Genomic DNA, 115,343 nt, shown 5'->3' on the forward strand with positions numbered 1-115,343 from the left:
GCATAGGGCATAGGGTATAGGCCTCCGTGGGCATAGGGCATAGGGCATAGGGCATAGGGCATAGGGCATGGGGCATACCTCACTTTTTTGATAATCGCTATAGCGCGTCGCGTGAGAACCCCGGTCAATAAGCCGGGGATGAAACGCAGTTACAGCCTTAAGGCTGCCAGTATTTTATATTATTTGTTTCTTTGTTCTTCTATATATTTGCTGACGGTTTCAGTGGACAGGTTCCCGACACTGCCAACAAAATAACTAGGAGTCCACAAAGTAGGCAATTTCAGCAATTCGGGAAACTCTTTCCTCAAATAACTGGATGCCCTACCCTTAACTCTTTGCATGATGAAACTGGCGGAGTCTGTTGGCTTAATGTTAAGCAATCAATGGACACGATCCGGCACGATCTCTAAAGCAATAACTTTCCACCTGTTTTCGGTGACTACCTCAAAAATAATTTCTTGCAGCCGTTCTGCAATTTTGCCGACCAGAACGGCTTTACGGCGTTTTGGGATAAAAACAAAGTGAATATTGATCGGCGAGACAGCGTTGCTCTCGTGCCAATACTCTAAATCTTTTTTTGACAAACTCGCCCTAAGACTATTGACTCCTTTAACAATGGGTGTATGATCCACATATTACATCAACAAAAAGAATTTTGTGTTTGGATGTCAACAAGTCTTGATTAAGCCTGACAAAAAGTTAAAAGCAGTTCTAGAATATATTTGCCAAGAGTCAAACAAACTACACAACTGTGCTGTTTACTACGTTCGTCAAATATACTTTAAGTGTCATATTTTTGTCCGCCCGTTTGACATAATCAACGAGTTAAAACGCAATCCTCATTACGGAGCTTTATGCGCTCAAGCGGCTCAACAGACTTGTGGTGCTGTCGGTGAGTCGGTAAAATCTTTCAAAGGATTGATGAAATTGTTTCGCGAAGGAAAGCTTGAATCTAGACCGAAATTCCCAAATTACCGTACTCCTGGCGGGCTTCACTTAATTGCCTACCCGAAACAGGCGCTTGGCAAAAAGTTGATTGATGGTCGAATTTCTATCCCTCTTGGACAAAAAGTCAAGGCTTGGTTCGGATTGAAGAACTTTCAAATTCAAATGCCTTCTAATCTGGATTATACCGACATCCGAGAAGTGAGAATTCTTCCTAGAAATGGCTGTTTTTATGCCGAATTTGTCTACAAGTTGGTCAGCATTCAAGTCAATACTGACGATCAAAAAGTTTTAGGTATCGATCGCGGTATTGATAATTGGCTAACCTGTATCAGCAATGCAAACACAAGTTTTATTGTTGACGGAAAACATTTGAAGTCTTTAAATCAGTGGTACAACAAGCGAGTAGCTGCGTTGATGGATGGAAAGCCTAACGGATTTTGGTCGCATCAGTTGGCACGTTTAACCGAAAAACGCAATCGTCAAATGCGTGATGCGGTAAATAAGGCGGCTAAAATAGTTATTAATCACTGCCTAGAAAACCAAATTGGTACTGTTGTTTTTGGTTGGAATAAGGGTCAGAAAAATAGCGTAAATATGGGATTAAAAACTAATCAAAAATTCGTACAAATTCCTACTGGTAGATTGAAAACTAGAATCTCTCAGCTCTGCGAAAAATATGGAATTAGATTCATCGAAACAGAGGAAAGCTACACATCAAAAGCTTCATTTGTTGACAGTGACTTCCTGCCTGCAATCGGTGCAAAACCCGATGGGTGGAAAGAGTCTGGTAGAGGAATTAAGCGTGGACTGTATCGAACTAATTTACAAAATTGGTACATTAATGCAGACTGTAACGCAGCGGGCAACATCATACGAAAAGTAGCAACAATGCTAGGTCTTGACCTTAGTGGAGTTGGTAGAGGTGCCTTGACAGCGCCCTTAAGAATTGCCGTTTGGTAGTTTTTTAAGAATCCCCGTCGCTTTAGCGCGGGGAGTGTCAATAATTAAAAAGATATACTATAAAAAATTGCTACAAAGCGCCAGAAATTATGCATCCCCACCTCCAGCGCCAACTCGAACAACTCGGTTTAGCCGGCGAGTCCCCTCCCAACGCACAGCAGTGGCAGCTATTTTTAGAGCAGGTAAGTTGTAGCTATGACGAAACTCAGAGTCAGCAAGAACAGGTGGCTTTGCAGGATGCGTCCCCCTCGCCCCAGTCCCCCCCAGATTCTCCAACAGCTTCAGAATTCGATCGGCTGCGATCGACTTTCAACAGTTTGGGCGCGGGATTGTGTATCCTCGATCGAAACGGGTTTTTCCTCTCCTGGAATCCCGAAGCCGAACGCTTGCTGGGGTGGCGGGAGTCAGAACTTAGGCGTGTTTCCCTGCTGTCTCGCATCAACAGCAACCAAAACAAGGGCCAAAAACCCCAAGTTTTGACGGCCGGGAAACAGTCAGCAAGCAAAAGCGAACATGAACCGATCGCACCTACACTATCTTTACAACAGGCGATCGCCCAACGTCAACCTTGTAGTAATTGGGACGACGAATTTCTGTGCAGCGACGGCAAAAAATTACCAGTTTCCTATTTTTTCAATCCCGGAATGGACGGGAGCGAAATATCAGTATTGGTGTTTTTTGACATGACAGAACACAGGCGATCGCTCTCGATGCTGCAAGCAGTTATAGAATCTACAGATGCCGGAATTCTCGCCGTTGACAGCAACGGCAATATATGCAATTTTAATCATAAAATTATCGAAATGTGGGGCTTGTCTCAAGCAGCAGGAAAGTTGAGCCAGTCGGCGCTAGGTAAGGTCAAAAGCTCTGTCGCAACATGGTTTACCTTCGCAGCACGCCAATTAAAAAAATCCCCAAATATTCTTCAAAATCTCATAGAACTGTCGGCAAATCCAGAGGCTCAAATCAGCCAATTATTAGAACTTAAAGACGGAAAAATCCTCGAATTAAATTCGCTACCCTCAAAAGTCGGAGCAAACACAGCCGGCAGAGTCTGGAGCTTTCGAGACGTTACCGATCGCCAAAAAGTAGAACGCTCTTTGCAGCATCGAGTAGAATTAAATCAGTTGATTGCCAGTTTGTCAATCAATTTCATCAGCCAGCCAAGCTCGGAAACTGGTAAATTTATCGATCGCACTCTCGAAGCAATCGCCCGATTCACCGGATTTGACCGCAGTTACATCTACCTGTTATCAGCAGACCAAACCAGCGCCGAAAAAACCTACGAGTGGTGTAGCGACGGCATTTTGGAAATAGAAGAAGACAGCAGCCGCCAACAAATAGACATCGCCAGAATTCCTTGGATTGCCCAAAAGCTCGATCGCGCCGAAGACCTCCACATCACAGAAATCGACTCCCTCCCTCCCCCCGTTCAGACTGAAATTGCCTACTTTCAAGGCAAGAATTTACCAGAAATCCTGACCGAGTTCCCATCCCAAACAACCGAAAAAGTAGCAACCTCCTCAACAAATGCGATCGGACATTCCCCAGAAACACAATTAAATACACCTCAAAAAAATCTACAATCCCTGATAATTATTCCCCTAACTTGTAGTGAAAACCTAATAGGATTTCTCGGATTCGAGAGCTTCCAACCCGCAACAGGTCGATCGACCGAAATATTAACTCCTCTAAAAATGGTAGGGGAAATGCTCGCCAATGCCCTAGAACGCCAGCGGGCAGAACTAGCCTTGCAGCAAGAGAAATCAAGCTACCGCAGCATCTTTGAAAACGCAGTCGAAGGCATATTTCAAACCACCCCCCAGGGGCGATTCCTCAAGGCAAACCCCGCACTAGCCGAGATTTACGGCTACGAAACAGTTGAGCAAATGTTCGCCGAACTCGCAAACCTCAACCGCCACATTTACCTAAACCCCAACCAGCGCGCCGAATTTATGGCGCAATTGAACTCCGGCCGCCAAGTCTCAAAATTTGAATCGCAAATATACCGCCGAGACGGCACCACAATCTGGATTTCGGAAAACGCCCGCAGCATCTGCGACGAAAGCGGCCAGGTTTTGTACTACGAAGGCACAGTCGAAGACATTACCGATCGCAAACAGGCAGAATCCGCCATGCAGTCGGCCCTAGAAGCAGCAGAATCGGCAAACCGGGCAAAAAGCACATTTCTCGCCAACATGAGCCACGAACTGCGAACGCCCCTCAATGCCATCATCGGCTACAGCGAAATGCTCAAGGAAGAAGCCGAAGAATTGGGTGCCGGCGAATCCGTCTCTGACCTCGAAAAAATCCGCAGCGCCGGCAAACACCTGCTTTCCCTGATCGACGACATCCTAGATATATCGAAAATAGAAGCAGGTCGAATGGATCTCTACTTAGAAACCTTCGACATCCATACCTTAATTGAAAGCGCTGTCGCCACGGCCAAGCCGCTAATCGAGAAAAATGGCAACATCCTAGAAGTGTACTGTCGCGACAATCTCCACACGATGCACGCCGACATGACCAAAGTCCGGCAGGTGCTGCTGAACCTGCTGAGCAACGCTGCCAAGTTTACTAAAAATGGGAAAATTGCGATCGCAGTCGAAAGCATTAAAAATGAACAATTAAGAATGCAAAATCAAGAGGAATCTTCCCAAATTTTAATTGCCAACTCCGAATTTATCAGTTTCCGCGTCACCGACACCGGCATCGGCATGACAACAGACCAATTGCAGCGAGTTTTCCAACCTTTCACCCAAGCAGATGCCTCAACTACCCGCAAGTACGGCGGCACGGGTTTGGGGCTAGCTATCAGCCAGCGCTTCTGTCAGATGATGGGCGGCAGCATTGAGGCCTGCAGCACCTTGGGCGCAGGCACCACTTTCACCGTACTTTTGCCCAGCGCCATCCAACAGCCGTCCGTTCCCAGCCCAACCCGCGACAGCACTAAAACGGAGGACGCACCCGCTGTCGGCACGGTGCTGGTAGTTGACGATGACCCCATCTCCCAGGATTTGATCCAGCGCGCCCTGGCCCGCCAAGGACTGCACATAGAAGTCGCCGGCGGTGGCGAGGAAGCTCTCAGGCTGGCCGAGAAACTGCGGCCAGATGCGATTACCCTGGATGTGATGATGCCGGGAATGGACGGCTGGGCGGTGCTTTCGGCGCTGAAGGCAGATCCAGAGCTTGCCGAGATTCCCGTAATCCTGCTATCCTTTGTGGGCAACAAAAGCCTCGGCTTTGCGTTGGGCGCTTCGGACTACCTCACCAAACCGGTGGACGGCAAACGGCTGGCTGCTTTGTTGAATAAGTACCGACGCGATCGAGACGGCGTTGTGGCTAAAAGTTTGCCCTGTCAGATATTGATTGTGGAAGATGACGGTGCCACTCGCAACATACTGCGGCGCATACTAGAAAAACAAGGTTGGGCCGTGGCGGAAGCTGACAGCGGACAGGCGGCTCTCGAACAGCTAGAACTTGCTCGCCCGCACCTGATTTTGCTGGATTTGATGCTGCCAGAAATGGATGGTTTTGAATTGATCGCCGAACTTCGCAAGTCGCATTCTGAAGATCCTATACCGATCGTCGTTATTACTGCTAAAGACCTGACTACCGCCGAAAGGGAGCAGCTAAACGGCTATGTCGATCGGGTTTTACAAAAGGGAGTCTACAGTTGCGATACTTTGCTGCGCGATGTTCGCTCTATAGTAAATGAAAGGCTCGATCGCAGGTACGACTCGAAAGGCAAGGAGAACACCAATGGCTAAAATCCTGTTGGTCGAAGACAACGAAATGAATAGAGATATGCTGTCTAGGCGTCTGGCCCGCAAGGGACACGAGGTCTTTATTGCTGTGGACGGTGCCGAGGGAGTGTCGATGGCGATGGCGAAAGTACCGGATTTGATTCTAATGGATATGAGTCTGCCAGTGCTCGACGGGTGGCAAGCAACCCAGCAAATTAAGGCGGCCCCAGAAACTCAGACAATTCCGGTGATTGCGCTGACGGCTCACGCCATGGCGGGCGATCGTGAAAAGTGTCTCGCGGCCGGCTGCGACGACTACGACACCAAACCAGTGGAGTTTCCCCGACTCTTGAGCAAGATTGAAACGCTTCTGAAAGAGGCCATGAAATGAAAGGTGATGAGGGCAATGTACTGGTTGTTGACGACAATGAGGTGAACCGCGATTTGCTGGCTCGCCGACTTCAGCGTCAAGGCCACGCAGTGACTGTTGCTGAGGATGGTCTCCAAGCTCTGGAAATGATGCGTAGCGAGCCTTTTGATTTAGTTTTGCTAGACATTATGATGCCGCAAATGAACGGCTATCAGGTGCTGGAAAATCTCAAGGCTGACGAGAATTTGCGCCACATCCCGGTGATTATGATTTCGGCGGTGGACGATATCGACAGTATTGTGCGCTGTATTGAGTTGGGGGCGGAGGATTATCTTTCTAAACCTTTCAATCCGGTATTGCTCAAGGCTCGGATTAGTGCTTGTCTGGAAAAGAAGCGGCTGCGCGATAAGGAGCAAACTTATTTGCGGGAGTTGGCACAGGAAAAGGAAAAGTCGGAACGTTTGCTGTTAAATATTTTACCAGCTCCGATCGCCCAGCGCCTCAAAGAAGGGGAAAGCACGATCGCCGACAGTTTTGCTGAGGTAACAGTCATGTTTGCCGATTTGGTCGGTTTTACGAAGCTTTCGGCTCATTTGTCGCCGGCCCAGTTGGTAGAGTTGCTCAACGAGATTTTTTCAGCTTTTGACGAGTTGGCCGATCGCTACGGGCTTGAGAAAATTAAGACGATCGGGGATGCTTATATGGTGGTTGGCGGTTTGCCTAAACCGAGCGACAACCACGCCGAAAGCATTGCCGAAATGGCGATCGACATTCAAGCAGCCATCGCTAAGATGCAAACCAAGGGAGGTCAGCCGCTCAGCATCCGCATCGGCATCAACACGGGCCCGGTGGAAGCTGGGGTAATCGGTACTAAAAAATTTACTTATGATTTGTGGGGAGACACGGTAAATACAGCTTCGCGGATGGAATCTCAAGGGGTACCGGGCGGCATTCAGGTGACAGTTGCTACCTACGAACGCCTGCAGGACAAGTACGTTTTCCAAGAGCGCGGCGTGATTCCAGTGAAGGGTAAAGGCGATATGATGACTTATTTGCTTGTGGGCCGAAAGGCTTAATTGGTCATTAGTCATTAGTCATTGGTCATTGGTCATTGGTCATTGGTTATTGGTTATTGGTTATTGGTTATTGGTTATTGGTTACTTGCTACGAATTCCCAATCCCTCCACAACGCTAGAGCCCACTTCTCAATTCCCAATAACAACTAACAAATAACAGTCAACAGTCAACAGTCAACACTCAACTGCCAACAGTCAACAGTCAACAGTCAACAGTCAACAATTAGATAATTCTCAAATGAACGTAAATTCTAACCTATTAATGTATGCCCAATGGGCAGGAATTCTGACAGCGGCTTTGTTTGTTTTAACGATCGTAGCATTTATATTCAAATGGGGTTTTCGCTTCCGTTTGGTCGGAGTGACTAGCTTTATGGCCGTAATTGCTGCGAGTATATTTGGTCTTGGTTTGGGACTGTTTGCGCGCACGGAAATTCCCGGCGCGGTGCGCTATTCTTTAGTTTACGATACTGGCGGCGCTCAAACAGTTGTTACGGTGCCGCCTTCGATTACTGAATCGGAGTTAGAAGCAACGATGCAGCAAGCGGCGGCGGATTTGTACTCTCCAGGGCGTTCTGGACGCGGAAGAGACTACATGACTATCCGCGTTCGGACGATCGTACATCCAGAGCCGGGGCTGTCGCAGCCGCTGTTTTTGGGCGAGGTGAGGCGATCGCTCGCGACTCGATATGATGACAAAATGGCGATCGACATCTACCCCGAAAAAGTTGCTATTCTGAAAAAGTATCAAGCCTAAAAATCAATTATTCGGCGATTGAAATCGCGTCTAAACAAACAAAGTCAGCGCAACGCGAGACTAAGAAACTACTTGTTACCAGGCTCTGCCTGGTAACGCAGATCCAGAGGCTCTGCCTCCAATTTTAGGGATAATTTAAAAAAATGATTGCAATCACGAAACAAAAATTAAAATTTAACGAATTTATTACAATTTGCCCGGAAGATGGTGTTTATGAATTGGTGAACGGAGAAATTGTCAAAATGGCAACTACCAGAAATCACGATGATGTTGCTGAATTTGCAGATAGACAGTTTTATCAAGAGTGCGATCGGCTAAAACTCAACTATGTAGTAAAACGAGGCATCACGATCCAAACTACCACAAAAGAAGGTATAGAGCAAGGACGAGTGCCTGATGTCAGTGTTATCGATCGCACTTTGTGGCGTGCCGAACGCAAATCCTATACCGCACTCGAATCGCCGATTCAGTTAGCTGTGGAGGTAGTATCAACTAATTGGGAAGATGATTATGTTGACAAGCTAGATGAATACGAACGCTTGGGCATTGCTGAATACTGGATTATTGATTATTTAGCCATTGGCAAAAGAGAGTATTTGGGAAATCCGAAAATTCCGACGGTATTTGTGTTTTCGCTAAATGCTCAAGGGAAATATCAGCGTACTCAGTTTAGAGGTGACGAACAAATTGTTTCGCCCACTTTTCCAGAATTAGTGCTGACTGCCGATCGGGTATTGTCAGCTTAGTTGTGTTAGTTATTCCCTGGATTGTTTGGCGATTGAAATCGCTTCACCTCAAACGAAGTCCGCCTGCGCGGACTAAGACAGCCAACAAACAAAGACTTTAAAATTATCAAAAAACTATCTAATTATGACTCAAGAATCTGAAAAAAGGCAGCCTGCTTCGGAAAGATGGAATCAAGAAGATTATTTAGCTTTGACCGAAGCACGGAAACTCGAATTGGTGAGGATTCAAGGTTTAATTGATGAGGATGGGCAAACACCTGAACAAAAAGCTGAATTGTTTTTAGAACAAAGTTATTTATATATCTATGCTGAAGAATACGCAAAGGCGATCGCCTCCTTCGACAAAGCCTTAGAATTCAAACCCGATAAACACGAAGCCTGGATAAATCGGGGCTATGCACTGGGTAATTTAGGCAGGCTAGAAGATGCGATCGCCTCCTACGACAAAGCCTTAGAATTCAAACCAGATTATCACGCAGCCTGGAACAATCGGGGCTATGCACTGGGTAATTTAGGCAGGCTAGAAGATGCGATCGCCTCCTACGACAAAGCCTTAGAATTCAAACCAGATTATCACCAAGCCTGGTATAGTCGGGGCTACACACTGAATGATTTAGGCAGGCTTGAAGAGGCGCTCGCCTCCTACGACAAAGCCTTAGAAATCAAACCAGATTATCACGAAGCCTGGTACAATCGGGGCATTGTACTGGGTGATTTGGGCAGGCTTGAAGAGGCGCTCGCCTCCTACGACAAAGCATTAGGAATTAAACCAGATAAACACGAAGCCTGGTACAATCGGGGTGTTGAACTGCGTAATTTAGGCAGGCTTGAAGAGGCGCTCGCCTCCTACGACAAAGCATTAGGAATTAAACCAGATAAACACGAAGCCTGGATTCATCGGGGCATTACACTGGGTAATTTAGGCAGGCTAGAAGATGCGATCGCCTCCTTCGACAAAGCCTTAGAATTCAAACCAGATTTTCATGAAGCCTGGAGCAATCGGGGCCTTGCACTGAATAATTTAGGAAGATTTGAAGAAGCGATCGCCTCCTACGACAAAGCCTTAGAAATCCAACCAGATTATCACGCAGCATTTTATAATAAAGCTTGCTGCTATGCGTTGCACAGTCAGATCGATAGAGCGATTCAGAATTTGCAGCAAGCCATCAATCTGAATCCTGACACATACCGAGAAATGGCCGAAACTGACTCGGATTTTGACAGCATTCGATCGGATATTCGGTTTCAAGCCTTGATTCAAGGATAGGGATTTGCCGTCCAAGTGCGGGCGGGTTTATGAAATTGTCGGTTTGAGGCAATTATTGTTGGTGAAACCCGCCCTTACAGCATCACAAATACTCTTCAGCCGAAGCTAGCGGACACGATATGATAGAAGAATTAGTAGCGAGGTAAAAGATGACTCAACTAAATGTAACCGTAACCAATGACAGATTTCCCGAACTCATCGCCCATGTCGAGGATACTGGAGCACGAATCGTCATAGAACAGGAAGGAAAGGCGATCGCTGCTATCATTACTTATGCAGACCTGAAGCGATTGGAAGCACTAGAAGCAGCCCTAATTGACAAAGCAAAACTACAAGAACATGAATGGCTAAAAGCTACGATCGCAAATCCAGCATTTGATTCCCTAAGAGACTCAGCGGAAGATATCTACACTTTAGCTGATGGCTTGCCCTTCCACGACTCAGAATGGATTAAAACAGTAGCGATAAAGCCTAATTTTGGCTCGATTCTCGACCCTGAAAAAGACATTTAAATCTTGGGTGAGGTTTGTGATACCTGAGTGCGATCGCCCTTTTTGCGCTTCTACGCAATTTATTTAAAAAAAATAGTATTAATCTATACCTAGAAACAACAAACTTGCGTATAGATTAGAAAAAGTTGAAAAAATTGCAGAGTTACTATAAAATTGCGATAAATAACCAAATATAGGCGATCGATCAATTGCGATCGACAGCGAAAACTTAATCAATATAAAGAAAAAACGACAATTTTACAAAAAATAATGAGGTGAAACCCCTTGCAAAAATTAGCCAGCATAGAAAAGCCGATCGACTCCGTGGAAAAATTCAGATCGGTCAACGCCCAAAAAGCTCAAACACTGTACGATCGCGGTAACGCCCTAGAAACAATGGGACGCTTGTCAGCCGCGCTAGAATCGTGGTCAAAGGCGATCGAACTCGAACCAAAATTTTACGAAGCCTGGTACAACAAAGGCGTAGCCCTCAGAAAATTGGGACGGCTACCCGAAGCCATATTGGCCTACAACCAATCTTTAAAAATTCAACCAAACAATCCAGAAGCCTGGTACAACCGGGCCAACATTTTGCGGAAGATCGACAGACTCTCAGACGCCATCACCTCCTACGAACAGGCGATCAAACTCCAGCCAAACTATCACGAAGCTTGGACGAACCGCGGCAACACCCTGGTAAATTTGGAAAAATTATCAGAAGCGATCGACTCCTACAACAAAGCGATCGCCATCAAAGCAGACTACTCCGAAGCTTGGTACAATAGAGCGCTAGCCCTGAAAACCTCCGGCCAAAACACAGCGGCGATCGCCTCCTACGACAAAGCAATAGAACTAAAACCAGACTTGCATCAAGCCTGGTACAACCGCGCCGTCGCCCTAGCCGACGAAAAACTCTACCCAGAAGCCGTCGCCTCCTACGACAAAACCCTGCAACTGCGGCCAGATTCCCCCGAAGTGTGGAACAAACGCGGCACCGCGATCGCCCAAATGGGAAAATTTGAAGCAGCCATTGCATCCTGGGACAAAGCCCTCGCACTCAAGCTAGAGGATAGCGAAACCTGGTACAACCGCGGCCTGGCCTTGGCCAACTTACAGCGGTTTGAAGAAGCAATCGCCTCTTGGGACAAAACCGTAGAGTTGCAGCCAGAAAACACCGAAGCCTGGTACAACCGCGCCGTCGCCCTCAAAAAAATCCAACGATTTACCGAAGCCAGAGAGTCCTACGATAAAATCATCGCACTCAAACCCGACGACCCAAATCTTTACTATCAAAAAGCTTGCATTTACCTCCTAGAAAAAGCAGCAGGCGATGGTACAAACAACCCCGAAGCTTTAGCAACCATCACCAGCAAGGCGATCGAAAATCTATCAAGGGCGATCGAGCTCAATCCGAAGAAATACCGTGAACTCTGCCAGAATGACTCGAAATTGCGTACAATACGGGAAGAAGTGCGGTTTTTAGCTTGATTTCAGGGTAGCAATGATTGATGGATACCAATGCCGCACTGTAACCTTTTTAGGCAAAACAGTACCTCCAACGCCAATCATGCAAACCCTAGACAAAACTCAAGCAAAATTTGCTCAACTTGCAGCCCACCTCAGAGAAGTTACTGACATCGAATCAGCCTCGTCGCTGCTGCATTGGGATCAGGCGACTTATATGCCCGCCAAAGGTGCAACCGCCAGAGGCCGCCAGTTGGCCACTCTCAAACAAATATCCCACGAAAAATTTACTGACCCCAAAATAGGCGAACTCCTAGAAGACTTGCGTTTCTACGAACAAGCCCTCCCCTACGACTCCATCCCAGCCAGCCTGATCCGCATCGCCCGCAGAGACTACGATCGCGCCGCCAGAGTCCCCGCAGCCTTCATGTCCGCACTCTGCCGCCACCAAGCCGACTCCTACGAAGCTTGGGCCAGGGCCAAAGCAGACAACAACTTCGCAACCGTCGAACCCTATCTCGAAAAAACCCTAGAATTAAGCAGGCAATACGCCGACTTTTTCCCCGGATACGAACATATCGCCGATCCTTTGATCGATCGCAGCGACTACGGCATGAAAGTATCCCTGCTGCGCCCCCTATTCGCCCAACTGCGTCAAGAATTAGTCCCCATAGTCGAAGCGATCGCCTCTCAACCCGCCGCCGACGACTCCTGCTTGCATCAATACTTCTCAGAAGCCCAGCAACTAGAATTCACCCGCACAGTCGTAGAACGGATGGGGTATGATTTCCAGCGCGGACGGCAAGACACCACCCTCCACCCCTTCATGACCAACTTCTCCATAGACGACGTGCGAATCACCACCCGCGTCTACGAAGATCACTTGGATCAAGCTTTGTTCAGCAGCATCCACGAAGCCGGACACGCCCTCTACGAACTCGGCAATTCCCCAGAATTTGAAGGTACGCTTCTGGCTGGCGGCATTTCCTCCGGCGTGCACGAAAGCCAGTCGCGGCTTTGGGAAAATTTGGTCGGGCGCAGTCGCGGTTTTTGGGAATGTTTTTACCCGCAACTCCAAGGCGTATTTTTGCGACAGTTGGGACAGGTATCCACTGACACATTTTACCGGGCAATTAACAAAGTATCGCGATCGCTCGTCCGCACCGACGCCGACGAAGTAACCTACAACCTCCACGTCGCCATCCGCTTTGACCTAGAATTGGCAATGGTAGAGGGCAAACTAGCAGTGCGAGACCTCCCGGAAGCCTGGAACGAACGTTATAAAACAGACCTCGGCGTTGTCCCCGCCACCGACAGCGATGGTGCGATGCAGGATGTTCACTGGTACGTCGGGACGATCGGCGGAATGTTCCAAGGTTACACCCTCGGCAACTTGATGAGCGCTCAATTCTACGAAACCGCAGTCAAAAGCAATCCCGAAATTACCGTACAAATAGAACAGGGAAACTTTACTCTACTCCACGACTGGCTCAAACAAAACATCTACCAGCACGGCCGCAAATACACTGCCGTTGAATTGATCGATCGCGTGACCGGTTCACCTTTAACTATCGATCCTTTTGTCCGCTACATTCGCCACAAATACGGGGAATTTTATGTCATTTGAGGGATAGTAATTTCTGATTGCAAACTTTACAATGAGATTAAAAAAAGTACCAGCCCCAAAAAATAGGGCGATACTCAGATAGTATCGCTCTATTTTTTAGGTCAAATAAAAAAAAATCAAATCAGGGGAGTGCGGCTTTCCAAAAGCCTGTCCGGCGAAATCTACCGGGTAATTGCCGACGGCCAAGGTATATTTGTTCAGCCAGCCTTATTTGAAGCTTTTGGCTTGACAATTCTCGAAGCAATGATTACCGGTATTCCGACTTTTGGGACTCAGTTTGGCGGCCTGCTGGAAATTATTCAAGATGGGGTCAATGGGTTTTATATCAACCCGACAAACCACCAGAAAACTGCCCAAAAGATTCTCGATTTTTTATCGAAATGCGAACAAAATCCTAACTATTGGTATGAAATTTCAACGCGAGGAATTGACCGAGTTTACAGCACCTATACCTGGAAAATTCATACTAGCAGGCTGCTGACTCTGGCCAAGACTTACGGTTTCTGGAACTACTCGTCTCAGGAAAACCGCGAAGATATGCTCCGCTACATAGAAGCGCTGTTTGATCTAATTTACAAGCCGAGAGCGAAGGCTTTATTGGCAGAACACGCGAACCGATAAGTGGCGATTTGGGATTTGTAGGGGCCGGTTGAGAGAAAAAAGTTGACCTCGGAGCGATCGACTTTGTACAAAACTCCCTAGTAAAGATTTGTGAAGGAGAGTCGGTTTTGTACCATAGGACTATTGCTAAGAAACCCAGTTTCTACGAAAATATTGACTCTGGTAACGAAACATCTCCTCAGAAACCCGGTTTCTAAGGAATAGCGCGAAACGGCCCCTACTTTCAATTCGTAACTTCCAACTAGCAACTTCTGACTGCTGCTGTCCCATTACCTAATTTCTAAAGGCCTGGAAAGATATTTCTTAGAAAGCGATCCGGGTAATACAATGAGATTGAGAAACATGAAAACAGGGAAACCTTGTCAAACTTTACCAACAGGATGAAACTTATGCGTTTAACTACTGTTACGATTTTTAGCTTGCTAGCTCTGTTCGCTCCTGGGTTGACCAAAAAGGCAAATGCAGCCTTCGACTCCAAACCCTTTGTGCAGGAACAATACCGCAGAGACTTTGTGAGTCCCGCCGATCCTGGTGCGTCTACACAGCCGGAGGCAAATTCTCAAGGAGGTATGTTTAATAAGCCTTTTTATTCAGGGGAGCAGCAGCCTGTGAGAAAGGAAAAAACTATCTCGGCGGGAGCAGATGGGCCTGAAGTTGCGGCCATACAGCAGCGGTTGCAAGTTCACGGTTTTGCGATCGGGACGATCGACGGTTCCTATGGTTCTCGCACCAAATCGGCTGTGAGTGCTTTTCAGAAGTCTCAGCGTTTGAATTCCGACGGTATTGTGGATAAACAAACTTGGACGGCTTTAGCAGCAGATCCGGTGTCAGCTCCTGAAAGTTTGCAAAGCAATGCTGCACTTCCAAGCGACGATCGAGTTCAGAAGAGTGCTTCGGTTCCGACAAATCCTGCAACTGCTCTGACTAAAGGCGCGGCGGGTTCTAAGGTGAAGACGCTACAGGTGCGTTTGGAAATGCAGGGTTACGATCCGGGCCCGATCGACGGGATTTTTGGCGCTCGCACTGCTACGGCTGTCAAGAGCTTTCAGGAGTATAAGGGTTTGACGGCTGACGGCGTGGTTGACGAAATCACTTGGAAGGCGATCGGGCAAAACTAAGTGACGAGTCAAATATACGGAAATTCCTGTGGCCATAACTCATGATTGAACCCGGTGTCCAAAAATAACCGGGTTTCTGGATCTTGACGCATGGCTTTGTGCTGTGCTATGTTAGTTCGGTGTCAAAATGCGGATATGGCGAAATTGGCAGACGCGCCAGATTTAGGTTCTGGTTCCGAAAGGAGTGAAGGTTCAAGTCCTTTTATCCGCACTAAAGTCAATGCTTTGTTCCGGCGCGAACATCTTCCCAAATTCGATCGGGATTTAAGCTCAATTCGTGAACTTGATATTTTTCCAGAAATGCACCGAGAGATTCTCCAAAGCTAAGTTCGAGATACTGCGGTTGTTTGCGGCGTTGAATGTATTCGCGCAAGGCGATTTCAACTAAGGTTTCCAGCGAATTTTCTCGTTGTAGTTCGATCGCCTCTTGTAGCAGTGCCGTATCCACATTCAGGCTGGTCATCATTGGCTTTCATCTTTTAACCGTTGTTTTAATCATACGATCGCCACTCGGAAGAAATCGATCGTATTATTATTGATGCAGTTAATCGACAAAGCGACGGATGAGGGCGAGACAAAATTGGATTTGCCGAGTTTGGAGTTGGAGGAATTGCCGCCGGAGATTGGCAAGTGCACTGGGCTTGAGACTTTGGTGTTGGGGGAAATTTGCTATGATAGTTTGAGCGATCGCACTATTCTACATTGCGTAAATTATCAGCTATGAACATTCAGTTGGTTGACTCCTTAATTCAAGTCATTGAGTCGCTGACACCTGAAGAGAGTTTGCTGTTTCAAGAAAAACTCTGGGCTAGGGCGATTCAGAGTACGCCTGGAGTGTGTGGAGGATATGCCCGAATTCGCAACACCCGCATTCCTGTTTGGACGCTGGTTTCGCTTCACCAACAGGGGGCTGATGAGGCTGAATTACTTCGGAATTATCCAGGTTTATCCGATCGCGATTTAGAGAATGCTTGGCGTTATTACGATCGCCACCGCGCAGAAATCGATCGCATTATAGTTTCTCATCAAACCGAATAGTAGAATAGTAGATAGCTAAAAGAGGGATTTTAGATATGGAAATGAATCAGTATTTTAATTTCTTAGCACCGGATGATATTCGGATTAAAGGACATCGTATCGGGATTGAGACCGTGCTGTATGAATATTTGCATCGGGAACGCACCCCAGAAGAAATTCAGCAATTCTATCCATCTCTAACTTTAGCAGAAGTTTACACAACTATTTTGTATTATTTACAAAATCAAGAATCAGTAAGTAGATATTTGCAAGATTGGTTGGAATGGTCGCATCAGCAGCGAAAAATGCAAGCAGCAAATCCGCATCCGGCTGCGGAAAGATTGCGAAAATTGAAGGCTGAACGGGAAAGTAAAACTGCAATCCAGGATACTTGAGAAATGGCGCTCAAATATTTAATGGACGAGAATGTTACGCCCATTTATGCTACACAACTTCGGCGAGAATGCCCTGATTTAGTAGTTTGGGCAGTGGGCGAAATTGGTACACCCCCAAAAAGCACTCTCGATCCGGAGATTTTGGTTTGGTGTGAGGATCGTAACTTTATTTTGGTGACAAACAATCGCAAGTCAATGCCGGTACATTTGGTAGATCATCTGGCTCAAGGTGGTCATATTCCAGGGATTTTCGTTTTGAATCAGGATTTAAGTATTGGGCAAAATATTGAGGAATTGATTGTGATTGTTGATGGTTCGTTTGATAACGAATACCAAGACCGAATCATTCATCTCCCTTTAACATAAATCTACTAAACAAAAAATGTGTAGCCTTTTTCCTCCCCAGATTCCTCGCGGGTGGCAAGAAACCGGGTTTTTGCTCAGAAGACGGGTTACAGTCGTAGAAACCCAAAAAACCCGGTTATGAAGGTTTTGATGCGTAGGCCACGGAGGACACGGCAATGCCGTTTCCCTACCCCAAAATAATCGACGATCGCCCTCCCTCGGATATAATCATCGCCAGATTAATTTTCGGGAAACGGCACCGCGTCGTGTCCTGATTCCTGCTGGCTTTCCCCACCCAACAAAAATCCTGTCACAATAAACTGAATCCTACCAAGAGACAAAGGGCATGACGCGAGAGGAAGCAGTGCGGCGAATTCACCGGGCAGCCGAGGAAAAATTGACTCAACTGGATTTGTCGGGGCTGGACTTGGAGGAATTGCCGCCGGAGATTGGCAAGTGCACGCAGCTTGAGAAGTTGGTGTTGGGGAAGGTAGAAAGGTGGCAAGGGTTTAATGTTAACCCGAGTCTGAAACTAATAATCCCGAATCAATTAAGAACACTGCCAGAGGAATTGCGATCACTCGTAAATTTGCGATCGATTGACCTCAGCAGCAATCCATTCGGAACGATGCCAGAATTGCTGCTGGAAATGAAGCAATTAGAGAGTTTAAATTTAACCAGGATTGGTTTAACAGCCATCCCAGAGGATCTCGGCCAACTGTCGAATCTGACACGGCTTTACCTCAGTGAAAATCAGATTACAGCAATCCCAGAGGATCTCGGCCAACTGTCGAATCTGACACAGCTTAACCTCATGAGCAATCAGATTACCTCCATCCCAGAGGATCTCGGCCAACTGTCGAATCTGACAGAGCTTGACCTCCATAACAATCAGATTACATCCATCCCAAAAGTCATCGGCCAACTGTCGAATCTGACACGGCTTAGCCTCAGTGACAATCAGATTACATCCATCCCAGATGATCTCGGGCAACTGTCGAATCTGACAAAGCTTGTCCTCAGTTACAATCAGATTACCTCCATCCCAGATGATCTCGGGCAACTGTCGAATCTGACACAGCTTTATCTCACTGTCAATCAGATTACCTCCATCCCAGAAGATCTCGGGCAACTGTCGAATCTGACACGGCTTTACCTCTGGGACAATCAGATTACCTCCATCCCAGAAGCGATCGGGCAACTGTCGAATCTGACACAGCTTGTCCTCAGTGGCAATCAGATTACCTCCATCCCAGAGGCGATCGGGCAACTGTCGAATCTGACAGAGCTTTCCCTCAGTAGCAATCAGATTACCTCCATCCCAGAGGCGCTCGGCAAACTGTCGAATCTGACACGGCTTGACCTCGGTGGCAATCAGATTACCTCCATCCCAGAGGCGATTCGTGGCATGGAGAAGCTGGAAAAACTGGATTTGCGAGGTAATCCGATACCAATTCCGCTGGAAATATTGGGCGGAAAACAATCATCTCAACCAGGCGATTTACGTACCATCCTCGATTTCTACTTCCAAACCCGCGACCCCGACGCTACCGAAGAACTCAACGAAGCCAAACTTTTGATTGTCGGCGAAGGCGAAGCGGGAAAAACGACCCTTGCAAACAAACTCCTCAACCCCAACTACGAACTCAAAGAACGAGAACCCTCCACCGAAGGCATCGACGTGATGCGCTGGGAATTCACGCAAGCCAACGGCAAACCTTTCCGCGTCCACCTCTGGGACTTTGGCGGACAGGAAATCTACCACGCCACCCACCAATTTTTCCTCACCGAACGTTCCCTGTACGTCCTCCTCGTCGATAACCGCCGCCAAAACCCCAACCTCTGCTACTGGCTGAGTGCCGTCGAACTCCTCAGCAACAGCAGTCCCGTCTTCCTCGTCCAAAACGAAAAACAAGACATCCGCTGCGAAATCAACCTCTCCCAACAGCGGCGCGACTTTGCCAATTTAGAAAAAGATTTCGCTACCAACCTCGCCAGCAATCGCGGACTCGCAGAACTCCAACGCGCCCTCCAAAACCGCATCGCCACCCTCGACCACATCAGCACGCCCGTTCCCAAACGCTGGGCAAGCGTCCGCCACATTTTAGAAAACTATTCCCAACGCCAAACCCACATCGCAGTCAGCGAATTTTTCGACATCTGCGCCAGCCAAGGCTTTCAAAAATCCGATAAACCCGCCATGCTGACTCTCAGCAAATACCTTCACGACTTGGGAATTATCCTCCACTTCCAAAAAGACCCCATCCTCAAAAACATAGTCATTCTGCGTCCCGAATTGGCAACCAATGCTGTTTACAAAGTCATCAGCAAGAAAGAAATTACTGACGAAAAAGAAGTCGCCGACAACGCAGAAGTCATCGCCAACTGCGGGTATTTCACCCAGGAAAACCTCAAACAAATCTGGTGCGAAAGAGAATACCGAGACTTGCAGGACGAACTACTCCACTTGATGAAACACTTCAAACTGTGTTACGAAATCCCCTGCCAACCCAGACGCTACATCGCCCCGCAACTTCTCCCCCTGGAAACGCCCGATTACACCTGGGACGACACCGATAACCTGATTTTGCGCTACGAATACGACTTCATGCCCAAAGGCATCATTACCCGTTTTATCGTCGAAATGCACTTGTTAATCTACCGCCCTCAACCTTCTTTACCAAAGGGTAGGGGAGATATCGTGTGGCGCGATGGAGTCATCCTCGCCGACAATTACGCCAAGGCCGAAGTTATCGAGAATTACCACCAACGAGAAATCCGCATTCGAGTTTCCGGCAACCACAAAAAATCTCTTTTAGACCGCATCCGCCACGAACTCTGGAAAATTCACGCGACTTACGACAATCGCCTCAAATACCAAGAATTCATCCCCTGCAACTGTACCGAATGCAAAGGCAGCCAAGACCCTCACCTCTACAATTTTGAGTCTTTGCGCCGCCGTTTGGCCAACCGCCGCTACGAAGTCGAATGCGACAAATCTTATCAAATGGTCAACGTGCGCGGCTTGATGGAAGATTTCCCGGATAATTTGCAACAATGGGAAGAGAAAGAGCGAATTTCTGGAATCGATCGCCCCGATTTTGGAGATTCTTCTAGCATTCAATTCAATATCAACGTTAACGGTAAAAAAATGACTCAAGATTCTTCCAAAACCAACAACTTCAACGGCCCGATGTCTGGTGTGATTGGCAGCGACAACACCACAGTTAGGAATAACGCATTTATCCAAAACAATAACAAATACCGCCGAACTTCTGAAACAGATTGCATCAATGCGTGAAACCGCCGCCCAGTTTCCCGAAGACATTCGCGAGGGTGTAATTATCGATATTGAAGATGTTGAATCCGAAATCAAGAAACCGGAAAACGAAAGGAATCCAGCTAGATTAAAGAAAAGTTTAAAAGCTATTTTAGCGACGGCAACTGCGATCGCAATTCCGATCGCAGGCGTGACTGATTTTGCTGATAAGGCGATCGATGTCGGTCAAAAACTGGGTATCGAACTCAAGCTACCATCGGCACGGTAAATTATTTGCAATTTTCGCGATATTCATATTACCACAGTCAGGACACGGCGCCGTGTCCGACTGAGAATTTATATTATCTTAGCTTTTTGAGTTTCTTCAAGTGCGATCGCCTCAAATTGTCCACCAACTGTCGCAACTGACTCAAATTTCCCGCTTCGCCGCCATACTTCCAGCGCACGTAAGCTTGCGAAACTTCCTCAATTACCTCAGCTTCATCGGTTTCGTGGTGGCCGCGCATTGTCTCAGCATACTCCAAAGGCGTTTGAGCTTTCTGCTTGGCAAATCCGCGACTTGCCAAATCCTTCAGCATTTGCTGATAAACCCCCTCCACCGGCGGCAACTTCGCCAGCCAGCGGCGGTAGCGCCACTTGCGCCACCCTTGCCAAATTAACCAGCCAATAAACCCAAAGGCGATCGCGCTAATCAACCCAGTAAATAACCCCACCCAACCCCTAGCAAACTGTCCCAGAAACCAACCCAGAATCAAACTGATCCAGCCAATTACAAAACCTATAACTGAATCCAGCCCGCTTCTGAGAGGAGTCGGTAGCCAAGCCGCGATCCACTTCCAAAACGATTCCAGCGCGCTAAAAGTCTGGTTGTCTTCCACCGAAGCCGGAATCAGCGGATAACCTGGAATCGGATTAAAACCAAACCACCCGTATCTGGGAAAATATACCTCCGTCATCAAGAAAGCGTCGGTATTTCTCACCACATACAAACCTGTAAACGGGTTGAATTCTCCCGTATCGAAACCGCCAGCCACTCGCGCCGGAATCCCGATCGATCTCAGCATAATTGTCAGTACCGTCGAAAAATGGTCGGGATATCCGCCTGTAACTTTTTTGCCGTCTTGCGTGTTTTGATAGCCAAACAAAAAACCCTCGACTAAATCTTCACTTTCTTCTAAATAAGGCAAAGCTTTGACAAGTTTGTAATTAGGATTTTGTTTCAAATATTGAGCTAAGTACAAAGCTTTTTCGTAGGGAGAATCGATCGCCCTGTCCGACTTAGCCACTCTTGTTCTCCCCAACAAGATTTCTTCAGTTTTTTCTCGCACTTTCTGGGCAATTTCTGGCGGCACGTCCAAATAGAATTTGCGAATATTTTTCGGGTAATTAGTACCAGTTTGCCCCAACAAGGAGCGATCGCGAAACGGCACGTTAGAAATCACCGTATAAGTCAAACCTTCCGCCAATTCCACAGGCGATCGCAAACCTCCCTCCGCATCAATCGCCACTTCCTGCGTCGGAAAATAAAGTTCCTTCGGCTTGTTTAAAGCCGGAATCAAATTCGGTAACTGAGCAAGAATAGTATAACTTTGAATCACCTCTTGAGTGCGGGGCGCATTCGGATACGGATTCAGATAAAATTGATAAGACCAGCGAGGTCGATTCACCTTAAAAGCGTCGTCGTTGCGCGAAACTTCCCAACCCTGACCGGTATATTTGTCAAAGCCCAACACTCGCCAAAAACCCGCCGCCTGCGATCGCACCCGCATCACCACTTGAGGTTTTAATACCCCCCGCAAATTTTGATTGATGCGCTGGTTGAAACCGTAATAAAAAGTAGAGTCTACCTCTCCTGGCCCTTTGTCTGGGTTTCTCCCCTTCCCTCCGCCAGTTCCTTTTTGATTTCCCCCCCTGACATACCCCGGATTCAGAATGCTGCGCGAGTCAAACTCCCCCTGATATTCAATAGGAGCACTCACGGGAAAAGTCCGCAATTGATAGCCTGGAAGGCGCGGCAAAAACGCAAAAATAGCCAGCCCCAACCCTACAGTTATCAACAGCAACAAACTAAAATACTTGGGGGATAAAGTAGCAGCAAATAGGGATAAATTGTTGTTTTTACTTCTACTTTCTGTCGCCGGATTGATGTTTTCTAGCTTCGAGAGTCCCAAGCGCGATCGGTAATCCAGCACCAAAGTCGGCAGCACTAAAGCCAAAAATACCAACAGCAGCGGCCCAAAAGTCAGCGTTTGACTGATGGTCGCCGCTACACTCAACAAAATCAGCCCGATGACGACCGAATAGCCCAAATCCTTGCGGCGGGGCAAATCGAAACTGTGCAACACTTGAATGTTAATTAACAGTTGCGCCAAAACTAACCGCGTATCGTTTAATTCTCCCACCAAGCGGGTAAAAAAGGCGAACAGCGCCACCAGCATTCCAATAGCTATGCAGAATTTAGCGGCTACATTGCGATCGCGGCGGCGGTACCAACTCCAAGTTGCTCCCACAATACTAACAGGCACAGCCCACAGGTTCAGGCTTTCTTCAGAAGCAACATCAGTAGCCACAATTCCCACAATTACCAACAACTGAACTAGGATTCGCAGCAGTAAAGAATCCTCAGTCACCGGCGGAGGCATTGCCTCTATCCGCTCCCACAGTTTACCCAAAACAGGTATATTTCGCAGGTTATCAGTTGTCATGTGCACCCATCCAACGATTTGAGATTTGAGATTTGAGATTTGAGATTAAATCCACAGATCGATCTGGGTTTTAACTAATATCTAAATCTTATTTCTGTGCCACTCGATTTGAGATTTGAGATTAAATCCACAGTTCGATCTGGGTTTTAACTAATATCTAAATCTTATTTCTCTGCCATTCGATTTGAGATTGAATCCACAGATTAACTTCACAGATGAATCTGGGGGCTTTAATTCGTCTCTAATTTTTTTGGCTTTCCGCGACAGAAATCAGCAGATTGTATCTGTTTTTGTGTGAGGTCAAACCGCAGAGTAAAAAACGCAGTTAACTACTCTAATTTTACCTCGATAGTTGCTGTTTTATCCAGCCAAAGTTGGACGAATAGCAAACATCAGAGGTCTGGTATCGAAGTTTTGGAATTTGACTTCTAGGGCATAAGTCTTGTCAGGTTGCGGGTCAAACAACTCCACACTTAAATGCCCGGAATTCGGACGCTGTGCAGTTGCTTCGGCATCTCCTCCCTTGAGTTCCAAACTTCCTCCCCCTGGAAATTCGCACTCAACTCTTAAACACGGCCTTGGTGGTTCTGTGTTGCGGTTCGACAGGTATTGAGCTGAGAGAGTCAGGGAGCCCAAAGCAGTCAGCCACTCCCGCGAAATAGGGGGCTGGTTTACAGGACAATTCAAAGTTAGAGACTCAATGATTTCTCGGGCGGCCAACAACGACATTAGCATTTGTTGATCGATAGTTGCCTCGGAGTAATTCGGTAAATCTTCTACTTCTAAACCTGTAATTCCTCTGGTAGCACCTCTGAGTACTAAACCAGCTAATTGGTTGAGTTCCTCAGACTGGCCCGGAAACAAGCTATCTACAGCGCGAACTAATTTCGAGCCTTCCCGCAGCGACGACATTACCAATTGCTGACAAGGTTCTAGCAGTTGAGCAAAAACCCCTTGGGCGATCGGAATTGGCAGGCGACCCCATCTAATATTTTGTAGTTGGGGAGTCCAGAGGTGCAGGGGTGGAACCCATTGGGGGACTGCATCGTCTGGATAGTCGTGTTCGTAGCTCTTGAGTTCTGTTTCCCAGGGGAACAGCGGCGGGTTGGCTTCAATTTCGGATCTAAGCCTTTCTTTTAACAAGGTCTGAAAACGGTCTTGCACGGTCGGTATTTCTCCAATAGTCAGGGGTTGTGCGGGTGAAATGCTCTGCGAGCCCACTTGATAGTCCAGCGGGTCTGGTTCGTCCCATTCCCAGTATTCCACCCCGGAATACTCTTCTGTTTCGCCCCACTCTTTTGAGGGAAGGGGGTCATTGACGTTTTCCTGCTCTTCGCTAGAGGCATTCGGGATTGGCGCCTGCAATATCCAGTCTAAAAAATGGCGCTCGAAAGCCTCTGCATCCCTGTTCGTTTCGTTATTCATCAGTAGATGCCCCTTCTCCGGAATCTGAACGATTTCGCAATTCCCAGGCAAGTTCCAGCAATTTAAACCACCGTTTCTGTACCTGGGCTACCGTGCTGCCGAGGGTTTGCGCGATCGCTGACTCTGACAGACCTTGTTGTTTCAACTGTAACAAACGCTGTCCCTCTGGGCCAATTTGTTCGCCAAAGGACTGCCACTGAGAAGGCAGCAAACCTAAATTTTTGTCTAAGTCTGCTTCCAGCCACTGGTGAACGAGTTCCCAGCGGTGCGACATGGCGAACCTGAGCAAGTGGTACTTGAAGCGCTGCTGCAAATAGTCTCTTTGGCGGGGAGTTATGCCCAGGATCGACTCTATTTCGTTAGTCGGCAAGTCTTGCAAGCGCAGCACGAAGTAATCGGCGCATTCTTCTTGGTTGCGCTCTTTTAAGTAGGCCACTAATTCGTCAATCACGTTTTGCCGCAGAGATTCTGACTCGTCGGCTGGGGAGCGAATTGCAGATGAACCCTGTCCGGCCATTGCTTCCCGCACCGAGTGCACGGAGGTGTCGTTCCAAGTTTGGTCAGAATCCCAAGCCCCTCCGTCGGCGGCTTGTTCCATATCTACAGAGGTTTCTTTGGGCTGCTGCTGGGAAAAGGTTTGGGCCCGTAAAATAATTAGTTGCTGGCTGCGGTTCCGAGGTAAGGGAATGCGCCGTTTCCCGAAGCGCTCTACAAAGGCCATGTACTCTGCTAGTTCTAAGCGAGTGCGGGGGCTGTAGGTGGGTGGTAGTTGGGTTTCGCGCCGGAATGCTTTTAAGGCTTCGAGATAAAATCCTTGCAAGAAATCTCTGATCAGTTCTATTCGCGCTTGATAGCTAGACTGCAATTGGGGAGGGGTGATGGAGCGATAGACGATCGCGCTGAGAGTGCTTTGCAATTCTACTCGCCCTGGCCCGGATCCTAAATTTTCATAGTGGAGACATTGTTGCAAGCGGTGCCGGGCGAGGCTCTCGGCTGCACCTTCTATGTCTCCTGAGTCTTGAATCCGCTGGCTTTCTGTGCATATCCTGGTGACTTCTACTGCGAGTCGCCCTGCTACATCTTGGCAGTTCTGCTCAGACGCCCGAGTGGACTTTTTGAGTTCGTCTAACAGCAGTTGAAATATGGTTTCCACGCTCTGGCCGATTTCCCGCATGATGGTTGACAGCTCACTTTGAAAGTAGCACACCCTGGGACTTTAAATTTATATTTAAGATTTTATCAGAAAATTGGGTTTAAAACCCCGTCCTTCTATGGCGACTTTATATTTACTAGCGTTGCATCTGCCACTAAATATGTTAAGGTAGTGGAATGCTAACCATGAATTACCGCTATCGAATCTATCCCAGCATCACTCAAGAGCAGTCGCTCAAAGAGTGGATGGATGTTTGTCGCGTTGCCTATAACTACGGGCTGCGCGAGATTAAGGATTGGTGCAATAGCCGGAAGTGCATGGTTGACAGATGCTCCATCAGTCATGAATATATCATGGCTGCTGATATTCCTTTCCCTAGTGAAGTGAATCAGCTTAATGCTTTGCCAAACGCTAAAAAGGTGTTTCCCCGATTGGGTGAAGTGCCAAGCCAAGTTTTGCAGCAAGCTATTAAACAACTGCACCGAGCCTGGGATGGGTTTCAAAAAGTTGGGCATGGATTTCCCAGATTTAAAAAATTTGGACAATTCAAGTCTTTGTTGTTTCCCCAATTTAAACAGAATCCAGTGCAGGGAGTACATATTGCCTTGCCCAAGTTGGGGCCCATTGCAATTAACTTGCATCGCCCGATACCGAGTGGCTTTGTAGTTAAGCAGGTTCGGATAATTAACAAGGCTGATATTTGGTACGCTAGCATCAATATCCAATGCGATGTTAGTGTTCCCAATCCTATGCCTCATGGTCATCCAATTGGGGTAGATGTTGGGCTTTCCAAGTTTTTGGCAACTAGCGACGGAGTTCTTGTAAAGTCGCCTAAGTTCTTGAAAGTGATGCAAAGCAAGCTGAAATTGCTGCAACGCAGACTTGATCGGAAAAAGAAGCGGTCTAAAAATTACGAGAAACAACGGATCAAAGTTGCTAGACTTCACCACACAATTGATAATACCCGTAAGGATTTCCACTTCAAGCAAGCTCATGCGCTTTGTGACGCTGGTGATATGGTCTTCATGGAAGACTTGGATTACCGAATTCTTGCCAAAGGGATGCTTGGCAAACAGATGCTGGCGGAGGGTTTTGGGCAATTCCGAGCTATCACCAAGTACGTGTGCTGGAAGCGTGGTAAGTTCTTTGTGGAAGTCAGGGCCAGGAGGACTTCTCAAGAGTGTCCTGAGTGTGGTGCAACAGTTAAAAAAGACTTGAGTGTTAGAGTACATCATTGTCAAGAGTGTGGATTCATTGCCGATAGAGATGTAGCTAGTGGTCAAGTAATCAGAAATAGAGGAATAGAATTAATTAGTACGGCGGGACACGTCGGAATCCAAAACGCCTATGCAGACGGTTTGCCGGGGACTGAAGTATCTCAGTCTAGGTCAAAGTCGAAAACCCATAAGGGAACAACTAGGAAATCTTTGAAGTGATTCAAAGAAGCTCCGTACCTTGACAGTCGGAGTCATGTCACAGTGGGCAGTGCTGGGTATTCACATACTTTAACCTGCACCTGTTACCCTAAAAATTTGAAACTAAAATCTCAAATTAACTGACTGATGGATTTAGACCAACAGATTGAAGCACTGATCGACAAAGCTCCGCCCGACGGTTCGACACCACAAATTTTAAAGGCGATCGCCCCGGCGCTGATTTTAATTGCCCAACAGCTACAGCACCTGGAATACTCTATCCTGCAAGCGGTAGACGAAAGTTGGGCGATCGTGGTTTTGAGCAATCTCAAGCAACCGGGACGGGAAAAAAAGGTGATTTATGCTTTTCCCACTCTTGAAGATGCGTCCTCCGCAGCGGCGGCTGGGGGCGATCGCGTCAGGCCCGTGTGTTTGCCTGTTACTCACATTTTATTTCAGATGATCGCCCTCGAAGGTCTAGACAGCATTGTTTTTTTTGAAAATCCCGGCAATCAGGAAGTAGGGACGGAAATCCCTCGCCAGCAAGTGCAGGAATTAATTAACGTTTATTTGCAACAGTACCGATCGGCTTTACAGTCAAATTCTAGCAATCTCCCACCGGATATCGCATAGTTGGAAATTGGAAATTGGGAGTTGGGAATTGGGAATTGGGAATTGGGAATTGGCAGCCCCAAGCTGGTAACTAATACCCAGTTCCTTCTTCCTTCTTCCTGCTAATAAAGTCGGCTCAAAACGTAATCTGCTAAATCTATCAAAGCTTGGCGGGACTCTGAATGGGGCAGCGCTGCCAAGTATTCGACAGCTTTCTGCGCGTGATTTGTTGCTAGTTCTCGCGATCGCACTATGCCTTGAGAATCTGCTACCAATGTCAAAGCCTGTTCTATATCTCCTTCTTGAGCGAACTCGCGTTCTATGATAACTTCCAAATAAGGCTTTTCTTCTAGGGCAAATAGCGCTGGCGCTGTCAGATTTCCGCCGATCAGATCCGAGCCTGCAGGTTTCCCCAAAGTTTCCGTTGAAGCGGTGAAATCTAATATATCATCTACTATTTGGAATGCCAAACCAATGTGGCGACCGTAGTTATACAAATCTTCTGCTATTTCCGGTGAAACTTCGCTCAAACATCCCGCTGCTTTGGAACTGTTGGCAATTAAAGATGCTGTTTTGTAGTAACTTTTTTCGAGGTACGCTTCGATCGACAAACTGGTGTCAAATCCATTTAGTCCCTGTTGAATTTCCCCCTCTGCTAAATCCATAATCACTTCCGAAAGCAGTTTGACTACTGGCAGGTTGTCCAGATTTGCCAAATGCCACGAAGATTGAGCGAACAGAAAATCTCCCGCCAATACTGCCACTCGGTTGTTAAACCGACTGTGTACCGTCGGTACTCCCCGCCGCAAGTCCGACTCGTCCACCACGTCGTCGTGAACTAGACTGGCTGTGTGAATCATTTCGGTGATTTCCGCGAGGCGGCGGTGTTTTTCTGTGATGGCACCATCGGGCATTGTCGCCTTGGCCATCAACAAGACTATTGCGGGTCTCACCCGTTTTCCCTTTGTGCCGAATAAGTATTCTGCAGCCGCGTACAAGATGGGATGACGGGCACCCACTAACTGTTTTAAGTTTTCTGTCAACAGTCGCAGGTCTTCTTCAACCGAGGAAAATAGGACAGTGCTAGAGATCATGGATACGCCGACTCAAGCCGTAAAGTAACAAAATTTTACATATCATATCTTTATTTTAAGGTAATTCTTTGCAACAGGGAAGAGAAATTTTGGCGATCGCCACTGATTTGCGATCGGTAGCCCGATCGAAGTCACCCGACTACCTCCAGCCAGTAGCCTGCTGCCAGAGCCGCTACCCTATTGTAACGAATTGTTAAGTATCTTGTCGAAAAATCTGTAAATCCCAGAAACCCTGTGTTATTATGGGTATTAAGGATTTAAACAATTCTATACATTAAGTACAGGCTGTGATTAATCCAGGCGGGCAGGTAGCTTGCAGGTGCCTGTAAGAATTTCGTATAACCAGCCTTATTAGTCAGATCGCAGCAAAAATTTCTGGGACAGATTTTTAGTTCCTTGGGACTAAAAATTTTCAGAAGTTAAGACTAGCGCATCTTATGTGCGCGGTAGCTCAAAGTAGCTAAAGTGGATGGTTTTACGTTGTTTAAGCACCTGTAAAGCAGTAAATCATTATTGACCCCGCCGAAAAACGGAAGCCACCGACAACAGTCGTGGAGAGATCGAACATTTTAGAGGCTAGTGCCTGCTCCGATGATTGATCTGCGAGTGAATCTCAAATCTAAAACCTAAAATCTAAAATCGACAACAGTCGTAGAGAGATCCAACATTTTAGAGGCTAGTGCCTGCTCCAGTGATTCATCTGCGAGTAAATCTTTAATCTAAAACCTAAAATCTAAAATCCACTGACCGGGAACGCCTAAATGTTCCCCCAGCCTTGATATGGAAAAGCAGCCTTCAGAACCAAGTTATTGCCTTGGGTGCTGACTTAATGTCGTAGGTATTGAACTTATCCTTCTCCTCCTCGTCCTTGACTTTTGGTTATCATTATGAATTATCACGATATTCCTCTAATTATTCCCGTTCTGGCCGCCGGTTATGTCATGACTATTTATGTAGTCCTGATGTTGGTCGAACGCAGCTCTAAAATAACTCGATTGGGCGAGTAGCGCACTGCTTGGCAGCCGAATCCGCGCTCCGAGCAATGGGCTACTGGCTCTGAATTCCGAATACTTAATAATAACCTTGCCTTGAATGCTAGCTCGCAAAAGCAGGGTTATACCATTTTAGATTTTAGATTTTAGATTTTAGATTTTAGATTTTAGATTTTAGATTTATCAAAAAAATGGGTTGAAAACCCCGTCCTTTTAGGACGGCTTTAATTCAAGTAGGTTGGTAAAAATTTAACTCATTGAAAAATTAAGAATTGCGACAATGCTTGAATCAAGTAAGTTTTTAGATTAGACTAAAACAGTGCACTCTTCAAATAAGAGGTGACTCAATCTTGCTCACAAACTACGTTTACAAACTTCGTCCAAATCAAACACAAGACTCAAAGATGTCGAACTGGGTAGATATGTTACGAAGTCACTACAATTGGTGTCTTAACGACAGAATCACCCAGTATAACCAACAGTTCATCCAAGGAAATTACTGCTATCTTAGAACTCAAAGCGAAGTTTCGCCATTAACCTGCTCTGTCAGTAAAAATGGTGCAACAGGAAATCCTTGGAAAGACTCGAAAACCGCTTGCTCAGGTAAGACTAAGAATCCTCGTCGCAGTGCTGGCGACATTCAAATCACATCTTTGCCAGATTTGAAAACAGCTAGACCCTGGTATAGTGGTATTGACTCAACAGTTCTACAACAGAATATTAAACGTTTAGATACTGCTTACAAGAACTTCTTTGAAGGCAGAGGTTTCCCGAAATTCAAAAATCGGAGTAACTTTACCTCTTTTACTTTTGTAATGGGAATAAAAGTCAAAGGGAATAAAATCTATTTACCCAAATTAGGGTGGATGCGGTTCTACAATTCACGTTCAATCCCCGATGGTTTTACTATCAAGGCTTGTGCTGTCAGGAAGCGTCAAAATGGTTGGTATGTGTCCATTAGGATAGAGAATAAGTCTGTTCCCGATTACATGGCAAAATCTCTCAAGGATGTTGTTAAAGTAATTGGATGTGACTTAGGAATTACAAAGCTCGTTCATCTATCTGATGGATATCAAATTGAAAACCCTAATTTTTCAACATCCAAAAAAGCTAAACGCACCCTAAAAATTAGACAGAAAAGAGTTAACCGTAAAGTCAAAGGGAGCAGCAATCGCCAGAAAGCAGCTAAAAAAGTAGGGCGGTTCCATCAAAAAATCAGTGAGATGCGTCAAGCTTACCAATGGAAGGTAGCTCACAAAATTGGATCTCGAAAAATTGATGCTATTGCATTGGAAGACTTGAATATATCTGCGATGAGGGGGTCGCTGTCGGGTAAAAGTCGATGAAAATACGGGAAGATTTCTGAAAAATGGACAATCTAGAAAAAAAGGTTTGAACCGTTCTATTTCTGATGCAGGTTGGGGTGAATTGATTTTAAAGATTGAGGTGCGAGTCGTTTAACCTAAAATAAGCTGAAAGGCTTGTGGGACGGTTAGCCTAACTGCTCAGACAGTTAGTGACAACTGGTTACATTTGTAGGTGAACCGCCGTGTGGCAAGTCCTACCCTCCAAGTGCAGGAGTGAAAGCATAACCCCTAGTTTAATGGGTAGCAACCAATAGGCTAAAGCGGGGTTAAAAGGCAGAACTGCTAGGAGCCGAACCCGGTAACTGTCGAGCAAGAGTCCATGCGTAGCGAAAGCAAAGATGTGTTTGAACCATCGTAATCAAAAATGGTGTAACGGCTAAGTCAATGGTGAACCCGTCGAAAAAATACGGTAAGAATCCCTGACTAACACCAAGCCAAAAGGCAAGGCTAGGGCATAAGTGGTTCTCGATCCAACTTATAAGCACCGCCCACAATCCCGGTGGAAAGCATCACAGCTAAAGACTCAACCAATGTGTAATCGGAACGAAGTAACTCTCTTAAATCTCTGAATAGGTCGATGTTCAGTAAGTAGCTAACGAATGGTTTAAGGGAGAGGGATTGTATCAAAAGCGAATGCCTCACTGTAATGGTGTGGATATGCTGACAGATACACGGTAACTCCAAGGGAATAGAACAAGTAGCAAATCATATGTCTAATACGCTGAACAATCAGACGGTGGAATGGAAAGACATCAACTGGCGAAAGCTAGAAAGGGTGGCTTTTAAGTTGCAAAAGCGCATATTCCAAGCGAGTGAACGTGGGGATGTTAAAGCAGTTCGCAAACTTCAGAAGACCCTGATTAGGTCTTGGTCTGCAAAATGTATTGCGGTACGTAGGGTGACACAAGATAACCAAGGTAGTGCGGCTCGTTGACGCGCCAAGGAGAAATCCGAAAGCGTCACACCTGCTGAAAGCAGGTCAATAGGGAAGGGTGGCAACACTCGAAACCGAGATAACTTAGTTTCCGTGGAGGTGAAAGTCCTCCTTCTGTAAGTGTCCAGGTAACAGCATCACCCCCAGCTATGGAGAGGGTAGCACCGCCAGAACTGAAGCGGGGTGAAAACCGGATAAGCTACGAGCCTGAAATGTAGTGAAACCGGGAGCATCTGGGGCAGAACAGCGAAAGCGAACTCTCGTACAAACCGTCGTCATTATCAACTTGCGGAATAAGGCTAATACGCAGGGAGCGAAATAGGCTCACGGGAACGGTAGATAGCAGCTTGCCCTACTGACTATCGGCACTTACCAAAACCCGGCGGATTGAGAGGTTCTACAACCAGTACCAACGGAAACTCGGAACGAATTAAACCAGGGGAACGGCTCTCCAGAATTGGTCAAACTCTGGAGTAGTAGCTAGCGTAAGCCACCTTTGGAAGGATTGGGTCAGAAGCCAACGCCCCTCTGTAATGGAGAGGATATGCTGACAGACTCACTGCTGTGTGAAAGATACGTTCGCTTTAGTTCGAGTAAAGATGTCCAAAACGGAGATTACATCACAAGTGGAATGGAAAAATGTGAACTGGCGGAAAGCTGAGTTTGCAGTTTTCAAGCTCCAAAAGCGGATTTATCGCGCTTCACAGCGTGGAGATGTTCAAACAGTTAGGCGGCTCCAAAAGAGTCTAGCTCAGTCCTGGTCTGCAAAACTAATTGCCGTGCGACGGGTTACACAGGACAATAAAGGTCGAGTTACGGCGGGAGTTGACGGGATAAAAGCCTTAAAACCTCCAGCACGATTAGAACTGGCAAAAAACCTGAAAGTAAACGGGAAATCAGCACCAACTCGAAGGGTTTGGATTCCTAAACCCGGAAAGCCGGAAAAACGAGGACTCGGAATCCCAACAATTGAGGAAAGAGCAAAACAAACGCTAATCAAGCTGGCGTTAGAACCAGAATGGGAAGCACGTTTTGAATCGGAATCATACGGCTTTAGACCTGGCAGATCTTGTCATGACGCAGTTGAAGCAATCCGAACGTACATCGCCCAAAAACCGAAGTATGTTTTGGATGCAGACATCTGTCGGTGTTTTGACAAAATAAACCATACCAAACTGTTAGAAAAACTTAATACCTTTCCCATCTTCGAGCGTCAAATCAAAGCGTGGCTCAAAGCGGGAGTAATCGACTTCAGCAGATGGGCAGAAAGGAAGGGATTTCAAGAGACACAGGAGGGTGTTCCGCAAGGTGGTAGTATCTCACCACTTTTAACGAACATCGCGCTCCACGGTATGCAACAACGCATAGAGGCACAGTTTCCCAGCGATAAAGCAAACAGAATCCGAAATACCAAAAGGTTATTTGGAAAGGAAGTGAAAGCTCCTACGCTTATACGCTACGCGGATGACTTAGTGGTAATATGCGAAGAACTTGCCGTGGTACAACAATGTCAGCAAATTCTATCAGAATGGTTAAGCGAATTGGGGCTTGAGTTGAAACCCGAAAAAACTCGGCTAGTACATACACTAGAAGAACATGGTGGAGAAAAGCCTGGATTTAATTTTCTAGGATTTTCCATTCGCCAATACCCAGTAGGGAAACACCATTCAGGTGAAACATCGAAAGGTAAAAAGTTGGGTTTCAAAACCATCGTAAAACCCTCCAACGAAAAGCTTCAAGCTCATTACAGAAAGCTCGATAAGTACGTCGAGGAGAATAACAGCAGCAGTCAAGCTGCTCTAATCAGTTTCCTCAATCCAATCATTAGAGGATGGTGTCATTACCAATCTCCTTGGAACTCAAAGGAAACGTTCAATAAACTCGACCACCTACTCTGGAGCAGACTGTATCGATGGGGGAAACGCCGTCACCCTAACAAAGGGAAAAAGTGGGTTGCCAGAAAATATTGGCGAACCATCGGTAATAACAATTGGGTCTTTGCAAGCTCGAGGAAAGAGCAGGATTCCTTCAACCTCCTACTCCATGCCGCATTTCCTGCGGGTTTGAGATGGACAAAGGTACAAGGAACACGCAGCCCCTACGATGGAGACTCGATTTATTGGAGCGCCAGAATGGGCGAAAATTACAAATCCCTAGAACCGCAGAAAGCAAGACTGCTCAAGCGGCAGAAAGGTAGATGCGCCCAATGTGGACTGAACTTTAACCCAGGTGATTCAATCGAAAAACACCACCTAAAGCCTAGAGCCAAGGGTGGAAATAATGCCGACAAAAACCTGATATTAGTCCACCTGCATTGCCACGACCAAATTCACGGGCAATCAGAAACAGAACCGCGCTGAGGGAGTTTTCCCTTATTGGAGATGTCACAAGCAAAGGTGACAGTCACACACTGAGGAGCCGAATGAATAGCGATATTCACGTTCGGTTCTGGAGCCGAGCAGGTAGGGCGACCTGCCTGCTTAGGTTAACAAAATACGGCTGGTGTGGATGGCGTGAAATCGCTGACACCAAAGCAACGTACTAACCTTGTTGGTAAGTTAAAGTTGGAAGGCAAGGCAAAACCCACTCGTAGGGTTCATATTCCCAAACCTGGAACAGCCGAAACTAGACCATTAGGAATCCCTACAATAAGCGACCGCGCATTGCAAGCGCTATGTAAGATGGCGTTAGAACCAGAGTGGGAGGCAAAATTTGAACCTAACTCTTATGGTTTTAGACCTGGGCGTTCCTGTCACGATGCGGTAGGAGCAATATATAATTGTGTTAGAAGTAAAGCCAAATATGTGCTGGATGCTGACATCGCTAAATGCTTCGACCGTATAGACCACAAAGCGTTACTCACAAAAATAGCCACATTCCCTACCATGAGACAGCAAGTAAAAAGTTGGCTCAAGGCAGGATACTGTGACCAAGGAAATCTCTTTCCTACTAATGAAGGTACACCACAAGGTGGGGTAATTTCTCCCTTACTTGCGAATATTGCCCTACATGGTATGGAAGCAAGAGTTATGCAGTACGCGGAAACACTAAAAGGGAAAAAACGGGATAACCGCTATGCTCTTGGTTTAATCCGGTATGCAGATGATTTTGTGATAATCCATGAGGATTTGAACGTAGTCTTAAAGTGTAAAGAGATAATTGCTGATTGGTTGAGTGACATGGGATTGGAATTGAAACCAAGTAAAACAAGATTAACCCACACCCTTAATGAAATAGAAGGAAATGTTGGGTTTGAGTTCTTAGGGTTCCATATACAGCAGCACAAGGTAGGAATCTACAGATGTGCAAATAACACAAATGGAACTTCACTAGGTTTTTGTACACTAATTACACCCTCAAAAGCCAAAGTCAAAAGTCATCTATCTAAGATTGCTGAAGTAATAGACGCCCATAAAACCGCCCCCCAAGCTGCTTTAATCAGTAGGCTGAATCCAATCATTAGGGGGTGGTCAAACTATTACTCAACAGTCGTTAGCAAAAAAACCTTTAACAAGGTTGATAAACTAACATACGATAAGTTGAAAACTTGGGCAAAAAGGAGGGGAAAAGGGAACATCAATAAAGAAAAATACTGGAGAACAGTAGGCGATCGTAATTGGTGTTTCAGTACCGAGAATGGGTTGGAATTAAAACAGCATTCAGATGCGCCAATCGTAAGGCACATCAAAGTAAAGGGTGTTGCCACTCCATTTGATGGAAATTGGATTTATTGGAGTAAGCGTAGAGGCGAATACCCAGAAACTCCTAACAGGGTTGCATCATTAATCAAGCGTCAAAAGGGTATTTGTCCTCACTGTGGTTTGTACTTTACCAGTACAGACATTGTAGAAGTTGACCATATTAAACCAACCTCATTAGGTGGAAATGATACTTACGAAAACTTACAACTTCTACACAAACATTGCCATGACACAAAGACAGCAACAGACGGGTCAATATGCTCTAAAGAAGGCGTTAAAACCTGACAGTTGGTCTTGAATCGTATCCATAACAAGGATGGAATTATCAAGGAGCGGAATGATGCGAAAGTATCACGTTCCGTTCTGAAGGAGAGGTAGGAGTGGTAACGCTCCTATCGACTCTAACTATCTAGCTGCGAAGAAAGGAAAAATTGTAATCAAAGTCAATCCTAAACACTCAAGCCAAGAATGCCGAAATTGTGGTAACATTGACAAGTCCAACAGAGATGGAGAAAAGTTCATCTGTGTGGAGTGTGGCTATTACGAACACGCCGATATAGGTGCTGCTAAAACCATCAGAGATCGAGCTTTGAAAATGGTACGTGGGGACTCCGCGAAACCTGGTGCTACGCACCTAAACGCCCAAAATATATCACCACGCTCAAAAAGCAAATGTGGTGAGGCAAGGGAACCCTAGTAATGGGGATATTAAGGCCGTAATGTCTTAAGAATCCTCGTGCCTTAAGGTCGAGGAGTGTCAAGAAGAATTGATGAAGCTCGTGGCTTAGCGGTAACAGGCAAGTATCAGAATATTTGGGGCGATCGCTGCGGACACATATCAGCGGCTACACTAAATCAAGTTTGGATAAATCTGATTCACAATGCTTTACAAGCGATGGACAATTGTGGAGTTTTCAGCATATAGCTGAGAGCTTAAAATCAGAGAATGTTCGTTAGCATCAAATATTCGCAGCAAGGGAATTGGGCCGGAGGTTTTGCCGCGCATATTTGACCCGTTTTTTACCACCAAACCCGCTGGCGAAGGCTCTGGCTGGGGATTGGATATTGTTAAGAAAGTTGTCGAAAAACATTCGGCTAAGATAGAAGTAAGATCGGCGATCGGTCAAAGGACGTTTACTGTGTCAATTTCGATCGCCATTTAGCCCGCTGTGCACCCGAAATTATATGATGCACGACCAAAAATGCAACTTTAGACGGATGTCATTCGATTTTAGAGTTGAGATTTTGAGATTTACTTGCAATGCCGTGAATCGCCGGAGCAAATACAGGAGTCTCAATGTTTTGGCTCTAGATGATATCAAATTCTCTCTTCATCGGAATAGTAAATTCACTGTTAACTGTTGACTGTTAACAGTTAACATCATGTATGAGTGCAACCGGAATTGATAGGACAAGATTGCGTGGCACGGTATCCATTTTTGGGCGGGGTTAAAAAAATGCAAATTTAGGGGCGCGTTCTAAACCGTTATGCGCTCGGTGATTTCCAATTGTTAATTTTTTAATGAAAAATGTCAAATCAAAAATGATATTAGACGGATGTTAAACTTCGATCGCGATCGGGCTGTTGACACTGTAAGATGTCAAATTTAAAATAGTATTAATTGTCGGTTCAGAGTAACGTAAACTTTATAATCATGCTGCCTCAACCGCCGATCGATCAACTTTCGCAATTCCGAGAGCGGGGTAATAAATAAATAAAGGAAATATTTAATTATTATAGTGTCTTAATTGCAGATTATATCTCCATTTCTACCCTTAATTTGCTTATGTCAACCACAATTTATGATAACCAACACTTGCTCGAACAGGCGATCGACCTCAAACCGCCTGTGCTGCCTCCAGACACACCCTTGAAAGTTGCGATCGCCGCCATGACTGAGGCGAGCGCCAGTTGCGTTTTAATCGCGTTTGAGCGGCAACCGATCGGGATTTTGACGGAGCGCGATGTTGTCGAAATAACTGCTAGCGAAATACCCCTAGCAGGGCTGACAATTTCTGAGGTAATGACGCAGCAGGATATTTAGCCGGAATTGTAACCCAAAGTACGCTGCTGCAGGTTTTATATCCGGTAGAAATGCACAATATCGAGCTTTTGCAAGAAACAGTGACCAATAAAATTCAGGAGTTAAAAGAAGTGAACGAACAATTGCAAAAAGAAGCTGTTCTGAGAAGCGAAGTAGAGGAACAACTGCGACTTTTAAATGAAAATTTAGAAGAACAAATTCAACAGCGAACTTTAGAACTAATTAACGCTAACAGTCAGTTAAAGCAGGAAATACAAGACCGCGCCACAGCAGAAGAGGAAGTCCGACGCCTGAACACCGAACTCGAACAGCGAGTGCAAGAGCGCACTGTTCAACTAGCTGCCAGCAACGAAGAATTGCAGCAAAAAATTAGCGAACGCAAATTGCTAGAAGAAAAGTTATATTTTTCTGAAACCAAAGTTCGCGGAATTTTTGAAGCCATGACAGATATCGTTCTCGTACTCGACATTCAGGGCAACATAGAAGTTTTGCCGACCAATACAGCAGCCTTTTCTGATCCTGATTGCGATACAGTCAGCTTGACTATAGAACATTTTTTTGATGAAGATAACCCAGATGATTGGTGGAAGTTAGTTAAGCAAGTATTAGAAACGCAAGAAACTATCAATTTCGACTATAGCTTAACAGTAGCCGATCGCGCAATTTGGTTTTCTGCCTGCATTTCTTTGTTCTCAAAAAATGCTGTGATTTGGGTTGCTCGTAACATCAGCGACCGCAAACTAGCAGAGTCGGCGCTGCACAAAAAAAATGCGGAATTAGCTCATACGCTGCAAGAACTAAAGCGCACTCAGCAAGAACTGATTCAATCAGAAAAAATGGCAGCCCTCGGACAGTTAATTGCCGGAGTTGCCCACGAAATAAATTCTCCCTTGGGGGCGATTCGCTCCTCTGTGCAGAACATCGCCGACTTCTGGGGCAGACAATTGCAGCATTTGCCGATATTTTTTCAGCAACTATCCCCGGAACGGCAGCAGGATTTCTTTGCCCTACTGCATAAATCAAGCGAGGAAACAGACAGGTTATCTAGTAAAGAAAAACGTCAGTTGAAAAAACTTGTGCAGCGGCAATTAGAATCAGAAGCAATTGACAACGCAGATAGCCTTGCCTGTACATTGTTAGATATTGGTATCTGCAATAACGTAGAACCTTTTTTACCTTTGTTGAAAGACCCTAAAAATCTAAATATTTTACAAATTGCCTACGAATTCGCTACAGTACAAAAAAGCACTAAAAATATTGCTACTGCGACAGATAGGGCTGCCAAAATTGTTTTTGCTTTAAAAAGCTACTCTCGTTACGACCAGTCTGGCTCCAAGGCGATCGCAAATATTACTGACGGCATTGATACCGTTTTAACCCTTTACCACTACCAAATCAAACACGGTGTAGAAGTAGTAAAAAACTATGGTACTGATTTGCCCTTTGTGCTATGCTATGCTGATGAACTAAATCAAGTCTGGACAAATTTGCTTCACAATGCTTTACAAGCGATGGGCAACAAAGGGATTTTAAAAATTGATGTAAAACACCAAAATAACACAATTTTTGTCAGTATTACCGACAGCGGCAAAGGCATTCCTCCTGAGATTATGCCAAGAATTTTTGAGCCTTTTTTTACAACTAAATCTGCGGGAGAAGGCAGCGGCTTGGGATTGGATATAGTTCACAAAATTATTGAAAAACACCAAGGTAAACTGCAAGTAGAAAGCGTGCCAGGTCAAACCAAGTTTACTGTATCTTTGCCCGTCTAAATCACTGAGAGAAATTAAAAATTCGGCGAAATCTTCCTCCCAATTTGAAATTAAAAGATGAGTAAAATTTTATGTCCAAACCAGTAATTCTGTGCGTTGACGATGAAATTGTGGTTTTAAATAGTTTAAAAATTCAACTTAAAAAAGAATTTGGCGATGCTTACCTGTATGAGGTAGCAGAAAATGCCGATGAAGCTATGGAAATTATCGAGGAACTGAGAGAAGAAGATGAAAGCGATATTTTGGTCATAGTATCGGACTGGTTAATGCCCGGTATTAAAGGAGATGAATTTTTGATCCAGGTTCACCAAAAATATCCCAAAATTGTGAAAGTTATGCTGACAGGTCAAGCCGACGAAGTTGCAATAGAACGGGTAAAAAAGCAAGCAAACTTGCACCGATGTTTGTATAAGCCGTGGGATGGGCAAGAATTAGTAGAAACTATAAAATCTGGTTTGGCAAAAATATGAACAATAAACCTGTGATTATTTGCGTGGATGACGAACCGATAATTCTTGAAAGTTTGAAAATCGAGTTAAAAAAAGTCTTGGGAGAAGAACATTTATTAGAAATTGCTGAAGGGGGCGAAGATGCTTTAGAGTTAATAGATGAATTGCTGGCAGATGGCAGCGAAATTGTCGCAGTAATTTCGGACTATCTGATGCCGAATATTAAAGGGGATGAATTGCTGAAGCAAATTCACAAAATTTTGCCCAAAACTATCAAAATTATGCTGACGGGGCAAGCAGACCTCGAAGCAGTGGCGAATACTATTAAATATGCTAAGTTGTACCGCTATATATCGAAGCCTTGGCAGTCAGAAGATTTGAAGTTGACCGTAAAAGAAGCGGTCAACAGCTATTTTATGGAGAAGCAATTAGCGGAACAAAATGCTCAACTCCAAACGCTGAATCAAGAATTGGAAACTTTAGTGGAGGAACGGACTGCACAACTGCGATTGTCTGAGGAAAAGTTTGCTAAAGCTTTTCGTTCTTCTCCTAACCCGATTACTATTACCAGATTTCAAGATGGTAGTTATTTAGAAATTAATGAGGCATTTTGCCAGACTATCGGTTATTCAGCAGCAGAGATTCTCGATCGCACGGCGCTCGACTTTAATATTTGGAAAAGTATAGAAGCCCGGTCAAAGTTGTTTGAAATGTTAGGGGAACAACAAATTGTTCGCAACTACGAATTTGATTGGTACACTAAAACTGGGGAACTCAGAACCGGACTGCTGTCTGCTGAAATCATTGAAATTCATGGCGAAACCTGCGTGATTTCTGTGATTCAAGATATTAGCGATCGCAAATTGGCAGAAGAAAAACTCCGCGCTTTAGCGGCTTCTTTAGCAGCAGCGCAAAGAATTGCCCGCCTCGGCAATTGGGAATGGGATTTCTCTGCTAATACAACTACTTGGTCGGAAGAATTATCTCAAGTTTTTGGTCTCGGTTCAACTCAGGCTGCGCCAACAGTAGCTGAGTTTTCGCAATACGTGCATCCAGACGATCGACAAAAATGGCAAACTACGATCGACGCTGCTATTGCTAGCGGACAATGCTACAGTCTGGAATTTAGAATTGTGCGGCCTGAAGCGACAATTAGTGCGGATAATTTCCCGTCAAAAACAAGTGAAGGCGGCTTCATCCGCTACATCGAATCCAGAGGAGAAACAGTTGTCAACCAACAAGGGCAAGTGACAAAACTTTTCACAACTTTGATGGACATTACTGCCCGCAAGCTGGCAGAAATAGCTCTAGCAGAGAGCGAAGAAAAATACCGCCATTTAGTTGAAACTTCCCAAGATATTATCTGGTCTTGCGATGCCCAAGGACACATTACTTTTGTGAATCAAGCAGTCAAACAAATCTACGGTTACGAAGCTGAAGAAATGCTCGGATGTTCTTTTGGCGATTTCTTGGCGCCCGGACAAATAGACTGGAACAGGGAACTGCAGCAGCGCTTGTTGACGGGAGATGATGTGTTTCAGTACGAAAGTATAGTAATAGGAAAAGATAGCCGATCGATCGATGTCAATACGAAGGCGATCGCGCGATTCGACGCAGACGGAAATATCAGCGGTACAACAGGAACAGCCAGCGATATTACTGAGCGGAAACAAGCAGAAACAGCCCTGAAAAAAGCCAAAGAAGAAGCCGACAGAGCCAACAGAGCAAAAAGCGAATTCCTCTCGAATATGAGCCACGAATTGCGAACTCCCCTCAACGCAATTCTCGGTTTCACCCAACTGCTTGCCCGTGCGGCAGTCCTCGATGCCGACCAAAAGCAATACTTAGGAATTATTAGCCGCAGCGGAGAACATTTGCTCGATCTGATCAACAATATTCTGCAAATGTCAAAAATTGAAGTCGGGCTGGTAACAGTTAATAACAGCACCTTCGACTTGCACAGAATGCTAAAAACTACTGAAGATATGCTGAAGCTGCCAGCCGAAAAAAAAGGGTTGCAGTTGATTTTTGATTCGACTCCAGACTTACCTCAATATGTAGAAACAGATGAAAGCAAGTTGCGCCAAGTATTGATTAATATGGTGGGAAATGCGATCAAGTTTACGGCGGAAGGCGGTGTTAATTTGAGGGTTAAACATGAGCTGCTGTCAGACACTAATCGCGGAGAGATTCCGCCGAGTGAGAATTGCTGCTTGCAATTTGAAGTTGAAGACACGGGTGCGGGAATTTCAGCCCAAGAAATGGATAATTTGTTTAAACCTTTTGTGCAAACAGAAAGCGGGAGAAAAGCTCAAGAAGGAACTGGTTTAGGCTTGCCGATCAGCCAACAGTTCGTGCAGTTAATGGGAGGAAAAATGACGGTGACAAGCAGTGTCGGTAACGGCAGTATTTTTAGATTTGATGTTAAAGTTTCGCTACCAAATGCAGTGGAAATTCAGGTGGCTCAAACAGCGCGTTTGGTTGTGGGGCTGGAACCGGGCCAGCCGGAATATCGGATTTTAGCTGTTGACGATCGCCTGGAAAGCCGCTTGCTGTTGGTGAGAATGCTGGCATCGCTTGGTTTTGCGGTGCGGGACGCTGAAAATGGGGTTGAAGCTGTGTCGGTGTGGTCGAGTTGGGAACCTCATTTGATTTGGATGGATATGCGGATGCCGGTGATGGACGGCTACGAAGCTACCAAACAAATTAAAGCGCATTTGAAAGGTCAAGCAACGGTGATTATTGCTCTGACGGCGAGTGCTTTTGATGAGGAGCGATCGATGATTTTATCTGCTGGTTGCGATGATTTTGTGGCAAAGCCTTTTCGGGAGCAAGTGATTCTGGAAAAGATGGCTAAGTATCTGGGAGTTCGCTATGTTTACGATCGAGAAGCTGCGCCGAGTTCGGATGCTGTCGCACCCGGTGACGTTTGGGCGTCTGAAACTGCTGATGTACCTTTTACGCTGAATGCTTCGTTGTTTGAAGGGATGCCGACCCAATGGGTTGATGAATTGTACGCTGCGGCGGATGCGGTTGATAACGAGGAGATTTTTCGGCTGCTGTCGTCGATTCCTGGGATTAATCTTGGTTTCAGCAGGGCGATCGCCGATTTGGCGAATAACTTCCGGTGCGATCGGATTATTGATTTGATTGAGGAGTTTAGAAATCTTTGAAGGAAGTTAGACAAACGAACAATGTACGGGATATAACGGATGTAACAGATTTAACGGAGGTCAGTTGAAGTTCGAGGTTCCAGGGGACAGAGGCGGGTTAGGGATGATTGATGATTTAGGTCGATCGACTATTTAAGTCTGGGACGTAGAACCTAATTATGTATGGTTTGTCCGGTCGCAATTTATCGCTATAATTGGCGCGTCCAACTACTTTTTAACCTTAGTCCTATCCGCTTATAAAAACCCAATTCTTGGGGTGGGTATTCCTAAGTTTTGTAAACATGAAAGTCCTGGGTTCACGAGCGAGTGCTACAATAACAATTTAATCTATTTTCATAATTTCAGTAATTTTAAATTTAACAACAAATAGCATCAATGATCGGAAATCAAACAGAAGAGAATAAAGGCAACATATTAATTGTTGATGACACTCCAGAAAATTTGCAAGTTTTATCAGCTACCCTGTCGGATCGGGGGTACAAAGTCCGGGGCGTAATTAACGGCAAAATGGCAATTAGAGCCGCGCGATCGGGTTCTCCAGATTTGATTTTGCTCGACATTAAAATGCCGGAAATGGACGGCTACGAAGTTTGCACGCAGCTCAAAGCCGATCCGAAGACAGCAGAAATTCCCGTTATTTTTATCAGCGCTTTAGATGAAGTATTGGACAAAGTAACCGCCTTTCAAGTTGGAGGGGTAGATTACATCACAAAACCGTTTCATATCGCAGAAGTTTTAGCGCGAATCGAACACCAACTGACCATCCAAAGACTGAAAAGACAATTGCTCGATCGCAATACCGAACTCCAACAAGAAATAATAGAACGCAAAAAAGCCGAAGAAGCCGCAGCCGCTGCATCCCTAGCAAAAAGTCAATTTGTTGCCAACATGAACCACGAATTGCGGACTCCCCTGAATGCCATCCTGGGTTTCACCCAAGTCATGAGCCGCGACTCTTTACTGAGCCACGAAAATCTCGAAAATCTCCGAATTATTAACCGCAGCGGTCAACATTTGCTGGAACTAATTAACGATGTTTTAGACTTGTCGAAAATAGAAGCCGGGATAATTGGCTTAGACGAACGCAGCTTTGACCTTTATCAACTCCTCGACACTCTCGAAGATATGTTTCAAATCAAAGCTGAAGCCAAAAATTTGCAACTGAGATTTTCCGTGGAGACCAATGTTCCCCAATATATAAAAACTGACGAAAAAAAGCTGCGCGTCTGCTTGATCAATCTGTTGGGAAATGCCATGAAATTTACGGAAAACGGCGGCAGCATTTGGCTGCGAGCGAGGGTGGAAGACAAGCAGCATCCCGCAGCATCAGAAATTTCTCCTAGTTCTTGCAGCGCCGAACAATATTTAATTTTATTTGAAGTAGAAGATACGGGAGTTGGCATAGCAGCGGCAGAAATTGATACTTTATTTGATGCTTTCGTGCAAACAGAAGCTGGCAAACAAGCGGTTGATGGTACGGGATTGGGTTTGACAATTACTAAAAAATTTGTAGAAATAATGGGCGGAGAGATTGGGGTAGAAAGTGTTTTAGGCAAGGGAACCTGTTTTAAATTCAACATCCGAGTATTTGCTGCTATTTCGTCGGAAATAACAGTCGCGACTTTGCAGCGGGTAATCGGAGTGGAACCAGATAGACCAGTTTATCGGATTTTAGCAGTTGACGACAATCAAGAAAATCGGCTGCTGCTGGTGAAAATACTGCAACCAATTGGTTTTGAAGTCCGAGAAGCCGAAAACGGCTTCCAAGCTGTGGAACTTTGGGAAAGTTGGCAGCCGGATTTAATTTGGCTGGATACGCGAATGCCAGTAATGGACGGTTTTGAAGCTGTCAAACAAATTAGAGCTAAAGAGGAAGCAACTAAGCCGCGAACTGTAATTATTGCTTTGACTGCTAGCACTTTTGAGGAAAGAAAAGGCGAAATTATTGCTGCAGGTTGCGACGATTTTGTGCGGAAACCTTTTCAAGAACAAATCCTTTTTGATAAGATGGCTTGCTACTTGGGAGTGCGCTATATCTATCAAGAGTTGCCCCGACTGGAAGCGGGGGCTTGGCGGCGTTATTTTGCCAGCGAAAAACCCGATTCATTTTTCCTGCCGCTGCTGGCCCAGATGCCTGGAAGTTGGGTGCAGGAACTCTACGGCGCAGCTAATGATGTTAATGAAGAGCTGGCGATTCAAATTGTCGATCGCATTTCTGAAAGTCATCCAACTTTAGCTGAGGCTTTAAAAGATTTGCTTGTCGATTATCGGCTAGACAGGATAATGGATTTAACTCAATCGAGTTTAAAATAAATGGATAAAAGCCCAATTAAAATATTGGTGGTAGACGATCAACCGAGCAATCTGCGGTTCTTATCTCAACTACTAACAGCCCAGGGATATCAAGTTTACCGAGCTATTTGCGGTAAACTGGCGTTGAATTCTGCGATCGCCCATTGCCCCGATTTAATTTTACTCGACATTAGAATGCCGGAAATGAACGGTTATGAAGTTTGTCGCCGACTGAAATCGACAGCGGAAACCGCACAAATTCCGGTGATTTTTTTAAGCGTACTAGATGATATTAACGATAAATTACAAGCTTTTCGAGTTGGCGGCGCGGACTATATTGCCAAACCATTTCAAATAGAAGAAGTTTTAGCACGCATCGACAAGCAAGTCAGCTTGCAAAAACTGCAACAGCAACTAAAAGAGCAAAATGCTCAACTGCAACAGTCGCAATCGCTGCTTGCTAGCATCTTAAATAGTTCCTTAGACGGTGTGGTGGCTTATTCTGCTGTCCGCAACAATCAGGGAAATATTGTGGATTTCCTGTGGCTGTTAGTCAACCGTGCTGCTGAACAAATTTCGGATGTGCCATTAAATGAGATAGTTGGCAAGTATTTGTTGGTAGAAATTGCCGAAATTCGCAATAGCAAGTTATTTAATTTGTACGTTTCTGTAGTAGAAACAGGAGAAACTGTAGACCAAGAATTTTATTACGAATGCGAGCGAAATTCAGGTGTTTGGCTGCACCTTGTCGCGGTCAAATTAAACGATGGTCTGGCAGTAACATTTCGCAATATAACCGATCGCAAAAAAGCCGAAATTGCCCTGCGAGAAAGCGAAGAACGCTTCCGCGCGATCTTCGAGCAAGCGGCAGTCGGTATAGCGAAAACTGCGCTGTGCGGTCAATTTATCCGGGTGAATCCCGGCTTTTGTCAAATTGTCCGCTATACAGAATCGGAATTGTTGCAGCTTCGTTGGCAGGCAATTACTCACCCCGATGACATCGAAGCTGACACGGAATACGTGCGCTTGCTGTTGTCCGGGGAGATGCAAACTTTTTCTCTGGAAAAGCGTTTGCTCTGCAAAGATGGGGAAGTGCGCTGGGCGAACGTTACTGTTTCGACAATCCGCGATGCTGAGGGGACGGCGCAGTATTTGATTTGTGCGATTGAGGATATTTCCGAGCGCAAGCTGGTACAAGAATTGCTCCAAGCGAGTTTAGAGACTCAAACTCGCTATGCTGAAGAATTAACTCGTTCTAATGCCGAACTCGAACAGTTTGCTTACGTGGCTTCTCACGATTTGCAAGCGCCTTTGAGCACGATTGCCGGCTATGCTAAACTATTAGAAAAGCGCTTTCAGAACCAACTTGATCCCCAAGCAATTAAATTTCTCGACAATATTGTTAATTCTTGCCTGCGGATGCAGGTGCTGATTGATGCTTTGCTAGAGTATTCGCGGGTTAGTCGCAGTCAGAAACGTTTCGATTTGATTGATTGCAATCTGGTTTTTGAGGATGCTTGCGCTAATTTGCAGTTGGCGATCCGCGAGAATCAAGCTTCTGTAACTAGGGGCGATTTGCCAAGGATCGCAGGTGACTGTTTTCAACTACTGCAACTGTTTCAAAATTTAATTGGCAATGCCATTAAGTACTGCAGCCACAGGATGCCGGTGGTACAGGTGGGCGCTTTGCGTCAGGGGGATAACTGGGTGTTTTCGGTGCAGGACAACGGTATTGGTATTGCCGAAGAGCACTATCCGCGAATTTTTCAGATTTTTCAGCGCTTGCACGCGCAAAAAGAATATTCTGGAACCGGTATCGGTTTAGCGATTTGTCAAAGAATTGTCGATCGCCACGGTGGAAGGCTTTGGGTAGAATCAGAACCGGGTCGAGGCTCGACTTTTTATTTTTCTTTTCCTGTAGCTAAGTGAAGTCAGGAGTTCCCCTGCTGTCATCAACCATTTGAGATTTGAGATTTGAGATTGGGGAATTGGGGCATTGCGAATTGGGAATAGGTGTCCGGGCTTGGATCGCGGGCCTAGATTTGGATGCTTTTTTGAAACTGGTTTTACTGGAATTTTAAATAACTTTATCTTGTCTTTACACAAATGCTGGTAAAAGAGTAGCATATTCACTGATGACATCGAGTTCAAAATCTATCACGATCAATATATTAGCTCGATCCTTATACAACTTAACAATCAGCGGTGCGTGCAAGACTTGTCAGTTTATTTCAAATTTATCCCGAGCATCTTGCTTTGGGATGCAGTCGTTTCCCTAGTAATTCGCAGACTAGCATTTGTGATGTCTTGGCAGTTGGCCTGTTCTCGGACAGAGTGCCAAGTGAAACAAGCCGAATTCGCAAAGCTTGGCGCATTATGCAAAGTCTCAAATTGTTGCAACATAATGGCAATTTTTTCAGCTTGGTTGGCCGGATGAGGACTAGAGATGCTTTGCAGGCGATCGGACACCGCTCCAAGTCCCCCTACTTCACAAAATTTCTTGGTGGTGAGGTAAAGTCGTGAATTATAACAATAAAAGCTTTACTCTTCTAATAGCCAACGATGACGAGGACACGCGCTTTTTGATGCAGGAAGCAATGCGAGAAGTGCGATTAACAATTAAAATAAAATTTGTGGAAAATGGAGAACAAGTGCTAGACTATTTGTACGGTCGCGGTGAATATGCTGGTATCAGCAATTGGCACCAGCCAGACTTGATACTTTTGGATCTGAATATGCCGAGGCTAGACGGGCGAGAAACACTAACTTCGATCAGAGCTGACCCGGATTTACAACAAATTCCGGTGGTGATTCTCACAACCTCGCACCGCAGCGGAGATATCTTGCTTTGCTATAGCTTGGGTGCTAATTCTTTCATATCTAAACCAGTCACTTTTGAAGGATTGGTTGAAGTAATGAAGACTTTATGTAAGTATTGGTTTGAAATTGTTTCGCTCCCGCGTCGGGATCTGTAAGCTTTAATTGACGTTGAGATGGATAGTGTGATTGTAGGCTACATTTGATAGACCGACATATTGCAGGGTAAGTATAGATTTCAAAACAAAAAAGTTTCATTCAACCCGCTGCGAACGCTATAGTTGTGTTAACACGTCATCAATGTCTGAAAATTTTGTTGGTTGAGGATGACCTCGCAGATGCGACGCTGATTGAAGACCTTTTAGGGTCATTCAGCGAGTCTCTGTTTTGCCTTCAAACTGTTAAGTCTCTGGAGAAAGGACTGGCGTGTTTAGAAGCAGAAAAATTTGATGCAATACTGTTGGATTTGTCAGTGTCAGACAGCTTGGGAGGAAGGCAGGATATTGCCATTTTGAAAGCCCGATCGCCCACAGTGGCGGTGGTGGTGCTGACGGATATCAATGATGATAATACGGCGCTGTCGCTATTGCGATCGGGCGCTCAAGATTGTTTGGTGAAGGGAAGATTTCACAGAACTCTGCTGGTGCGGGCGATCCATTACGCGATCGAACGCCAGCAAGTCGAAGAACAATTGCGACAACAAGCTCTCCGGGAGCGGCTGTTGGGACAAATGATCCAACATATTCGATCGTCAATAGACGGGGCAAGCATTCTTCAAAGTACCGTCGCAGAAGTGCGCCACTTTCTGAAAACAGACCGCGTTTTAATTTATCGCTGTCACGATTGGGCTTCTCAACTCGACGAGGAAGAGCAACAAGGTGCGATCGCCGCAGGTGATGGTTTGCCATTGGGTTATATTGAAAATCAAAATATTAGTGCTGCAATGGCGGTGTCATGCTTTGTTTTGGTCGAATCTCAGTCGGTACAAGCAATAGCAGATGTCAGCGCTGCCGAATTGTCTGGCAGTTACAAAGAGTTGCTGGCAGATTGTGAAATTGCAGCAGTTTTAAGCGTGCCAATTTGGCAATCGAGCGACTGGGAAACGGCAAATAACAGACTAGAAGGCACTTTTTGGGAAGCAGAAAAGACACCAGATGCAGTGGAAGATTATATCTCTTGGCAGGCTGCTCAACCGCAGGCGCAGGGTTCTAGTACGCCGGATTTGAGGAGTGAAAATTGCAATAAATTGTGGGGAATGCTGACAGCATACAATTGCAGTGGTATGAGGGAATGGCAGCAGTGGGAAATAGATTTTTTACAGCACTTAGCAAATCAAGTGGCGATCGCGATCGAACAATCTCAACTTTACCGCCAGCTCGCAATAGCCAATCAAAAATTGCAGCAACTGGCAACTACTGACGGACTGACGGGCATTGCCAACCGCCGCCAGTTCGATCGCGTTTTGATATTGGAGTGGCGCAGATTGGCAAGAGAGGAACTGCCGCTTTCTTTAATTATGTTGGACATCGACTTTTTTAAACTTTACAACGAGTTTTACGGCCACGTGGGCGGCGACGATTGTTTGCGCCAAGTTGCCAGCGCGATCGCCTCTTCTACCAAGCGGGCTGGGGATTTTGCCGCCCGCTACGGTGGCGAAGAATTTGCCGTAGTGCTGCCCAATACCAGCGCCGAAGGGGCAAACGTTGTCGCCCGGAAAATTTGCGACGATATCGCCAGTTTGAAAATGCCTCACGCGCGATCGCCGATCGGCTCTTATCTTACCCTCAGTTGCGGAATTGCCACAGCGATGCCTGATTCGCAGGAATCTCCCTGCACCCTAATTCGCAGCGCTGACAGCGCCCTTTTTCAAGCTAAAACTGAAGGTAAAAATCGCATTTGTCACGCTAGCAGCAAGTCGGAATCTACGCCGATTTTGATGTGAGGGAAGAGGGAAGAAGGAAGAGGGAAGAATGAACAAGGAAGAGGGAAGAAGGAAGAAGGAAGAAGGAAGAGGGCATAAGGAAGAATAACATTGAATTGAATTGTATACTTTGATTGATATATCTACCCCACATGACAGGTAGATGAACATAGATTAATGCAGATGATTTCATTCCGAGGAAAGTCAATAAATGCAATTGATCGTCTAATTTTTTATTTCCAATTCCTAATTTATTTTCCCAAACTAGAACTACTACCAGTTAAATTCGATCGCACTGGAATTTCAATCACAAACTCCGATCCTTCTCCCGGTGTCGAAATACAGCTCAAGCGACCGCCGTGCCGATCGACTACAATCGAGTGAGAAATCGACAGTCCCAAACCCGTCCCCTTGCCCACTGGTTTAGTCGTGAAAAACGGGTCAAACAGCCTCGATCGCACCGAGTCCGGTATCCCCCCGCCGTTGTCGGCAATAGATACCGCTACGAAGCCTGCAGCAGCCGGATAAGTCCGAATCGCGATCGCGCCCGGATGCCGATCGCACTCCTGGATCGTCCGCCTTTTGTCCCGTTCTTCCAAAGCATCGATCGCATTAATCAAAATATTCATAAATACCTGATTCAACTCGCCCGGAAAACACTCAACTTGCGGCAGTTCCTGGTAATCTTTAATTACCTGAATCGCCGGACGGCTGCTGTGAGATTTCAACCGATTTTGCAAAATCATCAAAGTGCTATCAATTCCCTCGTGAATGTTGACCGACTTCCCCGCCGACTCGTCCAAGCGGGAAAAGTTACGCAATGATTTGACAATCTCTACAATGCGCTCGGTTCCTACCTGCATCGAAGTAAACAATTTCGGAAAATCTTCAACAATATAATCTAAATCTATCGCATCAATTTTATCCAAAACTTCCGCCGGAGGATTGGGACAGTATTGCTGGTAAACTTGAATCAATTCCAGTAAATCTAAACTGTAACCGCTAGCCGGACTGATATTGCCGTGAATGAAGCTGACGGGGTTGTTAATTTCGTGAGCAACACCAGCAACTAACTGACCCAAACTCACCATTTTTTCATTTTGAACGAGTTGAGCTTGAGTGGTTTTGAGTTTATTAATTGCTGCTTCCAACTCTAGTGCTTTTAAGCGTTCTCGCGCTTCCGATTCCTGCAAAGCTGACTCGGCTTGTTTGCGATCGGCAATTTCAATTTGTGCTTGCTCGAACAGCGTCGATTGCTGGATCGCGATCGCCAATTGCACGCTAATTTGTTTGAGACACTCCACCTCAATTTCCAGCCAGTGGCGGCGGCCCGCGCACTCGTGAGCAATCAATAGCCCCCACAAGTTCTCGCCTTGCAAAATCGGCACTACCAAATTAGCTCGCACCTGAAATTGACTTAACAAATCAATGTGGCACTGGGAAAGACCGGCTTGGTAAATATCATCGATCGCTACAGTGCGATTATTTTTGTAAGCAGCAGCATAGCTGGTGGATTTGAAACAAGAATCGTTAATAGTTATTCCCCGAATCGCTCGCCAATTCTCCCCTACAGATTCGACAGTTACAAAACCGCTCCAGTCAGGATTAAAGCGACAAATAATTGTCCGGTTTGTATCCAAAAATTGCCGGACTTCAGCCACAGCCTTTGTCAAGATTTCTGCTAAGTTGAGAGAAGAACGAATGCGTTCCAGCATCCCTACCACCAAACGTTCTCGCTTTAGTTGCTGACGCAAAATAGACTCGGCAAGTTTGCGATCGCTAATATCTTCAATCACAGCAAGTCCGTAATTCGGTTCCCCAAACTCATCCCGCACTAAAGATACAGTCACGTTCGCCCAAACCAATGAACCGTCTTTGCGTACAAAGCGTTTCTCAAGTGCATAATTAAAGATTTCCCCAGCTAACAGTTTTTTTGCCATATCGACATCTGCTGCTATCTCTTCCGGGTGCGAAATATCCCAAAGATTTAGGGCTTGCAGTTCCAATGCTGAGTACCCGACAGTATTGCAAAAGCCTGGATTTACATTCAAAAAAGAACCGTCTGGTCGCACTTTAACAATGCCGACGGCCGCTTGTTCAAATACAGCTCGAAACCGTTTTTCGCTTTCTTGCAAAGCAATTTCTGATTTTTTGCGATCGGTAATATCCATTTCCGTGCCAAACAGCCGCACCACTTGACCAAACTCATTTTTAACAGCTCGTCCTTTACCGTTAACGTGCCGGATTTCTCCTGATGGAAAATAGATCCGGTGGTCAATGTCGTAAGCTGTGCCTTCAGTCACTGCCTTTTGCACAACTTGTGTAAACTTTTCTTTGTCATCGGGATGAATTTGCTCTAAAAGTTCTTTCATTGTCGGCGGCTGATTCAATTCTCGACCGTAAATTCTAAATACTTCCGCCGACCAAGTAATAATTTGTGTCTGAATATCGAATTCCCAATTCCCCATGCGGGCAATTTTTTGCGCTGCTTGCAACTGATCGGCAAGTTGTTGCAGAGATACGATCAACTCTGTTTTTTCGGCTTCAGCTTCAACGCGGGTGCTGATATCTTTGTGAGCGCCTGTCATCCGCAGCGGCCCACCCCATTCGTCATACTCGACCACCTTACCCATCGCCAGAATCCACTGCCAATTTCCAGCTTTGTTGAGCAGCCGAAATTCAACTTCATAGATATCGGTGCAACCTTCAAAACAGGATTTTAAAGATTCCTTTGCCTTCAGCCTGTCTTCGGGATGCAGCAAATTTTCCCAAGCTTCAAGGTTATTGGCAATTTCAGTTTCTGCGTAACCGAGCATTGATTTCCAGTGTGCGTCGAAATAAGTTTCGCCAGTGGCTATATTCCAATCCCACAGCCCCAAAGAGCTGCCGGAAACCGCCAACTGCAATCGCTCTTGACTGAGTTTTAATGCCGATTCGGTGCGTTTTAGTTCTGTGAGGTCAGCAATTATTGCCATCATTCCTATTGGTTTAGTGTCGCTATCTTTAATGCAGTCAGCTCGCAATATAGTTTCTATGATTTCGCCATTTTTAGCCTTGAGTTCAATTTCAGTGTTCCAGGACAAACCTTTCCGCAGTACCCTAAATAACTTTCTCAAATCTTGAGATTTGGCGTACATTACTGCTGGGCCGCCGGCATTATTTAGTTCATCAACTGTATAGCCGTAGCGCTGAATAAATGCTTGATTGTGATAAATTGAACAACCGTTCAAATCTGCGATCGCGATCGCATCGCTAGCGCTGTCTACAGCTTGAGTTACCAAGCACAGAGTCAGTTCGGCGGTTTTGCGATCGGTAATATCAAAAATCGCTCCGTCGAGCCACAAAACTAACCCTTCTCGATCGTAAGTCGGTCTACCTCTTTCCGACATCCACCGCACCGCCCCGTCAGCGCGAACAATCCGGTATTCTAGATTGTACGGCTGTCTCGACTCTACCGCTGCGCTGACTTGTCGATCGACCATTTCCTTGTCTGCCTCGTGGATAATGCTAGCAAAACTCAAGCGGCTGTTGTCAGTAAAATCCGCAGCCGGATAGCCGCTAATTGCCTGAATTTCATCGCTAATAAACACCATTGTCCAATCAGCATCGTACAAAGTGCGGCAGATAGCGCCGGGAATACTCTCAACGAGCGATCGAAATCTGGCTTCCGTTTCCCGCAAAGCTGCTTCTGCCTGTTTAAAATCAGTAATATCCAGTATCATGCCTTCCCAAACAATATCCCCTTCCTGCCCTCTTGCTGTCGGAAAATCCACTCGTTCCGGTCTCGAAACCCCTCGCATCCACTTAACTGTTCCCGAAGGCAAAATCGCACACCATTCCTGCTGCCACGGCTGGATACTTGCCGCTGAAACAGCAATTGATTCGTAAATTTTTGCCCGGTTGTCTGGAGGAACACAATTGAAAATAAGTTCGGGATTTAGCTGAATATCTTCTGGGGCTAATTCATATAAATCGCGGCAACCAGAAGAAATGTAAGGAAAAGACATTTGGCCGTCGGTTGAAAGTCGAAATTGATAAATTATTCCCGGCAAATTTGCAGCAATTTGCTGCAATCTAGCTTCGCTTTCTTGCAGCGCTAATTGTTGGCGCTTATCCTGAGTAATATCTCGAATTATACCCACCAAAAATTTACCGCCCTCGGTATTTTCAAAAAGAGTTTTTTTAGTAGACAGAATGTGCTGGGCACCGCTGGTGTCCGTAAAAAATTCCTTTGTCTCGTTTTCTTCTCCCGTCCTAAAAACTTGTTCATCTTTATTCCAAAAAAAATCCGCTTCTTCTTTTGGGAAAAAGTCATAATCCGATTTACCTAGCAGTTCTTCGCGCGGCTTGCCCATCAGCTTGCAAAAAGCATCATTTAACAGTATCCAGCGGTGCTGTTCATCTTTGACAAAAATTGGATCGGCAACTGCATCGATCGTATAATTCAAAAATCTTTTACTAGCTTCCAGCTCCTCTAATGCTAAAACTTTATCGGTAATATCGTTAATAGTTCCTGTCGTCCCCAGCGCCTCCCCCTGGCCCAAAATCAAAAAAACCTGCACTTCCACCCACCGAATCTCGCCATTTTTAGTAAGATATCGAATTTGATAGCAACAAGACGTTCCTTGATTTTTGCTCAGGCTTCTGGACAAATTTAAATATTGAAATTGGTCGTCTGGATGAATGTAACCCAAACAGGAATTTCCTAAGCTTTCATCAACGGTAAATCCAGTAATTTCCGTCCACGCCGGATTCAGAAAAGTCCAATCGCCAGCAATATTTGTTTCAAAAACAACTTCTTTGATATTGTCAACAAGTTGCTGGTATTTTACTTGACTTTTTTGCCATTGTGCTTGCCGTTTTTCGCGGGCGATCGCGCAGCGCAGCGTCCGCACCAGCAGCCTGCTGTTTACTTGTTTTTTTACCAGATAATCTTGCGCGCCTGCTGCAATTAACTCAACTGCCATTTCTTCCTCATCGGCGGCTGTCAGAATGACGATCGGAATATTGATCCCACAACCTTGCAGCCGGAAAAAAGTATTGAATTTTTGGCTGTCAGGAAGGGTGAGATCTAATAAAATTACATCAAAAATCTTGCAGCTTAAAATTTCTATAGCATCTTGAAGGCGAACTACATTCGTCGTCTCAATCGATCCTCTCAACCGATACTCAGACAGCAATTCTTGAATGAGTTCTGCATCTTCTGCACAGTCTTCTACTAACAGAACTTTCAAAGTAGCAAGCGTTAAAGTTGACTCACAAACAGATTTCATTGCTATTTTTTAGTATTTAATAAAAATGTAGCAGCGGATGAAGCTACCTAGCTTATTTTTGGATAACTTGAACCGGACGGTTTAGAGTGCGCTGGATGCCTACTGACTCCAGATTTATGTGTAAAATTGAGTCTATCGCAGCAAATTATATCCTGTCGGGTCAATTATTATAACAAAAACCGTTCGTAGTGTGAACTTTAATCTGCAGTAGGTTATATCAAATCCGGTAACATCGGAATTATATAGTGCGGTCAAACGACAGGACACTAGATTATTGACTTCGCACCACACCTAGCGGGCTAAAATTATCATTTTTTTATTGATATTACAACTCTACTCTGTTTTAATTTACAACCTTTGACAGGGAAATAGCAAGGGTCAAGGCAAAAAAGCGCGGATTGTCGAGAAAGAGTTGCATTCGTGACTGCGAACGTAGGTCAATTACAGTGAATTTACGGAATACGCTAGGAAATTGTCTCGGTTGAATCACTGATAAGTAACGCCGGTTTGTAGTGAGGACTTTAGTCCTCACTACGAACCCGATCGAAAACCTAATTGTGAGCTTAACTCTGGTTATCTAATTGGTCGGTTGAGTTGGCTGCTGTTTGGGCAGCACAACTGTAAATACGCTGCCTTTACCGAGATTAGTGCTAATAGCAATCTCGCCATTAAACGGTTTTAAAAGTTCAAGGCAAGTATAAAGTCCGAGACCAGTTCCTGTCGGTTCTCCTTCGGTTTTTTCTTCGCCTTTAGGTGGCTTTGATGTGTAAAAAGGGTCAAATAGTTTTGATAAATCTTCAGGTGTTATACCGCATCCGTTATCTGAAATATCCATGTATATGTTGGAGTCATCTTGCCGGGTCACTATAGTCAGTTCCCGGATTTTCTTGGCCCACATAGCATCCATTGCATTATTGATTAAGTTATAAAAAACTTGAGATATATAGGAATAAATTAAGGGAATGGTGACAATTTCGTCGTCATAAAAATATTTTTTTCTAATCTTATTTTTAAAATACATATTTCCTTCCAATAACTGAATTTCTCGTTGTACTAAATCGTTGATATTCACAGGCTGCAAATCTTGCTTTTGCTCTTCTCTGCTTTTCATCATCAGAGTATCCATGATCTGATTAATTTTTGTGACAGCTTGAAAAATATATTTTGTGTAACTAAAAAAAGAGTCTTCTTGCATTTCTGTGGCTTTTGTTTCAATCAATTCGACGCTAGTCTGGATTACTTGCAGCGGACTTCTGAAGTTGTGCACCATGCCCTGAGTCAAACGTCCGATGATTGCTGTTTTTTCCTGGTCGATCAATTGCTTGGTTTTTTGTTCGACAAGTCTTTCTAGGTTTTGGTTGAGGTGGGCGAGTTCGAGGTTTTTTTCTTCGAGTTTTTTTTGCAAGCTGCGGATTGTCAGGTGAGTTTCAATGCGGCTCAATACTTCTTCGTGCTGGAAGGGCTTGGTGATGTAGTCAACGGCTCCTGTCTGAAAGCCTCTTACTTTATCGAGGGTGTCGGAAAGGGCGCTCATGAAGATGATGGGAATGTCTCGGGTTAACTGGTCTGCTTTCAAACGCAGGCAAGTTTCAAAACCGTCAATTCCTGGCATCATGATGTCCAAAAGAATTAAGTCGGGATGAATGTATTCGATTTGCTCGATCGCGCTTTCGCCGTCTAGAGCCACTAATACTTTATAGCCGTAATTCCTTAACAGCTCGAAAAGTACGTCGAGATTGGTTTGGTTGTCATCTACAATTAGTATGATGCTTCTTGTGGAATTCTGATCTTTCATATTCAACGGAAATCTTCAAATTTTTGATTTGTGGGTTGTCAATTGTGACTTACAATCGGATTCAACTAATGTTCTGCGGCTTTAGAAACCCCGTTGCTTCGTAGATGATTCTATTTGCAACCACCGTTTTAGGGCGAGAATGTTCAGTTAACAGTGTTTATTTTCTGCTGATCCCCTAAATCCCCCGGATAGTCGGGGGACTTTGATCGCTTAGGGTTCCCCCATTCTTCAAGGGGGCTAGGGGCGATCGGGTTTAATCCAAGCGTATTGCGTTATTGACAATGACGATCGGGGCGCGAGATTTAACTAATTTTAAATTTTCTCTTAACTACCCTCAATGTTAGGACAAATGTTGCTTCAAAAAGTCTCGAATTTGCTTGAGCTGAAATCCTTTAGTAAGTTGCCGCAGGCGATCGACGAAAGGCGCTAATGTCGGATCTGAATGTTCGAGTTTAGCAATTTCCTCCAGAATAGCTTCAATATCGCCCATTGCAGCCAATCTTAACAAGACTAAAATTGACTCTGAGCTAGGAGACACTATTGTTGAGTCAGCAGCAGCAATCTCAGATGATATTTTGGGAGTTTGAGCTTTCCGTTTTTTGGTTCCTGTTCCGTCTTCGTAAATCCATTCTAGTCTCAAATGCAGGCGCAATAATTCTAAAAGCTCGTTAGTTTGAATCGGCTTGGTGAGAAAATCATTGCAACCTGCAAGTATACTCTCTTGCCTCGTAATCTCGTAGACGCTAGCAGATAAAGCAAGGATAACCGCATCTTTTAATTCCGGCAACTGTCGCAGCAGCTTGGTAGCTTCCCAACCGTCCATTACCGGCATCAACAAGTCCATTAAAATTATATCCGGTAGAAATTCCTGTGCTTTTTGCAAGCAGTCTTCGCCGTCTACGGCTTGGGCGATTTCAAAACCCAAACGAGAAAGCATCCTGTTTAGGATGGCGCGATTTACTTCGTTATCGTCCACTATCAGCACTTTCCGCTGGCGGCCGCTAAAACCGACAAGCCGGCGTTTTTCTTGCGGGGCGGGGAGTTGAGAAGACTCGGCGACTGCGGGCAAGTCTAGATCCAACCAAAATATGCTGCCTTTGTCCGAGGTACTTTGAACGTGAATTTTGCTGCCCATCATATTGACTAATTTTTGACTGATGGAAAGCCCCAGTCCGGTACCTTCGACGAAATTGCTACGATCGCCCACTTGATGAAAAGGCAAAAATATTTCTTCTAATTTATCCTGCCCGATGCCCATGCCAGTATCTTCGACTTGAAAGCGAATTTTAGCAACTCGTAATTGCTTTTTATTGGCTGCTGAAATTATCGCTTCGCCCGCTTCTTGTGTTGCCATCGGCGCGGCTAAATTTGTGATTAAATTGTTTTTTTTGGGCGCTAGTTTTGGCTTTAATTTCAATTTTTGGCTGTTAATTTGAGGAGGTTTTTCTACCGAATTTTCTGCATAACCGACTTTGAATGTTACCCCACCGCTGTTAGTAAACTTAACTGCATTGCTGAGCAAATTAATCAAAACTTGGCGCAACCTTTTTTCGTCAGCCAAAATTGTGTCTGGCAGCGCTGATACTTGCTCATAATTAAAGGTTATTCCTTTTTGTTGCGACCGCATCTGGAACAAATCCACAATACTTTTAACAAAACTGGGAAAATGCACGTCTATCGGTGACAGTTCCATTTTACTAGCTTCGATTTTTGAGATGTCTAAAACGTCATTAATCAGCGTTAGCAGATGGTTGCCGCACTGGTGAATGCTGTTGAGACTTTCCTGCTGATCTGCCGTTAAATTGCGATCGGTTTTTAGCAGTTGAATGTATCCTAAAATTCCGTTCAAAGGTGTCCGCAATTCGTGGCTCATGTTGGCGAGAAAGTCGCTTTTAGCGCGATTGGCGGATTCGGCGGATTCGGCGGCTAATTGCAGGGCAGCTTCTGCTTGTTTGCGATCGGCAATTTCGGTTTGTGCTTGTTCAAATAGGGTCGATTGCTGGATCGCGATCGCCAACTGCACCCCCAATTGTTTCAGGCACTCTGCCTCCATTTTTTGCCAGGGACGCGCGCCCTTGCAGTGGTGGGCAATTAACAGCCCCCACAAGTTTTGGCCTTGCAAAATCGGCACTACCAGACTCGCTCTCACCTGCAACCCAGCCAACAAAGTCAAGTAACATTCGGCGATGCCGGCATTGTAAACATCATCTGTGGCTCTAATTCTACCGTCTTGGTAAAGAGAAGCGTAGGTTTCTCCAAAACAAGGGTCGTAAATTTCTGTTCCTAGAATTTGTAGGGAATTGTCAGCTACCGACTCCACAGCGATAAACCCGCTCCAATCCGACTTAAATTGGTAAATAACAGTGCGGTCTACTTGCAAAAAATGTCGCACTTCTTCGACAGCGTTGGTGAGAATTTCTTCGAGATTGAGAGAAGAACGAATGCGTTCCATCATGGCTGTTGCCAACTGTTCGCGCTTTAATTGCTGGTGCAAAAGTGCTTCGGCTTCTTTGCGTTGGGTGATATCGGTAATAACTGCAATTAAGCCGATAGAATGGCAATTTTTATCTTTAATAGTGTCGGCTCGCACCAGGGCGGTAACAGCTTCACCGCTCTTAGTTTGCAGCCGAATTTCGCCGCACCAAGAGCGACCTTGGCGAATGTTTTTATAGATTTGTTTGTAAGTTTTAGGCCGGACATAAAGGGCTGCGCGATCGCCGAGAGCGTTGAGTTCTTCTACCCTGTAGCCGTAACGCTGAATGAAGGCTTGATTGTGGTAAAGAGACCGCCCTTTTAAGTCGGCGATGGCGATCGCGTCGCTGGTACTTTCGACGGCTTGAGTGACTTGCAGCAAAGCTAATTCTACTTGTTTGCGATCGCTGATATCCGTCATCGAACCCACCATCCGCAGGGGGTTTCCGGCTTCGTCCCACACTGCTTGAGCGCGGGCTAGCACCCACTTGTAGCTGCCGTCTTTGCACTGCAAGCGGTATTCGGCGGCGTAATTGAGGGTTTGGCGATCGAGATAATCTTGGAGCGCTGCTTGCACTCGCTCGCGATCGTCTGGATGGATGCGATCGATCCATTCGCTGTTGCAACTGTCGATTTCGCCGTCTGCATAACCGATAATTTCTTGCCAGCGGGCAGATCGAAAAGCTTCATCTGTTTGAAGATTCAGATCCCAAATTCCGTCTTGATTGCCTTTAAGAACTAACTGCCACCTTTCTTCACTTTTACGCAATTTTTCTTCAGCTTGTTTGCGCTGAATGTGAGAAGCTAATTGAGTTGCTACCGCCTTGACTAACTCTAGTACGCGCGGCTCCATAATCGAGCGAGAACGCTTGCAAAATAGTAAAACTGCCAGCACCTGAGATTTAGTGCGAATCGGCACTCCGAAACAAGCTTTCAATCCGATTGCTGCCGCCATTTGCGATCGGGCAAACAACGAATTATTGACGGCAGAAATATCTTCCATCCATTCTACATTTTGGGTTGACCAAATCCGTCCCGGCACTCCCACTCCGGGGGCGAATCTAATTTTCTTACTTTCGCGGCCGAATTTATCTAAATCGCGATCGCTAGCATACCAAGTTTTGCTGTGTTCCAAAACACTAGCATTAGCCGCAGGTATCCAAGCTTCCGCAAAATCCCAGCCGATCGCATTGCACAACAACCGCAAAATATCCGGGAGGGCGCTGTGAAAATCTGCCGACTGACTAATTGCTTGAGTTGCCGCCAGCAACAGCTTAATTTCATCTTCTGCTTGCTTGCTTTCAGTAATATCAGTTCCCGTACCGAGAATTTGTTTTAACTTACCCTCTGCTGTTTTAGCAAAAACAGTATCTCGGCTGAGAATCCAGCGCCAAGAACCATCCTGATGCCTGACGCGGTATTCAATTTCAAATATATCCCCTTCAATGCCAGTTTCGACTTGCTGTAAATAATCAGGCATTTTGATAGCATCTTCCGGGTGGATGAAACTTGACAGCATCCACGGCCCGAGCGCCAAAATCTCCTCTACCGTATAGCCGAGAATGTGATAAATAGAAGCATTTGCATAGATATTTTTTTGTTCTATTAAGTCACAAACATACAAAATATTAGGACTTGCCTCAGCAATTCGAGCACCAAACCGCTTGCTATCTTGTAACTCTGCTTCAGCTTTCTTTTTCGCAGCAATATCGCGAACAATGCAAATTATTTCGCCGTCTGGTAGGGCTGTCAGCGAGATTTCTTGAGGGAATTTAGATCCGTCGCGGCGGCAGCCTACAGCTTCCGTACTGCAATAACCTTGCCGCGCTAAAGTCGGCATAATTTCCCCCTCAAACCTTGCAAGTTCTGCGCCTGCATAAAACATTTTCCAACTTTTGCCCAACATTTCTTCGATGGAATTGTAACCGTAGATTTTGAGTTTAGCTGCGTTGGCATAAATCACCTCTCCGCTGGCATTAACAATGCCGATGCCTTCGGAAGCCGCTGCCATTGCTGCGGCTTGTCGCTGGAGTTTTGACTCGAAACGTTTGCGGTTGGTGATGTCGCGGACAATCGCGATAATTTCGTCATCCGTGCAGAAGACAATTCTCGCTTCAAAATGGCACAGTGCATCCTGAATTGGCAGTTGATATTCTAGAACTTGAACCTCCCCTGTATCGAGGGCTTGTTGATTAGCGGACAAGATTTCTTCAGCAAAAGCAGACGGCAATATGTCTTGTGCTTTTTGGCCAATAAATATGTTTGCTGGTACTAGAGTCAGGAGGTCTTTTGCGGGTTTAAAGTCTACCAAAGTACCGTCGGCGCGACAGCGAAAAATTATGTCAGGTATCGCGTTTAAAAGAGCGCGGTTGGTGGCTTCGCTCTTACGTAATTCAGCTTCTGCTTGTTTGCTCAGTGTTACGTCGCGGGCCACTGCATAAATCAAACCTTCTTCGGCAAAGGGCGATGCCGTCCACGACAGCCATTTATAACTACCATCACGGCAAATATAGCGGTTTTCTAAGTTAATGACGGGGTTGCCATTTTTTAGTGTTTCTACCGCGGCTGTAGTTATTGCTAGGTCTTCGGGATGCAAGAATTCTAGAAAAGGTTTGGCTATAAGTTGGGCTATGCTGTAACCTAATAGATTTGACCAAGCAGAGTTTAAGCGTTTGAAATAGCCGTCAAAACCTGCAATGCAAAGTAAATCTAGGGAAATATTAAAGAAGCGATCGCGCTCTTGCTGGGTTTGTTTTAATTCAGTGATATCCATCACCAAACCATCCCAAATGATATCGCCGTTGGCTTGTTTTTCCGGTTTGGCAGCGCCTTGCAGCCATTTCACTCGTTCTCCCACAACTTGCCGCCACTGGTGTTGCCAAGCTTGCTGGGTTGTCGCTGAATTTGCGATCGATCGCTGCAAGTCTGAGATGTCGTCAGGATAAACTGTTGCAAAAGGCAAATGGGCATTTTTTTCGATTTCTTCCGGTCTTAAATTGTAGAGCTGGATACTACCAGAAGAAACATAGGGAAAAAATGTTTTCCCATCAACAGATAGCCGAAATTGATAAATCATTCCCGGCACGTTGGCAGCCATTTTTTGAAATCGAGCTTCGCTTTCCTGCAGCGCTATTTGCTGGCGTTTGTACTCGGTCACATCTCGCATTGTTCCGACCAACATTTTAGTACCGTTGGTTTTATTGAAAACCGTCTTTTTTGTAGATATAATCCGCTTTTTTCCTGCGGAATCAGTAAAGGTTTCTTCTGTTTCTTGAGGCAGGCTTCTTTGAAAAACTTCTCGGTCTTGCTGTTCAAAAAAATTTGCTTGTGCTGCGGGTAAAAACTCGTATCCAGATTTCCCAATCAGTTCCGATCGCCCTTTCCCCATCAACTCGCAAAAAGCGTCGTTTAATACAACCCACCTGTGCTGCTCGTCTTTGACAAAAATTGGATCGGGAGTAGCATCGATCGTGTGATTCAAAAACTCTTTTGATGCTTTTAATTCATCTTCGTAGCGGTAGCGATCGCTCACGTCCAAAATTATTTTAATCATCCGGTCGATCGAGCCGTCTCTGCCGCGAATACAGCGTAGCGAAACTCTCGTATAAATAGTTTTTCCGTCTTTTTTGCGCCACCTTTTATCTAAAACATAGCCTTCACTTTTCCCTGTCAGAATTTTATTTAACTGCTCTAAACTGGCAGGCAAATCTTCATAAAAACTCCAATTTTCCCAATTTCCCTGCAGAAGTTCTTGGCGGTTGTATCCCAGCAAATCGCACAAAGCATCGTTAACTTCCAACCACTCGCATTTGCCGACTAAATCGGGGGAAATTGGAGGAGCAATAATTGCAATTCCGACGAGGGAATTTTCGACTACCGAGCGATATTTTTCTTCGCTTTTTTGCAAAGCTTCTTGGTTGTGCTGCCGCTCGACTGCGTAGCGGAGCGATCGCATTAATAATTCGCTGTCAATTTTTCGCTTGACTAAATAATCCTGAGCTCCTGCTTGGATTGACTTCACGGCTAGTTCTTCATCGTTGCGGGCAGTCAATACGACGATCGGAGTATTGAGGCTGTATTCTTGTATCTTGACAATTGTACTCAAGTCTTGGCTGTCTGGCAGGGAAAGGTCTAGTAAAATCACATCAAAATGTTCGTCCCTCAAAAGTTGCTGCGCTGTGCTGAGACGGTCTGTACAGCTTACAGAAAGCCTTTGCGCTTCTGGTCTCCTGACGTTTCTTTCTAATAATAATTCTTCGATCAGCTCGGCTTCGGCTTGATTATCTTCGACCAAGAGAACTTTAAAGCCGTTTTTCTTTCCGGTTGAGTTCAAAACTGATATCATATACCTTGTTTTTTGTCCTAAGGCAGTCGAGCTAACTATTATAGCATATAAATAATTTAATACCCCAAAATACCGCTACTCAAAGTTAAAAAACTGCCGGTTTAACAACTACAGCCTTTGGAAGGTAATATGAGTTACAGCTCGTAGGGAAAAAGGTAATTGAGCATGGAAACAAAAGCTCGCAGTTGACAATTTTTATTACCAGTAACCCATTACAAAGGTTATATAGCCTTTCTCTAAAAGGTGAAGTACCAGTTTTGCTATGAAAAGCTTGACACTGTAAGGGTTGCAGCATACCTCGGCACACCTCATAGGAGAGCTTGAAAGGCTATAAAATAGAATTGAGTTGCATAAATATTCGATCGCTCTGTTAACCGCAGATTTCCCAAGGTGCGACACAGATCGAGGCAGATCATTCAATAATTTAAAGCCCTTGAGGGCAACTCAATTCTAATACTCTAGAACGAGTGTTTGCGCTCCGATTAGGTTAAGCCAATCAGGAATCAAACTTTTGCGTTGCGGTTTTGAGAAGTTCGGTTTTTTCAATAAACAAAGCTGCTTGGTGTTGTGTTTTTTGGGCGATCGCCCCCAGCAACCAATTCTTTTTTGCCCGTAGATTCGGCTACCAAAACAATCCCAGCCCTGTCCCCGCACAGCGCGGTCAGTGCAAAAAAACCGTGGCAACTATCTTAGATATTCATCTGTCCGCCAGTTTTTTTTATAATAGCTTACATAAAATCCCCAGAGCCATTTCTTAACTTTTTGCAATGATTTTTTTTTCTACCAGTCTTGCTATTTATAAAAAAAGTGATACTATTGAAATATAGGCAATCAAAAACTCTGCTGGATACAGCCTAGGAAAAAACTCGATAAACTTCGCGAAAAAATACCTTAAAAAGTTGACAGTTTTTTGTTGACCGTCTTTTGCCCCGGCCCAAAAGCGATACACAAGTTGAAGGTAGAACTCGCGATCGAGCCAAAAGTTGAGACGAGAGTTTAAGCTTGTGGATTCAAATGATGTTAACGGTTAACAGTCAACAGTCAACAGTGAATTTACTATTTCGATGAAGAGAGGATTTGATATAAACCCCAGATGAAAGGCGAATCGACACAGATCCAGGCTATTTCAGATTATTGGTGAATGAATGGAAGAGGTACAATCTCAAATCTCATATAGCGGTTCTTAAAACAGTGAGGTATGCCCTAGGCCGGATAGTACCTCCTATGAGAGCTTGAAAGGCTATATCAACTGACAGAACAGAAATGAAGTTGAGAGGAAAAAACTCATGCTAGAAAAATTAGCAAGTCAACAACAACTTTTAATTCCCAAAGAAAAAGCCTTAGTATTGTGGTTTGATGAAGTCGGGATCGCCGACATCCCATTAGTAGGCGGTAAAAATGCTTCTTTGGGCGAAATGATCCAACAGCTAAAACCCAAAGGAGTCAGCGTCCCCAACGGATTTGCAACTACAGCATACGCTTACCGCTACTTCATCTCTGCGGGGGGTTTAGAAGCAAAATTGCGCGAAATATTTGCTGATTTAGACGTAGAAAACCTGCACAACCTACAACAAAAAGGCAAGGAAGCGCGCGGATTGATTCTGAGTACACCATTTCCAGAAGAACTGCAAGCGGCGATCGCCGATGCTTACGAAAAATTGTGCGATCGCTACGGCGAGGGCACCGACGTAGCAGTACGTTCCTCCGCCACCGCCGAAGACTTACCAGACGCGAGTTTCGCCGGACAGCAAGAAACCTACCTCAACGTTCACGGCTGCACCGGCGTGCTCGAATGCTGTCACAAATGCTTCGCCTCCACCTTCACCGACAGAGCAATTTCCTACCGCCAACTCCGAGGTTTCGACCACTTAGAAGTCGCTTTATCCGTCGGCGTGCAAAAAATGGTGCGATCGGACTTAGCATCCTCCGGCGTCATGTTCAGCATCGACACCGAAACCGGCTTCAAAAATGCCGTATTAATTACCGCCGCCTACGGATTAGGAGAAAATATCGTTCAAGGAGCCGTAAACCCCGACGAATACCTAGTTTTTAAACCCACATTAAAACAAGGTTTCCGCCCAATTCTCGACAAACTGCTCGGTACAAAAGACATCAAAATGGTGTACGATCTTGGCGGTTCTAAATACACCAAAAACGTCTCAGTATCGCCAAAAGAACGCGGCAAATACGCCATTAACGATGACGAAATTCTGCAACTAGCACGTTGGGCAATACAGATCGAAGAACACTATTCCCAAGTGCGGGGAACCTACACGCCGATGGATATCGAGTGGGCAAAAGACGGCAATACTGGCGAACTCTTTGTCGTCCAAGCGCGACCGGAAACAGTACAATCACAAAAATCCGCTACAGTTTTGCGGAACTACAAATTGCACGGTTCCAGCACAGTTTTGGCAACGGGACGCGCCGTGGGCGAAGCGATCGGACAAGGCAAAGCCCATATCATTTTAGACTCTCACAAAATCGCCGAATTTGAAGCTGGAGAAGTTCTTGTCACCAACAAAACTGACCCGGATTGGGAACCGATCATGAAAAAAGCCAGCGCCATTGTCACCAATTCCGGCGGCCGCACTTGCCACGCTGCCATCATTGCCCGAGAAATGGGAATTCCCGCAATTGTCGGCACCGGCGATGCTACGACAGTCTTGCAAAACAATCAAGAAATTACTGTTTGTTGTGCCGAAGGAGACGAAGGCAAAGTTTATTCGGGTTTACTGGAGTTTGAAATACAAGAAAGTGCAATCGACAATTTGCCCCGCACCCGCACTCAAATTTTAATGAATGTCGGCAACCCAGAAGAAGCTTTTAGTTTGTCAGCAATTCCTTGCAACGGAGTAGGCTTAGCGCGGCTGGAATTCATCATCGCCAACCACATCAAAACGCACCCCCTGGCACTGATTCACTTTGACGAATTGACCGACGAATCCGTCAAGCGTCGAATTGGCAAACTCACAGCACTTTACGAACACAAACCAGATTTTTTTACCGACAAATTAGCCTGCGGAATTGCCACCATCGCCGCCGCATTTTATCCCAATCCTGTCATCGTGCGGATGAGCGATTTCAAGAGCAACGAATATGCTAATCTTTTGGGAGGGCGGCAGTTTGAACCCAAAGAAGAAAACCCGATGATTGGGTGGCGCGGCGCTTCTCGCTATTACGACCCGAATTACCGCGAAGCTTACGCTTTAGAATGCAAAGCATTGAAGCGAGTTCGCGACTCCATGGGCTTGACAAATGTGATTCCGATGATTCCGTTTTGTCGCACGCCGGAGGAAGGCCGAAAAGTCTTAGCTGAGATGGCAAAACACGGTTTAGTCAAGGGTGAAAACGGCTTGCAAGTTTATGTGATGTGCGAATTGCCCAGCAATGTCATATTTGCTGATGAATTTGCCCAGGTTTTTGATGGATTCTCGATCGGCTCTAACGATCTAACTCAGCTAACATTAGGATTAGACCGAGATTCTGCTTTAGTCGCCCACATTTTTGACGAACGTAATGAAGCTGTGAAGCGGATGATAGAAATTGCCATTAAAGCGGCGAAAAAGTACGATCGCAAGATTGGGATTTGCGGTCAAGCACCAAGCGATTATCCTGAGTTTGCTCGATTCTTGGTGGAGTTGGGAATTGATTCGATTAGTTTGAATCCCGATTCGGTTTTAAAGACTTTGTTGGATGTTGCGAAGGTGGAGGCTTCTAGTACATTGATGGATTTAGCGGCGGATGTTGCTAAGGTTTAACCGTTTTGGTTTTTGAGAGGAACCGGATTTTTTCCAACCGTTCGATCGTTCGGATTTTAGTCCTCTGATTTAAAGAGGATTAAAGTCCGAACGATCGAACCTATTACGGGCTTGTCTGTTTTTGAACTAAACCCGGTTTCTCCTGTCTAGTTTTGTAAAATAACCGCTCTCCCGCGAGTAGCAGCCAGCAAACGGCTAACGCACCGGCAAAGTTTCAAACTTTTCCGGGAACTTTTATGATTTAAAACCGTCTCTCGGCGGATAATTTTCTGTTGTCGATCGCCTAAATTAAAGAAAATATTCCCCACACAAGTTGACTAAATGTACTAACTGCTATCTTGATTATTTTCATAGGTTTAGCTCCGTCGCTGCTGTCTTTGTGGGTGATGCGATCGGCCAGAGCCAAGCCCAAGATAAAATTGCAGCGGTCGGGCTAGCGGTAGCAAACATACCTGTGCGAAATCAACTAGCAACGGTCGATCGCACTTACGTAGAAGACCTCGGTTATGCGATCGGCGAGATCGCGAGTACAACGCCCGCTCTCATTACATCCGTTGTGCAGTCAATCTTTCTGGGCCCTGTCTTGATTGTCGCTACTACCGAGCCAGAACTCTTGACGTTCGCGGTGAAAAGATATAGCTTGTAATGGGGCTACTATCTACGTAAATTTGCTGATGCAGTAATTGATAAGTTAGTATGTACTTAAGTGTAAGGATTGTTGTTGGATCTTTTTCAGCACAAGCCGTGCCACAACTCAGCAATTAAAAATTAATCGAGCAGTATTGCTTGGTTACAGTTGCTATAAGTGGCAGACTGCGAGCCGGTGCTTTTCTAGTTGAGGACTTGCACGCAAAAACCAGGTTTAGAGAATAAATCTGAATTTGGTGGCGAAAAATCTAGGAATCAAGTTAGTTCCGACTCTCCTAGACGCCCTCCTGCAGTTGAAAAAATGAGCGAATAAAAATCGCCAGTAGCTGACGAACACATCTGCAACTCGATTTCTGCAAAACATCATGAAAAATTGTGTACAAACAATTGTCCCGACCATTAACCTCAAACATAAACTCGCTAGAAGACTATAAGTTGACAGTTGGAGTGAGAAGTTTCTTGCTAGCTGTACCAATCTGTTTTTGTGCAAATAAACGCAGTCTCAAACCAGAATTGTTGTCTCCAGACTGCAACTCATAAATTTTTAAGACACCTCGTCGCTACAGGGTATGTATGTTTCAGTTTAATCACAGGTTTTGGATGCTGCCGGCCTAATGATGTCCCGGCCGCTTTCTAGCAATCCCATCCTTAATTAATCTCTTTGGGCGATTGCGAAGGGGGCTAGCGCACCAAAACCCAAGAAACCGGGTTTTTTACCGGGAGTGAGGGCTGCAAGGAACTCTTTTTGTCTGTGAAGCCCGGTTTCTTAGTTCAGAAATAGTGAAATTTCTCTACCCGTAAACTGCATTGGACGATCGACAGAAACCTCATAAAATAAATTTTTGAGAATTCTTGTTATTGTCCGTTGCCGGATGTAAAAAAAATGCGGGTATAAAAATACACTCGATCGCAAAAATCGAATGCGAAATATCTCCTAATAGATAGATTGGTGGAATTTAAGTTCCCAATCTTCAGCGCTTGCGCCGACTATATTTGCAATGCTATCAAAGAGCGAGATAGCACAGCTTTGTGCTGAGTAAAATAAGCCTCTTGCTCTCGATCACATTCAAGCTGCAGAGCTGATAACTCTGCAATCCAAGCTTTTTTTTCCGATGTCGCTATCATCTTGAAACGGGCATCTTACGGCAATTATTACTCAGGGAATTCTACCATGCAAAGCATCTGCAACAAACCAATTTTTACAACCCAAAAAGTAAGCAATACCACCGCAAGCATTACTAACAAAACATCCCGAATAATAGCAACTCATCCCGCTCAAAAAACACAAGAAGTAAATGGAGACTGGTGTTTATATTCCTCAAAAAACGATGAGAGTGCGGGAATTGGGAACTCCCAAACAGAATTTTTGCCAGTAACAGAATCGCCGATCGCCCGGAGTGTAAAAAATGTGCTGTTCCTCGATGCCAGAGTAGAGCAATACGACAGCTTGGCAAGCGGAGCAACAGCAGGTACAGAAGTATTTATACTCGACTCGCAGCGGGATGGAGTCGAGCAAATTACTACAATTTTGGCTAGTTGTAGCAATTTAGACAGCCTGCAAATAATTTCTCACGGTCGAGAAGCAGCAGTGCAACTAGGGTCGATCGCCCTGAGCAGCGACAACATAGAAACCTACAGCCATTTGTTGCAGCAGTGGGGAAAAAGCCTCAGCGAGAGAGGAGCTATCTTGTTGTGCGGGTGCAGCGTCGCAGCCGGAGAAAGCGGCCGGGCCTTCGTGCGGCGGCTGAAGGCAATTAGTGGTGCAGATATTGCAGCCTCCGACAACTTGACGGGGAGCGCGGCACTAGGCGGCGACTGGAAATTAGAATTTGCGACAGGGGAAATCGAGGCGAGTATCGCCATTGAAAAAGCAGCGCTCGAAGCATACAGCTACACCCTAGGCACATTAGTTAACGAAACTTTCAAGAACGCCACAGTTAGGGGGCCTTGGATTTACGGGGGAACAGGCGGTGCGCTGTTCAATCCGGCTGGGGGGCCAGCATCTTCTCAAGATATCCCCGGCATTACCGGAGGGACTGTATCCGGCATACTTCCGGCTGTCGGAGGCAGTGTTCCAGGCGATGGTGCCCTGCGATTAACTCCAGCAGTAAACAACCGGGAAGCCTTCGTCATCTACAACAACCCCATTCCTTCAACCGACGGTATCAGAGTTAAGTTTGATTTTTATTCCTACGGTTCAAGCCAGCAATTTGCGTCTCCGCAAGGCTTTATTAGCCCTCAGCCAGGAGACGGGCTGGGTTTCTTCTTGATTGATGGCACTGTTAGCCCAACCAGGACTGGGGGTTTTGGCGGTTCTCTGGCTTATGCTCCACGAACGGGTACAGCCGGTATTGACGGAGGTTATTTAGGCATTGGGCTTGACGAGTTTGGCAATTTTTCAACATCCACAGAAGGGCGCTCTGGCCCGGAGCCTCCTTCGATTCCCGGCTCCTCTATTGGTTCTTTCAGACCTGATTCAGTAACTATTAGAGGAAATCAAGCAAATAGTTATTCGTTTTTAACAAATGCGATCGTTCCCTTCGGCATCGATAACATTCCTACGAGCATTGACTTTAGTGGCCCTGTTGCCGGCAGCAGTTTTAATTTCAGCAATACCTTCACGAGCGATCGGGATCAAGCCAGAAGAGCCGTTCAAGTTACCCTAAATCCATCTAACGACAAGGTGGATCCCAATCGCCTCACCGTTGCCTTCGATAGGGATTTTGACGGCACCTACGAAACTACAGTGATCGACATCCCCAACTTGTCAACCGAAAACGGCCCAGTACCGCCAATTTTCAAATTTGGTTTTGGCAGTTCCACAGGAGGTGCCAACAACATTCACGAACTTCAAAACCTGGTAGTCGAGACGGTAAATCCTCCGACTATCTCGGCTGACGTGAGCACGATCAAGACCGGCTCTGCGTTCATCAAGCCAGGGGGCAGCATTACCTACACGATTACAACGGTCAACAAAGGGCCAGCGCCCGCTAGAAACGTCAAGATTCAAGACGAAATACCTTTTGAACTGCTCATTCCCCCCGGAAACCCGCCAATTCTCAATGTCTCGGATAATGGCACTTACCAGAACCAAACGAAGTCTGTCACCTGGCCTGTAGTTCCCGTTCTCAATCCCGGCGAGACTCTCACTTACAGCGTGACAGTTAATGTGCGGTCTGATTTACCTGTCGGCACTACTTTTTCTAACATTGCATTCAGCAATAGCTCGACTTTCGACCCTGACCTCAGCAACAACAGCGCTATATCCCCGCCGGGGCAAGTCGATGGGCCTGGTGTAGTCTTTACCACAATTGTCAATACAGTCGCGGATGTAGTCACTACCAAGAGCGGCAATCTGACTGCTGCTGCCGGGTCAACCGTCACCTACACGCTGAACACGACTAATAGGGGGCCCGACCCAGCGATCGACGTGACCATCACTGACAGTATTATTCCGGGTTTAACAGGAGTTAGCTTTTCCAACGGCGGGAGCTATGACGCACAAACCGGCATTGTCTCCTTTCCACCGGTGGCGACGCTGGCAAACGGGGCGACTGAGCCCCGCACCGTCAGTTTCGTTGCGCCAGCCACGCTTAACACCATCAGCAACACGGCTCGGAGCCGATCGGCGACTCCCGACCCGAACAACCGTAACAACAACGGCTCCACCACCAACAAAGAGGGAACTCCGACCAACTCTAGTGTTACGACAACTATTACGCCCAACGCCGATCTGGCAACCACCAAAACCGGCTCTACCACTGCTATCCCCGGCAGCTCGGTCAGCTACAGCATCGCCACACTCAACAACGGCCCCAGTCCGGCACAAGCTGTAACCATCACTGACAGCATCGTTCCCGGATTAACGGGAGTCACGGCATCTAACGAGGGCACTTACGATGCAGTGACAGGAATTGTTACCTTCCCACCCGTGGCGATCGCCAACGGTGAAACAGTCAACCGGACGATCGGCTTCACAGTACCCCTGACAGCAACTTCCTTCAGCAACACCGCCAGAAGTAGCTCGATCACTCCCGACTTGACTCCTGGCAACAACAACGGTACCGACCCCAGCGCCACCGTGTCCACCAGCGTCAGTCCTGGTGCCGATATTGTCACCCAAAAGACTGCTCCGGCAACCATCAAGGCGGGCGATACGCTGATTTATACAATTACTACTAGCAACAACGGCCCTAGTACCGCGACCAACCTAGTCATCACCGACAGCCTGATTCCCGGCTTAAAAAATGTCACGGTGTCCGACGGCGGCACCTACAACGAAACCACAGGGACGATCGATTTCCCGATCCCGACTTTAGCCAGCGGCAGCAGCCAGAGCCGCACGATCAAATTTGTACCGCCACCGACGCTGACGAGCATCCTCAACGTGGTTTCGAGTACATCGGACACTTTTGACCCCGACCTGACCAACAACAACGGCTCGGTCATCGCAGCGCCCGGTGAGCCGGGGGGACAAGTCATTACGGCGATCGGTGCAGTCGCCGATATTGTCACCCAAAAGACTGCTCCGGCAACCATCAAGGCGGGCGATACGCTGATTTATACAATTACTACTAGCAACAACGGCCCTAGTACCGCGACCAACCTAGTCATCACCGACAGCCTGATTCCCGGCTTAAAAAATGTCACGGTGTCCGACGGCGGCACCTACAACGAAACCACAGGGACGATCGATTTCCCGATCCCGACTTTAGCCAGCGGCAGCAGCCAAAGCCGCACGATCAAATTTGTACCGCCACCGACGCTGACGAGCATCCTCAACGTGGTTTCGAGTACATCGGACACTTTTGACCCCGACCTGACAAACAACAACGGCTCGGTCATCGCAGCGCCCGGTGAGCCGGGGGGACAAGTCATTACGGCGATCGGTGCAGTCGCCGATCTGGTTACAGTCAAGGACGGCTTCACATCGGCTCAGGCAGGCAGTTTGGTGACATATACTATCACTACCTCCAACAATGGGCCGAATGCTGCGGAAAATGTAGTGATTACAGACAGCATCATTCCCGGTTTAAAGATAGTCACGGCATCCAATGACGGCACTTACGATCCAGTGACGGGGATTGTCACCTTCCCAATAATTCCCAGCTTGGCTAGCGGCAGCAACACCGATCGCCAGGTAACATTAGTCATTCCAGAAACGGGCAGCATCAAAAATACCTCCAGTAGCCGATCGACCACTTTTGACCCAGAACAGACCAACAACAACGGTTCCGAGTCCAGAGCCACTGTCATCACCACCGTCCTGGCGGGGCCAATACCGAATCCGGGGACTCCGACTCCGACTCCGGGGACTCCGGGGACTCCGGGGACTCCGGAGACTCCGACTCCGGGGACTCCGGGGACTCCGGAGACTCCGACTCCGACTCCGACTCCGGGGAATCCGACTCCGACTCCGGGGAATCCGACTCCGACTCCGACTCCGACTCCGACTCCGGGGAATCCGACTCCGACTCCGACTCCGGGGAATCCGACTCCGACTCCGGAGACTCCGACTCCGACTCCGGGGAATCCGACTCCGACTCCGACTCCGACTCCGGGCGCACCGACTCCGGGGACTCCGACTCCGGGGACTCCGGGGACTCCGACTCCGGGGACTCCGACTCCGACTCCGGGGACACCGACTCCGGGCGCACCGACTCCGGGGACTCCGACTCCGATTCCGATTCCGATTCCGATTCCGATTCCGACTCAGACTCCGGGCGAGCAGACTCAGACTCCGGGCGAGCAGACTCCAGGCGCACCTACTCCGGGCGAGCCTACTCCGGGCGCACCTACTCCGGGGACGCCGACTCCAGGCGCGCCGACTCCGGGCGCACCTACTCCGACTCCTATTTTCGCTGGAGTTCCCGAACCGGATACCGGTTGCGGTTGCGAACCCTTGCCCCTGCTGAGGGCGATCGCATTTGTCCAACCCCAGCCTTCCCCAATACTCAACTTCGAGTCAAGCGCCTCCGCGCTCATTGACATCGAAAACACTGTCCTCGGGACTCCCGGAAACGATTATTTAACAGGAAACGACACTAACGAACTGTTTGTCTCCTTTGAGGGCAACGACACGCTTTTAGGCGAAGGTGGCTCCGATATCTTCTTTGGAGACCAACAGCAAGACTTCATCGCTGCTGGCAGAAACAACGACATCGTTTACGCCGGTAAAGAAAATGATGTGGTGTTCGGGGGCAAACAAGACGATCGCATATTTGGCGATCGCAATTCCGACACATTGTACGGCGATCGCGGTTCCGATACGATCGTCGGGGACAACGGCAACAACATCAACTTGACTGGTAACGACGGCGATCTGATTTTCGGCGGTTCTTCCAGCGACGCCATTGCTGGCGCTCAAGGTAATGACACGGTTTACGGGGGCAAAGACGCAGACACCGTTTACGGCGGCAAAGAAAACGACCTGATTTGGGGCGACAAGGGCCAGGACACGCTCTACGGTGACAGCGGAGACGATTCTCTGTTCGGCGGAGTCCAAAACTCCCTAGACGGCGACCCGGAGGGGCAAGATTTTCTGGTTGGAGGCAACGGCCAGGACTGGCTCAACGGCCAAGAGGGCGACGATACTTTGCTAGGCGGTAACGGTCGGGATGTGGTATTTGGAGGAAAAGGGGGCGATCGCATTTTTGGCGAAACCGGCTCGGATACTCTCTATGGCAATAAAGGTTCTGATACGATCGTTGGCGACTATGGCAATCCCCAAGGCAGCATAAATGTTAGCGATGAAGGCGACTTAATTTTCGGCAACGACACCGGCGACATCATTGGCAGCGGTAGCGGTAACGACAGCATTTTTGCTGGCAAAGGTAACGATTTAGCTTACGGCGGCAAAGATAATGACATAATTTGGGGCGAACTCGGTGCTGATACCATTGTCGGCGACGAGGGAGACGATTCCCTTTACGGCGGCGCGGCAAACCAGTTAGTCACCGATGTCAACGGCCGCGACTTGTTGTTTGGGGGAGATGGTAACGACTATCTCAACGGCGGCGAGAGTTCCGATTCTCTCGGCGGTGGTTTTGGCAACGATACTATTGAGGGCGGCAAGGATGACGATTTAGCCCACGGAGATGCCGGCAGCGACTTGATTTATGGCGATGACGGCAACGATATTTTGTGTGGCGATGATGGCAACGATACTATTTTTGGCGATCGGGGAGAAAACGAGCTAGGCCCGGTGGGTGCAAACGGTCAGCAAGACTGCATCAACGGCGGCAGTGGCGACGACCTTCTCTACGGCAATGAAGGGCAAGATGCTCTTAATGGCGGTGACGGTAACGACACGATTCATGGAGGGAAAGATAGCGACATTCTCAATGGAGGCGCAGGGGATGACTGGCTGTTTGGCGATGGGGGAGAGGATACTTTAATTGGAGGTAGCGGGAGCGATCGATTTGTGTTAAATAGCAACAGTGGCATCGATACTGTGCTTAATTTTGAAGTAGGAACCGACAAGTTTGTCCTTGCCGACGGCTTAAGTTTTGAGTCTTTGGGAATTAACTCGCGCGATGCCAACGGTTATGTCCTGCAAGTTGCTGCCACTGGGGAGGTTTTGGCTAATGTTTTTGGGCCTAGCAATGCTATTACTGCCCTGGATTTTGTCACTCAACCGAGATAAAACAAAACTCGCAAAGGTTTGTAGCGTAGTAAGAACTTTAGTCCGCAATCCAATAGCGGATTAAGGTTCGAGCATGAGGACTGAAGTCCTCACTACAAACTTTTTGTATTCCGGTAATCGACAGAACATGATAGAGTACCAAGTTTGAAAAATATTGCTAGATATAAATCAGAGGCCATATTTATTAAAAAAAACGGCACAGCCTTGTCCGGCGGGAGTTCTGCCCGTGAAATATCGTTGGTTTAGCATCAACAATTGTAGAAACAGTTTTTCACCTAAAAACGAGTGGCAAGCCTTTGGCTACCGATATGGGGAGGAACGCGGCTGCGAATGCAAGTCGCCTAAAAATATGGCACGGTTTAATACAAACTGGTAGACTAATTACAGCGATTAAGAACAACCATCTACGTGTTGAAATAATTTAATAAGGTGAAACTCCTTTCTTTGGTTCGTCTCGGCCTGACCGTAGCCTGACCAAACAAGCAACAGTGAATTATTGAGCGTACCTATCTGGCATAAGTGATGGACTCCGAAAACCGAAAAAAGTTAAAAGTATACGCAAGGTTTGGATTCGTCCAATCTAAGTGGGTAGAGGTGCTTTGTTAACGCCTTTGAAAGTCCCTTTGTGGAATACATCAAGAATCCCCCCGATTCATCGGTGGGGAGTATCAAGCTGCTGTGTATAACTTCCTATTCCCCAATTACCAATTACCAATTACCAATTAATGCTAAACTTTCAGCGTTAAACCGCGCTTGCCGTTAACAGTTCGATCGCCCGCAATATCTTTACTAAAGAAATTATCCTTAAACCTACATGATACCCTCACTGTCAGGCTCTGTGTCGATCGCTGCAAATTTAGCCTGCGCCGCCGCCACCACAGTTGCGATCCTGCAAATAACACTCCAACCAGCCAATGCTTCTACAGTCACAAGTTGGAAATTCGATCCAGCCACAAATCAGCTAGAAATTACTCTCCCAGAGGGAACAACTCCCCTATATTCTCTGCTCAACCCGAATCAAATTGCTGTGGATTTGCCCAATACAGAGATCGGAGTGGACGCAACTCAACTATACTCGCAAGGCGCAGTGCGTTCTGTAGGCGTGACTCAACTTCGGGCCGGAACCACGAGAATTGTCCTAAATTTGGCTCCCGGAGCAGCTTTCAACGGCGAACAAATTCAATTCCAAAGAATCGGGGTAGAAAATCGCTGGGTGTTGCGTCCCTCTATCGAACCGACTCAGTTCGTAAAAACTCCCGAAACTCAACTCCCGACTACAATACCAGCACGGTCAAACCAGCCACCGACAGATTCTAACTCAACTGCTGCAACAGGGGTCGATCGCCCAGAATCTCCTGTTTCGCCGAATTTCCCTGCCAATTCTGTACCGATACCAACTACAAATGACCAAATCCGACCGATAACAGTGCCTTTAGTGAGTGTTCGCCTCAATGAACGTTCGGGTGTACGACCTGCGGCTGTACCCAGTCTAAAACCTCAAATTTCGGCAATAGAAGCACCCCAAAAGCGGATACTTACCTTTGGCGAACCGCTTCCGGGCGATCGCCAAAGGTAAGCATCCGAGCAAGCCGCTACTGGCTTTTCCCGCATCGGCTTACTGGCTGGAGCCGCCGCAGGTGTTACCACAACTTACGTCGCTGCTCCCCGTTCAGTTTTCGAGCGTAAAAAAGTAAGAAGTTCGAGGGAAAAAGCCAAAAGAATCATCTTGCACCCCTCGTAAAAACTCTCTAAAAATAATCTGCGTCGCTCCGCGCATCTGCCACCCTCGGCGGTTTCTGTATCGATCGAAGATTCAAGCAATTGCTCGTCGGAGGAAGAGAAAAATCTTCCCTTGACTCGACGAGCAAAAACCGCTATATCGGCAATTTAGAAATTTTGACCTTCAACCGCTGGAGCTATCGAACCCGGTTGGTTGAGGAACAGGTTTTTAGCGCCGTCGTTTTGATAGATACAGTTAATTTGCGGTTGACCTTCCAGGGGCCCTGTGAAGCCAAAGGTGTTCATCCGATTTTTGCACTCGCGCACTTGGTTTTGGTCGATCAGTTTTCTTTGTTCGAGAATTGCCCAGTTATTGGTTCGCAGGACGCATCCAGGGCGCATACTCGGCTGCGAAATGTAGACGTTAAAGGGGTTGAGGGTGAGGTATACGCGCATATCTGTTACCATCGCGCTGGCTCCAAACTGCACGCAAAGTTCTGGGTTCGGGGCGCTGCGATCGATAAATTCGCGCGATGCTACGTTTTCTGGGCTAATTGTAGCTGTGGAGCTAAAGGCGATGCCAATCCCAATTCCTAGAATAAAAACTGCTGTTAAAATCCCTATGGTGGCAGAATTGAGGAAAGAAGGTTTGCCGGACTGAGGTTGACGCCGCGACTTTCCGCCCAATGAGCTGGTGTCTTCGTCTCGGAATGCGTCGTCTCTGTAGGAGTTAGGTTTGCGTTTCATATTATTTAGATTCTGTCTGTTCTGGGGACTCAACAGGTAGTAGTTTTTTATTTTTAACCGATCGGGCTTTTGTCATATTATGGCCTTAATAAGGTCGTGGCTACAGCCTGGGGACACTCCCGCTGCCTCTGGTGTTGGGTTCGCCGCGAGCGAGCGATCGCGAGTACCGCCTTGTCTGATTTTTCAGATTTCAATAAAATAGCTGAAAGTGGGATAGTCTTGCACGGGGGAAGAATCCGGCTCAAGATTATTCACAAATTTTAACATTTTACAAGTCAGGAGGTATAGATTAGTGTCTGTCGAAATTATTGAAAAGCGTTCTACAGTCCGCAAGCTTGCGCCGCGCTACCGGGTTTTGCTGCACAATGATGATTTCAATCCGATGGAATACGTGGTGCAGACTTTGATGGCGACGGTACCGAGTATGACTCAGCCACAGGCTGTGAATGTGATGATGGAAGCCCACACTAACGGGCTGGGACTTGTGATTGTTTGCGCTCTCGAACACGCGGAGTTTTACGCTGAAACGCTCAACAATCACGGATTGAGCAGCAGCATCGAACCTGACGATTAAAACAGTAGAGCCACTTGAAGGGCTTTGTCCGGCAGGTTTTTGACTCATACCCGATACGTTCATACCAAAAAGCCAAGGGTTAGGCCCCTGGCTTTTTGGTATATTACACTTCTTGCACTCAATTGCAGACAAGATTGAATCATCTGCGTCGATCGATGTTGATCCGCTCGAAATCTGCGGTTAACCGACTCGATCGAATATTTATGCAAGAAATCTATTTAATGCGGTCGATCGGGAAACTTGAAGATTAGGGTAGGGATCGACCAGACTGGAAGTGGTTCGGACGGTGGTTCGGACCTAGATCTGATCGATCGCCTGCTGCTACTCTCAAATCTCTACTCTCGATCTTAGGAAATTAATAACGTCCTCCGCCTCCGCCTCCGCCGCGAGAGAATTTTCCTGGGCCGCCACCGCCCCGGTTGCCGCCGCCCCGGCCGCCTTCATCTTCGCGGGGCTTAGCTTTGTTAACTTTGAGGTCGCGACCCATCCACTCAGCTCCGTCGAGTGCAGCAATCGCTGCATCTTCTTCTGCGTCTGTTGACATTTCTACAAAACCGAAGCCGCGGGGGCGACTGGTTTCCCTGTCGGTAGGTAGATGTACTCGCTTAACGGTTCCGTATTCGGCGAAGACGGTGGTGATGTCTTCTTGGGTAACTTGGTAGGATAAGTTACCGACGTATATCGACATGAGGAATAACTCCAAAAATTAGACAGTGCAAAGAGTTCAGTTTCGGAGAGTTCCCTGCCGATACAGAAGGGCAAGTTTTTAGACAATTCTGTAGCAATGAACAAAGCCTGCAACCGAATCTGATACACTTGGGATTTTAACACAGAATAGCTTCTTTTGAATAGCTTTCAGCAGTTAATTAGGTCTTGTTGACACTCCTCGGCAATCGGGCACGAGGATTCTTAAGACATTTGGGTCTTAATATCCCTATTGCTAGGGTTCCTTTCGCTGACCGCATTTGCACGTTACGCGCACAGTCATATCTCCTCTGTGAATGTTTTGGGCGTAGACTTTCCCCCAGTCCGGAGGTAGGTTTTTACATCTTGTCTGATTGCTATACTCTACCATATTCATTTGTGAAGATGGATTTGTTATTTTACTTAACAATGCAAAAAAGCCGTCCTCAAAGGACGGGGTTGAAAACCCAATTTTCTGATAATTAAACGTAAAGTTTTTAGGGATTTAGAAGACGGGTTTCTCGCCCTGATGTTCGGTCAGTCGCCCGGACAGAAAGTTGTCGTACCTCCTACTGCAGGAAAGATACGTCCACTTTCCCAAAATTGGTACTCAAAGCTAGATTCAGGTTTTCTAGAGCTTTGACTAGCCACACTAGCCCTTCTCGCTTACAAAATTCGTAGTGGCCGAACAAAATTGCCAACCGCTTTTCTAGATAGGGCTTGACTTTGCCACAAATTAGCACGATTTTCAGCAGCAAACCTGTGGTTTGGGTGGGCCCGAGGTTTGAGATCAGGTCGATGAAGACAAAGTGGTTGGGCCGCGCAGGACTCTCTACTACTAAAAAGTTCAATAATTGGCTGCAAGTTCTGATCATTAAAAATTCGTTGAACTGGCGATCGTCGTTGTGGGGAAAGGTATTTTGTAGTTGCTTATACAGTTTTTCGTTAAATTGGCGTTGGCCGTAGCGATCGTCCGCCACAGAAGAAATCAGGTATTCGTACAAGTCGTCTTTAAAGGAGCCGTAGGTCTGGTTTGTGCTGGCGTTCGCCTTGAAGCGACCCGCTAGCTGTCTGTATGTATCAGCTCCTTCTACTTTTCCGACAAATTGCTTGAGGGCAAAGAACAGTTCCGGGTCGCTCAACAAGGTAGGGTTTTTTATAGTTTGTATATCTCTGCCGAAGGAAAGTGAGGTGTGACGGCGCGCTACTTGGGCTTTTCTCACTTGGTGAGCGACGTATTGCGAGAGGTCGATTTCAAATTTCTGCTGCTTTTGGGCTTGGATGGTTTTAATGATTTTCTGCTGTTCGTAGGTGCTGTCGTCGCTGAGGAGGCAGTGTTTGTAGAGGTAAGGATACCGGGGAATTAAGGTTCCCAGGGCTAGGGTGGCGGGGGTTTTGGTGTTGCTGCTGTCTTCGTTGTTGTGGGTGATGACTTGGGCTAAGCGTTTGAGGGTTAGGTACTGTTCGCTTTGGGTAAATTGATGTACTAATTGGGGGATCGAGTGAGAAACCCGCGATCGACTGTATTTAGTTAATATTCTGGGGGCTTCTTCAAACACAGCGATCAATTCGGGGATGGCTGCTTGTTTGCTGGGGTATGTTTGCCAGCGGTTGATCGGAATATGGCAGCAGCGGTTGAGAATGTACTTAAATTCTTGTTGGGCGTATTTTGAGGCTGCTATTTTTTCGAGTGCTTCGACGACGGCGCGATCGGGATATCCGATACCGTGGATAAACAAAGTACGAAAGCGGCTGATGAGTTCGGCCGGCTGCTCTACTTGTACCAACTCCAGCAAGTGGTTGTAAAGTAACTGTTTTTCTTCTTCGTGGCTTTGTCTGTTGTAGTCGTTCACCGTGGATTAACCCTCCGAGGATTTGATACGAGCTTGCAGCGCCCTGGGCACAGATGAATTTTGGCAGAGTCGAGCACCACAATTGAGCCAACCGAGCTTTTCCTCGGACGGGGCGCGAGGGGCGAAAGCGGTCAGCACAGACAGTCGATCGATGTTCTTTGCTTAATTAAACTATTTACCAACACCAGCATTACATGAATTGTTGACAATCAGCAAGGCCTAAAATCACTATATTTTTTGTAAAGTGTTGGTAAAAATGCGGGAGCATCTGGTGTTTTGTATTTATAGTGCGAGCTTAATATCTCCCACGGCGGATATATCCGCAAGCGAGGGGGGACAGCACGGCGTGAAAACAATACTTTTGGCAAACGCGAGATGCTCCTTAAAAATGTGGGTTGGTTCGAGTGAATTTATGGGTAAGCGGAGGATTTAGTATGAGAATGTTTACTGTCAGATCGTGTCCGGTAGATTACCAGAATAAAAACGGATCGGGAGCATCTGGTGTTTGGCATTTAACTATAGTGCGATCGTCCCCGCTAGCGAGGATCTACTCGCTAGCGGGGACGATCGCACGCTCAATAAAAAAATGCTTTTTACAAAAATGAGATGTTCCCGACGGATAGGTGTGGAATGCAAGTCCAGCTTGTTGCGGACTTACATCCCACACCGATATTTACTTATTGCGGATCGACCGTAGATCGTATCAATCCTAATCGGCCGCCCTCTGTAATGAGGTTTATCTAGATTGTCTATGGTGATTGAGGGGAAGAGGGGGAGAGGATCCCTTCGACTTCGCGAGCGGGTAAAGAGAGGGGATAAGATTTTTGATCGATCGTCGAAATATACAATTTAAAGGCAGTACAGCTTACCATTTTGGATTGGGGCATTAGGGATGTGGCATTAAAAAATTGGGAATGACTGATAACTGCTAGGGTTGAGAGCAGGGACTCCATCGGTTGAATTCTTTGAGTGAAGCTGGTTTGAGTTGAATTTGAGGTCAAGCGAGGTAGGATTAACTGTGAAAATAGTTATTTGAAATGTGAGTGCTGCTAATATGGTCTGTCGCGTAAGTATCGCCCGACTTGCTGAAATTTTAAATGTACCTTTACCTGCCGTGTCTGAGGACATTTTGACAGTTTTAGGGACAGGTATTGCCACGGATACGCGCACTCTTGAGGGTGGCGAAGTATTTTTGGCGCTGCGGGGAGACAATTTTGACGGGCATAAATTTGTGGCTAAGGCCCGGGATTTGGGGGCGATTGCGGCGGTGGTCGATCGCGATTGGCAAGAAGAAATTGCTAATTTTCCGCTGTTGCGCGTTGACGATACTTTAAAAGCTTACCAGACGATCGCCCGTTGGTGGCGCGACCAGTTCAGTATACCTATAGTTGCTGTTACAGGTTCTGTCGGTAAAACTACTGCTAAAGAGTTAATTGCGGCAGTTTTATCAACCAGGGGAAATGTACTTAAAACTCAATATAACTACAACAATGAAATTGGAGTCCCAAAAACTCTATTGGAGCTTTCGCCGTCACACAATTATGCTGTAATTGAAATGGGAATGCGCGGGCGGGGCGAAATTGCCCTGCTATCGCAAATTGCGCGTCCTACTGTGGCGGTAATTACTAACACTGGAACGGCGCATATCGGGCGACTGGGTTCGGAAGATGCGATCGCAATCGCTAAGTGCGAACTGTTAGCCGAAATGCCTGCTGATAGCATTGCTATTCTCAATCACGATTCTGACAAATTAATCCCAACTGCGGCGCTTTTTTGGCACGGAAAAACTTTAACCTACGGTTTAGAAGGCGGGGAATTGTGCGGGGAATTGCTAGGTAATGATACCATTTATGTAGAAGGTATGCAACTGCCGCTGCCGCTAGCTGGACGGCACAATGCTGTAAATTATTTGGCTGCTTTGGCTGTAGCAAAAGTGTTAGATATTGATTGGGAAGTGTTACAGCAAGGTTTGTCGGTGGAGTTACCGGATGGAAGGGCGCGCCGCTACGATTTACCCGATGATATTGTGATTCTTGACGAGACTTACAATGCTGGTTTGGAGTCGATGTTAGCGGCTTTGAGGTTGTTAGCGGATACTCCGGGAAAGCGCCGGATTGCGGTGTTGGGTACGATGAAGGAATTGGGCGAAAGGGCGATCGAATTTCACCGACAAGTGGGAAAAGCGGCGCAAGAGTTGAAGCTTGATGCTTTGTTTGTATTTGCGGATTTTGAGGAAGCGGCGGCGATGGCTGCGGGTGCGGCTGGTTTGCCTTTTGTGGAGGTTGGAGATATTGCGGCGCAAAATGGGCGGGAAGATTTAGCACAGCGGTTGTTGGGATTTGTGGAAAAGGGCGATCGTATTTTATTTAAAGCTTCTCATTCGGTGGGATTGAATCGAGTTGTGGAGAAGTTTCGCGCGGAACTTGCTGGCGAATAAATGTTAATTTGGTTCGAGCGCAATTTTTGTAAGGGCGGGTTCACCAACAATACCTACCAATAATTGACAATCCCAAAAACCCGCCCCGACCGGGATATTATGGTTAATTGGTCGGACATGATATCATGTCCGCTGGAGCGATCGCAATCAAATAGGTTCGCAGTCAAAACTAAAGTCCTCATAAAAATTTGAGGACTGAAGTTATCACTACAAATTTATGTGTTACCCAACAGCTTCTTATACCAAAAGTACGATCGCCCTGCTTCACTCTCCTGACTGAATTTGACTCCTCACCCACTCCCGGAACAACCGCAGCAAAGCCTTTTCTTTTGTAGTCTTTTTCAGTTCCAAAAACCTGAGCATTTCAGACTTCGACAGAAAAGGAAAGGTTGGAGAAACCTCGCACTCTGCGTATTCATTGCCTTCTAACTGATAGATGATTAAACGCTTGCCATCGTAGCGCCAAACTTCAGGTACGCCCAAACTTGCGTAAAGTTCGAGACGATCGATCGAACTGCTGGTAATGTCAATTTCAATAGCTAAATCTGGTGGTGGGTCTTCATTGAGATCGATTTGTTCTTTATTCCAGACAACATCTTCATTCTGAATGTAGTAACATTTATCAGGTTCTAACCCTCGTGCCAAATCTTGGCGCTTGCAGGTTAGTGAACCCATGCTGCAAATGTCAAGATTTAATTCATCGGTTAGAAGTTCCACAAAGTTTCCTAACAGTTCTCCAGATTTTTCGTGGGGTGCTGATGGAGTCATAATTTCTAAATTTCCGCGATCGTAAGTCAGGCGAATTCCCGGCTGTTCGGCGAGTTCGTTTACCAGAGATTCATAAGTCTGCCAACTAATATTTTTCAGCAGAAATCCGGCTTTTGGGGTTTGAATCAGGGTGGCTGTCATGGCTACCTGCCTGGGTCTTAAATTATTAGTTGTATTTTAGCAAATATAAATTTTCGATCGATCGCGAAACCGCAGATTAACGCAAATCAACGCAGATAATTTTAACTGTTTTGGACGCACCAAGATAGCCAGAAACCTGGTTTTTAGCTAATCTCGTCGCTGTGGCGAAGGATGTGGAAAAAAACAGGTTTCTGGCTCCTGGCGAGTAAATCAAAGAAACCGGGTTTTTAGCCAATCTCGTCGCTGTGGCGAAGGATGTGGAAAAAACCCGGTTTCTGGCTATCTTTTCGTGGAGTGCGATCGCACTTAATACACTACTTCGCGGCTTGACGCTCTTTGGCTTCCTTGATCACTTCCTCAGCAATGTTGCTGGGACAAGGAGCATAGTGCGAGAAGGACATGGAAAACTGACCGCGGCCAGAGGTCATGGTACGCAAATCGCCAATATAACCAAACATTTCACTCAAGGGCACGTCGGCCTTAATCCGCGCTCCTGTTTGGCTTGTTTCCTGAGATTTCATCATCCCCCGGCGGCGGTTGAGGTCGCCGATGACATCGCCCATGTGATCGTCTGGAGTGAAAACATCGACATTCATAATCGGTTCGAGCAACTGAGGCCCAGCTTTGGGAACCGATTGGCGGTAGGCGGCTTTTGCAGCAATTTCAAAGGCCATTGCTGAAGAGTCAACCGGGTGGAAACCTCCATCAAGCAAGGTGAATTTCAAGTCTAAGCAGGGGAAACCAGCCAAGACACCCACATCGATGCAGCTTTGGAAGCCTTTTTGCACGGCTGGCCAATACTCTCTCGGTACGCTACCACCAGTTACTTTTGACTCGAACACAAAGCCGCTTCCAGGCTCACCAGGCTCGACGATATAGCCGATTTTGGCGAATTGACCTGAACCACCTGATTGCTTTTTGTGGGTGTAATCGTCTTCGAGGCGCTTGGTAATTGACTCGCGGTAGGCTACCTGCGGTTCGCCAACTTCTACATCGACTCCGTAGGTGCGCCTCAAAATGTCCACTTTGATGTCGAGGTGCAGTTCGCCCATGCCCTTGAGGATGATTTCGCCACTTTCTTCGTCTGTCACCATGTGGAAGGATGGGTCTTCTTGTACCATCTTTGTGATCGCGGCTCCCATCTTTTCTTCGCCTCCTTTGAGTTTCGGTTTGACCGAAATCGAGATGACTGGTTCTGGGAAAACCATTGGCTCTAGAGTTGCGGGATTTTTGGGATCGCAGAGGGTGTGTCCGGTGCGGACGTTTTTCATGCCCACAATGGCTATAATGTCGCCTGCTTGAGCGGACTCAATTTCTTCGCGAGAGTTGGCGTGCATTTCTACCAAACGGCTGATGCGCTCGGTTTTGCCTGTGGCGGTGTTGAGTACGGTGTCGCCTTTCGATATTTTACCGGAGTACAACCGCGTGAAGGTTAGAGTCCCGAAGCGATCGTCCATAATCTTAAATGCTAGGGCGCGCAGGGGTCTGTCTGGATCGACGATCGCGAAATTGCCTGTTTCCTCGCCCTCAAGGTCTACTTCAGGCTGCGGGCTGACTTCCATCGGGTTTGGCAGGTAGTCTACGACTGCATCGAGTACCAACTGCACTGCCTTATTTTTAAAGGACGAGCCGCAGTAGGTCGGGAAAAATGCCAAGTCGCGAGTTCCTTTGCGGATGCACCGTTTCAGGTCTTCGATACTCGGCTCGTTTCCTTCGAGGTACTGTTCCATCACGTTATCGTCCTGCTCGACGGCGAGTTCGATTAACTGTTCGCGATATTTCTCGACATCATCGACCATATCGGCGGGAACTTCCTCGATTGTGTAGTTCAGCGGATCGCCGGAGTTATCCCAGATCCATGCCTTGCGGGTCAGCAAATCGACTACGCCACAAAATTTTTCTTCAATGCCGATCGGCAAAACCATTACCAACGGTTTAGCTGCGAGGACTTTATCGACTTGGTTGACAACGCGATAAAAATCTGCACCTGTGCGATCGAGCTTGTTGATGTAGACGATGCGAGCGACTTTGGAATCGTTAGCGTAGCGCCAGTTTGTTTCCGATTGCGGTTCAACTCCACCGGAACCGCAGAATACACCGATGCCACCATCGAGCACTTTCAGGGAACGGTAAACCTCGATCGTGAAATCCACGTGTCCGGGGGTATCAATGACGTTGAGCTGATGATTGTTCCAGAAGCAAGTGGTAGCAGCGGATTGAATCGTAATACCGCGCTCTTGTTCCTGTTCCATGAAGTCAGTCGTCGCCGCGCCTTCGTGAACTTCACCTGTTTTGTGGATTTTGCCTGTCAGTTTCAGGATTCTTTCAGTTGTGGTGGTCTTGCCAGCATCTACGTGGGCGAAGATGCCGATATTTCGATAAAGAGTGAGATCTTTCATAATTACTGTTGAGATTAAATGCGACGAACCGTCGGCGACCACCTGCAAGCGTGACAAGCGAGGAATCAATGTTGCCTTTGGGGCCATTACAGGCTAGATTTCTTTTCCCCTGTTTCTGGCATACCTATCTTAATTTTGACACTTCTGAGTCATTCCTGCGAAGCATTCTTGGGTGATTGACTGCTGGCCGGACTTTGACGCCGGTGATTCTTGACAGTTTGACGGGATGCGCTACCAGAGTGGTGTTACCTTCCCTCGCTGTCTGCAAGCGATTCGCGGGAGAGCATCTGTGTTTGGCATGGATAGTGCTCGCTGGTAGTGCTCTGAAAAAAAAAATACGGTAGTGGTGCATATAGCCTTTCTCAAAAAGGGGAGGTATAGGTTTAGGTTTTAGATACTTCGACTTCCTTCGACTCCCTTCGACTTCGCTCGGGGGGCAAGACGCTGGCTCACAAGTTGCGATCGTACAAGTTTTAGATTTTAGATTGGGGGATTGAGGGATTGATGGCTCTATCGATTGATACCTCATCTTTATGCTCGATCGTTAAATTATACTAATTCCAAATCTTTGGCAAATTGAGAACAAAACCCGGCAAAACATCTTCCCCAGAAAGGGTTTGAGGAGATTGCAATATTTCTACGCTTCTACCGAGGCGGTAAATTTCAACTTCCCGTTTTTTGCGGTTAATCAACCAACCCAAACGGCAGCCGTTTTCTATATATTCTTGCATTTTTTCTTGAGTCTTTTTCAAGCTGTCGCTAGGCGAGACTAATTCAATGACAAAATCGGGACAAAGCGGGATTAATTTTTCTCTTTGTTCGGGTGTTAAAGCTTGCCAGCGAGATTTTTCTACCCAAGAAGCATCGGGAGAGCGATCGGCTTTATTGGGCAGGGTAAATCCTGTGGAGGAATCAAACACTTCGCCAAGTTCCGTTTGTTCGTTCCAAATTCCCACCTGTAAGTTAAGTTTTGAGTTGCGTTTGCCTGTTTCTCCTCCGGTTGGTGGCATGGCGATTAATTCTCCGTTGGCGCTGCGTTCTAATTTTAAATCGGGGTTTGATTCGCACAGTTGGTAGAACTGTTCGGAAGTTAGTTTAATTATGGAGTTGAGGTTTAAGGTGATAGCAGTCATGATTATTTACCTGCTGTTTTGATAAATTATATAGCCTTTCTGTGTTCTCATATGAGATACTATCCGGGATAGGCCAAACCGGCCAAACCGGCCAAACCGGGCCTAAGGCATAGGGCATACCTCACTTTTTTGAAAACTGCTATATGAATATAGAAATTAAAAAATCAAAATGGACTTATTCATTTTGATTTTTTAATTCTTAACTTCTAATTCTACTGCAATTGTTTGATTCTGTTGAGCGCGTCTTGATACGCACTTGTTCTCCCGCCTTGTTTGTAAAGTTCTGCTGCTTTTTGAAAGTCGGCAATTGCTTTTGGTTTGTCTTCTGTTTCCAGGTAAGCTAAAGCTCGGTTGTAGTATGCGTCGGCAAAACCGGGATTGGCTGCGATCGCCTGCGTGTATGCTTGAATAGCAGTGGAACCGCGAGTGGGATCGAGATCGGGCAAGTCTGCAGTGATGAAAGTGCGGGCGTTACCGATATTAAAATACAATTCTGGGGTATATTTTGGCTTGAAAGCCAGTGCTCTGTTGAAATCGGCGATCGCCTCCCAAGCATCTCCTTGATCTAACCGCGAAAGTCCTCGAAAATAATAGGCTTGGGCATCTTGCGGATTGGAGGTAGATACCGGGCCGATAGTTGCGGGAGTATTGTCTACTTTCAACTCAGATTTGTTCATTCCCGCCGCCACTAACTTGGCGATAAATGTATTGATGGGAACTGCTGCATTAAATCCGGTTTTGATCGGGGCGACTTCGCCGGAACTGGTTTGGGCAAAACCGAATTCGCCTTGTCCGTGTAAACCGATGACTCGGCCTTCGGAGTCGAAAACTGGCCCGCCGCTCATACCGCTCCAAGTTACTGCCTGATACCGCAAATTGTAACCTTCGGGGCGGTTGTGCGGGCGGCTGGTCACGAGTCCGGGAGAGAGTTCTGGTTCTCTTTCTGCACCGAACAGTCCGCCCGTAGCGGGATAGCCGTAAACGTAGATTTGACTGCCGATGACGGCTAGATCGGAATCTGCGATCGTCGCGACTGGATATTCTTCGGGACTTTCAAATTTGACTACTGCTAAATCTGGATCTGTTGCTGCTGTTTGCAAGCGGGTAACTGCGGTTGCTTGATAGTTTTTGCCGATCGAGGTGCGAACGGTATATTTCACGTCTGCTTTTTCTACAACGTGGTTGACTGTTAAAACTGTGTAAGTTTTGCCTGTTTTGGCAATGATTACGCCTGAACCGTCTCCTAGGGAACTGTTAATTTGTACTGTCAGCGGCCCGGCAATGTTGGCGACTTCTTGGGCTGTTTTGGCGATCGCGGGCTGGCTGATGACTATGGTTAAGGCTGCGGTAGTTCCTGCTAGCACGCTGTTTAAGGTGTCGAAACGAGAAAAATATTTATTCATGGTATGGGGATTTTGTAGTTGGGTAGCGGGAGTTGGTGGCGGTTGGCGATTTTTGTTTTTTTGTTTTTAGTTGGATTAGTGGGTTGACGCTCGTGCGATCGGCTTTGTTCTTTAGTGATAATTTTACTCGCTTTTTTGTTCCGCAATTCCCCGATTTCGGCCCCGGACACGACATTGCCGTTTTCCTACAGATGCTAGCTGGCGCACGATGCCCATCCTACTTATTAAAACGCAACAATACATGACTCAAACTCAGTGCTTAGTTCTTCTTTCGTCATCGTTCCCCGTGCGACTTGCATGACTAAATTATATGCTCGATCGTCCGTTAAATTTAGAGCGCAACCATTCAATCGCAAAAAGGTATCTGCCACAGCAAAAGCCGTTCTCTTATTGCCGTCCATAAATGGATGATTCATCGCTAGATGGTAGAGATAGGCGGCAGCTTGTTCGCTAATTGTTGGATGCAAAAGTTGACCGCCAAAAGTTGCTTGAGGTTGAGCCAAAGCTGACTCTAACAAGCCTTCATCTCTAACCCCGGAAGTGCCACCAAAGCTAGAAATTTGGTCTTCATGAAGTTCTAGGACTTCATCTATCGAGATAAATCTAGGAGTTTGCAAGACGACGGTAAACCTCCTCTCGTTCTTTTTTAGATGCTAAGTAAGCATTCCAAACATCACTTTTTTCTGACTTTACAGGGTGTTTTGCCTTGAGGGCTAGTACAAAATCCAGAACTTCTTTCAACATGGGTTCTGGTACTTGGTCTAGTTCTTGAAGAAGTTGGTCTTTTGCGCTCATGTTTCCTCCTAGTTATTTTATTATTTTACAACCCGCAGATTAGATAATCAATGGCTGAGTAAAACTCGGCGGTTGAAACCGCGTCTATACAAACGAAGTCTGCCTCCGCCGACTGCAGGTTAGAGTAAACTTACAAAGTTTGATATTTTGTGGCCCATTGGACGATCGCCTCAGTCAGCCCGTCTAACGTATATTCTGTGGCTTCTACGTCTACTTTACCCAATAATTTTAGGCAGCTTTTGGACGTTTCGGGCCCGATCGAGGCGATGCAAACATTTTCTAACCAATCCTCAGATAAAGACAATTCTGGTTTTTTTTCTATGAGATTGCAAAAGTTATGCACGGTTTTGGAACTGGCAAAGGTTATGATATTTACTGCTTTATTTTGAAGTGCGGCTAGGGCGATCGGAGCGATTGTTTCGGGACAGCAAGATTGGTAAGCTGGTACTTCGATTACTTGCGCTCCTTTGGCGGTGAATTCTTTGACTAAAACTTCTCTCCCGCCGCTTTCTACTCTGGGAAATAGAATCTTGCAGTTTTGCAAGTTATCGGGGAAGTTTTCGACTAGAGAGTCGGCGACGAAGTTGGGGGGAATAAAGTCTGGTTGTAGAGAGTGCGATCGCAAACTTTCTGCTGTTTTTTTGCCTACTACTGCGATTTTAATGCCAGACAAGCTGCGCGCGTCTTTGCCTTTTGCTTGCAATCTTTCAAAAAACCAGTCTACAGCGTTGTGGGATGTGAGAATTAACCAATGAAAGCTTGACAATTGTGCGATCGCCCTGTCTAATGGTTCCCAAGTAGACGGCGCACCAATTACCAAGGCGGGCATTTCGATCGCGCGGGCTCCTAGTTGCTGGAGTCGATCGCTAAATTGACCTGACTGGGAAGCTGCGCGGGTGACTAAAATCGTTTTTCCGGCTAGCGGCTGGCTGTTGTTAGAAATGACTGGTTTAACGCTCATGTTTGTGTTTTCCGATCCGATTAAATATTCGCGCAATCTGACTACTTCTCCAATGACGATCGCGCAAGGCGATAGAGATTGACCTGCTGTTTGCTGTACGATGTTGAACAGAGTGCCGATCCAAATTTTCTGTTCGGGGCGGCTGCAATCTCGGATAATGGCGATCGGTGTTTCGGGCGATCGCCCGTGTTTTTGCAATTGCCAAATTATCTCGCTTAAATTGCGCCCTCCCATCAATATTACCAAAGTTTCAATCCGCACTAATGCTTCCCATTCTAGAGCATCCGGTTCGTGGGCGCTCATCACTGCAAAACAGCGGCTCATCACCGGATCTGTGAGGGGAATGCCTGCTAGTAAAGGGGCGGCTAATACTGATGAAATTCCGGGTACTACTTCAAACTCGCAGCCTGCTGTTATCAATGCTTGAATTTCGGAACTAGAGCGACCAAAAATAAACGGATCGCCGCTTTTGAGGCGCACTACTTGTTTGCCTAACTTGCACTGTTCTACCAGCAAGCGGTTGATTTCTTGCTGCTGGGTGGAAGGTTTTCCGCCACGTTTCCCAACTTCGATTTTCCGACAAGTTACGGGGATTAATTCGAGTTGTGGGATGTCGATGAGAGCGTCATAAATTAAAACTTCGGCTTGGGATAGCAGTTTGTGCGATCGCACTGTCATCAAGTCACAATCTCCGGGCCCCGCGCCGACTAGATAAACTTTTCCTTTTGGGTTTTTCATAAGTCATCCTCGATAGTATAATTTAAGTCATTAGTCATTAGTCATTAGTCATTAGTCATTAGTCATTAGTCATTAGTCATCTTGCCCGCTCGCGAAGTCGAAGGGTAGTCATTAGTCATGTTTTGCTGTCCTCCCCGAGCTTTCCGTCCAACGTTATCAGGAAAAAGGAAGAAGGAAGAAGGAGCAACCATCAAATAACAAATAACAAATAACAAATAACTAATGCCCAATGCCCTGTTTGACCAATGCCCAATTCCCTGTTTGGCTAATTCCTAACCAAAAATCCTATATTTATGCAGATTATCATCATCACGGCCGCCGATGCAAATTACTTTGAGCTGGTGCGAGGCACTATTTTATCGGTGCGGGAAAAACCAGAGGGTGCAAATATTGCGATCGGCTTTTTCGATCTCGGCTGCACTTCCCAACAGTTGCAGTGGCTGGAAACACAAGTTAATATCATTAAAAAACCCGATTGGGACTTTGACTTTCCCGGCAGAAATGAAGCTCCAGAACATTTAAAAGGATTATTAGTTAGACCTTGTTTGCGAAAATACTTTCCCAATTTTGATATATACCTTTGGATAGATGCGGATGCTTGGGTTCAAGACTGGAGAGCAATTAATTTGTTAGTTGAAGGAGCCTCGCGCCGGGGACTGGCAATTGTTCCCGAAGTTCACAGGGCGAGCTTGCAGCAGTACGGACAACTTCCTCAATTTTGGTCGTGGGTTTATCAACAATATGAAGCTAACTTTGGTGAAAAAATTGCTAAGAAATTCTACAGTTATCCGATATTAAATGCCGGAGTTTTTGCACTACGAAAAGATGCTTTACACTGGGAAGCCTGGGCTGATAAACTCCATCAAGGATTGCAAAAATCCGGCTGTGTCATGACAGATCAATTTGCCCTCAACCTCGCTGTTTACAGTGGCGAATTGTTCAATCTCACTGAAATGCTGCCAGCTTGGTGCAATTGGATATTCAACGGTTTGCCCGTCTGGGACAAGCAGCGAGCCTGTTTTGTGGAGCCGTACTTGCCGCACGGGGCGATCGGCATTTTGCATTTAGCGGGACGCCAGCAGTTTGACCGAGTACAATTGACTGCAACTGACGGCGACCTACTGGAAATCAGCGTCCGTTACCAATCTAAAAAACAGCAAAAAATGACAGAAAAACCACCTGTAATCAGCACAAATAATGTATTACATCGCGCCGATTACGTCTCCCCAGGTTTCCAAATAATTAGACCAGACTGCTATTTCCCTAATATGATTTTGACCGATCCAAATACGAGTGACTGGCCTTATTTACGCCGGGAAATTCCGCATAATTGGTATGCAGACAAGCGCTATCCATTCATCGGATTTTTGAATCGCGACGAAGCACACATCCTTTACAATACAGCCCTGCAATTTTCGGGTAAAAAAGCTTTAGAAATAGGTTGCTGGCTGGGATGGTCTGCCTGTCATTTAGCCCTAGCAGGAGTTGAATTAGATGTCGTCGATCCGCTGTTAGAAAGAGACGACATCAGACAAAGCGTCATAGATTCAATTCAAGGAGCTCTCAATGCGTCGGGAGTTCAAACTACCGTCGAGCTAATACCCGGTTACAGCCCCCAACGAGTAGAAGAATTTGCCACTCAATTCAACCGCCAATGGTCGTTAATTTTTATTGACGGAGAACACGGAGGTGATGGGCCATTAAATGATGCAATTGCTTGCGAAAAATTGGCAGAAAAAGATGCAATAATTTTATTTCATGACTTAGCTGCTCCCGATGTGGCTAAAGGTTTAGATTACTTGAAACAAAAGGGATGGCATACTCTAATTTATCAAACAATGCAAATTATGGGTGCTGCTTGGCGGGGCAATGTCGAGCCTGCAAAACATCAACCAGATCCCAATATTTCCTGGGAGTTGCCAGCACATTTGCAAGGCTATGATGTTAGTGGCAATTCTCAAATCTCCACCGAAATTATTCAAAATCAACCGTCATTTTATACAAGAAGTTTTTACGAATTAATCGGACAAGGTACTCGTAGTTCAGCTCAAGAAATTATTGCTTTATTGTTAGAATTGATGCAACCAGTCAAGCCACAAAGTGTTGTAGATGTTGGTTGCGGTACGGGAAGCTGGTTAGCCACTTGTCAAAAGTTGGGAATTGCTGACTGTTTGGGAATAGATGGCGATTATGTCGATCGCACTCTGTTAGAAATTCCCTTAAATCAGTTCAAGTCTTACGACTTAAAGCAACCGCTGCAAGTAGAAAGAAAATTTGACTTGGCAATTTCTCTGGAAGTTGCGGAACACTTACCCAGTACCTGTGCAGAAAACTTGGTTAATTCTCTAACTAAACTAGCACCGATAATTCTGTTTTCGGCGGCAATACCATTTCAAGGCGGTGTCGAACACGTTAACGAACAGTGGCCGCAATATTGGGCTTATTACTTTCAGAAAAACGGTTTTGCAGTTATTGACTGCTTGAGAAAAAAAATATGGAACAATGAAAAAGTCGAGCCTTGGTATGCTCAGAATATCTTAGTTTTTGTGAAAGAAGAACACTTATCGAGATATCCAAAATTAGTAAATGAGTATCAAAATACCGATCTGAATCAATTGGCGATCGTTCATCCAAAGATTTATTTTGACAGCTTACAAGTGGCTAGAAATTCTAGCGAGAATTCACACTCAAACCATCCACAAAGTGTAAAGCAAGTCGCAGCTTCGCCGCAGCTTGCAAGTCAACCTTTGATATCTGTGATTATTCCCTGTTACAATCAATCTCATTTTTTACCGCAAGCAGTAACTAGCGTTATCAACCAAACTTACAAAAATTGGGAAATAATCATTATCAATGATGGCAGTTTAGATACTACTAGCACAGTCGCCAAACAATTGATAGCAGCCAATCCCCAGTATCAAATTAGGCTAATAGAACAAGCTAATCAAGGGATATCAATAGCTAGAAATACTGGCATATCGGCCGGCAACGGCGAATACATAATGCCCTTAGATGCCGATGATATTTTAGCTCCCAATGCCTTGATTTGTCTTTTAGAAATATGTCTAAAATCACAAGTACCTTGCATAGCATTTGGTTCTTATCAACTTTTTGGCGGCAATGAAAATCACACCATACCCAGTTATGATTTATATTCACCAAAAAACATCAAACAATCTAATATGATTTGCACGTCTTCATTGTATCACAAATCAGTTTGGAATTTGGTCAACGGTTACAAAGCAGAGATGAAAGAAGGTTATGAGGATTGGGAATTTTGGGTTAATTGTCACAAACATAGTATTCCTTTTTGGGGAACGAGAGAAATAGTTCTTAATTATCGTCACGTTCATGGTTCTAGAAATCAAAAAGCTCAACCATACCATCATAAATTGGTAGCACAAATTGTTTCTTACAATCCAGAACTATACGATATTGAAAGTGTAAATAGTGCTAACAAACTATTGGATTCAAGGGCAAATTAATCTTTTTTATAAAAACTAAAGTCTTTACTACGAACAATTTTCCGAAAGTTTGTAGTCAGGACTTTAGTGTTGTCTACATATCAGCAATTACATCCAAAAAACGCTTAACTTGTTTTTCCCAAGTCCAATCAAGCATAAAATTAGCGGCAGCTAAACCGCGATTTTTTGCTTCTGTGTGATTAGTATAAACTTGCTCCAAAGCATCGACTACTTCTGCAATGTCAGACTCTCCCCAACCTTCTACACCGGAAAATTGAGCTGTCGGTTTAACTCGTCCCTGATGGGATAAAGGATAGCAAATATTACTGTAAATCAAGTCTAAATGACCAGTATTTGCTGATAAAATAGTCGGAATTCCGCAGGCCATACTTTCCATTGCGACTAAATTAGTGCCGCCTTCGCAGCGGTTGGCGAAAACAGCGCAGTCGGCTTCTCGCAAAATTTGTCCGGAGAGGTGATTGGGAATTAAGCCGATGTCGATAAAAGAGTCAACTGGCAAACCGTTGGCTGCTAACCATTGGGAAATTCCTAAACTTCCGTCGCGGTTGATATTCGGAAATCCCGCAACGTTTCCGGTTTGTTCAATTCCCAGCATATATTGAGGCCAAAAGTTGTGCCAAGCTGTTAGCAACAGCGCTTCTGGATGTTGGGCGCGAAATTGTTTGAAAGCGGCAATTACAATGTCTTGGCCTTTGCGATATTCTAGTTTTCCACCGGAAAAAATCACGAAGCGATCGCCAAATAGATTAGATTTGGGTGCAGGATGGAAAATTGTCGGGTCAATGCCTTGATTTACCATCGCCACATTCGTCAAGCCGCAGCTTCGCAAAACATCGGCATTCCAGTTGGAACCGGCGACAATTACGCTATATTTTTTGGCTTTTTCTAGTGCTTCTACTGTGATTCGCGTGTCTTCAAAAAAGATGACTCCTACTTGACAAGCGCTGGTAATTTGATTTTCAACTCCAGACGAAACTAAATTATTTCCCAAACCGTAAAGTACGGGAAAGTTGCAAGCAATTTGTTTGTCAGAATTCGCGGTTACTAATTCTTGAAAATCTTTCTGTTTTTCTATCGCAGGCAATAATAGCGATTTGTGCAGCGGATTGATTGATTCTGAGGTGATGGATGGCGGTGCTAAAAGTGCTACTTCCCAGGCAGGATTTCGCAGCAGTTGCAGTGTTAAATTCATGCCGTAAATTCCCCAGCCGCTGGTGATGCTGAGCGGCCAACTGATGCCGATTCCTGTTGTTTTTGGCGGGGTTTCTGGTGGGAGATTTTGAGAAATTAGCAGGGGCGGTGTGTTGATTTCCTGCCCTTGGGAAGTATAAATTAGCTGTTCTAGGGCTGCTTTTATCCGATCGCCCACACCATCCCAATCACCCGGTTTTTGCTGACGAAACAACCGCACAGTGGGATACCAAGGGCTGTCTTCGCGATCGAGCATCCACCGCCAATCGGGCATAAAAGACAGCAAAATCCACACCGGTTTCCCCAACGCCCCGGCTAAATGCGCCACAGCAGTATCGACGCAAATTACTAAATCCAGTTGGGAAACAATCGCTGCCGTGTCGGCAAAATCAACACAATATTCGCTCAAATCTTTAACTTGCTGTTGATTTAATAAAAGGTAATCGCTAGGCAACAAACCTTTTTGAATGCTGTAAAAACTCGCTCCCGGAACATCTAAAAACTTCACAAAATTGCTCAACTTACACGATCGCTCATTGTTATTGCGGTGCAGCGGCCCACCAGCCCACACAATACCTACTTTTAGCTGATTGTTTGGTTCTAGGGAAAATTTACAATCCTCTGGCACTGTTAAATAAGGAATATTTACAGGCAGATTTTCCCAAGTTGTTCCCAGAATCAGGGGCAAACTCATCAGCGGCGCTTGTACTTGAAAATCCACCAAATCTTGCGGCTTTGTTGCTACAATATCTATCCCTGCAACTTTTTCAAACAAACGCTTCAACGATTGATGGCAAGCCACAACAACTTTGCCACCTTTTTGCTTAACTAAAGATGCGTAGCGGATAAAATGAATGGTGTCGCCCAAACCTTGTTCGGGGTGCAACAATATTGTTTTTCCCTGCAAATGTGAACCGTCCCAAAGCGGCTGCTCAAAATATCTGGGTTCCAATTCTTGAGTTTGCCAGCGCGATTCGTAATCCGCAAAACCGCGCTCAAAATTTCCAGTTAAAAGCAAAGCTAACGCTCGTTTCAAACGCCAATTTGGTGATTCTGGACATAGTTGAATTGCTTTATTGTAGAATTCGATCGCCTCTGCAACTTTTCCCTGTTCTTCGAGGGCGGAACCCAAGTATAAATTGGTTTCGCTGAGATTGGGATTTATTTCTAGGGCTTTGTTGTAGTGGAAAATAGCCTCGGCTACTTGCCCGTTTTCCTGCTTAAAATAACCTAAATAACTGTGGGCTTCTGCGTGGTTGGGCGAGGCGACAATTACTTGCTCGTAGCGAGTGGCTGCTTCTGCTTGTTTCCCTTGTTTTCGTAAAGCATTTGCTATGTGAAAATCCACATCAACTGCTGTCAGTTTTTGGGCAGAGACGAGACTGGGCGATGGCGATGTTTCCCTCGCAATCAAGGATTGTGTTAACTCTTGCAAAGCTATTTTTACCCGATCGCACACTCCATCCCAATCCCCCGGTTTTTGCTGGCGAAACAACCGCGCCGTCGGATACCAAGGGCTATCTTCGCGCTGCAACATCCACCGCCAATCCGGCGTAAAACACAGCAAAATCCATACCGGTTTGCCCAAAGCACCGGCTAAATGCGCCACAGCAGTATCAACAGAAATTACTAAATCCAGTTGCGATATCACCGCCGCAGTATCAGCAAAATCGTTCAAATTTTCGCTCAAATCGATCGCGGAAGTTTGAGTCAACAAAGTACGATCGCCCGCCGATAATTCTTTCTGAAGACTGTAAAAACTTACGCCTGGAATATCGAACAATTTCAGAAAATAGCTTAAATAACTCGATCGCACAAAATCCTTCAAATGTTCCGAACTTCCCGCCCACACAATTCCCACTTTGAAATTGCGATTCCCTACGGGATAGCTGCGCTTCACGGAGTTTAGGGAAAATTGCCAATTCGGTGGCGCTGCTAAATAAGGAACATTTGCCGGTATATTTTCTAAAGTTGTTCCCAGAATGTGCGGCAAACTCATCAGCGGTACTTGCACTTGAAAATCGGACAATTCGTCGATCCGCACCGCCACTTGTTCGATGCCAGGAATCTGCTTGAATAAACGCTTGAGTTCTTGATAGCAAGAAAGGATGACTTTGCCGCCTTTTTGCTGCACGATTGCCGCGTAGCGCACAAACTGAATTGCGTCACCCAAACCTTGTTCGCAGCGAATCAAAATAGTTTTAGAATGCAAATCTGAACCGTCCCAAATCGGCCGATCGAAATTCAACCACTGTATTTTTTTTGATTGCTCGGTTTGCCAGCGCCATTCGTACTCGGCAAAACCGCGCAGCAAGTCACCTGTTAATAACAGCGCTAAGGATAAATTGAAGTGAGCCTTAGCACAATTTTCATCGAAACTAATAGCTTTATTGTAACATGAAATTGCCCGGTCTACTTCGTGCTTTGCTTCTAAAACAGTGCCTAAGTTATTCAGCGCTTCTACATAATTTGGCTGTAAGGCTATGGCTTTTTCTAAGCTGACCAAAGCTCGATCTAATTGGTGCATTTCTAAGAATAGATTTCCCAGGTGATAATGCGCTGCGGCGCTGTCAGGTTCTATCTCAATTGACAGACAATAAAGGCGTTTAGCTTCTTCTAGCTGATTTGTTGCTTGCATGGCTGCGCCCAAATTTACGATAGCGGGCACGTAATTGGCATTGATGGAAAGTGCTTGATTAAAACAGGCGATCGCACTTGACAAATTGCCATGCTGCTGGAGTATCGCGCCGAGATTGTTGAGAGCTTTGAGGTAAATGGGATTTAGGGCGATCGCCTTTTGGAAACAAGATATAGCATCGTCTATACGGCCCTGAGTTTGCAGCAAAATACCAAAGTTATTTTGGGATAGAGCGCAGTTAGGGTCGATTTCGATTGCGCGCTGATAATATGTTGCAGCCCCTGCTAAATCGCCTGTTTGGTGCAGTGTCACCGCTAAATTGGTGGTGACTTCAACCGAATTTGGCTGCAAAACTAAAGCATTTTCAAAATACGCGATCGCCTCAATAAATTTTCCTTGCGACTTCAGCAGATTTCCCAAATCGAACTGTTGCTTAGCCAAGTCAAAATTAAGCTGAGTTTCTATTATTGGTTGAGATTCCTGATGCTGAGCAACTCTTTCTCGGAGCGCCAAACCAACCACTTCTAAAACTCCTTCCCAATCTTGCGCTGTTGACTGACGAAACAGTCGCGCCGTCGGATACCAAGGGCTATCTTCCCGTTCCAACATCCACCGCCAATCTGGCACAAAACACAGCAAAATCCACAGGGGTTTGCCCAAAGCACCGGCTAAGTGCGCCACAGAAGTATCTACAGAAATGACTAAATCCAGAGCCGATATTGCAGCCGCTGTATCGGCAAAGTCGTGCAAATAAGAACTTAAATCTGTAACGGGCATTTGCTCTAACAAAGCGCGTTCTTCTGCTGTCACTTCCTTTTGCAAACTGTAAAAATCTGCTCCGGGAATATCTAATATTTTGGCGAACAAATTGAGCGGAAACGATCGCGCTTTATTTTGTGAATTGTTAGTATTGCCACACCAGACAATTCCTACTTTCAAATTAGCAGTTTGGTTGAAAGTAAATTCCCCGCCGGGAGGCGGAGCTAAATAAGGAACCTGGGCGGGTATATTTTCTAAGGTTGTTCCCAGGAGGTGCGGCAAACTCATGAGGTGCGCGCGAACTTGAAAATCCGGCGCTGCTTCTGGACTAATTATCAACTGATCGATTCCCGCAACTCCTGCAAACAATCGGTGCAAGTGCGGCAAACACCAAACAATTACCCGACCGCCTTTTTGCTTGACTAATTCTGCGTAGCGGATAAATTGAATTGCATCGCCTAAACCCTGTTCCGGGCAAAGTAAAATTGTTTTTCCATCCAAATCTTTGCCGTCCCAAATCGGCTGGAGAAAGTTGTATTGCGGGAACTGTTTTTTTTCAACAACCAGCCGCGATTCGTATTCTGTAAAACCACGTTTAAAATCTCCCGCCAGCAGCAATGCTAAAGCTAAATTTAGGTGAGATTCGGGGTTGGCGATATTGAATTCAACTGCTCGATCGTAATAGGTGACAGCATCTGCAAATTGTCCGCTTTGGTGCAGAATGTTTCCCAAACCGTTGAGGGAATTGAGATAACCGGGTTTGAGTTCGATCGCCCGATTGTAACAATCCATCGCCTCCGTCATTTTTCCCGCTTCCTCAAAAGCTTTAGCGAGATTGTTCAAAGCTTCGGGAAAGTCGGATTTCAGGCTCAAAGCTTCCTGATAGCAGGCGATCGCATCTTGAATTTTACCTTGTTTGTGCAGGACAATTGCCAGATTGCAGCGAGCGCCCGCACTGGCTGGATATTTTTGAATCGCTTGCTGGCAAAAGGCTAGAGCCTCATCTAACCGATCTTGGTTTGACAGCCAATTCCCAAAAGCCAGATCGGTTGCTGCCAAATCGGGTTGCAGCGCCAGAGCTCGTTCGTAATAGGCGATCGCATCTGCAACTCGGCCCAGCCGGATCGAGGCGTATGCTAAGTTGTGCAAAGCGTCGAAATAATTGGGATCGATCGCGATCGCCCGTTCGTAATTTGCGATCGCGCGATCGTAATCCGCGCCCGCTTCCTCCCCTTGTTTCTCCAAAGCAATTCCCAAATTCAAATAAGCAGCCGCGCAATCAGGATTTACTTGAATCGCTTGCTGGTAAAGCCTTACAGCATCATCCACATTCCCTTCTTCTTCCCGCAGCAGCCCCAAATTAATCATCGCTTCGGCGCAATTCGGGTTCAAAGACAGCGCCCGCTGGTATTGTGCGATCGCCTCTGCATTTTCCCCTGCTTCCGCCAGGGCGCTGCCCAAATTGCTCGCAGTTTCCGCCAAATTCCGGTCGATTTCTAGCGCTTTTTTGTAGTGCGCGATCGCCTCTGTCAAGCGCCCGCTTTGCTGTTTGACAACGCCTAAATTGCTGTGGGCGGCGGCGTAATTTGGATCGATCCGTAGCGCCCGCTCGTAACATTCGATCGCACCGCCAAAATTGCGCTGCATCTGCAAATTTCGCCCCTCGCGAAACTCTGCATCCGCCGCCGCCGAAGGCACGTAGGCTGCGGAAACCAGACGGCCCAGAGATTGCGCCACCAGAGCGAAAACCGACGCCCAGTCGCCCCTGCTGGGCTGGCGAAACAGCCGCGCCGTCGGATACCAAGGACTGTCTTCGCGCTCCAGCAGCCACCGCCAATCCGGCGAAAACGCCAGCAAAATCCACACCGGTTTGCCCAAAGCGCCCGCCAAATGGGCGACAGCGGTATCGACGGCTATCACTAAATCCAATTCGGCGATCGCAGCAGCAGTATCGGCCAAATCCCCAAAATGCGGGCTCAAATCGACGATTGACGTTCGATCCAACAGCGCGCGATCGGCCTGGGAAACCTCTTTCTGCAAGCTGTAAAAACTTACCCCCGAAACGTCCAAAAGCGGCAGAAACTGACTTAAACTGCAAGAACGCTGCATATTTTTGCGGTGTTTGGGATTCCCCGCCCAGACAATCCCAACTTTCAAATTGCGATCGGGCAAAAGCCCAAATTCAGCACCAGCATTCCCAGATAAATAAGCAGTATTTGCCGGGATTGTTTCGAGCGTTGTACCCAGAACATAGGGCAAACTCAACATCGGCACTTGCACGTCAAATTCCGGCAGCGGCTCGCCTCTAACTATTAGCAAATCAATCCCGTCCACCGTTGCAAACAAACGTTGCAATTGCGGATAACAGCCAACAATTACCCTACCGCCTTTATTTTTTACAATCGCAGCGTAGCGAACAAACTGAATCGAATCGCCCAAACCTTGTTCGGCGTGCAGCAAAATAGTTTTTCCCTGCAAATCGGAACCATCCCACAGCGGCCGGTATTCTCTCGCCGCCACTGTATTTTCCGGCCCAGTCAAAAAACAGGAATGACCGATTTTAAATTCATTAATTTTCCAGCGCCACTCGTATTCCGCCAGACCATTTTCCAAATCTCCCGCCAACAACAAAGCCAAGGATAAATTCAGGTGAGCGCTAGCATGATCTGGACTCAAAACAATCGCCCGTTTGTAGCAGGCGATCGCCTCTTCTACCGCGCCTTTTTCCAGAAAAGTCCTGCCTAAATTGTTAATAGCTTCGACAAAATCCGGCAGCAATTCGAGAGCTTTGTGATAATATTCTAGGGCATCTTCTAAATTCCCTTGTTCTTGCAAAACAGTTGCCAGATTGTTGTAAGCTTCCCAACTGTGCGGCTGAATTTCCAGCGCCCGCCGGTAGAGGTTAACCGCCTCTAAAAGTTCGCCCTTTTCTTGCAGCGCCACCGCTAAATTTATCAGTGCGGGAACGAAATCAGGATCGGCGACGAGGGCTTGTTCGTAATGTGCGATCGCCTCTGCGACTTGACCTTGTTCCTCAAGAATTTTTGCCAAATTGTAAGCTGTTTGAGGAATATTTGGAGCCAGGGCTAAAGCTTCTCGGTAATGCGGAATGGCTGCATCTAACTCGCCATTTTCTTGTTTGAGAAAACCATAATTAATCCGGGCTTGCACGCAATTTGGATCGAGAATTATGATTCGTTCATAAAGAGATTTTGCCTCTGGTTTATCGCCGGTTTCCATTAACTTTTCTGCTTGCTGCAACAAATCTTCTAAAACAACCAAACTTTCCCGATTATTGGCGCTAGTAATAGATGTTTCAATCCCTGGTAATTGCTTGAGTGCGGAGCGATTTTCCAGCGCTTCGCCCGCTGTCAAAAATATGTTTTGGCTATCCTCAATCAAGCTATTGTTTGTGATTTCCAGCGCCGCAGTATCGACTGTCTTTGCGATGGACAAATTTTTAGTATCATCCTCGGAATAAGCAGCAGAATTGGCGATCGCCAACAAACTTAAAGCAGCCTGCACATCCTGAAACAATTCTCCCCAACTTTCCGGCTGACTTTGGCGGAAAAGCCTAGCAGTTGGGTACCAAGGATTGTCTTCGCGATCCAGCAGCCAGCGCCAGTCAGGAGCAAAAGAAAGCAGCACCCAAACCGGTTTTCCCAAAGCACCCGCCAAGTGCGCGACAGAAGTATCGACACTAATCACCAAATCCAGTTGAGATATAGCAGAAGCCGTATCAGCCAAGTCGTTCAGGTGCGGGCTCAAATCCGGCACCAAGTGGTGATTGAGCAAAGTGCGATCGCTCTCGGACAAGTTTTTTTGTAAACTATAAAAAGCGATTCCCGCCACTTCAAACAACGGAATAAAATCGCTCAAACTGCAAGATCGCTGATTGTCTTTCCGCCTGGTTGGATTCCCCGCCCACACAATTCCCACCTTAAATTTGGCATCAGAAGCCAGCGCAAACTTGCACTCAGCAGGCGGAGTCAAATAAGGAATATTTGCGGGTATTGTTTCGAGAGTTGTCCCCAAAATTCTGGGTAAACTCATCAGCGGTGCGTGAACGTCAAATACTGGTAAACCCTCAAAACTAACTGATAAATATTCAATGCCGGCAACAGTCGCAAACAACCGCATCAGTTCTGGATAGCAAGCCACGATGACTTTAGCGCCTCGGCTGCGAAGAATCGGGGCGTAGCGAATAAACTGAATCGAATCGCCCAAGCCTTGCTCGACGTGCAGTAAAATAGTTTTAGAATGCAAATCCGAACCATCCCAAAGCGGCTGTAGAAATTGCCTCGGTTGTAGTGTCGAAGTGCGCCACCGCCACTCGTATTCAGCAAAACCGCGCTGATAATCTCCGAACAACAGCAAAGTTAAACTAAATTCGAGGTGTGCGGTGGCGTTGTCTGGCTGCAATTCTAAGGCTCGACGGTGACAGTAAAAAGCCTCTTGAAAATTGCCTAAATCTACCAATGCGTGTCCGAGGTTGTTAATAGCATCCACGAAGTCAGGCTTGAAGCTTAATGCTTGTCGGTAGTGGTCTAGGGCTGCTTTTGTCTTGCCTTGTTCGTGGTAAAATGCTCCGATATTATTTTGCGCGTCGGGATTTTGCGGTTCTATTTCTACAGCTTGCTGGTAGCAGTTGAGAGCTTCGGTTAATTTATTTTGTTGCTGCAAAACTCTGCCCAATCCTAGCAGAGAATATGTTAATTTAGGATTTATTTTTAAAGCGTGCAAATAACAGGTCGCTGCATCGTCGAATTGATTTTTTTCTGTAAAGATTTTACCTAAATTGTGGGCGGCTTCAACCAGGTTTGGGTCGAGTTTAAGCGCTGCTTGGTAATATACAATTGCCGCGTCTGTTTCGCCTAATTGCTGTTTGAGCCAGCCCAATTTATTGCAGGCGAGTGCGGAATTTGGCTGTATTTTGATAACTTGTTCGTAACTGGCGATCGCCCTTTGAGTGGCGCCGACATCCATCAAAACATGGGCTTTATTTAAATGTGCTTCTACAAAATCGGGGTTTTGGGCGATCGCGCGATCGTAAAAGTCGATCGCCTCAGCAACTTTTCCCTGCTGTCTCAGCGCTATTCCCAACAAACAAAGCACGTTTGCTGAATCCGGCTCGACTTCTACGATTTGCCGATACAAATTTTCAGCTTCTAACAAACGCCCCGCTTGGTGATGTTCCCAAGCTCTTTTCAAACAGTCTTCAGCACTCTGTTTAACGGCAGATTTTTGCAGTTTTTTCTTAGAAGCCATAGTTATCTTTGTTGTTTGGGAGTTCGCTAACTTGTAATTACCAACTGATTCTAATTTGTTAACTATTCCTTCCTTTCTTCTTCCCTGGAAGTATTTATGCAGAGAGCTTTCGCATCAAAGTGCCGAATATTACTAGAAACCAGAAAAATATCCAAGCCAGCAGGAATTTCGCACTTCTAAAAAACCATTCTTAAACACTCTATATGCTCCTTCCTCCTGATGACCAATAACTAATAACCAATAACTAATAACCAATAACCAATAACCAATAACCAATAACCAATAACTAATGACTAATGACTACTGACTACTGACTTCTACCCTAACAAACAAGCTGCTGGAAAAATCAGATATTCTAAGAAAAACAACTTCCAGATAAACTGATAAAAATCCGCAATTTCTTTTTGCTCATCCAAATCAACTTTCGCGCTCCAAAACCACATCAAACCCAAAGCCGTCAAATGAGAAACTGCCAAAAATATTAAATTAACATTAGACAAAACAATGACTCCCGCCACAGTCGCGCCCAAATAGCAAACTGTCAACACCCAGCGAGACAAATTAAAGACTGCCGGCTTGCCCAGCTCAATCGTAAACGTAGTAATATTGTATTGCTTGTCGCCTTCCATATCGGGGATATCTTTGAAAATGGCGATCGCAAAAGTAAACACCACCACAAACACCGTCAGCACCCAAACTTCCGCAGGAATCGCAAAAGACACACTATCCAAACTCCAGCCCGAAAAAGCGCTTTTCGCCCTTCCCAAACCCAACACCCAATTAAAGTGTAAAAATAACCCTAGATTTACGATCGCGCCCCGCACCGTAAAAATGCACAGCGCCGCCCAAAAAGGAAACCGTTTCAGCCGAATTGGCGGTAGAGAATAAGCAGTCCCGATCGCCAAACTAACACCAACTGTAGCCAGCAAAAACGGCCCTTGCAAAACAGCAGTCAAAATTGCCAAAATTCCCGTTACAGCTACAATTAATTCCCCTGTTTTTTGAGAAAAGGCCCCAGAGGCGATCGGCAAATACGGCTTATTGATTTTATCAATTTCCACATCTTCTAACTGGTTCAATCCCACAATATAAATATTGCCGCAAATGCAAGCCAACCAAGCACAAGCTAGGGGCAAAAATATAGGATTCACAAACAGTTGTGCGCTTTGGGCGATCGCGTACAAAGCCAGCACGCTCAACGTAGTCCCCACAATCGTATGCGGCCGAGAAAACTCCCAAAATGCCCTCACCCAGCTTTGCGGAGCCGAGCCATCTTTATCTTTATCAATCCAAGACTTATCAATCGAATCGTTGCCCATAAATCCCACAACCGCACCAGAAATAATATTAAGTAAAGTGGAAATTATCCACCTTACTTAATTGAACTTACAGCCAGAAATATCATCGACCAAACCCTCTTCCTTCTTCCCTCTTCCTGATGACGTTGGACGGAAAAATCGCGGGGGGACAGCACTAATGACTAATAACTAATGACTAATAACTAATGACTAATGACTAATGACTAATGACTAATGACTAATGATATCAAATCCGGTAGCATTGGAATGATTCAGATATATATTCTCGGACTCTGTGTACTCTGTGTACTAATAAGGTTCAATCATTCCGATGCAAGCGGAAACGATATGACTAATGACTAATGACTAATGACTAATGACTAATGACTAATGACTAATGACTTCTGACTAATGACTTCTGACTAATGACTTCTGACTAATGACTAATGATTTATTTTACAGCACAAATCAGTCCGAAACGAATCAATCCGCTCTGATATCCCCGGCTCATCAATCCGAGAGCGAGTGCAGCTTGAATCGTCGTCCAACCGCTCGTCAGCAAACCCCAAATTGCGTTCGGAGTCAAAGCAGAATCGATCACCACATCCCAAAACGGAGCAACTGCTTTTGACCAATCAGCGCTGCGAATATTTGTAAAAGGCAAACTGCGGACAATTTCCTTATATTCCGGCAAAGAAATCACGTAAGGTAAAGCATAAACCCGGTAAATTTCTGCCAACTCCTTTCTCTCTGCATCAGTTAATTCTCCCGCCGTTTCTCCCACCGGGCGGTGACACCAAGTTGCTAACATCAAAGTTCCTCCCGGCTTGAGCACGCGACAGCATTCCTGCAAAAACTTAATTTTGTCGGGCATATGTTCGCCACTTTCGAGGGACCAAACTAAGTCGAAGGACTCGTCAGGAAAAGGCATATTCAAAGCATCTGCTACTAAAAAGTTAACATTGCTTTCGAGTCCTGCAATTTTAGCGCGTTCAGTCGCTCTGTTGGCCTGTACCGGACTCAGGGTGATGCCGGTGGCCATCACGCTAGCGCCCGTTTTGTTTTCTGCGGTCGATCGCCCAAAATCTCGATCGACCTCACCATCCGACTTTAAATTATTTTGGGCGATCGAACTAAACTTTTGAGTCAAATAAAGCGTGCTACCGCCGATTCCGCAACCGACATCTAAAATGCGGTAAGGTTCGCAGAGTGCCTTCTCTGACGGTACTCCAGCCTCGCCTAGCAATTCTTCGATCAAATCTATCTGAGCCTGTCGGCGCTCTTTTTTCAAATTCCCATCCGCGCCGTAGTAACCGTGGTGCATATGTTCGCCCCACACCTGTTCCCACAAACCGCTAGAAGCGTCGTAGAGTTCCTGAATTTGCTGGTAAAGTGTTGATGTCATCGCCAGATCGCAAGTTATTAAAGGAATTCTACCGTTATTTTCCCGATGTTGTCATGGAATGTGGCGATTTGGTGCGATCGGTCGATCGGCATTCCCCAGACCGAGATATCCTTATTTATACCCCTGGATAGATTTGTCGGTTTCCTCTCAAATCGAAAAATCTCAAATCTCAAATCGATTTGTCGATTCCCTCTAAAATCTACAATCTACAATCTAAAATCTAAAATCTAAAATCGAATGACTGTCTCGCGAACCATTGCTTTGGGCTTTCTCGCCGTCATCGCCGCAGGTGCTCTACTACTGATGATGCCTTTTTCCACAATCGATGGAACTTGGAACAATCCCATCACAGCACTCTTCACCTCGACTTCCGCTGTTTGCGTCACAGGCTTGTCGGTTGTGGATGTCGGAAAACATTACTCTTTTTGGGGACAACTGTGCCTAGTTTTACTGGTGCAAATAGGAGGCTTGGGCTACATGACAGCCACGACTTTCTTGCTGCTGTTATTGGGCCGCCGCTTTGGCTTGAAAGACAAAATTGCCCTGCAACAATCTCTCGACAAATCCGGGCTAGCCGGCGTAGTACAACTCGTGCAGTCAATTCTAGCAACAACGCTTTTGTTTGAATTAACAGGAGTGTTTTTGCTGATGTCGGTTTTCGTCCCCCAATACGGATTTAAAGAGGGCGTGTGGTCGGCCATATTTCACAGCGTTAATGCCTTTAACAACGCCGGCTTTAGCCTCTACTCAGATAATTTGATCGGCTACATCAATTCGCCTATTGTTAACTTCACTGTCGGCGGTTTAATCATATTTGGGGGAATCGGCTATCAAGTAATTATGGAAATGTACCTGTGGGTGCGAGATCGGTTCAACAAAAGCCCTATCTGCACAGTTTTTTCCCTAAATTTCAAAGTCGTTACCAGTACAACTGCCGTTCTTTTAATTTTAGGAACGCTAGCCTTTTTGGTGCTGGAATACAACAACCCAGCAACTTTCGGTCCTCTCAATTTTCCGCAAAAGGTGATGGCAGCTTGGTTTCAATCTGTTACTCCCCGCACGGCGGGATTCAATACAATTGACATTGGCAAAATGAGCGAAGCCGCGCTATTTCTGACTATCGCGCTGATGTTTATCGGCGCCAGTCCTGGCAGTACCGGCGGCGGAATCAAAACCACAACTTTTAGGATATTGTTTTGCTGTACCACAGCAGTTATCGAAGGTCAGGAAGATGTGGAGTGCTATCAGCGTCAAATCCCGCCAGCAATGATTCTGAAAACCATTAGCGTAGTCTTCGGTTCCCTGTTGGTCGCGTTCACATCTGCAATTTTAATCGAGCTGACCAATCCCCAAGTAGAATTTATCGCAGCGCTGTATGAAGCAGTTTCAGCTTTTGCCACGGTCGGTCTTTCCACAGGGATTACAGCCAAGCTTTCAGCGATCGGTAAGTTGATTTTGATTGCTACAATGTACATAGGTCGGGTTGGAGTGCTGCTGCTGATGAGCGCTGCATTCGGCGACCCAAAACCCAGGTCTTTTAAGTATGCTGAGGAAAGTTTGTTAGTGGGATAAAAAAATCCTGCCTACTTCCTGATAATCTAAACAATGGGTGACAACCCAAATCAACTTTTACTATTTAGTCACAAATCAAAAGGAGGCGGCGCTGTCTTTGCGACAATTTAAAAAGCAAGACTTTCAGCGCTGGATATTGAGTGAACCTGTCATCTTTGAATTTTTTTAGCGGTTTGCGCGTCGATAACAAGCAGTTTGCAGTTATTGGTTTGGGACGCTTTGGCAAAGCTGTGTGTTCGACCCTGCATGACTTGGGTTACGAAGTTCTCGCGGTTGACACCGACGAAAAAAAAGTAGCTCAAGCTTTGAACGATCGTATAGCTGCTCACGTTTTACAGTTAGATTCTACTGAGCCTAGCGCTCTTAGGGGAGCAGGTATATTTGAATTTGAAACGGTGATTGTGGCGATCGGCAATTACCTAGCAGAAAGCATTACCACCACCCTAAATCTTAAGGAAGGCGGGGTAAGTCACGTAATAGCTAAAGCTTCCTCGGAAACTCACTTGAAAATTTTGAAAAAAGTCGGCGCAGATCATGTGGTTTTTCCAGAACGAGAAATGGGCCACTCTTTGGCCCGAATTCTTACAAAACCCAGCATTTTAGAACGCTTTGATCTCGACCCAGATCACAGCATAGTTGAGTTGCTCGTTCCAGAAAAGTTTGACGGTAAAACAATTTCGGATTTGGAACTCCGGCGCAGGTATGGTTTGAACTTGCTAGCAGTCGGTCGCACCGACAAGTTCGAGATCAATCCGCAGCCGAGCCAACGTTTGAGCAAGGGCGAGGTGATGGTAGTAATTGGTTCTAATAAAGATATCAATCGCTTACCAATTTAACAGCTCGCCATTTTACTCGCTCAATATGTAGTAGGATGCTTGTGGCGCACGTTATATTGTCTCCGCTCGAACCACAAGCTTTATCTTCTAATTTTTAACCGAAATATCTAACTTGAATTTCACCAATTTTGGGGTTGTTTCTTTCGTTGCGACCCTGTAAAAATATAGTGAAAATTTCAACCACCAAGTCGTAGCACCCGACAATAGAGCTTCGGCAAATCTAAAAGCCGTCGCCCTAAAAATTCAGCCTGCATTCAAAATATTTTGCAGGTAAGCTCTAGCCACAATCAGCACCGCCACAACTAAAGCGAGTTTAATAGGCCAAGGACACACCGCCACCAACCAAATTAACGAACACACTCCAACAATTGCAGCTAGCGGAGCCGGAATCCCGTCTAGCGTTCTGTTGTCAGTCCCGGCAGTCACCCACCAAGCAATCAAGCAGACAGTCAACGGAATCAAGCAACTTACGAGCATGGTTTTTACCTCATCTATTTTTGATATTTGAAATATGAGCCTATTGTAACGATACATCAAATTTTAGGCAAGGCACCATTAATTGCGATAAAATTTAAGGTTAAAGAATTAATAAGCAAAAACAAGATTTTTTTAATTTTTAGCCAAAGATCTATCCAAAGGCAGATTTAAGTGGGAATCAGGTAAAATATGCGTATTTTTTAGTGTGAATAAGTAGTGATGAATTGTGATGGGCCCTGATTTGCATATAGCTTTTCAAGCTCTTATATGAGGTACTATCCGGCATAGGGCTCCGTGGCCTCCGTGGCCTCCGTGGGCATAGGGTAGACCTCACTTTTTTGAGAACCGCTATATACTGAGGATTGCAGTCAGTTACTGTAGAGCGCCAATCAATGCAAGGCAAATTTTTTCGCAAGCCCGAACCAGAAAAAAGCGATCGCGTCCCTCCGGGCCAATACCTCGCCAACGGCTTTCCCGTGCTGACTTACGGGGATACACCCTCTGTCAGCATTGAGAGTTGGGAATTTAAAGTTTGGGGATTGGTAAAACCAAAAACCTTCACTTGGTCAGACTTCCAGGCCATGCCCCAAAGCAACTTTACTGCCGATTTTCACTGCGTCACCCGGTGGTCAAAACTCGACGTGCAGTGGACTGGAGTCAAAGTCACAGATTTTATGAACTATGTAGAAGTCGCTCGCTCGGCTATGTACGTCCTCGAACACTGCTACGGCGACTACACCACCAACATTGCGATCGCCGACTTGATCCGAGAAGAAAACTTTTTCGCCCACACCGTCTTCGGCGAACCCCTGTCCCCAGACCACGGCGGCCCGATGCGGCTGGTAGTCCCCCACCTCTACGCCTGGAAAAGCGCGAAATGGATTAACGGCCTAGAGTTTACAGAAGCCGAACAACTCGGGTTTTGGGAACGCAACGGCTACCACCGCAGGGGCGAACCTTGGGCCGAGGAACGCTACAGCGGTTTGTTTTGATGCAGTCGATCGCAATTAGGCCTTCCCCAGACTTTCTACATAGGATATTTGTTGAGAGGTAATTCGCTTTTTGACCGCTTAAACCTGCATTCATCTCCTCTCGATCGCACCTTTGAGCTTTCTCACAGCCCCGAAACCCTTAAATTGAAGCAAAATACGTAAGCTAGGGCGATCGTAGCTTGTACGTAATTTGCCCGATAGATCGACTACTTGCACTCCCCTACACAAGTCCCAAAACAACAAAGATTCCCAGTTTATGGTTAATACCAAGCTTTTTCAACTCTCCGTTGGCGCGCGTCTCCCCGTGTTTATACGTAAGTGTTAGTTGTCGATCGCCCGGACGGTGACTAAAATAAAAAATCAGCATAAACCAGACCCAAATAAAATTGGCAGTGCCACGCCTCCCTGCTTGCTACAGCAAGGTTTCAAGCCACAATAGTTATAATTATTTTGTGTGCTTTTAAGGAGCGATCCCCCTGAATGCCAATGGGACAGAGAGCATTTGTAAAGGATGTGTAAAGCCTTCATAAAGAGTCTGTCAAAATTCACCTCAAGTGCCACAAACACCAAAAAGTATTGCATAATTAAATTATTGAAGCAGTCGCACAAAAGGAATCAGATTATGAATACCAAAATTTTATCCGCCCTAACAGCTACCGCAGCCGTCACAGCTATGTTGGGCGCAGCAGCTCCAGCTCATGCCTTCTCCTTTGGCACCAACGGCATCAGCTTCAACGAAGATACAAATGTCACATTTAACTTCCTAGAATCTCACGGTGCGTATACCTCCTCTTTGGGAGTCTACGAAGTAAACAACTCGGTGGCATCTCTAGTCAGCACACTGTTCTCGGAAACTAAATCCTCAGACAACGGTGACTCTAACGAATGGAGAGGAACCTCCGGCAATACAGTCGCTTCAGGCCCCGTAACGTTTCAATTCCTGGCAAATAAAGTTTACAGTTTGGGACTCAGCAGCCTCTACAATGGCGCTAGCGCGGGCACTGTCTACTCAACCTCTTCCTTGAACGTCGGCAAGAAGCAGCAAGCCGTGTTTGGCGGGTCGTCACTTTTGAACGCACTCGACAAAGACACAACGAACACCTTCAAAGCTGCTAAAAATTACACAAACGGAGCCAGTTCTCTGTTGAACGGCGCAACCATCGGCTTTGACGATGCCGGTAACGGTAACGACAAAGACTTCCAAGACTTCACCGTCAGCGCAACAGTTCCCGAACCGATGACAATGACTGGTTTGGCTCTAGGCTTGGGCGGATTAATTGCAGCACGCCGTCGCCGCGCTAGCAAAGCAGCTTCCTAATTGTGTTTCAACGGGGACGACCGACTACATTCCGTTTAACAAGCAATCATATAACCGGCAGGCGCGCTGATAGGAAATCGGCTCGCCTTTTGCTTGAATGAAGAATAGAAATGGAAGTCGTCAAGCGTGAAGTCGGAAAAAAGAGGATTTTTGCCACTCTCCCACTCTCCCAATCTCCCAACTCAAAATTCAAAATTCAAAACTCACCAAAAAGCTGGGTTGAAGCCCCGTCCTTCTAGGATGGCTTTAATTGCAGAATTTATTCTTTAGTTTCCCGTATTGTTTGATCCGTTGTGGTTTATTCTAGTAGATTGCTGTAGAATTAGATTGCAAGTAAAACAAGCATCTACGTGTTGAAACACTCTCTTTATCGGAGAAATCCCGGAACAGTGAGCCACTGCACTCGTTAATGAGTAGTAAGCCTGTATAACTGACAAATAACGGCAGAGTGTGAAGCGTACCTAACTGGCGCAAGTGATGAACTATGAAAGCAAACATAATTTAAAAGTAGGCGTAATTGCAGCACCTTTTGGGTGGTTGTTTTGAGCGCGTAGAGGTATTTTGACAATGCCTTTGAGAGTTCTAGGATTCATTCAAGAATCCCCGCACCTTTAGGTCGGGGAGTGTCAATCGTCCTCAAGTGTTCGATCGAACTGAGATATTGCACCTGTGGCAAAAACCGTGTTTCTGACCGAAGATATAGCATCAAAGCCTATATCTCTCGTTCAGAAACACGGTTTTTATAAGTTTATTGAGAATGGTGTACGAATAGCCTTTCAAGCGAAAAATGAGGTACTATCCGGCATAGGGCATACCTCACGACGCTTGAATTGCCACCGCCGCCCTAGTTTTTGTCCGGCGCACCGGTGCTTCGGGAGGGTGCAATAGCCGATAACTATATCGAAAGAATCCATTATCTACTGTTTATTAATCGAGCGGACATGATATTAGTTAATTCCCCGGAAAAACAAAAAAATGAATTTTGATTTGCAGCAACTGATTAAAACCTTCGGTTATTTGGGAATTTGGGGTATTGTGTTCGCCGAATCTGGATTGCTGTTCGGTTTTTTTCTGCCGGGAGACAGCTTGTTGTTTGCTGCTGGAATTGTAGCGTCCGGGCCCAACTCTATGAATATTTGGACGCTAATTTTTGGGTGTTTTGTCTGCGCTGTGGCTGGCGATAATGTTGGCTATGCAACCGGACACCGTTGGGGTCGCCGCTTATTTAATCAGGAAGATTCGTGGCTGTTTAAAAAAGAATATTTAGAAAAAACCGAAAATTTTTACGAAAAACACGGTCAAAAAGCTGTTGTACTGGCGAGATTTACGCCAATTGTCCGCACATTTGCCCCGATAGTGGCGGGAGTGGCGGCAATGAAATACAAAACTTTTATGTTTTATAACCTGATCGGTGGGTTTTTGTGGACGGTGGGGTTAACGCTGATGGGTTTCTATTTGGGAAAGATGATTCCTCCTGAGAGAGTTGATGAATATTTACTGCCGATTGTTTGCGGAATAATTGTACTTTCTTTTGTGCCTTCGATTATTCATATAGTCCAAGAACGCCGCGCTGACAAAAAAGATTGACTCCGCCCTAGACCGAAATTGTCTGCCACATTTAAATATCCCAGATCCATCTGTGGAGTAAATCTCTGATTATTCAATTTTTTAATCTAAAATTGACTGACTCTGCTGTGCTGGTGAACCCCGGCTACGAT

The 115,343-nt window shown here is 46.0% G+C and carries 72 protein-coding genes, 1 tRNA gene and 3 pseudogenes; 51 read left to right on the forward strand and 25 right to left on the reverse strand.

Going from position 1 to position 115,343, the window contains the following annotated elements; translation table 11 throughout:
- Nucleotides 1-179 precede the first annotated feature (179 nt).
- Nucleotides 180-533, reverse strand: a pseudogene (gene tnpA, locus IQ263_RS01335) (IS200/IS605 family transposase).
- A 124-nt stretch (nt 534-657) separates the two neighbouring features.
- On the opposite strand from tnpA, the gene IQ263_RS01340 reads away from it, so the two are divergent.
- The 13 genes from IQ263_RS01340 (at nt 658) to IQ263_RS01400 (ending at nt 15,402) form a co-directional block, all read left to right on the forward strand.
- Nucleotides 658-1,908: an RNA-guided endonuclease InsQ/TnpB family protein gene (locus tag IQ263_RS01340; protein WP_194065812.1), complete on the forward strand. Its 1,251-nt coding sequence runs from the start codon at nt 658-660 to the stop codon at nt 1,906-1,908.
- A gap of 89 nt (nt 1,909-1,997) precedes the next feature.
- A complete protein-coding gene (locus tag IQ263_RS01345; protein WP_194065813.1) occupies nt 1,998-5,678 on the forward strand; it encodes a response regulator in 3,681 nt (1,226 codons plus the stop codon).
- Nucleotides 5,671-6,045 carry a response regulator gene (locus IQ263_RS01350; protein ID WP_194065814.1) on the forward strand — a complete coding sequence of 125 codons (375 nt, stop codon included), beginning with the start codon at nt 5,671-5,673 and terminating at the stop codon, nt 6,043-6,045. The genes IQ263_RS01345 and IQ263_RS01350 overlap by 8 nt, the downstream gene beginning before the upstream one ends.
- Nucleotides 6,042-7,100: an adenylate/guanylate cyclase domain-containing protein gene (locus IQ263_RS01355; RefSeq protein ID WP_194065816.1), complete on the forward strand. Its 1,059-nt coding sequence runs from the start codon at nt 6,042-6,044 to the stop codon at nt 7,098-7,100. The genes IQ263_RS01350 and IQ263_RS01355 overlap by 4 nt, the downstream gene beginning before the upstream one ends.
- A 238-nt stretch (nt 7,101-7,338) precedes the next feature.
- Nucleotides 7,339-7,857 (forward strand): Ycf51 family protein, encoded by a 519-nt coding sequence (locus IQ263_RS01360; protein ID WP_194065817.1) that lies wholly within the window; start codon nt 7,339-7,341, stop codon nt 7,855-7,857.
- A 143-nt stretch (nt 7,858-8,000) separates the two neighbouring features.
- Nucleotides 8,001-8,603, forward strand: coding sequence for a Uma2 family endonuclease (locus IQ263_RS01365; RefSeq protein ID WP_194065818.1), 603 nt, complete (start codon nt 8,001-8,003; stop codon nt 8,601-8,603).
- Between the two features lie 124 nt (nt 8,604-8,727).
- Nucleotides 8,728-9,870: a tetratricopeptide repeat protein gene (locus IQ263_RS01370; protein WP_194065819.1), complete on the forward strand. Its 1,143-nt coding sequence runs from the start codon at nt 8,728-8,730 to the stop codon at nt 9,868-9,870.
- A 149-nt stretch (nt 9,871-10,019) separates the two neighbouring features.
- Nucleotides 10,020-10,382, forward strand: coding sequence for a type II toxin-antitoxin system prevent-host-death family antitoxin (locus IQ263_RS01375; protein WP_194065820.1), 363 nt, complete (start codon nt 10,020-10,022; stop codon nt 10,380-10,382).
- 264 nt (nt 10,383-10,646) lie between these two features.
- Entirely contained in the window at nt 10,647-11,849 is a 1,203-nt protein-coding gene (locus IQ263_RS01380; protein WP_194065821.1) for a tetratricopeptide repeat protein, read from the forward strand.
- A 79-nt stretch (nt 11,850-11,928) separates the two neighbouring features.
- Nucleotides 11,929-13,452, forward strand: coding sequence for a carboxypeptidase M32 (locus IQ263_RS01385; protein WP_194065889.1), 1,524 nt, complete (start codon nt 11,929-11,931; stop codon nt 13,450-13,452).
- Nucleotides 13,453-13,581: 129 nt separating this feature from the next.
- Nucleotides 13,582-14,073: a glycosyltransferase gene (locus IQ263_RS01390; protein ID WP_445286310.1), complete on the forward strand. Its 492-nt coding sequence runs from the start codon at nt 13,582-13,584 to the stop codon at nt 14,071-14,073.
- A gap of 389 nt (nt 14,074-14,462) precedes the next feature.
- Complete coding sequence (locus IQ263_RS01395) at nt 14,463-15,191, forward strand: peptidoglycan-binding domain-containing protein (RefSeq protein ID WP_194065823.1); 729 nt, start codon at nt 14,463-14,465, stop codon at nt 15,189-15,191.
- A gap of 129 nt (nt 15,192-15,320) precedes the next feature.
- A tRNA-Leu gene (locus IQ263_RS01400) sits at nt 15,321-15,402 on the forward strand.
- A 6-nt stretch (nt 15,403-15,408) separates the two neighbouring features.
- On the opposite strand, the gene IQ263_RS01405 is transcribed toward IQ263_RS01400, so the two are convergent.
- Nucleotides 15,409-15,657 (reverse strand): type II toxin-antitoxin system VapB family antitoxin, encoded by a 249-nt coding sequence (locus tag IQ263_RS01405; RefSeq protein WP_194008510.1) that lies wholly within the window; start codon nt 15,655-15,657, stop codon nt 15,409-15,411.
- 72 nt (nt 15,658-15,729) lie between these two features.
- Here IQ263_RS01405 and IQ263_RS01410 point away from each other — a divergent pair, with 72 nt between their 5' ends.
- From IQ263_RS01410 to IQ263_RS01435, 6 genes are all read left to right on the forward strand, one after another.
- Nucleotides 15,730-15,915, forward strand: coding sequence for a hypothetical protein (locus tag IQ263_RS01410; protein ID WP_194008509.1), 186 nt, complete (start codon nt 15,730-15,732; stop codon nt 15,913-15,915).
- Nucleotides 15,912-16,229: a DUF433 domain-containing protein gene (locus tag IQ263_RS01415; protein WP_194065824.1), complete on the forward strand. Its 318-nt coding sequence runs from the start codon at nt 15,912-15,914 to the stop codon at nt 16,227-16,229. Before IQ263_RS01410 ends, IQ263_RS01415 begins: the two co-directional genes overlap by 4 nt.
- A gap of 35 nt (nt 16,230-16,264) precedes the next feature.
- Nucleotides 16,265-16,603: a DUF433 domain-containing protein gene (locus IQ263_RS01420; protein ID WP_194065825.1), complete on the forward strand. Its 339-nt coding sequence runs from the start codon at nt 16,265-16,267 to the stop codon at nt 16,601-16,603.
- Between the two features lie 3 nt (nt 16,604-16,606).
- Nucleotides 16,607-16,969, forward strand: a complete 363-nt coding sequence (locus IQ263_RS01425) for a DUF5615 family PIN-like protein (RefSeq protein ID WP_194065826.1) — start codon at nt 16,607-16,609, stop codon at nt 16,967-16,969.
- A 325-nt stretch (nt 16,970-17,294) separates the two neighbouring features.
- On the forward strand, nt 17,295-20,249 hold the full coding sequence (locus IQ263_RS01430; RefSeq protein WP_194065827.1) for a leucine-rich repeat protein: 2,955 nt from the start codon (nt 17,295-17,297) through the stop codon (nt 20,247-20,249).
- Nucleotides 20,242-20,496, forward strand: a complete 255-nt coding sequence (locus tag IQ263_RS01435; RefSeq protein ID WP_194065829.1) for a hypothetical protein — start codon at nt 20,242-20,244, stop codon at nt 20,494-20,496. The genes IQ263_RS01430 and IQ263_RS01435 overlap by 8 nt, the downstream gene beginning before the upstream one ends.
- A 73-nt stretch (nt 20,497-20,569) precedes the next feature.
- Here the strand turns inward: IQ263_RS01435 and IQ263_RS01440 are convergent, their stop codons facing one another.
- From IQ263_RS01440 to hetZ, 3 genes are all read right to left on the reverse strand, one after another.
- Nucleotides 20,570-22,933, reverse strand: coding sequence for a transglutaminase TgpA family protein (locus IQ263_RS01440; protein ID WP_194065830.1), 2,364 nt, complete (start codon nt 22,931-22,933; stop codon nt 20,570-20,572).
- Between the two features lie 360 nt (nt 22,934-23,293).
- On the reverse strand, nt 23,294-24,358 hold the full coding sequence (locus IQ263_RS01445; protein WP_194065831.1) for a hypothetical protein: 1,065 nt from the start codon (nt 24,356-24,358) through the stop codon (nt 23,294-23,296).
- Nucleotides 24,351-25,532, reverse strand: coding sequence for a heterocyst differentiation protein HetZ (gene hetZ, locus IQ263_RS01450; protein ID WP_194065834.1), 1,182 nt, complete (start codon nt 25,530-25,532; stop codon nt 24,351-24,353). The genes IQ263_RS01445 and hetZ overlap by 8 nt, the downstream gene beginning before the upstream one ends.
- Before the next feature lie 155 nt (nt 25,533-25,687).
- Between hetZ and IQ263_RS01455 the strand changes: the two genes are divergently transcribed.
- On the forward strand, nt 25,688-26,947 hold the full coding sequence (locus IQ263_RS01455) for an RNA-guided endonuclease InsQ/TnpB family protein (protein WP_194065835.1): 1,260 nt from the start codon (nt 25,688-25,690) through the stop codon (nt 26,945-26,947).
- Nucleotides 26,948-27,073: 126 nt separating this feature from the next.
- Nucleotides 27,074-27,559, forward strand: a complete 486-nt coding sequence (locus IQ263_RS01460) for a hypothetical protein (RefSeq protein ID WP_194065836.1) — start codon at nt 27,074-27,076, stop codon at nt 27,557-27,559.
- 101 nt (nt 27,560-27,660) lie between these two features.
- Here the strand turns inward: IQ263_RS01460 and sds are convergent, their stop codons facing one another.
- Nucleotides 27,661-28,632: a solanesyl diphosphate synthase gene (sds, locus tag IQ263_RS01465; protein ID WP_194065838.1), complete on the reverse strand. Its 972-nt coding sequence runs from the start codon at nt 28,630-28,632 to the stop codon at nt 27,661-27,663.
- 68 nt (nt 28,633-28,700) lie between these two features.
- Between sds and IQ263_RS29115 the strand changes: the two genes are divergently transcribed.
- The 16 genes and pseudogenes from IQ263_RS29115 to IQ263_RS01535 all read left to right on the forward strand — a co-directional run bounded on the left by IQ263_RS29115 (nt 28,701) and on the right by IQ263_RS01535 (nt 50,116).
- Nucleotides 28,701-28,829: a hypothetical protein gene (locus tag IQ263_RS29115; RefSeq protein ID WP_255515785.1), complete on the forward strand. Its 129-nt coding sequence runs from the start codon at nt 28,701-28,703 to the stop codon at nt 28,827-28,829.
- Nucleotides 28,830-30,028: 1,199 nt separating this feature from the next.
- Nucleotides 30,029-30,970, forward strand: a complete 942-nt coding sequence (locus IQ263_RS01470) for an RNA-guided endonuclease InsQ/TnpB family protein (protein WP_255515786.1) — start codon at nt 30,029-30,031, stop codon at nt 30,968-30,970.
- Between the two features lie 730 nt (nt 30,971-31,700).
- Nucleotides 31,701-31,910, forward strand: a pseudogene (locus IQ263_RS01475) (reverse transcriptase N-terminal domain-containing protein); the annotation flags it as partial.
- A 581-nt stretch (nt 31,911-32,491) separates the two neighbouring features.
- A complete protein-coding gene (gene ltrA, locus IQ263_RS01480; RefSeq protein ID WP_339383463.1) occupies nt 32,492-34,285 on the forward strand; it encodes a group II intron reverse transcriptase/maturase in 1,794 nt (597 codons plus the stop codon).
- A gap of 129 nt (nt 34,286-34,414) precedes the next feature.
- A pseudogene (gene ltrA, locus IQ263_RS01485) lies at nt 34,415-35,911 on the forward strand (group II intron reverse transcriptase/maturase); the annotation flags it as partial.
- A gap of 151 nt (nt 35,912-36,062) precedes the next feature.
- Complete coding sequence (locus IQ263_RS29695) at nt 36,063-36,323, forward strand: zinc ribbon domain-containing protein (RefSeq protein ID WP_370588919.1); 261 nt, start codon at nt 36,063-36,065, stop codon at nt 36,321-36,323.
- Between the two features lie 57 nt (nt 36,324-36,380).
- Complete coding sequence (locus IQ263_RS01495) at nt 36,381-36,551, forward strand: ATP-binding protein (protein WP_194065841.1); 171 nt, start codon at nt 36,381-36,383, stop codon at nt 36,549-36,551.
- A gap of 70 nt (nt 36,552-36,621) precedes the next feature.
- Nucleotides 36,622-36,789, forward strand: a complete 168-nt coding sequence (locus tag IQ263_RS01500; RefSeq protein WP_304941026.1) for an ATP-binding protein — start codon at nt 36,622-36,624, stop codon at nt 36,787-36,789.
- Between the two features lie 624 nt (nt 36,790-37,413).
- Nucleotides 37,414-37,671 (forward strand): CBS domain-containing protein, encoded by a 258-nt coding sequence (locus IQ263_RS28110; RefSeq protein ID WP_228049712.1) that lies wholly within the window; start codon nt 37,414-37,416, stop codon nt 37,669-37,671.
- A gap of 80 nt (nt 37,672-37,751) precedes the next feature.
- Entirely contained in the window at nt 37,752-39,443 is a 1,692-nt protein-coding gene (locus IQ263_RS01505) for an ATP-binding protein (RefSeq protein ID WP_333194727.1), read from the forward strand.
- A gap of 71 nt (nt 39,444-39,514) precedes the next feature.
- Nucleotides 39,515-39,913 (forward strand): response regulator, encoded by a 399-nt coding sequence (locus IQ263_RS01510; RefSeq protein WP_194008497.1) that lies wholly within the window; start codon nt 39,515-39,517, stop codon nt 39,911-39,913.
- Entirely contained in the window at nt 39,910-43,065 is a 3,156-nt protein-coding gene (locus IQ263_RS01515; RefSeq protein WP_194065842.1) for a PAS domain S-box protein, read from the forward strand. The genes IQ263_RS01510 and IQ263_RS01515 overlap by 4 nt, the downstream gene beginning before the upstream one ends.
- Before the next feature lie 375 nt (nt 43,066-43,440).
- Nucleotides 43,441-45,378, forward strand: a complete 1,938-nt coding sequence (locus IQ263_RS01520) for an ATP-binding response regulator (RefSeq protein ID WP_194065843.1) — start codon at nt 43,441-43,443, stop codon at nt 45,376-45,378.
- Nucleotides 45,379-47,286, forward strand: a complete 1,908-nt coding sequence (locus IQ263_RS01525) for a PAS domain S-box protein (protein ID WP_194065845.1) — start codon at nt 45,379-45,381, stop codon at nt 47,284-47,286.
- 590 nt (nt 47,287-47,876) lie between these two features.
- The gene (locus IQ263_RS01530) at nt 47,877-48,332 is read left to right on the forward strand and encodes a response regulator (protein ID WP_194065847.1); all 456 of its coding nucleotides are present in this window, start codon (nt 47,877-47,879) and stop codon (nt 48,330-48,332) included.
- Between the two features lie 125 nt (nt 48,333-48,457).
- Nucleotides 48,458-50,116 carry a diguanylate cyclase domain-containing protein gene (locus tag IQ263_RS01535; protein WP_339384850.1) on the forward strand — a complete coding sequence of 553 codons (1,659 nt, stop codon included), beginning with the start codon at nt 48,458-48,460 and terminating at the stop codon, nt 50,114-50,116.
- Nucleotides 50,117-50,346: 230 nt separating this feature from the next.
- On the opposite strand, the gene IQ263_RS01540 is transcribed toward IQ263_RS01535, so the two are convergent.
- From IQ263_RS01540 to IQ263_RS01550, 3 genes are all read right to left on the reverse strand, one after another.
- Entirely contained in the window at nt 50,347-55,368 is a 5,022-nt protein-coding gene (locus IQ263_RS01540) for a PAS domain S-box protein (protein ID WP_194065848.1), read from the reverse strand.
- Nucleotides 55,369-55,945: 577 nt separating this feature from the next.
- Entirely contained in the window at nt 55,946-57,163 is a 1,218-nt protein-coding gene (locus tag IQ263_RS01545) for a hybrid sensor histidine kinase/response regulator (protein WP_194065850.1), read from the reverse strand.
- 340 nt (nt 57,164-57,503) lie between these two features.
- On the reverse strand, nt 57,504-63,980 hold the full coding sequence (locus tag IQ263_RS01550) for a PAS domain S-box protein (RefSeq protein ID WP_194065851.1): 6,477 nt from the start codon (nt 63,978-63,980) through the stop codon (nt 57,504-57,506).
- A gap of 1,286 nt (nt 63,981-65,266) precedes the next feature.
- Here IQ263_RS01550 and ppsA point away from each other — a divergent pair.
- The 5 genes from ppsA to IQ263_RS01575 all read left to right on the forward strand — a co-directional run bounded on the left by ppsA (nt 65,267) and on the right by IQ263_RS01575 (nt 77,728).
- On the forward strand, nt 65,267-67,741 hold the full coding sequence (ppsA, locus tag IQ263_RS01555) for a phosphoenolpyruvate synthase (RefSeq protein WP_194065853.1): 2,475 nt from the start codon (nt 65,267-65,269) through the stop codon (nt 67,739-67,741).
- A gap of 313 nt (nt 67,742-68,054) precedes the next feature.
- Entirely contained in the window at nt 68,055-68,387 is a 333-nt protein-coding gene (locus IQ263_RS30075) for a hypothetical protein (RefSeq protein WP_445286312.1), read from the forward strand.
- Between the two features lie 1,173 nt (nt 68,388-69,560).
- The gene (locus IQ263_RS01565) at nt 69,561-76,034 is read left to right on the forward strand and encodes a DUF4347 domain-containing protein (protein WP_194065855.1); all 6,474 of its coding nucleotides are present in this window, start codon (nt 69,561-69,563) and stop codon (nt 76,032-76,034) included.
- Between the two features lie 814 nt (nt 76,035-76,848).
- Nucleotides 76,849-77,610, forward strand: a complete 762-nt coding sequence (locus IQ263_RS01570; protein ID WP_194065857.1) for an AMIN domain-containing protein — start codon at nt 76,849-76,851, stop codon at nt 77,608-77,610.
- Nucleotides 77,576-77,728, forward strand: coding sequence for a hypothetical protein (locus IQ263_RS01575; protein ID WP_194065859.1), 153 nt, complete (start codon nt 77,576-77,578; stop codon nt 77,726-77,728). Before IQ263_RS01570 ends, IQ263_RS01575 begins: the two co-directional genes overlap by 35 nt.
- 193 nt (nt 77,729-77,921) lie before the next feature.
- Here the strand turns inward: IQ263_RS01575 and IQ263_RS01580 are convergent, their stop codons facing one another.
- Complete coding sequence (locus IQ263_RS01580; protein WP_194065860.1) at nt 77,922-78,500, reverse strand: DUF3172 domain-containing protein; 579 nt, start codon at nt 78,498-78,500, stop codon at nt 77,922-77,924.
- 292 nt (nt 78,501-78,792) lie between these two features.
- On the opposite strand from IQ263_RS01580, the gene clpS reads away from it, so the two are divergent.
- Complete coding sequence (gene clpS, locus IQ263_RS01585; RefSeq protein ID WP_194065862.1) at nt 78,793-79,074, forward strand: ATP-dependent Clp protease adapter ClpS; 282 nt, start codon at nt 78,793-78,795, stop codon at nt 79,072-79,074.
- A 355-nt stretch (nt 79,075-79,429) separates the two neighbouring features.
- Here the strand turns inward: clpS and IQ263_RS01590 are convergent, their stop codons facing one another.
- On the reverse strand, nt 79,430-79,762 hold the full coding sequence (locus IQ263_RS01590; RefSeq protein ID WP_194008309.1) for an RNA-binding regulator: 333 nt from the start codon (nt 79,760-79,762) through the stop codon (nt 79,430-79,432).
- Between the two features lie 565 nt (nt 79,763-80,327).
- Entirely contained in the window at nt 80,328-81,611 is a 1,284-nt protein-coding gene (locus IQ263_RS01595) for a hypothetical protein (RefSeq protein ID WP_194065864.1), read from the reverse strand.
- Nucleotides 81,612-82,665: 1,054 nt separating this feature from the next.
- Between IQ263_RS01595 and IQ263_RS01600 the strand changes: the two genes are divergently transcribed.
- The gene (locus tag IQ263_RS01600; RefSeq protein WP_194065893.1) at nt 82,666-84,048 is read left to right on the forward strand and encodes a UDP-N-acetylmuramoyl-tripeptide--D-alanyl-D-alanine ligase; all 1,383 of its coding nucleotides are present in this window, start codon (nt 82,666-82,668) and stop codon (nt 84,046-84,048) included.
- A 264-nt stretch (nt 84,049-84,312) separates the two neighbouring features.
- On the opposite strand, the gene IQ263_RS01605 is transcribed toward IQ263_RS01600, so the two are convergent.
- The 8 genes from IQ263_RS01605 to cobA all read right to left on the reverse strand — a co-directional run bounded on the left by IQ263_RS01605 (nt 84,313) and on the right by cobA (nt 92,386).
- On the reverse strand, nt 84,313-84,957 hold the full coding sequence (locus IQ263_RS01605) for a Uma2 family endonuclease (protein ID WP_194008311.1): 645 nt from the start codon (nt 84,955-84,957) through the stop codon (nt 84,313-84,315).
- Nucleotides 84,958-85,271: 314 nt separating this feature from the next.
- Nucleotides 85,272-87,356: an elongation factor G gene (gene fusA / locus IQ263_RS01610; RefSeq protein WP_194065866.1), complete on the reverse strand. Its 2,085-nt coding sequence runs from the start codon at nt 87,354-87,356 to the stop codon at nt 85,272-85,274.
- Between the two features lie 554 nt (nt 87,357-87,910).
- Nucleotides 87,911-88,489, reverse strand: a complete 579-nt coding sequence (locus IQ263_RS01615; RefSeq protein WP_194065868.1) for a Uma2 family endonuclease — start codon at nt 88,487-88,489, stop codon at nt 87,911-87,913.
- Nucleotides 88,490-88,701: 212 nt separating this feature from the next.
- Entirely contained in the window at nt 88,702-89,892 is a 1,191-nt protein-coding gene (locus IQ263_RS01620; RefSeq protein WP_194065870.1) for a tetratricopeptide repeat-containing S1 family peptidase, read from the reverse strand.
- Nucleotides 89,889-90,062 (reverse strand): hypothetical protein, encoded by a 174-nt coding sequence (locus IQ263_RS01625; protein ID WP_194065871.1) that lies wholly within the window; start codon nt 90,060-90,062, stop codon nt 89,889-89,891. Before IQ263_RS01625 ends, IQ263_RS01620 begins: the two co-directional genes overlap by 4 nt.
- 54 nt (nt 90,063-90,116) lie before the next feature.
- Nucleotides 90,117-90,509 (reverse strand): type II toxin-antitoxin system death-on-curing family toxin, encoded by a 393-nt coding sequence (locus IQ263_RS01630; RefSeq protein WP_194065872.1) that lies wholly within the window; start codon nt 90,507-90,509, stop codon nt 90,117-90,119.
- The gene (locus tag IQ263_RS01635) at nt 90,496-90,687 is read right to left on the reverse strand and encodes a DUF2281 domain-containing protein (RefSeq protein WP_194065873.1); all 192 of its coding nucleotides are present in this window, start codon (nt 90,685-90,687) and stop codon (nt 90,496-90,498) included. The genes IQ263_RS01630 and IQ263_RS01635 overlap by 14 nt, the downstream gene beginning before the upstream one ends.
- A 130-nt stretch (nt 90,688-90,817) precedes the next feature.
- Nucleotides 90,818-92,386, reverse strand: a complete 1,569-nt coding sequence (gene cobA / locus IQ263_RS01640; protein WP_194065874.1) for a uroporphyrinogen-III C-methyltransferase — start codon at nt 92,384-92,386, stop codon at nt 90,818-90,820.
- Nucleotides 92,387-92,679: 293 nt separating this feature from the next.
- On the opposite strand from cobA, the gene IQ263_RS01645 reads away from it, so the two are divergent.
- Nucleotides 92,680-95,871, forward strand: coding sequence for a glycosyltransferase (locus IQ263_RS01645; protein ID WP_194065875.1), 3,192 nt, complete (start codon nt 92,680-92,682; stop codon nt 95,869-95,871).
- 73 nt (nt 95,872-95,944) lie between these two features.
- On the opposite strand, the gene IQ263_RS01650 is transcribed toward IQ263_RS01645, so the two are convergent.
- The 3 genes from IQ263_RS01650 to IQ263_RS01660 form a co-directional block, all read right to left on the reverse strand.
- Nucleotides 95,945-105,727 (reverse strand): tetratricopeptide repeat protein, encoded by a 9,783-nt coding sequence (locus tag IQ263_RS01650; RefSeq protein ID WP_194065876.1) that lies wholly within the window; start codon nt 105,725-105,727, stop codon nt 95,945-95,947.
- Nucleotides 105,728-106,044: 317 nt separating this feature from the next.
- A complete protein-coding gene (locus tag IQ263_RS01655; protein WP_228049713.1) occupies nt 106,045-107,046 on the reverse strand; it encodes a homogentisate phytyltransferase in 1,002 nt (333 codons plus the stop codon).
- Nucleotides 107,047-107,476: 430 nt separating this feature from the next.
- Nucleotides 107,477-108,430, reverse strand: a complete 954-nt coding sequence (locus IQ263_RS01660; RefSeq protein ID WP_194065877.1) for a methyltransferase domain-containing protein — start codon at nt 108,428-108,430, stop codon at nt 107,477-107,479.
- On the opposite strand from IQ263_RS01660, the gene IQ263_RS01665 reads away from it, so the two are divergent.
- The 3 genes from IQ263_RS01665 to IQ263_RS01675 all read left to right on the forward strand — a co-directional run bounded on the left by IQ263_RS01665 (nt 108,424) and on the right by IQ263_RS01675 (nt 110,838).
- Nucleotides 108,424-108,561: a hypothetical protein gene (locus IQ263_RS01665; protein ID WP_194065878.1), complete on the forward strand. Its 138-nt coding sequence runs from the start codon at nt 108,424-108,426 to the stop codon at nt 108,559-108,561. The two genes, IQ263_RS01660 and IQ263_RS01665, sit on opposite strands and share 7 nt — an antisense overlap.
- Before the next feature lie 106 nt (nt 108,562-108,667).
- Nucleotides 108,668-110,002: a TrkH family potassium uptake protein gene (locus IQ263_RS01670; protein WP_194065879.1), complete on the forward strand. Its 1,335-nt coding sequence runs from the start codon at nt 108,668-108,670 to the stop codon at nt 110,000-110,002.
- A gap of 140 nt (nt 110,003-110,142) precedes the next feature.
- Complete coding sequence (locus IQ263_RS01675) at nt 110,143-110,838, forward strand: potassium channel family protein (protein ID WP_194065880.1); 696 nt, start codon at nt 110,143-110,145, stop codon at nt 110,836-110,838.
- Nucleotides 110,839-111,081: 243 nt separating this feature from the next.
- On the opposite strand, the gene IQ263_RS01680 is transcribed toward IQ263_RS01675, so the two are convergent.
- Nucleotides 111,082-111,315, reverse strand: a complete 234-nt coding sequence (locus IQ263_RS01680; protein WP_194065881.1) for a hypothetical protein — start codon at nt 111,313-111,315, stop codon at nt 111,082-111,084.
- A gap of 392 nt (nt 111,316-111,707) precedes the next feature.
- Here IQ263_RS01680 and IQ263_RS01685 point away from each other — a divergent pair, with 392 nt between their 5' ends.
- Nucleotides 111,708-112,307 (forward strand): sulfite oxidase-like oxidoreductase, encoded by a 600-nt coding sequence (locus tag IQ263_RS01685; protein ID WP_194065882.1) that lies wholly within the window; start codon nt 111,708-111,710, stop codon nt 112,305-112,307.
- Between the two features lie 90 nt (nt 112,308-112,397).
- Here the strand turns inward: IQ263_RS01685 and IQ263_RS01690 are convergent, their stop codons facing one another.
- Nucleotides 112,398-112,577 (reverse strand): hypothetical protein, encoded by a 180-nt coding sequence (locus IQ263_RS01690; protein WP_194065883.1) that lies wholly within the window; start codon nt 112,575-112,577, stop codon nt 112,398-112,400.
- A 352-nt stretch (nt 112,578-112,929) separates the two neighbouring features.
- On the opposite strand from IQ263_RS01690, the gene IQ263_RS01695 reads away from it, so the two are divergent.
- Together IQ263_RS01695 and IQ263_RS01700 are read left to right on the forward strand one after the other, a co-directional pair.
- Nucleotides 112,930-113,625: a PEP-CTERM sorting domain-containing protein gene (locus tag IQ263_RS01695; protein WP_194065884.1), complete on the forward strand. Its 696-nt coding sequence runs from the start codon at nt 112,930-112,932 to the stop codon at nt 113,623-113,625.
- A gap of 975 nt (nt 113,626-114,600) precedes the next feature.
- Nucleotides 114,601-115,212 carry a DedA family protein gene (locus IQ263_RS01700; protein ID WP_194065885.1) on the forward strand — a complete coding sequence of 204 codons (612 nt, stop codon included), beginning with the start codon at nt 114,601-114,603 and terminating at the stop codon, nt 115,210-115,212.
- Nucleotides 115,213-115,343: the final 131 nt, after the last annotated feature.

Source organism: Tychonema sp. LEGE 06208 (assembly GCF_015207505.1).
Classification (GTDB): Bacteria; Cyanobacteriota; Cyanobacteriia; order Cyanobacteriales; family Microcoleaceae; genus Microcoleus.

Coding starts and splice junctions, on each gene's coding strand:
- IQ263_RS01345 (WP_194065813.1), top strand. CDS start 1,998: ATGCATCCCCACCTCCAGCGCCAACTCGAACAACTCGGTTTAGCCGGC.
- IQ263_RS01350 (WP_194065814.1), top strand. CDS start 5,671: ATGGCTAAAATCCTGTTGGTCGAAGACAACGAAATGAATAGAGATATG.
- IQ263_RS01355 (WP_194065816.1), top strand. CDS start 6,042: ATGAAAGGTGATGAGGGCAATGTACTGGTTGTTGACGACAATGAGGTG.
- IQ263_RS01360 (WP_194065817.1), top strand. CDS start 7,339: ATGAACGTAAATTCTAACCTATTAATGTATGCCCAATGGGCAGGAATT.
- IQ263_RS01365 (WP_194065818.1), top strand. CDS start 8,001: ATGATTGCAATCACGAAACAAAAATTAAAATTTAACGAATTTATTACA.
- IQ263_RS01370 (WP_194065819.1), top strand. CDS start 8,728: ATGACTCAAGAATCTGAAAAAAGGCAGCCTGCTTCGGAAAGATGGAAT.
- IQ263_RS01375 (WP_194065820.1), top strand. CDS start 10,020: ATGACTCAACTAAATGTAACCGTAACCAATGACAGATTTCCCGAACTC.
- IQ263_RS01385 (WP_194065889.1), top strand. CDS start 11,929: ATGCAAACCCTAGACAAAACTCAAGCAAAATTTGCTCAACTTGCAGCC.
- IQ263_RS01395 (WP_194065823.1), top strand. CDS start 14,463: ATGCGTTTAACTACTGTTACGATTTTTAGCTTGCTAGCTCTGTTCGCT.
- IQ263_RS01405 (WP_194008510.1), bottom strand. CDS start 15,657: ATGATGACCAGCCTGAATGTGGATACGGCACTGCTACAAGAGGCGATC.
- IQ263_RS01410 (WP_194008509.1), top strand. CDS start 15,730: ATGCAGTTAATCGACAAAGCGACGGATGAGGGCGAGACAAAATTGGAT.
- IQ263_RS01415 (WP_194065824.1), top strand. CDS start 15,912: ATGAACATTCAGTTGGTTGACTCCTTAATTCAAGTCATTGAGTCGCTG.
- IQ263_RS01420 (WP_194065825.1), top strand. CDS start 16,265: ATGGAAATGAATCAGTATTTTAATTTCTTAGCACCGGATGATATTCGG.
- IQ263_RS01425 (WP_194065826.1), top strand. CDS start 16,607: ATGGCGCTCAAATATTTAATGGACGAGAATGTTACGCCCATTTATGCT.
- IQ263_RS01430 (WP_194065827.1), top strand. CDS start 17,295: ATGACGCGAGAGGAAGCAGTGCGGCGAATTCACCGGGCAGCCGAGGAA.
- IQ263_RS01435 (WP_194065829.1), top strand. CDS start 20,242: ATGCGTGAAACCGCCGCCCAGTTTCCCGAAGACATTCGCGAGGGTGTA.
- IQ263_RS01440 (WP_194065830.1), bottom strand. CDS start 22,933: ATGACAACTGATAACCTGCGAAATATACCTGTTTTGGGTAAACTGTGG.
- IQ263_RS01445 (WP_194065831.1), bottom strand. CDS start 24,358: ATGAATAACGAAACGAACAGGGATGCAGAGGCTTTCGAGCGCCATTTT.
- hetZ (WP_194065834.1), bottom strand. CDS start 25,532: ATGCGGGAAATCGGCCAGAGCGTGGAAACCATATTTCAACTGCTGTTA.
- IQ263_RS01455 (WP_194065835.1), top strand. CDS start 25,688: ATGCTAACCATGAATTACCGCTATCGAATCTATCCCAGCATCACTCAA.
- IQ263_RS01460 (WP_194065836.1), top strand. CDS start 27,074: ATGGATTTAGACCAACAGATTGAAGCACTGATCGACAAAGCTCCGCCC.
- sds (WP_194065838.1), bottom strand. CDS start 28,632: ATGATCTCTAGCACTGTCCTATTTTCCTCGGTTGAAGAAGACCTGCGA.
- IQ263_RS01470 (WP_255515786.1), top strand. CDS start 30,029: ATGTCGAACTGGGTAGATATGTTACGAAGTCACTACAATTGGTGTCTT.
- IQ263_RS28110 (WP_228049712.1), top strand. CDS start 37,414: ATGTCAACCACAATTTATGATAACCAACACTTGCTCGAACAGGCGATC.
- IQ263_RS01510 (WP_194008497.1), top strand. CDS start 39,515: ATGTCCAAACCAGTAATTCTGTGCGTTGACGATGAAATTGTGGTTTTA.
- IQ263_RS01515 (WP_194065842.1), top strand. CDS start 39,910: ATGAACAATAAACCTGTGATTATTTGCGTGGATGACGAACCGATAATT.
- IQ263_RS01520 (WP_194065843.1), top strand. CDS start 43,441: ATGATCGGAAATCAAACAGAAGAGAATAAAGGCAACATATTAATTGTT.
- IQ263_RS01525 (WP_194065845.1), top strand. CDS start 45,379: ATGGATAAAAGCCCAATTAAAATATTGGTGGTAGACGATCAACCGAGC.
- IQ263_RS01540 (WP_194065848.1), bottom strand. CDS start 55,368: ATGAAATCTGTTTGTGAGTCAACTTTAACGCTTGCTACTTTGAAAGTT.
- IQ263_RS01545 (WP_194065850.1), bottom strand. CDS start 57,163: ATGAAAGATCAGAATTCCACAAGAAGCATCATACTAATTGTAGATGAC.
- IQ263_RS01550 (WP_194065851.1), bottom strand. CDS start 63,980: ATGATATCAGTTTTGAACTCAACCGGAAAGAAAAACGGCTTTAAAGTT.
- ppsA (WP_194065853.1), top strand. CDS start 65,267: ATGCTAGAAAAATTAGCAAGTCAACAACAACTTTTAATTCCCAAAGAA.
- IQ263_RS01565 (WP_194065855.1), top strand. CDS start 69,561: ATGCAAAGCATCTGCAACAAACCAATTTTTACAACCCAAAAAGTAAGC.
- IQ263_RS01570 (WP_194065857.1), top strand. CDS start 76,849: ATGATACCCTCACTGTCAGGCTCTGTGTCGATCGCTGCAAATTTAGCC.
- IQ263_RS01580 (WP_194065860.1), bottom strand. CDS start 78,500: ATGAAACGCAAACCTAACTCCTACAGAGACGACGCATTCCGAGACGAA.
- IQ263_RS01590 (WP_194008309.1), bottom strand. CDS start 79,762: ATGTCGATATACGTCGGTAACTTATCCTACCAAGTTACCCAAGAAGAC.
- IQ263_RS01600 (WP_194065893.1), top strand. CDS start 82,666: ATGGTCTGTCGCGTAAGTATCGCCCGACTTGCTGAAATTTTAAATGTA.
- IQ263_RS01605 (WP_194008311.1), bottom strand. CDS start 84,957: ATGACAGCCACCCTGATTCAAACCCCAAAAGCCGGATTTCTGCTGAAA.
- fusA (WP_194065866.1), bottom strand. CDS start 87,356: ATGAAAGATCTCACTCTTTATCGAAATATCGGCATCTTCGCCCACGTA.
- IQ263_RS01615 (WP_194065868.1), bottom strand. CDS start 88,489: ATGACTGCTATCACCTTAAACCTCAACTCCATAATTAAACTAACTTCC.
- IQ263_RS01620 (WP_194065870.1), bottom strand. CDS start 89,892: ATGAATAAATATTTTTCTCGTTTCGACACCTTAAACAGCGTGCTAGCA.
- IQ263_RS01635 (WP_194065873.1), bottom strand. CDS start 90,687: ATGAGCGCAAAAGACCAACTTCTTCAAGAACTAGACCAAGTACCAGAA.
- cobA (WP_194065874.1), bottom strand. CDS start 92,386: ATGAAAAACCCAAAAGGAAAAGTTTATCTAGTCGGCGCGGGGCCCGGA.
- IQ263_RS01645 (WP_194065875.1), top strand. CDS start 92,680: ATGCAGATTATCATCATCACGGCCGCCGATGCAAATTACTTTGAGCTG.
- IQ263_RS01650 (WP_194065876.1), bottom strand. CDS start 105,727: ATGGCTTCTAAGAAAAAACTGCAAAAATCTGCCGTTAAACAGAGTGCT.
- IQ263_RS01655 (WP_228049713.1), bottom strand. CDS start 107,046: ATGGGCAACGATTCGATTGATAAGTCTTGGATTGATAAAGATAAAGAT.
- IQ263_RS01665 (WP_194065878.1), top strand. CDS start 108,424: ATGTCATCGCCAGATCGCAAGTTATTAAAGGAATTCTACCGTTATTTT.
- IQ263_RS01660 (WP_194065877.1), bottom strand. CDS start 108,430: ATGACATCAACACTTTACCAGCAAATTCAGGAACTCTACGACGCTTCT.
- IQ263_RS01670 (WP_194065879.1), top strand. CDS start 108,668: ATGACTGTCTCGCGAACCATTGCTTTGGGCTTTCTCGCCGTCATCGCC.
- IQ263_RS01680 (WP_194065881.1), bottom strand. CDS start 111,315: ATGCTCGTAAGTTGCTTGATTCCGTTGACTGTCTGCTTGATTGCTTGG.
- IQ263_RS01685 (WP_194065882.1), top strand. CDS start 111,708: ATGCAAGGCAAATTTTTTCGCAAGCCCGAACCAGAAAAAAGCGATCGC.
- IQ263_RS01695 (WP_194065884.1), top strand. CDS start 112,930: ATGAATACCAAAATTTTATCCGCCCTAACAGCTACCGCAGCCGTCACA.
- IQ263_RS01700 (WP_194065885.1), top strand. CDS start 114,601: ATGAATTTTGATTTGCAGCAACTGATTAAAACCTTCGGTTATTTGGGA.